General features: G+C 61.3%; 103 protein-coding genes, 2 tRNA genes, 1 other RNA gene and 5 pseudogenes (1 of these 111 running past the window's edge). 53 read left to right on the plus strand and 58 right to left on the minus strand.

What is annotated here, in order from left to right; genetic code table 11:
* Positions 1-50: 50 nt before the first annotated feature.
* Positions 51-127, plus strand: a tRNA-Met gene (locus GR212_RS27805).
* 202 nt (positions 128-329) lie between these two features.
* Positions 330-728 carry a hypothetical protein gene (locus tag GR212_RS37285; protein ID WP_246726011.1) on the plus strand — a complete coding sequence of 133 codons (399 nt, stop codon included), beginning with the start codon at positions 330-332 and terminating at the stop codon, positions 726-728.
* 153 nt (positions 729-881) lie between these two features.
* Here GR212_RS37285 and GR212_RS37290 read toward each other — a convergent pair.
* The 3 genes and pseudogenes from GR212_RS37290 to GR212_RS27820 all read right to left on the minus strand — a co-directional run.
* Positions 882-1,934: pseudogene (locus GR212_RS37290) on the minus strand (recombinase family protein); the annotation flags it as partial.
* A gap of 89 nt (positions 1,935-2,023) precedes the next feature.
* Positions 2,024-2,842, minus strand: a complete 819-nt coding sequence (locus tag GR212_RS27815; RefSeq protein WP_163991629.1) for a recombinase family protein — start codon at positions 2,840-2,842, stop codon at positions 2,024-2,026.
* A gap of 130 nt (positions 2,843-2,972) precedes the next feature.
* A complete protein-coding gene (locus tag GR212_RS27820) occupies positions 2,973-3,467 on the minus strand; it encodes a hypothetical protein (RefSeq protein ID WP_163991631.1) in 495 nt (164 codons plus the stop codon).
* A 739-nt stretch (positions 3,468-4,206) separates the two neighbouring features.
* Here GR212_RS27820 and GR212_RS27825 point away from each other — a divergent pair.
* The 16 genes from GR212_RS27825 to GR212_RS27900 all read left to right on the plus strand — a co-directional run bounded on the left by GR212_RS27825 (position 4,207) and on the right by GR212_RS27900 (position 25,265).
* Entirely contained in the window at positions 4,207-5,370 is a 1,164-nt protein-coding gene (locus tag GR212_RS27825) for a hypothetical protein (protein ID WP_163991633.1), read from the plus strand.
* Positions 5,371-5,615: 245 nt separating this feature from the next.
* Positions 5,616-6,776, plus strand: a complete 1,161-nt coding sequence (locus tag GR212_RS27830) for a hypothetical protein (RefSeq protein WP_348643564.1) — start codon at positions 5,616-5,618, stop codon at positions 6,774-6,776.
* 126 nt (positions 6,777-6,902) lie between these two features.
* Positions 6,903-7,259, plus strand: a complete 357-nt coding sequence (locus GR212_RS27835; protein ID WP_163991637.1) for a hypothetical protein — start codon at positions 6,903-6,905, stop codon at positions 7,257-7,259.
* Entirely contained in the window at positions 7,259-9,124 is a 1,866-nt protein-coding gene (locus tag GR212_RS27840; RefSeq protein WP_163991639.1) for an ATP-binding protein, read from the plus strand. Before GR212_RS27835 ends, GR212_RS27840 begins: the two co-directional genes overlap by 1 nt.
* Positions 9,121-9,936 carry an ATP-dependent Zn protease gene (locus GR212_RS27845; RefSeq protein ID WP_163991641.1) on the plus strand — a complete coding sequence of 272 codons (816 nt, stop codon included), beginning with the start codon at positions 9,121-9,123 and terminating at the stop codon, positions 9,934-9,936. Before GR212_RS27840 ends, GR212_RS27845 begins: the two co-directional genes overlap by 4 nt.
* Before the next feature lie 26 nt (positions 9,937-9,962).
* Positions 9,963-10,904 carry a DUF429 domain-containing protein gene (locus GR212_RS27850; RefSeq protein WP_204326795.1) on the plus strand — a complete coding sequence of 314 codons (942 nt, stop codon included), beginning with the start codon at positions 9,963-9,965 and terminating at the stop codon, positions 10,902-10,904.
* A 381-nt stretch (positions 10,905-11,285) separates the two neighbouring features.
* The gene (locus tag GR212_RS27855; protein WP_163991643.1) at positions 11,286-11,597 is read left to right on the plus strand and encodes a hypothetical protein; all 312 of its coding nucleotides are present in this window, start codon (positions 11,286-11,288) and stop codon (positions 11,595-11,597) included.
* Between the two features lie 220 nt (positions 11,598-11,817).
* Complete coding sequence (locus GR212_RS27860; RefSeq protein ID WP_163991645.1) at positions 11,818-14,148, plus strand: hypothetical protein; 2,331 nt, start codon at positions 11,818-11,820, stop codon at positions 14,146-14,148.
* Positions 14,149-14,433: 285 nt separating this feature from the next.
* Positions 14,434-16,875 (plus strand): EcoAI/FtnUII family type I restriction enzme subunit R, encoded by a 2,442-nt coding sequence (gene hsdR / locus GR212_RS27865; RefSeq protein ID WP_163991648.1) that lies wholly within the window; start codon positions 14,434-14,436, stop codon positions 16,873-16,875.
* The gene (locus GR212_RS27870; RefSeq protein ID WP_163991650.1) at positions 16,862-17,491 is read left to right on the plus strand and encodes a hypothetical protein; all 630 of its coding nucleotides are present in this window, start codon (positions 16,862-16,864) and stop codon (positions 17,489-17,491) included. Before hsdR ends, GR212_RS27870 begins: the two co-directional genes overlap by 14 nt.
* On the plus strand, positions 17,478-18,932 hold the full coding sequence (locus GR212_RS27875; protein ID WP_163991652.1) for a type I restriction-modification system subunit M: 1,455 nt from the start codon (positions 17,478-17,480) through the stop codon (positions 18,930-18,932). The genes GR212_RS27870 and GR212_RS27875 overlap by 14 nt, the downstream gene beginning before the upstream one ends.
* Positions 18,929-20,668, plus strand: coding sequence for a restriction endonuclease subunit S (locus tag GR212_RS27880; protein WP_163991653.1), 1,740 nt, complete (start codon positions 18,929-18,931; stop codon positions 20,666-20,668). The genes GR212_RS27875 and GR212_RS27880 overlap by 4 nt, the downstream gene beginning before the upstream one ends.
* A complete protein-coding gene (locus GR212_RS27885) occupies positions 20,665-22,146 on the plus strand; it encodes a hypothetical protein (protein WP_163991655.1) in 1,482 nt (493 codons plus the stop codon). Before GR212_RS27880 ends, GR212_RS27885 begins: the two co-directional genes overlap by 4 nt.
* A 1-nt stretch (position 22,147) precedes the next feature.
* The gene (locus tag GR212_RS27890) at positions 22,148-23,326 is read left to right on the plus strand and encodes a phospholipase D family protein (RefSeq protein ID WP_163991657.1); all 1,179 of its coding nucleotides are present in this window, start codon (positions 22,148-22,150) and stop codon (positions 23,324-23,326) included.
* Positions 23,327-24,262 (plus strand): restriction endonuclease, encoded by a 936-nt coding sequence (locus GR212_RS27895; protein ID WP_163991659.1) that lies wholly within the window; start codon positions 23,327-23,329, stop codon positions 24,260-24,262. It begins immediately after the preceding gene.
* 220 nt (positions 24,263-24,482) lie between these two features.
* On the plus strand, positions 24,483-25,265 hold the full coding sequence (locus GR212_RS27900; RefSeq protein WP_163991661.1) for a hypothetical protein: 783 nt from the start codon (positions 24,483-24,485) through the stop codon (positions 25,263-25,265).
* 10 nt (positions 25,266-25,275) lie between these two features.
* Here the strand turns inward: GR212_RS27900 and GR212_RS27905 are convergent, their stop codons facing one another.
* The gene (locus GR212_RS27905) at positions 25,276-28,566 is read right to left on the minus strand and encodes a DEAD/DEAH box helicase (protein ID WP_163991663.1); all 3,291 of its coding nucleotides are present in this window, start codon (positions 28,564-28,566) and stop codon (positions 25,276-25,278) included.
* Complete coding sequence (locus GR212_RS27910; RefSeq protein ID WP_246726013.1) at positions 28,559-29,347, minus strand: hypothetical protein; 789 nt, start codon at positions 29,345-29,347, stop codon at positions 28,559-28,561. Before GR212_RS27910 ends, GR212_RS27905 begins: the two co-directional genes overlap by 8 nt.
* 802 nt (positions 29,348-30,149) lie before the next feature.
* Here GR212_RS27910 and GR212_RS27915 point away from each other — a divergent pair.
* Together GR212_RS27915 and GR212_RS27920 are read left to right on the plus strand one after the other, a co-directional pair.
* Positions 30,150-32,525 carry an argonaute/piwi family protein gene (locus tag GR212_RS27915; protein ID WP_204326796.1) on the plus strand — a complete coding sequence of 792 codons (2,376 nt, stop codon included), beginning with the start codon at positions 30,150-30,152 and terminating at the stop codon, positions 32,523-32,525.
* A complete protein-coding gene (locus GR212_RS27920; RefSeq protein ID WP_163991668.1) occupies positions 32,522-33,718 on the plus strand; it encodes a hypothetical protein in 1,197 nt (398 codons plus the stop codon). The genes GR212_RS27915 and GR212_RS27920 overlap by 4 nt, the downstream gene beginning before the upstream one ends.
* Before the next feature lie 660 nt (positions 33,719-34,378).
* Here the strand turns inward: GR212_RS27920 and GR212_RS37825 are convergent.
* Positions 34,379-34,450, minus strand: a pseudogene (locus GR212_RS37825) (glycine cleavage T C-terminal barrel domain-containing protein); the annotation flags it as partial.
* Positions 34,451-34,610: 160 nt separating this feature from the next.
* On the opposite strand from GR212_RS37825, the gene GR212_RS27925 reads away from it, so the two are divergent.
* A complete protein-coding gene (locus tag GR212_RS27925; RefSeq protein WP_432444415.1) occupies positions 34,611-34,982 on the plus strand; it encodes a hypothetical protein in 372 nt (123 codons plus the stop codon).
* 20 nt (positions 34,983-35,002) lie between these two features.
* On the opposite strand, the gene GR212_RS27930 is transcribed toward GR212_RS27925, so the two are convergent.
* The 13 genes from GR212_RS27930 to GR212_RS27990 all read right to left on the minus strand — a co-directional run bounded on the left by GR212_RS27930 (position 35,003) and on the right by GR212_RS27990 (position 50,172).
* Complete coding sequence (locus GR212_RS27930; RefSeq protein ID WP_163991672.1) at positions 35,003-35,227, minus strand: hypothetical protein; 225 nt, start codon at positions 35,225-35,227, stop codon at positions 35,003-35,005.
* Between the two features lie 74 nt (positions 35,228-35,301).
* Positions 35,302-38,430 (minus strand): efflux RND transporter permease subunit, encoded by a 3,129-nt coding sequence (locus GR212_RS27935; RefSeq protein WP_163991675.1) that lies wholly within the window; start codon positions 38,428-38,430, stop codon positions 35,302-35,304.
* Positions 38,431-38,439: 9 nt separating this feature from the next.
* Entirely contained in the window at positions 38,440-39,552 is a 1,113-nt protein-coding gene (locus GR212_RS27940; protein WP_163991677.1) for an efflux RND transporter periplasmic adaptor subunit, read from the minus strand.
* A 154-nt stretch (positions 39,553-39,706) separates the two neighbouring features.
* Positions 39,707-40,339, minus strand: coding sequence for an outer membrane protein (locus GR212_RS27945; protein ID WP_163991679.1), 633 nt, complete (start codon positions 40,337-40,339; stop codon positions 39,707-39,709).
* A 275-nt stretch (positions 40,340-40,614) separates the two neighbouring features.
* A complete protein-coding gene (locus GR212_RS27950) occupies positions 40,615-41,952 on the minus strand; it encodes a sensor histidine kinase (RefSeq protein WP_163991681.1) in 1,338 nt (445 codons plus the stop codon).
* Positions 41,949-42,623 (minus strand): response regulator transcription factor, encoded by a 675-nt coding sequence (locus tag GR212_RS27955; protein WP_163991683.1) that lies wholly within the window; start codon positions 42,621-42,623, stop codon positions 41,949-41,951. The genes GR212_RS27950 and GR212_RS27955 overlap by 4 nt, the downstream gene beginning before the upstream one ends.
* Positions 42,624-42,720: 97 nt before the next feature.
* On the minus strand, positions 42,721-43,941 hold the full coding sequence (locus tag GR212_RS27960) for an MFS transporter (protein WP_163991685.1): 1,221 nt from the start codon (positions 43,939-43,941) through the stop codon (positions 42,721-42,723).
* 182 nt (positions 43,942-44,123) lie between these two features.
* A complete protein-coding gene (locus GR212_RS27965; RefSeq protein ID WP_163991687.1) occupies positions 44,124-45,188 on the minus strand; it encodes an ABC transporter ATP-binding protein in 1,065 nt (354 codons plus the stop codon).
* Positions 45,185-46,114 (minus strand): PfkB family carbohydrate kinase, encoded by a 930-nt coding sequence (locus GR212_RS27970; protein WP_163991688.1) that lies wholly within the window; start codon positions 46,112-46,114, stop codon positions 45,185-45,187. The genes GR212_RS27965 and GR212_RS27970 overlap by 4 nt, the downstream gene beginning before the upstream one ends.
* Complete coding sequence (locus GR212_RS27975) at positions 46,115-47,137, minus strand: SIS domain-containing protein (protein WP_163991690.1); 1,023 nt, start codon at positions 47,135-47,137, stop codon at positions 46,115-46,117.
* The gene (locus GR212_RS27980) at positions 47,134-47,979 is read right to left on the minus strand and encodes a carbohydrate ABC transporter permease (RefSeq protein ID WP_163991692.1); all 846 of its coding nucleotides are present in this window, start codon (positions 47,977-47,979) and stop codon (positions 47,134-47,136) included. Before GR212_RS27980 ends, GR212_RS27975 begins: the two co-directional genes overlap by 4 nt.
* Positions 47,979-48,863 carry a carbohydrate ABC transporter permease gene (locus tag GR212_RS27985; protein ID WP_163991694.1) on the minus strand — a complete coding sequence of 295 codons (885 nt, stop codon included), beginning with the start codon at positions 48,861-48,863 and terminating at the stop codon, positions 47,979-47,981. Before GR212_RS27985 ends, GR212_RS27980 begins: the two co-directional genes overlap by 1 nt.
* A gap of 70 nt (positions 48,864-48,933) precedes the next feature.
* Positions 48,934-50,172, minus strand: a complete 1,239-nt coding sequence (locus tag GR212_RS27990; protein ID WP_163991697.1) for an extracellular solute-binding protein — start codon at positions 50,170-50,172, stop codon at positions 48,934-48,936.
* Positions 50,173-50,404: 232 nt separating this feature from the next.
* Here GR212_RS27990 and GR212_RS27995 point away from each other — a divergent pair, with 232 nt between their 5' ends.
* A complete protein-coding gene (locus GR212_RS27995; RefSeq protein WP_163991698.1) occupies positions 50,405-51,607 on the plus strand; it encodes an ROK family transcriptional regulator in 1,203 nt (400 codons plus the stop codon).
* A gap of 3 nt (positions 51,608-51,610) precedes the next feature.
* Here GR212_RS27995 and GR212_RS28000 read toward each other — a convergent pair whose 3' ends face one another.
* Positions 51,611-51,946: a DUF6665 family protein gene (locus GR212_RS28000; protein ID WP_163991700.1), complete on the minus strand. Its 336-nt coding sequence runs from the start codon at positions 51,944-51,946 to the stop codon at positions 51,611-51,613.
* Between the two features lie 252 nt (positions 51,947-52,198).
* Here GR212_RS28000 and GR212_RS28005 point away from each other — a divergent pair, with 252 nt between their 5' ends.
* Positions 52,199-52,732 carry a methylated-DNA--[protein]-cysteine S-methyltransferase gene (locus tag GR212_RS28005; RefSeq protein ID WP_163991702.1) on the plus strand — a complete coding sequence of 178 codons (534 nt, stop codon included), beginning with the start codon at positions 52,199-52,201 and terminating at the stop codon, positions 52,730-52,732.
* Between the two features lie 182 nt (positions 52,733-52,914).
* Here GR212_RS28005 and GR212_RS28010 read toward each other — a convergent pair whose 3' ends face one another.
* The 5 genes from GR212_RS28010 to GR212_RS28030 form a co-directional block, all read right to left on the minus strand.
* Complete coding sequence (locus GR212_RS28010; protein ID WP_163991704.1) at positions 52,915-54,918, minus strand: aldo/keto reductase; 2,004 nt, start codon at positions 54,916-54,918, stop codon at positions 52,915-52,917.
* Between the two features lie 56 nt (positions 54,919-54,974).
* Entirely contained in the window at positions 54,975-56,063 is a 1,089-nt protein-coding gene (locus tag GR212_RS28015; RefSeq protein ID WP_163991706.1) for an ABC transporter ATP-binding protein, read from the minus strand.
* Between the two features lie 15 nt (positions 56,064-56,078).
* Positions 56,079-56,915: a carbohydrate ABC transporter permease gene (locus GR212_RS28020; RefSeq protein WP_163991708.1), complete on the minus strand. Its 837-nt coding sequence runs from the start codon at positions 56,913-56,915 to the stop codon at positions 56,079-56,081.
* Entirely contained in the window at positions 56,912-57,772 is an 861-nt protein-coding gene (locus tag GR212_RS28025; protein ID WP_163991710.1) for a carbohydrate ABC transporter permease, read from the minus strand. The genes GR212_RS28020 and GR212_RS28025 overlap by 4 nt, the downstream gene beginning before the upstream one ends.
* Positions 57,773-57,893: 121 nt before the next feature.
* Positions 57,894-59,168, minus strand: a complete 1,275-nt coding sequence (locus tag GR212_RS28030; protein WP_163991713.1) for an ABC transporter substrate-binding protein — start codon at positions 59,166-59,168, stop codon at positions 57,894-57,896.
* Positions 59,169-59,254: 86 nt separating this feature from the next.
* On the opposite strand from GR212_RS28030, the gene GR212_RS28035 reads away from it, so the two are divergent.
* Positions 59,255-60,202, plus strand: a complete 948-nt coding sequence (locus tag GR212_RS28035; protein ID WP_348643569.1) for a helix-turn-helix domain-containing protein — start codon at positions 59,255-59,257, stop codon at positions 60,200-60,202.
* A gap of 61 nt (positions 60,203-60,263) precedes the next feature.
* Complete coding sequence (locus tag GR212_RS28040) at positions 60,264-61,034, plus strand: TIM barrel protein (protein ID WP_163991717.1); 771 nt, start codon at positions 60,264-60,266, stop codon at positions 61,032-61,034.
* A 26-nt stretch (positions 61,035-61,060) separates the two neighbouring features.
* Here GR212_RS28040 and copD read toward each other — a convergent pair whose 3' ends face one another.
* Together copD and GR212_RS28050 are read right to left on the minus strand one after the other, a co-directional pair.
* Positions 61,061-61,945: a copper homeostasis membrane protein CopD gene (gene copD / locus GR212_RS28045; RefSeq protein WP_163991719.1), complete on the minus strand. Its 885-nt coding sequence runs from the start codon at positions 61,943-61,945 to the stop codon at positions 61,061-61,063.
* Positions 61,945-62,328 carry a hypothetical protein gene (locus tag GR212_RS28050; RefSeq protein ID WP_163991721.1) on the minus strand — a complete coding sequence of 128 codons (384 nt, stop codon included), beginning with the start codon at positions 62,326-62,328 and terminating at the stop codon, positions 61,945-61,947. Before GR212_RS28050 ends, copD begins: the two co-directional genes overlap by 1 nt.
* Between GR212_RS28050 and GR212_RS28055 the strand changes: the two genes are divergently transcribed.
* Positions 62,327-63,100, plus strand: a complete 774-nt coding sequence (locus GR212_RS28055) for a metallophosphoesterase (RefSeq protein ID WP_163991723.1) — start codon at positions 62,327-62,329, stop codon at positions 63,098-63,100. The two genes, GR212_RS28050 and GR212_RS28055, sit on opposite strands and share 2 nt — an antisense overlap.
* A gap of 8 nt (positions 63,101-63,108) precedes the next feature.
* On the opposite strand, the gene GR212_RS28060 is transcribed toward GR212_RS28055, so the two are convergent.
* A complete protein-coding gene (locus GR212_RS28060; protein WP_163991725.1) occupies positions 63,109-64,590 on the minus strand; it encodes an NAD-dependent succinate-semialdehyde dehydrogenase in 1,482 nt (493 codons plus the stop codon).
* A gap of 71 nt (positions 64,591-64,661) precedes the next feature.
* Positions 64,662-65,933: a 4-aminobutyrate--2-oxoglutarate transaminase gene (locus GR212_RS28065; RefSeq protein ID WP_163991727.1), complete on the minus strand. Its 1,272-nt coding sequence runs from the start codon at positions 65,931-65,933 to the stop codon at positions 64,662-64,664.
* A gap of 271 nt (positions 65,934-66,204) precedes the next feature.
* On the opposite strand from GR212_RS28065, the gene GR212_RS28070 reads away from it, so the two are divergent.
* From GR212_RS28070 to GR212_RS28080, 3 genes are all read left to right on the plus strand, one after another.
* Entirely contained in the window at positions 66,205-67,035 is an 831-nt protein-coding gene (locus GR212_RS28070) for a MerR family transcriptional regulator (protein ID WP_163991729.1), read from the plus strand.
* Between the two features lie 83 nt (positions 67,036-67,118).
* The gene (locus tag GR212_RS28075; protein WP_163991730.1) at positions 67,119-67,745 is read left to right on the plus strand and encodes a ribonuclease D; all 627 of its coding nucleotides are present in this window, start codon (positions 67,119-67,121) and stop codon (positions 67,743-67,745) included.
* Between the two features lie 230 nt (positions 67,746-67,975).
* The gene (locus GR212_RS28080; protein WP_163991732.1) at positions 67,976-69,673 is read left to right on the plus strand and encodes a hypothetical protein; all 1,698 of its coding nucleotides are present in this window, start codon (positions 67,976-67,978) and stop codon (positions 69,671-69,673) included.
* Between the two features lie 104 nt (positions 69,674-69,777).
* Here the strand turns inward: GR212_RS28080 and rpsA are convergent, their stop codons facing one another.
* The 4 genes and pseudogenes from rpsA to GR212_RS28100 all read right to left on the minus strand — a co-directional run.
* Positions 69,778-71,481 (minus strand): 30S ribosomal protein S1, encoded by a 1,704-nt coding sequence (gene rpsA, locus GR212_RS28085; RefSeq protein ID WP_112795593.1) that lies wholly within the window; start codon positions 71,479-71,481, stop codon positions 69,778-69,780.
* Between the two features lie 179 nt (positions 71,482-71,660).
* Positions 71,661-72,293 carry a (d)CMP kinase gene (gene cmk / locus GR212_RS28090; protein WP_163991734.1) on the minus strand — a complete coding sequence of 211 codons (633 nt, stop codon included), beginning with the start codon at positions 72,291-72,293 and terminating at the stop codon, positions 71,661-71,663.
* Positions 72,294-72,325: 32 nt separating this feature from the next.
* Entirely contained in the window at positions 72,326-72,961 is a 636-nt protein-coding gene (locus GR212_RS28095) for an FMN-binding negative transcriptional regulator (RefSeq protein WP_163991736.1), read from the minus strand.
* Between the two features lie 74 nt (positions 72,962-73,035).
* Positions 73,036-73,242: pseudogene (locus tag GR212_RS28100) on the minus strand (3-phosphoshikimate 1-carboxyvinyltransferase); the annotation flags it as partial.
* 383 nt (positions 73,243-73,625) lie between these two features.
* On the opposite strand from GR212_RS28100, the gene GR212_RS28105 reads away from it, so the two are divergent.
* The 5 genes and pseudogenes from GR212_RS28105 (at position 73,626) to GR212_RS28120 (ending at position 76,353) form a co-directional block, all read left to right on the plus strand.
* Positions 73,626-74,006 carry a TIGR02300 family protein gene (locus GR212_RS28105; protein ID WP_163991740.1) on the plus strand — a complete coding sequence of 127 codons (381 nt, stop codon included), beginning with the start codon at positions 73,626-73,628 and terminating at the stop codon, positions 74,004-74,006.
* Between the two features lie 151 nt (positions 74,007-74,157).
* A tRNA-Ala gene (locus GR212_RS28110) sits at positions 74,158-74,233 on the plus strand.
* Between the two features lie 186 nt (positions 74,234-74,419).
* A pseudogene (locus tag GR212_RS36970) lies at positions 74,420-74,623 on the plus strand (GIY-YIG nuclease family protein); the annotation flags it as partial.
* A gap of 144 nt (positions 74,624-74,767) precedes the next feature.
* Positions 74,768-75,490 carry a YoaK family protein gene (locus GR212_RS28115; RefSeq protein WP_204326799.1) on the plus strand — a complete coding sequence of 241 codons (723 nt, stop codon included), beginning with the start codon at positions 74,768-74,770 and terminating at the stop codon, positions 75,488-75,490.
* A 71-nt stretch (positions 75,491-75,561) separates the two neighbouring features.
* Positions 75,562-76,353: an ElyC/SanA/YdcF family protein gene (locus GR212_RS28120; RefSeq protein ID WP_163991743.1), complete on the plus strand. Its 792-nt coding sequence runs from the start codon at positions 75,562-75,564 to the stop codon at positions 76,351-76,353.
* A 3-nt stretch (positions 76,354-76,356) separates the two neighbouring features.
* Here GR212_RS28120 and GR212_RS28125 read toward each other — a convergent pair whose 3' ends face one another.
* Positions 76,357-76,836 (minus strand): hypothetical protein, encoded by a 480-nt coding sequence (locus GR212_RS28125; protein WP_163991745.1) that lies wholly within the window; start codon positions 76,834-76,836, stop codon positions 76,357-76,359.
* 143 nt (positions 76,837-76,979) lie between these two features.
* On the opposite strand from GR212_RS28125, the gene GR212_RS28130 reads away from it, so the two are divergent.
* The gene (locus tag GR212_RS28130; RefSeq protein WP_163991747.1) at positions 76,980-77,615 is read left to right on the plus strand and encodes a trimeric intracellular cation channel family protein; all 636 of its coding nucleotides are present in this window, start codon (positions 76,980-76,982) and stop codon (positions 77,613-77,615) included.
* A gap of 45 nt (positions 77,616-77,660) precedes the next feature.
* Here the strand turns inward: GR212_RS28130 and irrA are convergent, their stop codons facing one another.
* Complete coding sequence (irrA, locus tag GR212_RS28135) at positions 77,661-78,083, minus strand: iron response transcriptional regulator IrrA (protein ID WP_163991749.1); 423 nt, start codon at positions 78,081-78,083, stop codon at positions 77,661-77,663.
* A gap of 297 nt (positions 78,084-78,380) precedes the next feature.
* Here irrA and fabA point away from each other — a divergent pair, with 297 nt between their 5' ends.
* From fabA to GR212_RS28155, 4 genes are all read left to right on the plus strand, one after another.
* On the plus strand, positions 78,381-78,896 hold the full coding sequence (gene fabA, locus GR212_RS28140; protein ID WP_163991751.1) for a 3-hydroxyacyl-[acyl-carrier-protein] dehydratase FabA: 516 nt from the start codon (positions 78,381-78,383) through the stop codon (positions 78,894-78,896).
* Between the two features lie 53 nt (positions 78,897-78,949).
* Positions 78,950-80,173: a beta-ketoacyl-ACP synthase I gene (gene fabB, locus GR212_RS28145; protein ID WP_163991753.1), complete on the plus strand. Its 1,224-nt coding sequence runs from the start codon at positions 78,950-78,952 to the stop codon at positions 80,171-80,173.
* Between the two features lie 4 nt (positions 80,174-80,177).
* Positions 80,178-80,984, plus strand: a complete 807-nt coding sequence (gene fabI, locus GR212_RS28150; RefSeq protein WP_163991755.1) for an enoyl-ACP reductase FabI — start codon at positions 80,178-80,180, stop codon at positions 80,982-80,984.
* Between the two features lie 79 nt (positions 80,985-81,063).
* Positions 81,064-81,642, plus strand: coding sequence for a GNAT family N-acetyltransferase (locus GR212_RS28155; protein ID WP_163991757.1), 579 nt, complete (start codon positions 81,064-81,066; stop codon positions 81,640-81,642).
* Positions 81,643-81,686: 44 nt separating this feature from the next.
* Here the strand turns inward: GR212_RS28155 and GR212_RS28160 are convergent, their stop codons facing one another.
* The 12 genes from GR212_RS28160 to recR form a co-directional block, all read right to left on the minus strand.
* Entirely contained in the window at positions 81,687-82,703 is a 1,017-nt protein-coding gene (locus GR212_RS28160) for a class I SAM-dependent methyltransferase (protein WP_163991759.1), read from the minus strand.
* A 307-nt stretch (positions 82,704-83,010) separates the two neighbouring features.
* Positions 83,011-85,149: a polyribonucleotide nucleotidyltransferase gene (gene pnp / locus GR212_RS28165; RefSeq protein WP_163991762.1), complete on the minus strand. Its 2,139-nt coding sequence runs from the start codon at positions 85,147-85,149 to the stop codon at positions 83,011-83,013.
* Positions 85,150-85,471: 322 nt separating this feature from the next.
* Positions 85,472-85,741 (minus strand): 30S ribosomal protein S15, encoded by a 270-nt coding sequence (gene rpsO / locus GR212_RS28170; RefSeq protein ID WP_047635766.1) that lies wholly within the window; start codon positions 85,739-85,741, stop codon positions 85,472-85,474.
* Positions 85,742-85,894: 153 nt separating this feature from the next.
* Complete coding sequence (locus GR212_RS28175; RefSeq protein ID WP_163991764.1) at positions 85,895-86,746, minus strand: alpha/beta fold hydrolase; 852 nt, start codon at positions 86,744-86,746, stop codon at positions 85,895-85,897.
* 93 nt (positions 86,747-86,839) lie between these two features.
* Positions 86,840-87,772, minus strand: coding sequence for a tRNA pseudouridine(55) synthase TruB (gene truB / locus GR212_RS28180; RefSeq protein ID WP_163991766.1), 933 nt, complete (start codon positions 87,770-87,772; stop codon positions 86,840-86,842).
* A 12-nt stretch (positions 87,773-87,784) separates the two neighbouring features.
* Positions 87,785-88,192: a 30S ribosome-binding factor RbfA gene (gene rbfA, locus GR212_RS28185; RefSeq protein WP_163991768.1), complete on the minus strand. Its 408-nt coding sequence runs from the start codon at positions 88,190-88,192 to the stop codon at positions 87,785-87,787.
* A 417-nt stretch (positions 88,193-88,609) separates the two neighbouring features.
* Positions 88,610-91,345 carry a translation initiation factor IF-2 gene (infB, locus tag GR212_RS28190; RefSeq protein WP_163991770.1) on the minus strand — a complete coding sequence of 912 codons (2,736 nt, stop codon included), beginning with the start codon at positions 91,343-91,345 and terminating at the stop codon, positions 88,610-88,612.
* A gap of 101 nt (positions 91,346-91,446) precedes the next feature.
* Complete coding sequence (locus tag GR212_RS28195; protein WP_163991772.1) at positions 91,447-92,139, minus strand: RNA-binding protein; 693 nt, start codon at positions 92,137-92,139, stop codon at positions 91,447-91,449.
* Positions 92,136-93,743 (minus strand): transcription termination factor NusA, encoded by a 1,608-nt coding sequence (gene nusA / locus GR212_RS28200; protein ID WP_163991774.1) that lies wholly within the window; start codon positions 93,741-93,743, stop codon positions 92,136-92,138. Before nusA ends, GR212_RS28195 begins: the two co-directional genes overlap by 4 nt.
* 62 nt (positions 93,744-93,805) lie before the next feature.
* Positions 93,806-94,411 (minus strand): ribosome maturation factor RimP, encoded by a 606-nt coding sequence (gene rimP, locus GR212_RS28205; protein WP_163991776.1) that lies wholly within the window; start codon positions 94,409-94,411, stop codon positions 93,806-93,808.
* A gap of 160 nt (positions 94,412-94,571) precedes the next feature.
* Positions 94,572-96,014, minus strand: a complete 1,443-nt coding sequence (locus GR212_RS28210; RefSeq protein WP_432444414.1) for a lytic murein transglycosylase — start codon at positions 96,012-96,014, stop codon at positions 94,572-94,574.
* 17 nt (positions 96,015-96,031) lie between these two features.
* Entirely contained in the window at positions 96,032-96,637 is a 606-nt protein-coding gene (gene recR / locus GR212_RS28215) for a recombination mediator RecR (protein ID WP_163991778.1), read from the minus strand.
* 57 nt (positions 96,638-96,694) lie between these two features.
* On the opposite strand from recR, the pseudogene GR212_RS28220 reads away from it, so the two are divergent.
* The 3 genes and pseudogenes from GR212_RS28220 to GR212_RS28230 all read left to right on the plus strand — a co-directional run.
* Positions 96,695-97,120: pseudogene (locus tag GR212_RS28220) on the plus strand (MOSC domain-containing protein); the annotation flags it as partial.
* Between the two features lie 115 nt (positions 97,121-97,235).
* Positions 97,236-97,670 (plus strand): IS200/IS605 family transposase, encoded by a 435-nt coding sequence (gene tnpA, locus GR212_RS28225; RefSeq protein ID WP_113356627.1) that lies wholly within the window; start codon positions 97,236-97,238, stop codon positions 97,668-97,670.
* Between the two features lie 66 nt (positions 97,671-97,736).
* Positions 97,737-97,961, plus strand: a complete 225-nt coding sequence (locus tag GR212_RS28230) for a hypothetical protein (RefSeq protein ID WP_348643567.1) — start codon at positions 97,737-97,739, stop codon at positions 97,959-97,961.
* A gap of 80 nt (positions 97,962-98,041) precedes the next feature.
* Here the strand turns inward: GR212_RS28230 and GR212_RS28235 are convergent, their stop codons facing one another.
* Together GR212_RS28235 and GR212_RS28240 are read right to left on the minus strand one after the other, a co-directional pair.
* Entirely contained in the window at positions 98,042-98,653 is a 612-nt protein-coding gene (locus GR212_RS28235) for a LysE family translocator (protein WP_163991782.1), read from the minus strand.
* Positions 98,654-98,748: 95 nt separating this feature from the next.
* Positions 98,749-99,285, minus strand: coding sequence for an RBBP9/YdeN family alpha/beta hydrolase (locus tag GR212_RS28240; RefSeq protein WP_163991785.1), 537 nt, complete (start codon positions 99,283-99,285; stop codon positions 98,749-98,751).
* 112 nt (positions 99,286-99,397) lie between these two features.
* Between GR212_RS28240 and GR212_RS28245 the strand changes: the two genes are divergently transcribed.
* On the plus strand, positions 99,398-99,874 hold the full coding sequence (locus tag GR212_RS28245; protein WP_163991786.1) for an Lrp/AsnC family transcriptional regulator: 477 nt from the start codon (positions 99,398-99,400) through the stop codon (positions 99,872-99,874).
* A 15-nt stretch (positions 99,875-99,889) separates the two neighbouring features.
* Here the strand turns inward: GR212_RS28245 and GR212_RS28250 are convergent, their stop codons facing one another.
* From GR212_RS28250 to ffs, 3 genes are all read right to left on the minus strand, one after another.
* Positions 99,890-100,213: a YbaB/EbfC family nucleoid-associated protein gene (locus GR212_RS28250; protein WP_075856809.1), complete on the minus strand. Its 324-nt coding sequence runs from the start codon at positions 100,211-100,213 to the stop codon at positions 99,890-99,892.
* Between the two features lie 109 nt (positions 100,214-100,322).
* Positions 100,323-102,200 (minus strand): DNA polymerase III subunit gamma/tau, encoded by a 1,878-nt coding sequence (locus tag GR212_RS28255; RefSeq protein WP_163991788.1) that lies wholly within the window; start codon positions 102,198-102,200, stop codon positions 100,323-100,325.
* A 50-nt stretch (positions 102,201-102,250) separates the two neighbouring features.
* Positions 102,251-102,347, minus strand: an RNA gene (gene ffs, locus GR212_RS28260) — signal recognition particle sRNA small type.
* A 91-nt stretch (positions 102,348-102,438) separates the two neighbouring features.
* On the opposite strand from ffs, the gene GR212_RS28265 reads away from it, so the two are divergent.
* From GR212_RS28265 to GR212_RS28290, 6 genes are all read left to right on the plus strand, one after another.
* Positions 102,439-102,849 carry an HIT family protein gene (locus tag GR212_RS28265; RefSeq protein WP_163991791.1) on the plus strand — a complete coding sequence of 137 codons (411 nt, stop codon included), beginning with the start codon at positions 102,439-102,441 and terminating at the stop codon, positions 102,847-102,849.
* Complete coding sequence (gene nudC, locus GR212_RS28270; RefSeq protein ID WP_163991793.1) at positions 102,846-103,805, plus strand: NAD(+) diphosphatase; 960 nt, start codon at positions 102,846-102,848, stop codon at positions 103,803-103,805. The genes GR212_RS28265 and nudC overlap by 4 nt, the downstream gene beginning before the upstream one ends.
* A gap of 13 nt (positions 103,806-103,818) precedes the next feature.
* Entirely contained in the window at positions 103,819-104,505 is a 687-nt protein-coding gene (locus tag GR212_RS28275) for a helix-turn-helix transcriptional regulator (protein ID WP_163991794.1), read from the plus strand.
* Positions 104,506-104,589: 84 nt separating this feature from the next.
* Entirely contained in the window at positions 104,590-104,826 is a 237-nt protein-coding gene (locus tag GR212_RS28280; protein ID WP_163991628.1) for a hypothetical protein, read from the plus strand.
* 224 nt (positions 104,827-105,050) lie between these two features.
* The gene (locus tag GR212_RS28285) at positions 105,051-105,419 is read left to right on the plus strand and encodes a VOC family protein (protein WP_163991796.1); all 369 of its coding nucleotides are present in this window, start codon (positions 105,051-105,053) and stop codon (positions 105,417-105,419) included.
* Between the two features lie 331 nt (positions 105,420-105,750).
* The gene (locus GR212_RS28290; protein ID WP_163991798.1) at positions 105,751-106,149 is read left to right on the plus strand and encodes a VOC family protein; all 399 of its coding nucleotides are present in this window, start codon (positions 105,751-105,753) and stop codon (positions 106,147-106,149) included.
* A 7-nt stretch (positions 106,150-106,156) separates the two neighbouring features.
* Here the strand turns inward: GR212_RS28290 and GR212_RS28295 are convergent, their stop codons facing one another.
* Both GR212_RS28295 and GR212_RS28300 read right to left on the minus strand, forming a co-directional pair.
* On the minus strand, positions 106,157-107,011 hold the full coding sequence (locus tag GR212_RS28295; protein WP_163991800.1) for a prephenate dehydratase: 855 nt from the start codon (positions 107,009-107,011) through the stop codon (positions 106,157-106,159).
* A 24-nt stretch (positions 107,012-107,035) separates the two neighbouring features.
* The gene (locus tag GR212_RS28300; protein WP_163991802.1) at positions 107,036-107,791 is read right to left on the minus strand and encodes a 3-deoxy-manno-octulosonate cytidylyltransferase; all 756 of its coding nucleotides are present in this window, start codon (positions 107,789-107,791) and stop codon (positions 107,036-107,038) included.
* A 151-nt stretch (positions 107,792-107,942) separates the two neighbouring features.
* Between GR212_RS28300 and GR212_RS28305 the strand changes: the two genes are divergently transcribed.
* Positions 107,943-108,524, plus strand: coding sequence for a c-type cytochrome (locus GR212_RS28305; protein WP_163991804.1), 582 nt, complete (start codon positions 107,943-107,945; stop codon positions 108,522-108,524).
* 60 nt (positions 108,525-108,584) lie between these two features.
* On the opposite strand, the gene GR212_RS28310 is transcribed toward GR212_RS28305, so the two are convergent.
* On the minus strand, positions 108,585-109,742 hold the full coding sequence (locus GR212_RS28310; RefSeq protein ID WP_163991806.1) for a patatin-like phospholipase family protein: 1,158 nt from the start codon (positions 109,740-109,742) through the stop codon (positions 108,585-108,587).
* A 117-nt stretch (positions 109,743-109,859) separates the two neighbouring features.
* On the minus strand, positions 109,860-110,804 hold the full coding sequence (locus GR212_RS28315) for an AEC family transporter (protein WP_163991807.1): 945 nt from the start codon (positions 110,802-110,804) through the stop codon (positions 109,860-109,862).
* Between the two features lie 502 nt (positions 110,805-111,306).
* Here GR212_RS28315 and GR212_RS28320 point away from each other — a divergent pair.
* Complete coding sequence (locus tag GR212_RS28320; RefSeq protein WP_163991809.1) at positions 111,307-112,299, plus strand: adenosine kinase; 993 nt, start codon at positions 111,307-111,309, stop codon at positions 112,297-112,299.
* Positions 112,300-112,382: 83 nt separating this feature from the next.
* Here GR212_RS28320 and GR212_RS28325 read toward each other — a convergent pair whose 3' ends face one another.
* The gene (locus GR212_RS28325) at positions 112,383-112,994 is read right to left on the minus strand and encodes a cadmium resistance transporter (RefSeq protein WP_204326798.1); all 612 of its coding nucleotides are present in this window, start codon (positions 112,992-112,994) and stop codon (positions 112,383-112,385) included.
* Between the two features lie 87 nt (positions 112,995-113,081).
* On the minus strand, positions 113,082-113,621 hold the full coding sequence (locus GR212_RS28330) for an SH3 domain-containing protein (RefSeq protein WP_163991811.1): 540 nt from the start codon (positions 113,619-113,621) through the stop codon (positions 113,082-113,084).
* Positions 113,622-113,811: 190 nt separating this feature from the next.
* Here GR212_RS28330 and GR212_RS28335 point away from each other — a divergent pair, with 190 nt between their 5' ends.
* The gene (locus tag GR212_RS28335; RefSeq protein ID WP_163991813.1) at positions 113,812-114,813 is read left to right on the plus strand and encodes a 2-hydroxyacid dehydrogenase; all 1,002 of its coding nucleotides are present in this window, start codon (positions 113,812-113,814) and stop codon (positions 114,811-114,813) included.
* A gap of 140 nt (positions 114,814-114,953) precedes the next feature.
* Positions 114,954-114,989 carry the 5' end (the start) of a UDP-N-acetylglucosamine 1-carboxyvinyltransferase gene (gene murA / locus GR212_RS28340; RefSeq protein ID WP_163991815.1) on the plus strand. It continues 1,278 nt past the right edge of the window, so the window shows 36 of its 1,314 coding nt (coding positions 1-36); the start codon lies at positions 114,954-114,956; its stop codon lies off the right edge, out of view.

Consider the following 114,989-nt stretch of genomic DNA (forward strand, 5'->3'; position numbering starts at 1 on the left):
GCATGGCGATTTGCGCTGAGACGATAAACCCTTCGGGTTTACGTTGGTAACGCGGGGTGGAGCAGCCCGGTAGCTCGTCAGGCTCATAACCTGAAGGCCGCAGGTTCAAATCCTGCCCCCGCAACCACTGAAACTTGTAAATTCTCCCACTCGGGAGACTTTCTCAGAAGCTCCTCGGCGTAAGCCTCGAGGAGCTTTTCCTTTTTTGCCTCTGTGTCGATCTCGCCCGATGCAATGCGGGCCATCAGATCATTCTGGGCGGAAGCGACAAACTGCTGCTGCATGATGTCGATCACGTCCATCGAGGCCATGATGTTTGCGATATCGCCGTGGACCTGCAGGGCTGCCGGCTGGTGGCCGGGCGTCTTGCCGATCACGACCGTCTGGATGAGATCACGCACGATCGGCATCAGCCGGCGCTTGGCCTGCTCGTTGGCATTGTTGCGGGCGAGGAAGATCAGCTCGCGGATGGCGAGCTCCGTATTGGCTGGATTGAACTGCGCCTTCAGCTTCGCAATCTTCACCTGAAAATCCTCGACCGGCTCTTCGGCTGCACCGGCGAGTTCCCTGACCAGCTTCTCGCGCGTGACTTCAAGTTCGTCGAGCTGATCGTCGAGGATGACGAGGCGCGGCCGGCCCTCCGCTTGCCGGTCCTGGATCTGCTGCATGAGGCCTGCCTGCTTCGACTTGATCGCCGAAAGCTCGGTCGTCAACTGTTCCCTGCGTGAAGGGGTGCTCTTCAGCCTGCTCGTCTCGTGCGCCACCATCTTCTCGGAAATGCGGTCGAAGATATCGAGCGAATAGAAGGCGACGGGCAAGCAGTTGAGGACGCGTTCTTCGAGTTCGTGGCGGGTGATCGTCTTGCTGTTACCGCAGCAGGCGCCGTCGAGTTCATCGATCGGCAAGCGCTTCTTGCGATTGGTGCAGCTATAGCGGTCCTTGCCGGAGATCGCATAAGGCCCGCCGCATTCCTCGCATTCGAGCATGCCACTCAGAAGATACTCCGGCCGGTGTGTTGCGTTGAGCCTATTGGTGGTGGCGTTCTGATAGAGATCGCCAATCACGGCGTCCCGTGCGCGGACGCGCTCCCAGAGTTCGTCCGTGACGATTCGCATTGTCGGGACGTCTGTCCAGACCCATTGATCGGCGCCGTTCATCCGGGCCGTGCGCCGCTCCGTGTCGGGATTTTTACGATACTGGCGCTTGTTCCAGACGATGCGGCCGATGTAGCTCGGATTGTTGAGGATGCCAGTTCCAACCGTTTTGGAACCGCGGATGGCGGTGTCGCGCCAGGCTCTCCCGCGTGGTCCGATGATGCCTTCCTTGTTGAGGATATCGGCGATATCGCGTGGAGAGATACCGTCCGCATACATCGTGTAGATCCGCCTCACGATCTCCGCCTTGACCGGATCAATATCCCGCAGCCCCTTGATGCGGTCGCCATTGGCGTCACGCTGCTGTGACAGCTTGTATCCGTAGGCCAGGCAAGTCGATGCCTTGCCTCTCCGGACTGCGGTCTTCATGCCTTCACGCGTCCGGAAGCGGATCTGGTCGACAAGCTCGTCGCTCAATGTCGCCCGGAAATGCAGTTCCAGTTTTGTGATGGCCTGGCTGGCATGAACGGTCCAGATCTCGGTATTGTGGTAGTTCAGGTCTTTGAGGATCTTGGCACTATGCTCGACGTCGCGCGACAGGCGATCGACGGTGACGCAAAGCACGACGTCGATGTCTTCACGCTTCACATGCGCCAAGAGCCGCTGAATACCGGGGCGTGACAGGAAACTCATGCCGCTGACGGCGGAGTCCGAGTAGGTCGCGATGACGTTCCAACCCTTCTGTTTGGCGAAAGCTTCACAAAGTTCAATCTGCGTTTCGATCGAGACCTCGTGCTGGCGGTCCGTCGAATAGCGGGCGTAAAACAGAACATTCTTCATTCTCAAACTCCATACGGATAGATGCGTTTGGGAGAGGCCGCCGTTGGCGCCCTCTCTTAAACTCTTGGCGATTCAATCGCGCGCGGTGGTCACCAGGACCGGGAATACCGCCGCCTGACATTGGCCTGTTGCTGTCGAACGCGGTGCCACAGCTCATCGCTGACGATGCGTAGCGCGGGGACATAGCCGTCGAATTCTCCGTCAGCATTCTGCCGCATGCCGACATAGAGGGTGTTATTGAGGATACCGGTTCCGCGAGCCCGGTTCCCAGCGATCGCCTCCTCGCACCATGGCCTGCTGTCTGGCCCCTCGATGCCTTCGGCATTCAACGTCGAGGCGATGTCGCGCGGCGAACGGCCAGCGGCATACAGCCGGAAAATGCGACGGATCACTTCAGCCTGCTCAGGATGCACCACTCGATATCCGACGATCCGCCGCCCTGCGGCGTCGATGCCCGACGACAGCTTGTATCCATAGCCAGCCGGCCGGACTCGCTGATCGTTCTCCGGGCAGTGGGCACTGGTTGCCTTGGCCTGATCGATACCATGATCGATATGGGGCAGATTATGCGGTGTCACACGTTCGGTCATTGCCGTCGACCACAGTTCGATCTCCCTGCGACCAAGCTCGTTGAGGAACCGTGTGACGTGGGTACGGTTGTCCGACACGTTCAAGGGCGCGTCGCACAACACGATATCGACTGGCTCGCGATCCATATACGCGCAGAGCGACCTGATGCCCGGCCTGGCTTTGAAAAGCGCATCATTGTTCTCAGCGTCAGTGAAACATCCCACCAGCGCCCAGCCACGCGCGGCTGCGAATGCCTTGCCGCGCTCGATCTGCTCGACGACCGATCCCTCACCCGTCTTTCTCGCAGCGCGAGCGTAAGAAACCACCTTCTTCGTCATGCTTCCATTCCGTTCCGTAAAAGATTGAGACGTGGGGAGGCGGACTTGTAGCAGCCCGCAACTCCGTTGAGAGCCCCGGCGTCAGCGGCAATTGCTCGATGGAAATAATTGCCGCTACGCCGACGCGTCGTCAGGCGTTGCTCGCGCTGATCCGCTCGACTGCAGCCGAGAAGTCTGCCGCAGCGGCCTTGACGTGTTCGATCAACGTGCTGACTGAAGTAGTCTGCATGCCGCCCGAACCGCGAAGCGAGATCGCATCGACTTCCTGCAGCCAGAGATGCGCTGCCACCAGATGATGTAGCGCATCGCCCTGCAGAGCGTTACCGATGTCGCCCAGTGTCACGGTAGACGGGAGAGGCAGCCCATAGCAGACTTCCCCCATCTTAGATCGCATGAGCTCGCCAGTTAGCTCTGACTGGAGCGGAAAGCTCACGAAACGCGGTTCGATGAGAACCGCGCGCGGACCCCTGGGTGCGTCGGTATCCGCAAGCACCGCACTGATCTGTTCGATCAGCTTCGGCACTTCTGACCGCCACCAGGAAGAATGCTTCCTGAATCCGCGTGGGATCGCCTTCGCCTTATGTGGAGACGCCGGCGTACGAGTTGAGTTCTTGGTGTTCGGCATGGAGACCTCCTATGGTTGCCGGTTGCCATCGTCTTCGACGACGATGGGCAGCGGAGGCAGCCACGCAGGAGGAGGTACGGCCAAAAAATGCGCTCAGCGAAATGCGAGCACTAAAGGGTGCGCCGGAAGAGAAGATCGTCGTCATGATTGTGCTGAATGCGGTGGTCATGTGCGTCTCCTTTCCATTTTGGCGCTTGGGCCGTGTATCGAGCGAGAGACGTATAGCCTACCGCCTCAACCATTGCAAGTGTCTGTATTCAAATGATTTTTTGACGACAAATATTTACATCTCGAATGTGCCATTCTGAGACTCCATTTGTTTTTAAACACGTTTTGGGTGGGACGCCCGTTTTTGAGCCGCAGCATTCATAAGCCGTTAAGCATGACGATGTGCCAGTCGGCGCGCGTCGTGAGGAGGGGGCGCTACACGCCAGGGCATCGTCTGCGTGCTTGCAGGGCACGCTGGGACGGTGATGGCGACAGGCCTCGGCGTAACAAGGTTGAACCGCGAATACTACCAGGAGTTGTCTCTGTAGTATAAAATTTATTTTCCGTCATTTTCCTGCTGCGATGTGGCCGATCCTCAAAGTATTGAGTGTAAAAATCCAAGTAATAATGAAAGTGTTATGACATCGAAAACGACGCAACCTATTGTAATTATTGAACTATTCGTAAATATAAGCTATAATATGGTTATCAGTCGCATGGTGCGGCTGTGGCAAGTACTGTGAAAACAGGGATGTTTGACATGAAGAATAGGAAAAACGCGCTGGCGTCGTCAGCGCGCGTGGGCTTCGACTACGCCGCGTTCGCGATCTCCCCGGAGATCTCTGCGGAACTCGAGGCGAAGGCGAAGTCGCTGACCGATCTCGGGCGCAAGGAGACGGATCACATTTTCCAGCTCGGCGCCTTGCTCGAGGAGGCGAGCGCTCATATCCCGGACGGGACGTTCGGGAAGTGGGTCGAAGCGCGGTGCAACATCACTGCGCGTACGGCGCGCAACTGGCGCGGCGTCCACCGCAATCTCGGTGGCTACCGGGAGCGGGCGGTGGAGCTGGCAATCGGGCCGACGGTCCTGATCCAGTTGGTCTCGGCGCCGGCGGAAAAGATCACGGCGGCGTTCGCGTTCGCTGAAGATCAGGGTCGGATCCAGGTTGCTGACGTGAAGGCAATCCTGGCGGGCGACGACCTGCCAGGCGAGGGCGAGACCGAAGTTGACGCCGTTGATCTCGGCGGTGCCCATGGCCTGAAGGCGATGGTGGAGGAGCGGACTAAAGAGAGCCGAACAGCTTTCCTGCGCAATCTCTCAGGCCTTCTGAAGATTCTCTCCGTTGCTATGGCTGAAGCGGAGAGGACCGGCAAGAGAATCAAGAAGAGCAGCATCGCCCCGAAGGCCGAGGTTCATGCTTACCATGCCTACGAGCTGCTGAGCAGTCTGGGAACCGGTGTTGGTCCGCAGGGGGATGGCAAATCGACAATGAAGGTGGGCCTGCCCTCAACGTCTCGCTGGAAAAAAGTCGAGGCGCTGTTGTGGAGACTTCGCGACAGCTCGAACTGGGCGAAGGTCGACACTCTGGAAACATGGTTGGAGACGGTGGTGGTCCCAATGCTCGTCTGGGCAACGTCGAAGGAGAAATCGCCAGCGTGGCCGTTGCCAGAGGACCCGTCTTCGCCGCGAGTAGCTGTCGCAGCCTCATCGTCCAGCCGCGATGAGATCGAAGACGACGATGACGTCGACCTCGATGACGAAACCGAGGAAGCCGAGATGGTCGAAGCCGAAGCTTCGGATGTTCAGGCCGAAACGGAAGCAGACGTTAGCAACCCGATTGCTGCATTGCTTTCCGCAACCCGCGGACAACGCAAATTGCCGGGCCGGCACAAGCTGGAACTGATCACGAACTGATCGATACGAGATGAGAAGGGGCTTTCGAGCCCCTTTTCCAATTCTGGCTATTGGGTTCAGCTTATGAGCCCGCTGTTAACCTTGTTCGGGCTCTGTTCTCATTCTTCGCTGCCAGGGTCCTTGAGATCCGGTTGCGGTCCTGCGACATAAGAAGGGCTTCACTGATGAAGCCAAGCGGCCCAAGGCAGCGCGCCAACGCTACCAAGGGCCTGACCCTCAAGCCTTCTATGAAAAGGAATCGGGCTGTGACCATTCATACTGCCAAGACCCCAGCCGGGGAAGTTCTGCGCGCCGCGTCAGCGGCATCCTCCACCATGTCTTTTGTCGCCGGCTCCGCGTCGCGTCGCCAGATCGGCGAGCGCTCCGCTGTTCACGCCGAACCGCCGGCGCTGCGTCGTCATGCGCATCTCGTGCGCTATCCCGACGTCGAGGCCGACTTCGACGCGCTGATCGACAAAGCCATCGGCGCCATCTCGGAAGGCGAGCCGGTCGAGGACGAGATTCTCGGCCATTATGTCGCCGTCGCCTCGCTGGTCCGGGCCGTAAGCTTCCGTGAAGGCAAGCTGCTGGAGCAGGCCGTCGAGCGGCTGGCCAAGGCCAATCCAAATCTGGTCGTTCTCATGCAGTCGATCAAACTTCCCTTGGTGAAGGCCGCGATCGAGGCGGTGGCCGGCAATGATTGGAGGCAGCTCGAGGGCGTGCGGCTTGACTGCGAGGCGTCGGCAAAGGGCAGCTATACGCCGGACCTGATTGTCGTGAACCGCGCCAAGCGCGCCGCTTTCGTGTTGGACCTCAAGAGGTCGCTCGCGTCCTATGGCGACACCAGCCGGCTTGAAGAACTGAAGCTCAAGATGCTGGCGTCGGCAATGATTGTGCCCGACTGGCTCTACAAGACCCAGAAGCGGACGATGGTCGAGACGGTGGGCGTCGCCATCATCGATGGCGCCAGCCGTCCCAGCGATCATGCGGCGGGCGTTTGGGCGCTGTCGGAAATCGACGACCTTCTCGAGATCGACGGTGCTGCTGCCTGCATGGCGGAGCTACGGCTGCGCTTCGGACGTCGTGTCCAACAGCTTCTCGAGGTCGAGGCGCGTCGAGCGCTCGGTCTCCCGGAGACGCCAATGGTGATGTCGGCCCCGGTGCTCGCCGCTGATGCCTCCACGACGTCGCTCTATACGCGCCGCTTTGGGACGCTGCGGGCAATCCCCGGTGCCATGGTCTGCGAGGATGCGACGGACAAAACCGGCTATCACGGATCCGGATGCCGTTGCGGCTCCTGTGACGATCCGAGCTTCGATGATGATGACGATGGCCGCGATGATCCGGAGGCGCTGTCGGATGATACTGTCTCATGGCCGCCCGAGCATGTCCGCATCGGCTTTGCCCGGCGTCTGCTCGACGCCTGACGCTACAGAGCCTTCGCTCGGATGAGGCTATGGCTGCGGCGCGTGACGCCGCGGCAGCCTCTACCTGTACCCATCATCCTTAAGAAGACGCCGTCCGCTGAAGCCGGAGGGCCAAGGAGATCCTGCATGTCCGCAGACATCATGTCCGCCCAAGCACCATCGACATCTGCCCGCCTTAAGCGGAGCAGCTCGAGAGCTTCCAAACCCAATCAACCTCTTGTGGCTCCGGGTCCGCAGGACGACCCAGCTCTGATCATCGGCCTCGCTCTTGCGTTTGCCCGGCAGGGTTCATCGGAGACGCGCGCCATTCCGTCGGTGCTGCTCGACCGGCTCCGCCACCATGCACAGTCCGGCGAGCCAACCTGCCGGCTGGTTCTCGATTGCCTCAACAGAATGTCAGGCGCCGTCCATCGAACTGTCGCTCATCAGGGCGTACCGCCGGAAATTGTTTCCGCTCACCTCACAATCGAGGAGCACCATTGATGGATCGACTGTCTTCCTTCCTTCTTCGACGTCTCGCCCATGTCGAACACCGTGCCGTCCGTCGTCTCGCGGTCCGCAACGGCCTGTTGACGATGAGCACCGCCATCATCGACGGTTATGTCATCGGGCGCTTCAGTCCTGCCTTCGATCCCTCCCATCTTTGCGGCAACGCCGATCGGGACCAGCAATGGGTGGGGGATCACCTTGCAGGCTTTCTGATCGAGGCGCCGCAGGACGGTCACGGCCGACCTGTTCTCGTACCGGCCGTGCCGGTGTGGCCGGCGTATCTCGCGCGGCGTTCGGCAAACGAGGCAGATACCAATACGGCCACACTTGCTTACGCGGTGCGTGTCGTTGCCGAGGCAGGGTATTGTCCGAGCGTCAAGCATATGGTGACCCTGCTACTGCTTGCCGCGGCACTGGAACAGTCCGGCGTCACACTGCGCGATCTGAGCACGGTCCTGCGCCAGCCCGCACCCGTCTTCTCGGTGGCAGTCCTCGCCGACGGCTTTGAGCGGGCCCTGCCGCAGCTCATCGAAGACACCGACCTCGTGCCGTACGGTCCTTACAATAGCATGGCGGCAGATTTTGCCTTCACCGACGATCTCTGGAGGTGGGTGGACGCTGAGACCCGGCGCATCTTCTTGCAAATCCCGGCTGGCGAGACCAACCGTCCGAGCCGGGCGGCTCTACGCGGGCAATTGCTGCGGGCCCTGGCGAATGGCACGCCGGTGCTTGCCGTGTCGGAGGCACACAATGGCGTTCCTGATCAGGTTGATCTGACCTGCGATATCAGGCTGACAGGCGCCGGGATCGATCGCCTGCTGATCGCCGATCTGCTGGAAGCCGTCTATGGCAGCGAAGCCGTCATGCGTCATGACAGCAGTATCGCGAAACTCGATGCCGGGGCTCTCACGCTCGACGATCTCGCCATTGCCATTCGGCCCGGTCGTCCGATCCTGTCGAGCCTCGATGCGCTCGCCGGACTGGCAGCGCTGAACCGCGAGGACAAGGAAGACGGAAACGCTGACAAAAACGCGGGCGCCTCGCGACGGCTGATCACCCAGAGCCCGAGCGAGCGAAGAGAGCAGGCCTCGCGGGATGGCGGCAACACCGGCGATCGTACGGCATCGACGTCGACCTCCTCGTCTAAGGGCAAGGCGAAATGGAAAAGCAAGCCAACCGGCGCCGAGGTGATCCAGCCGAAGCCCGTCGATGATGCATCTGCGCCGACCGCGCCACCTGTCCTGCGCGTCGAGACGCTGACCGGCTACGGTGCAGCAAAGGACTGGGCGCTCGGCTTGAAGGTCGATCTTGCCGATTATCTCGGCGGCGAGCTGTCTTGGTCGCAGATGAGCACCAAGCTGCTTCTTTCGGGACCGCCGGGGACCGGCAAGACGACATTCGCGCGGGCGCTCTGCAATACGCTACAGATTCCGCTCGTTGTCACATCCGTCTCGACTTGGCTGCAGGGCGAGTATCTGCATGATGTGCTGGACCGTATGGCAGACACTTTTGCTGAGGCGAGAACGCGGGCGCCGTCCGTCCTGTTCATCGACGAGATCGACGGCATCGGCCAGCGCGCTCCTGCGTCGCGGTCTTACTCCGACTACTGGAATGCGTGCGTCAACAAGCTACTGGAGCTTCTCGACGGCGCCATCAAGACCGATGGCGTCATTGTTATCGGCGCCACGAACCGGCCGAGCGAAATCGACGAGGCGATCCGCCGCTCGGGACGGCTGGAAACACATATCGAAATCCCGCGGCCGGATATTCCGACGCTCGCTGGCATTCTCGCCCATCATCTGGGCAGCGACCTCGATGCCGTCACCGTGTCGGACACCCAGATCGGAGGTCAGCCATGACGGGAAACACCAAAGTTGGCGGCTCTATGGACGAGATCGAGGTCATCCTGGAAGATGACGGCGAGCGCGACATCGACACGCCAGAGACGTCCGAGCATGATAATCCAGTGCTTCAGGCGTTGCGACGTCTGGCAACACGAGCAATGGGCCTGACTGGCGCCGACATTGAACGGATCGTCCGCGAAGCGCGATTGAAAGCTCGCCGAGAAAAGCGCCGCCTCACCTATGCAGACATCGAAGCGGGCATTCGCGGTCACCGCCCGCCGGTCCCGTACGATGTCCGATGGCGCTTCGCCATCCACGAGTCCGGTCATGCGGTCGTTCATCACGCTCTGCGGCTCGGGACGATCAAGGGGCTGACGATCGACGCCAAGGACGGCGGCCACAACACGGTAACCTTTGCGACAAGTACGCCAGATACCGAAGATTGGTACGGGCGGCTGCTGGCAATGCTGATGGCAGGCCGCGCCGCCGAGCTGATTGTGCTCAAGACCGTATCGGCAGGCTCCGGCGGCGCCGAAGAGAGCGACCTTGCAAGCGCAACTCGCATTGCGCTCGATATGGAACAGGCACTCGGCTTCGGTGGCCGTCATCCGCTGCTCTACCTCGGACACAAGGATCCAACCGCGATCCTCAGCCGCGACGCCGAGCTGGCAGAGCGGGTGCATCGGCGGCTGGAGTTCGCGCAGGCACGGGCGACGGAGGTCATCCTCGAAGACCGGCGGGCCTTCGACCGATTGGTGCGCGCGCTCTTCGACGCCCAGGCGCTCGATGGTCAGGCGGTCATGGACATCCTGGCCGGTGCCTCGTAAATCCTGAGCGAAATTTGGAGGACGGGATGTCTGTAACTGTCGTCGCACATTGCGACTGGAGTATCGAAGCCAAGAAGCGATGGATGTGCGTGGCGGTTCGGCAGGGCGAGACGTGGGCCCTTTCGGCGCCGGAACCCGTCGGCGACACGCAGAACCTTACACATCGGCTGCGGCGGCGGATGGGAGCAGACGCCGCAGTGCTATTAGGTTTCGACTTCCCGATCGGTCTTCCTGCCGCCTACGGCAGAACTCTAGGGACACCTGACTTCCCTTCTTTTTTGCGGTCATTCGGGGACGCACGCTTTGCGCGTTGGTTCGACGTCGCGGAGCATCACAGCGAAATCTTCATCGACCGACCCCTCTATCCGATGCGGCCTGGGGGCACGCAGCGTCAGCACCTTTTCGACGCTTTAGGGCTGAGCGGTAAGGATCTACTGCGCCGCTGCGAGCGGGCGACGCCGGATCGCGGCGACGCCTGCATGCTGTTCTGGACGCTCGGCGGCAACCAAGTGGGGAAGGCCGCCTTGACCGGCTGGCGCGAAATCATCCTCCCGAACTTGGAGGAGCTATCGCTTTGGCCGTTCGACGGAACGCTCCATGACCTGATGATGCCGGGCGCCACCGTAGTGGCCGAGACCTATCCCGGTGAGGTCTATGGGCAGCTTGGAATTCCCCGACGCCCTGTTTGGAGTAAGCGACAGCAAGACGGACGTCGGTCCGTGGCAAGTGATCTGATGCGGTGGCTGAAGAACAGGCCACACGTCGACGGGAGCGGACTCCAAAGTCTGATCAGCGACGGTTTCGGAAACGGCAAGGACGGTGAAGACCGGTTCGACGCGACAGTCGGCCTGCTTGGCATGATCGACGTCGTCGATGGCCGACGGGGCGAAGGGGTACCGGAAGCTGATGATGTCAAACATGGGAAGGCTGGATCCTCGGTCAGCAGGCTTAAGTCTCCCACACGTTGATCCACGGCGAGACGATGTGATGCAGGTTGCTCGCAACTCGAAACAAATTGCGCTCATTCGATTCGAACCTCCGGGCGAACGATTCGAAAGTCGAGGGCAACGTTTCCAAACTCTAGGCGAACGTTTCGTTTTTCCAGATTTCCGATTCACGTCCTATCGAAAGGGCCGGATGCCGTGCGTCCGGCGCCGCGAATATAGCCGTGGGACTGCCGGCAACCTGTCTCGACGTGCCTGTAACCTGAAACAAATTGCGCTCATTCGATTCCAAACTCGAAAATCCCGATTCAAAGCACAATGATTCCGTTTCGGCGACAAACGCCTTGCGCCGTGCCGCCGGTCCCTTGAGCATAAAAGTGCCATCAACGAAAACAGGGGGAAGACATGGCGCGACAGACCTTGGAGGAGCGGAACGCCAAGCAGAGGGAACGGCAGCAGCGGCTCCGGGACCGGCATCGGGTCGAGCGGCGCCCGGATCGCGACGACGTCGCGCGAGCGATGCTGTTTTGGACGATCAGCAGCTATCTCGACCAGGGGCGTCCGGACTGGATAGAAGAGCTGGGCGACGCCGTGGTCGGAATTCTCGTTGACCAAGGCTTTGACGAGCGGGCAGCGGACGAGGTCTTCGATGATCTCGTCGATCGCTATGCCCGCGATGACCGTCCCTTCCGAAGCAAGCCTCACCTGCGGGGCTGACGATTCCTGGCCATCTGCTCTGCCTGATCACCAACTATTTGTGCAAACGGCGTTATCATTGGGGACTTCGTCCCCCCGTTACTTCGTGAAACGCCGTTTGCAACTGAATCGTTTTTATGAAGCCATTCGCCTACGGAAACCGTTGGTTACCGGAGGTTAACTCCATTCGCATAGCTCGCGTGCCCCGCGTCTGCGGGAACGATCAACAACAGCTACGTGAATGGAAATGAACCAATTTTCTGCCAAAGCCTTTCAACGCAAGATCGACGCCTTCTGCCAACTGCGGCTGGCGCCGCTTTTCAAGGACGACGAACTTCCCCGGCTGAAGTGGTATTTGCACACGCTCATTCAGACGAGGAGACCGGCGCCAAGAACCAACGGCAGGACAGACTGGCACGTTGTCGCGGCGGCGTGTGGCCTCGACACCAATCTGCTCGCCGGCAATGCACGTCAGATCGATCCGGCCTTCGACGCGATTGGTCGGTGGATCCGGGACACGCGCCTCTCAGCCGCGACAGCAGACCCCGAAGTCCATCGAACACAAAAGACGCCGAGGACGAAGTCGGTGCCCACGAGGCCCCGACCAGCTCGCGCGCCCCAGAACCACCCCAAACCAGCACCAGTGGCTACCGCAGCAAGTCCAGGCACAAATCTCGAATTCCCAGAAGCGCTGTTCAACGTGAAGGAAGATCCGACGGAATTCTCCGAGGCGCTACAGCTCCAGCTCCGGCGCCATGGCGAAACGTACTGGACGCTCCATCGTGCGATCACCGGTCCGGATGACGTTACCGAAAAGACAACGCTTTTAAGCTGGATCGAAGGCCGGAAGGTGCCGCGGACTGTCGAGAGTTTCGAGATCTTGTCACGGATCGAGCGACGGTACCGGCTCACGGCCGGTTATTTCAAATCCAAGCTCGCACATCCTTCGCGATCGGCGTCAGGGTTTGAGCTCTCCGGAATAGAGCCGGCGGAGCGTCGTCGTATTGCCTGGCATCTTCCCGAGGATTTCAACACGCTGTCCTTCCAGAAAAGGGAGGAGATCGTCGACTGGGTGCGGCGGGTCATTATCAGCGGCACGACCGACTACCGGAAGTACCAAGCAGCCGCCGCCAAGCAGCGCTACGCCATCCGTTTCCCTGGCGTCTCCTATGGTGGGCGGGCGCCACGCGACGGTAAGATTGTAGTCCCTGCGAACTATGAGCAGACCTGGGTCGAGGATCCTGACTTGCTGTCAGGCGTGATAGAAGCGCCACCGTCACTCGCCATGGAAATGGCCGACCTGGTTCGCTTCAAGACGTCGGCTCTGACGTCCGTCGGCTTTCAGCGAAACGGGGTTTGGGGCGAAGAAACCGCCTCACAGAAGATCGAGCATCTCGGGCTGATGTTCGGTGCCCTTGCAGCATCCAGAGATGGAGAGGTGAAGGGCTACGGGGTGCCGGTCCGGCAGTTGACGTTCGGGCTCCTCATTTTCCCCGGCGTCTGGGATTGGTATCTGCAGTGGCGGGAGACTCGCCGCGGCTTCTTTACTGCTTGGGAAGTCGACATGTTGCGGATCGCCTTGGCGATCACCAAGGAGGGGACCGGATGGCTTCGGCAGCATCCGGAGCTTCTGGCGCGCGTTCAACCGATTGCCGGCCTCGTTTCGCAAAACGAGATCGACTATGCCAACGCGGACTGGCACGGTGCCTGCGACGACTTCCATAAGCATGCTGCCCACCGCGTCAAGGAAATCCAGCGGATCGCGCGCGTCCATCGCGATCCGTTCGAGCCGATCATGCCCGTCCTTGAGGCGGCAAGCCCCGTTGGGGAGTACCGTAAAATCACGGAGGAGATCATCCGCCTGATGCCGGATGAGCATCGCTATCCTCGACCGGCCGCCGAAGCGGTCCGATCGTTCTTGATGCTGAGGCTGGGGTTGCATCTTGGGCTTCGCCAGAAGAACCTCCGGCAACTGATGCTCAACCCGAAAGGCTCGATGCCGCGTTCGGAACGCGCGCTGGAAAAGATGAAGCGGGGCGAAATCCGGTGGAGTGATCGGGAAGGCGGCTGGGAGGTCTTTATTCCTGCGGTGGCTTTCAAGAACGCACACTCGTCCTTCTTTGGCGACAAGCCGTTTCGGCTCGTGCTTCCAGACCTTTTGGATCTCTACAAGCACATCGACGCCTATGTCGACCGACACCGCTCGGTGCTCTTACGGTCAGCCGCGGATCCCGGCACGTTCTTCGTCAAGACCGTCAAGACGACCAGCACAAACGCCGCCTATGACACGACAAGTTTCTATGAGGCTTGGCGTCACACGATCCAGCGGTACGGCATCTACAACCCCTATACCGGACGAGGGGCGATCAAGGGCCTCCTTCCGCACGGTCCCCATAACGTCCGTGATGTGCTGGCAACCCACATCCTGAAGCAGACTGGCTCCTATGAGCAGGCGAGCTACGCCATCCAAGACACAGCCGAAATGGTCGCCAAGCACTATGGGCGCTTCCTGCCCCAAGACAAGGCCGCTCTTGCGGCCCGCATCCTCAACCAGGTCTGGGAAGCCGCCTGACGCACACGAGGCGCCGGAAATTATTTCCGGCGTCTTTCAAACCGCCATTTTTCTTGATCGCCTTTTATTGCAAAGCTGGCGCCGAAGGCTGCCCTTCGCATGACTGGTGTCGCAAACGCCATTCGGTTTTCATGCTGGTCTTTCCCTCCGTTACTCATGGTAAAATTTTTGCAGAGCAAACGAAAATTCTGAGCGGCCCGTATCCTCTGATCTCAGGGTTGCATTGACGCTGCGAACACTATTCATATTGTACAATCAATGGGGTTGCGGGGGAATGGCATCCGGATGGACAAGCGGTCTTTGACGGAACGCGACATATGCACGAAGTTCATTCTACCGGCCGTTAAACAGGCTGGCTGGGATATGATGCTGCAGGTTCGTGAAGAGGTCTTCTTCACCAAGGGCCGCATCACGGTGCGCGGTAAGCTCGTCGCCCGTGGCAATGCCAAGAAGGCGGACGTAATCCTCTATTACAAGCCCAATATTCCGATCGCGCTTATCGAAGCCAAAGACAACACTCATGCGGTCGGTGATGGTCTGCAGCAGGGACTGGACTATGCCGAGACACTGGCGATCCCCTTCGTCTTTGCCTCCAACGGCGACTGTTTCGTATTCCACGATCGTACCGGCCTGCGGGAGGTAAAAGAGGAAAACCTCCGCCTCGACCAGTTTCCGTCGCCGGATGAGCTTTGGCGGCTATACAGTCAATGGAAGGGCCTGGACACCTCTGCCGAACAGCTTGTGCTTCAGGACTATTATGATGACGGCAGCGGCAAGGCTCCGCGCTATTATCAGGTAAACGCTGTCAACGCCGCCATCGAGGCCATCGCCAAGGCGCGGGATCGCGTGCTGCTGGTCATGGCGACCGGTACGGGCAAGACCTACACCGCCTTCCAGATCATCTGGCGTCTGTGGAAGGCCAAGCGCAAAAAGCGCATCCTGTTCCTGGCCGACCGCAACGTGCTGATCGACCAGACCATGGTCAACGACTTCCGCCCCTTTGGCGGTGCCATGGCCAAGCTCTCTACCAAGTCAAAGACGATCGAGCGCCCCGATGGAACTGAAGAGTCCGTGCCGCTGGCGCTGGATCGCAAACGCCGCATCGACACCTCGTTCGAAATCTATCTTGGGCTCTATCAGGCCATCACCGGTCCCGAGGAACGACAGAAGCTGTTCCGTGAATTCTCGCCGGAATTCTTCGACCTGATTGTCATCGACGAGTGTCATCGCGGTAGCGCTGCGGAGGATTCTGCCTGGCGTGAAATCCTCGAATATTTCTCCGCTGCGAGCCAGATCGGCCTGACGGCAACACCGAAGGAGACCGAGTACGTCTCGAACACGGCATATTTCGGGGAGCCGGTCTTCACCTACTCCCTGAAGCAAGGCATCAGCGACGGTTTCCTTGCACCCTACAAGGTGATCAAGGTCCATATCGACCGTGACGTCGAAGGCTATCGACCGGAAAAGGGCCAATTGGACCGCGACGGCGAGGAGGTCGAGGACCGCATCTACAATGCCAAGGATTTCGACCGCACCCTGGTTCTCGATGACCGCACCAAGCTGGTGTCCGCCAAGGTGACCGAGTTCCTCAAGGAGAGCGGCGACCGCTACCAGAAGACCATTGTCTTCTGCGTTGACGAGGAGCATGCGGCCCGCATGCGTCAGGCGCTCATCAACGACAACAAGGACCTCTCCGACGAAAACCCCCGGTATGTCATGCGCATCACCGGAAGCGACACCCTCGGCCAGGCGCAGATCGGCAACTTCATTGATCCGGAATCGCGCTACCCGGTGATCGTCACCACATCGCGCCTGCTCTCCACCGGCGTCGACGCGCAGACCTGCCGCCTCATCGTCCTCGACCGCCCCGTGGGCTCGATGACCGAGTTCAAGCAGATCGTCGGCCGCGGCACGCGCGTTCATGAGGACACGCAGAAATTCTACTTCACATTGATGGATTTTCGCGGCGCGACCAACCACTTCGCCGATCCCGAATTCGATGGCGATCCCGTACAGATATATGAGGCGGGCGAAGGCGATCCAATCACGCCGCCGGATACCGCGACCACGGGCTTCGAAGACGGCGATCAGGACGGTTACACCCCGGAGCCGCCGACCACCGATGGCGAGGAGGTGACGTTTCCAGGTGGTGGCGGCGAGCGCCAGAAGAAGGTCTATGTCGATGGTGTCAGCGCGCGGGTCGTGGCCGAGCGTGTCGAATATCTCGATGCCAATGGCAGGCTCGTCACCGAAAGCCTGCGCGATTTCACCAAGGCAGCGCTTCTTCGCCATTTCGCCAGTCTCGATGATTTCCTCAAGCGCTGGAAATCGGAGGAGCGCAAGGATGCACTGGTCAAGGAACTGGCTGCGGAAGGCCTGCCGCTGGATGTGATCGCCAAAGAACTCGGCATCGACCTCGATCCTTTTGATCTCGTCTGCCACATCGCCTTTGATCGAAAGCCGCTGACGCGGCAGGAGCGTGCCGACAACGTGAAGAAGCGCGACGTCTTTGCCCGCTATGAAGGCAAGGCGCGCGCCGTTCTGGATGTACTCTTGTCCAAGTATGCCGATGAAGGTGTCTTGAACCTCGACGATACGAACGTGCTGAGGATACCGCCAGCGAACACCATCGGAACGCCCATTGAAATAGTCCGCGCCTTCGGAGGAAAGGCAAATTTTCAGCAAGCTGTCCACGACATGCAGGATGCCATTTATGACTCTATTTAAATCAAAGACGTTGCTTCATCACGATGACAAAATCGGTTTTGTGCGCCTTTGGATGGGCCTTCCTGATTTTCCGACGTTCCTCAAAAAAGGTTTAGATGCAGCCCCTTTAACGAAGGGCACGGAAGAATTGGCGCGCGAGCTCGTCGTTTCAGATTTTGCCCCCGGAAAATCCGTTGAGTTTGTTCGGCGCGTATGCCGTTGGGGTGGCGACAGCCGGCGGGGCGGCAAGGTCATAGCTCACAATCCGGAAGATCGGATCGCCAGCCAACTTCGGGCTGCGCATCAGGCGTGCATTGCTAACGATCCTGGAGCGGCAATTAGAGAAATTACCTCGCTAAAAGGTCTCGCGATATCGTTTGGCTCCAAGCACCTCAAATTTCTCGACCCAAATCAGCACGTAGTCTTGGACAGTATCATCTGTGAAGCTCTTGGCTTTAGCCCGACCTCAGAAGGGTATTTAGCCTTCCGAGAGCATTGCTTCGCTCTTCAGGGGCTGGTTCGTGACATGTCGATGGAGTACACGGGCCACTCTCAAGAAGGATGGCGCATCGCCGATATTGAGATGGCAATATACAATAAAATCAGAGAGCTTCAGAAGTCCCATGTCCGTCCGTAACACCGTCAAATCCATCCAGGACATCATGCGCCAGGATGCCGGCGTCGATGGCGATGCCCAGCGCATCAGCCAGCTCTGCTGGATGTTCTTCCTGAAGATCATGGATGATCAGGACCGGGAACTGGAGCTGACCCACGACAATTACGTCTCGCCCATCCCAGAGAAATTCCAGTGGCGCAACTGGGCGGCAGACCCGGAAGGCATCACCGGCGAGGCGCTGCTGAACTTCGTCAACAACGAGCTGTTTCCCACGTTGAAGGGCCTGCCAGTCTCGGCGCAGCCGGGCGATCGCCGCCGCGTCGTGCGCGATCTCTTCGAGGATGCCTATAACTACATGAAGTCCGGCCAACTGATCCGTCAGGTGGTCAACAAGATCAGCGATGTCGATTTCAACAGTCTGACGGAGCGTCAGCATTTCGGTGAAATCTACGAACAGATTTTGAACGACCTGCAGTCGGCCGGCAATGCCGGTGAATACTATACGCCCCGCGCGCTGACCTCCTTCATGGTGGAGCGCATTGATCCGAAACCCGGCGAAACCCTGTTCGACCCCGCTTGCGGCACCGGCGGCTTTTTGACCTGCGCCATACGCCACATGGAGAAGAACCATGTGCGCACGCCAGAGAGCCGCGTGAAGATGCAGGCCGGTTTGCGCGCCGTGGAAAAGAAGCCGCTGCCGCATATGCTCTGCGTCACCAATATGCTGCTGCACGGCATCGAGGACCCGAGCTTCGTGCGCCACGACAACACGCTGGCCCGTCCGCTGATTTCCTGGGGCAAGGATGAGCGCGTCGATATCGTGCTCACCAACCCGCCCTTTGGCGGGCGTGAGGAAGACGGCATCGAAAACAACTTTCCGACCTTTCGCACCAAGGAAACCGCAGACCTGTTCCTGGCGCTGATCGTGCGCCTGTTGAAGGACGGTGGCCGCGCCGCCGTCGTCCTGCCGGATGGCTCGCTGTTCGGCGAAGGCATCAAGACGCGGCTGAAGGAGCACCTTTTGGAAGAGTGCAACCTGCACACCATCGTGCGCCTGCCCAATTCTGTCTTCAAACCCTATGCCTCGATCGGCACCAACCTGCTGTTCTTCGAAAAGGGCACTCCGACAAAAGACATCTGGTATTGGGAACACCGCGTGCCGGAGGGGCAGAAGGCCTATTCCATGACCAAGCCGATCCGGCAGGAGCATCTGCAGGATTGCGTCGACTGGTGGGGCGGCAAGGGGCGGAGGGGCCGCGAGGAAGGTCCGCAGGCCTGGCGTGTGACCCTGGAAGAGGTGAAGGCGCGTGGCTACAATCTGGACTTCAAGAACCCGCATACGGTGGCCGATGATCACGGCGACCCGGAGACCCTGCTGCAAGAGCTGACGGCTGCCGAAACCAGTGCGGCCCGCCTTCGCGACCAGTTGAAGAGCATTCTGGCCGAGGCGCTGGACCGATGAACGCCGAACGCCTGTTGCAGCATTACGAACAGATTGCCGATGCCCCGGATGCGATTACGCGGCTGCGGCGGTTCATTCTCGATCTGGCAGTGCGCGGCAAGCTCGTGCCGCAGGATTTCGAAGACGAGCCGGCGTCGGAGCTATTGAAGCGGATCGCGGAGGAAAAGGCGCGGCTGCTCAAAGCAGGGGAAATTCGAACTCCCAAGCCTCTTGGCGCAGTCGTAGACGCTCCCTTTTCAATTCCATCGAATTGGTCTTGGTCGCAGATTGCTGAAATTGGGATCATAAGCCCGCGAAACGATGCGCCTGACGCACTGGAAACATCATTTGTTCCGATGCCCTTGATCGCTGCCGAATATGGTGTTGCGAACAGGCACGAAGTCCGCACTTGGGGAGAGATAAAAAAGGGGTATACGCATTTCGCCGAGGGCGATGTCGGGCTCGCGAAGATCACGCCTTGTTTCGAAAATGGCAAGTCGACGGTATTTAGGAATTTGACCGGCGGCATAGGCAGCGGAACGACTGAACTTCACGTCGTTCGCCCACTGCTGGTCGTGGCAGACTACATTTTGCTCTTTTGGAAGAGCCCCCATTTCATAGAAACCGGCATTCCTAAAATGACGGGAACCGCCGGCCAGAAGCGCGTGCCGACTGACTATTTCGCTAACTCTCCTTTCCCCCTTGCACCCCTCGCCGAACAACACCGCATCGTCGCCAAGGTCGATGAATTGATGGCGCTGTGCGACAACCTGGAAGCGGCGCGAACGGAGCGGGAGACGAAGCGGGACCGGCTGGCGGCGGCAAGCCTTGCACGCCTCAACTCCCCCGACCCGGAAACCTTCCGCGACGACGCCCGCTTCGTGCTCGATGCCTTGCAGGCACTCACCGCCCGCCCGGACCAGATCAAGCAACTGCGCCAGACCATCCTCAACCTCGCCGTCCGCGGCAAGCTCGTGTCCCAGGACCCGGCGGATGAGCCGGCGGAGGAGTTGTTGGAGCTGATTACGGCGGAGCGAGACGCGCTTGTTCGCCGAAAGGAAATTCGTAGAGAAGCTCCCCTGGAGCCGGTAACTGCTCGCGATTGTCCGCATGCTATCCCTAGCTCGTGGGCTTGGAGCCGCGTCGGAGACGCCGTTCTTTTCACTCAGTATGGCTCGTCGCAGAAATCGCATGCGTCGCAAAATGGTGTCCCAGTTCTAACGATGGGTAACATTCAAGACGGTAGTGTTATCTGGGGGAACGAGAAGCGAATACCAGAGAGCTCAGACGATCTACCAGCGTTGTATCTGAAGACTTCTGACTTGTTGTATAATCGCACTAATAGCGCGGAACTCGTTGGCAAAACTGGCATCTACAGGGGCCAGAATGATGTGCGAACTTTTGCTTCCTACCTAATCCGACTACGCCCGTCCTTGTTACATTCAAGTCCCGTCTACCTCAACGTTGCCATGAATGCGCCGAGCTTCCGAGAGACGCAAATTGTGCCCCTCATCAAGAAACAAACGGGGCAGGCAAACGTGAGCGGTTCAGCATTGAAAAACATGCTCATCCCCATTCCACCTCTCGCCGAACAACACCGCATCGTCGCCAAGTTCGATGAACTGATGGCGCACTGCGACCAGTTGGAAACTAGCCTGACCATCGCCGACGAGACGCGGAGAAGACTGCTCGACGCGCTGCTGGCCGAGGCGCTGGCACCGGTAAACGCCGAGGCGTTGCAGGAGGCCGCGGAATGAGCGTGCAAATCCCAACGGCAGAGAGAATTCTTCGCACTCGGCTCGGCGAGCCGGGAAAAGAAGTTACGTATGTTCTCGGCTTCACGACGGCCACGGGGAAGGTGCTGGCGCTCCACCGCACGGCGAGCGAGACGCGACTTTGGTTCCTGCCTCCTGCGCCACCAAAAATCGATGGCGTTGTTCTCATGCCGACCTCGGCCAAGAACGACGATCTGAACGGACAATTCGCCCCTTTAAACACCTCGTCAGCTCTTCGGGTGGAGATTGCGACGGAAGGCGGACTCAACCAATTTCTCGATTGGTTTACAGGTTCCACCACGGGTTCAGGGCAGTCATCGGGCGATGCCTTCTCAGCAAATTTCAGCGGCCTGTACCAGCGCTTCCAGCAGCTCGTCACCGCTCGAACCAACGGACATCCCTTCACCAATTTTGAGGAGGGGTTGGCGGCGAGCTGGGAAGATTACAAGCCGAAGCTCAGGGCCTACGCCTTGACGATCCTGGCTTCGGACACCTGGGCCGAAGCTGGGATAGGTTCTGGCACGATCCTTCGCCATGTGATCGACGCCATTGAAATCCAGAACAATCGCCGCAACCTGACGAACAATCTCGTTTTTTGGCAGAGCCGCTATGGCCACGCCAACCGCAATCACCATGTGTTCATCGAGGCGCAGACGATCCCGAAACTGCGCAAGGAAATAGAGCGACTGCTCTATGTCCTTTATGTCGGTGGCGGAGATGAGGGCGAGCTCTTCGAAGAACTCAGCACCATCACGGGCGGCAAATACCCCCTGCTGGCCTACCTGTATTTTCTGAAAGACATGGATCGCTTTACGCCGATCCAGCCGACCGGCTTTGACCGCCTGTTCCGGGAGATGGGCATCAATTTCTCGACGCTACGCCAGTGCAGTTGGGAAAATTACAGCACTTTTCTCGATTTGCTTCAGCAGATACGACCGCTGATCGCGCAGGAGGCGGGCTTGAAGTCTGTTCGCCTCATCGACGCGCATTCCTTCTGCTGGATTTTTTCGACATTGATCGCGATGGAGGCCGAAGGTGATTTAACGCCCGCGGCCGGTTCGAAGGATGACGGACGGGTCCTGGCTGCGCTCGAAAAATCCATCGTGGCAATGCGGATGTCCGTCGAGAACACGGTCAAGAACGCTAACGGGCAGCTTGTTCAGCGTGTTCTGAAAAACAAAGAGCTGCGTATGACGTCACAACAGCTTGAAGCTTTGATCCGTCAGCTTTTGGCGCAACAGGACAACAGATGCGCACTGACGGGCATTCCATTACAATTTCAAGGACAGCACCACGATAAAAACCTCCTGCCGTCCCTCGACCGGAAAGATAGCAACGGCCACTACGAGGGGGGCAATCTCCAGGTCGTCTGCCAGTTCATCAACTTCTGGAAGGGCGATACCGACAATGAAGAATTCCGGCGATTGCTGAATGTGGTTCGTGGGCTGGAGGAACAATAAGATGAGCTCGCGTCTTGTGGATGCAGGATGGACTAAGGAACTGGACGAAGGCCTCGTGCTCGCGTCTCACAATCTTTGCGTGATCTCTCCGTTTATCAAGCGTCGTGCCGTCGAGCGGATTTTGTCACATGTGCCCAAGGCAATGCGTATCATTACCAGGTTCAACCTCGCAGATTTTGCTGATGGCGTCAGCGATATTGGCGCATTGAGGAGCCTGCTCGCGGCGGGCGCACAGATTCGCGGGATCAGGAACCTTCATGCCAAGGTTTATGTCTTTGGCGCACGGCGAGCCATTGTCACCTCCGCTAATCTCACGGAAGCGGCGTTGACGAGAAATCACGAATTCGGGCTTGTGTCAGATGAACCGAAAATCATCTCTGCATCCAAGGAATACTTTGAAAAGCTTTGGGCAGACGGCCTGGCAAATTTGACCATTCAACAGCTCGATGAATGGCAGCGAGCGGTCGCGAGCCATTTGGTGAGGGGAGCGCCCCATGCCTCCTCGGGGAGCCTGGGCGATTTCGGGGCAACCGGCGTTGACCTAGTTAGCCCTCCACTGCCCTCTGGGGTCATCGAGGGTGAGGAAGCCTATGTCAAATTTCTTGGTGAAGGCAGCAACCGAGTTTCGTTATCATTCCCAGTGCGTGATGAGTTGGAGAGCGCTCTCTGCCACTGGGCATTGACATACCCGGCCAACAAGCGACCGACTGCTGTCAAGGACGGTGCCTTGATGTTTATAAGCCGCCTCACGTATGAGCCAAGAGACATCATTATATTCGGTCGAGCCATTGGCATGAAATACGTGCCGGGGCGAGACGATGCATCTGCCGATGAAATCGAAGCGCGCGGATGGAAGGAAACTTGGCCGCGATACATCCGGGTGCATCACGCGGAGTTTGTTGCGGGCACCATGGCAAACGGTGTTTCCTTAAATGCCTTGATGGATGCGCTTGGTCATGATGCGTTCATCTCGACGCAGAGAAATCATGCATCAGGCCAGGGCAACACTAATCCGTACAAGGCCTACAATCAACAAGCAGCTGTGCGGCTCTCCTTGCAGGGGCAGGAATGGTTGGCCGACCGTCTACAAGTTGCCATGGAGCGGCACGGCAGACTGCCGCATGACGAGCTGGACAAGCTCGGATGGCCCACTCTACCCACAGAATGGGCGCACAACTGAATGGCCATTCCTGATTACCAGTCCTTGATGCTTCCCGTCCTGCGGCTCGCGGCAGAGGGCGAAACACGTGTGCCGGATGCGGCGGAAACGCTGGCCGACCAGCTTGGTCTGTCTGTCAAGGAGCGGGAGGAGTTGCTGCCGAGCGGCCGTCAGCGCATTTTCCACAATCGCATCCATTGGGCGAAGTTTTACATGACCAAGGCGGGCCTGATCGACAGCCCGGCGCGGGGTCGCTTCTTGGCAAGCCAAGCGGGCAAGGAGCTGCTGGCCACCAATCCCGTCGGCATCAATGTCGACACGCTGAAAACCTATCCGGCCTTCGCGGAATTCTATGCCTCCAGCACGTCGGGTGCCGGAAGCACGGACGCGGCGTCGGTCGGTGCCGGCGAATCCATTGACGCCACCACGTCCGCAACGCCAGAGGAACAGATCGATGCCGCGCAGGCCGTACTGCACCAGGCCCTGAAGACGGACCTCCTGCAACGCATTCTGGCGCAGAGCCCGGCCTTCTTCGAGCGCGCCATCGTCGATCTTCTCGTCGGCATGGGCTATGGCGGCAGCCATGAAAACGCCGCGCGCCGGCTCGGCAAATCCGGCGATGGCGGCATCGATGGCGTGATCGACGAGGATCGCCTCGGCCTCGATCGCATTTATGTGCAGGCCAAGCGCTACGCTTCCCATGTCAGCGTCGGCCGGCCAGAAGTGCAGGGCTTCCTCGGCAGCCTCGTCGGCGTCGGTGCCGCCAAAGGAGTCTTCGTCACCACGTCGAGTTTCTCCGCCCCTGCCATCGAGTTCGTTCGTCATCTGCCACAGCGCATCGTGCTCATTGACGGCGATCGCTTCGCCGACCTGATGATCGAGCACAGTGTCGGTGTCCGCATTGCCCGCACCGTGGAGGTGAAGCGACTGGATGAGGATTTCTTTGTCGAAGAGTGATGGTCGAACGTCTCGTGGATGCGGAAATTATTTCCGCATCCCTGTTTGGCGTCGCACCGCCCTCAAACCCCAGGCCAGCCGGTTTGCGAGAGTTTTTGTTCAAGTAGGCTGACGGCGACCGTTTGTTTCCGTAGAATGGCAGTAGATTGTTGACCTGAGCCTCATCTCTATCCGCGGCAACCCTTGACGATGATCCTCCTCTGGATCGCAGAAATGAAAGATGAAGCCGGGCTATGTGTTGAGACGGACCGACTGGACGGAATTTGGCATGAAATGCGGCATCTTGATCATCGGCTCGCTTCTCTGGGACGACCAAACAGAGGGGCGGAAGGACTGGCGAAATCATAGCCTAAATGTTTCCAAGGCAGTTCCGGTTTCGGTTCCCATCGACTATGGGCGTATATCCTCAAGCCGATCCAACACGTTCACCATGGTGCTGCGATCAGATGGTCCTCTGGGTACTGGGATACTTGTGCCTTGCCGACGCGATGTTGTGACAATTGACGACCTTGTCGCCGAAGCTTCCGCACTCTGGAAAGCCGAAGCGCCGAAAGCGAAGACGGGAGCGCTTAGCTCAAGTTGGGGCAGCGTCGGAGTCCTTTTCCGAGAGCGCGCGATGAACGCGGGCCTTGTCGAGTCATGGCAGGCACACTTCAAAAAGATGGGGGCGAAGTCTCTCGCGGTTGTCGGAAGCGATGGATCATTGAATATCCCGTGGCCCACAACAGAGGACGGCGCTTCGGCAGATTTTGACCTGGTGCTCGCGACAGCCACGGTTCCGGAAAACGTCAAGCCCAGCCCAGAGGCTGTCGCTAGAGCCATGTTGTGCCAGGCGGACGGACACGAAAACTACTTTCTGAACAATGTCCTCAACGGCATAAGGACGGCCGCGGACGACGAGATTTTCACCATCATCGAAAGGGGCAGCCCGAACTGGATCTCCGCTGACGAGAATCGCGATGCTATTGCCATTCTAAAAGCGGCTCGATCCTTCGCGAAGTAATCGGCATTCGCTACGGCACTACGAACGCCCGAATAAGCTTGGCATTGCGAGCGCGCTCTTGCGTCTTCTCAAAGGTCTCGTTCCAGGATCCTGCCGGGAAGTACGCCTTGAGTAGGTCGAACTCAGTGCGCGCGGCGACCCGTGAAGTCGTTCGACGGGCCGATATTATTCGTACCGCTAATGCCTCCGGACTATCGCATCCTTCTCGAACCGCTGCTCCTAGCGTACTGAGCACGATCGACAAGGCTTCCTCTTCGCCTTTGTCGCTATGGCGTGCGGCGGAAAGACGGGCTGGCAGTCCTGCGAAGAACGCCAAATCCGGAACCATTCGAAGAACGAAGTGCCGCGCATGCTTGCAACGAACAGAGTCCCCGTTGGGGTATTTCGCTTCGATGTCCTTCAGCGGAGCACCGCTCATCCAGGCGTCAAGGCAGTCCCATATTATCGGTAAAGCGTACCCAGCCTTCTCTTCAATGTTGAGTTTTCCGAAGGCGACACCGAAGAAGTCATCCACGTTCTCCGGGCGCATGACCTCGAACAATCTTCTGGGGTCAGCCAACAACCATTTCAACAGCGTTGCGATAGCCGCGTCAGTCGATTCGAATGTCTCGACCGGCTCGAAGGCGGCGGCGATCTGGCGTAAGGATTCGATTCCGACACCTGTCAAACCAGAAACCCTGTCCAACCACCCATCCTCTGCAGCGACCGGGATCTGGTTTCGCGCTGAGAAAACCGCGCTGATCCGATCCTCCATCCATTGCTCGTCTCCACGTTGGCGCGCCTTGAAGGCCGCGAGCGATTTATTGAGTACATTCCGAAGCGTGCCGTCGCTGCCATCTTCATCCGCGGGTGGAAGCCTGCTCACGAAGTAGGTCGACATGGCGTCGCCCCACGTTCCCGCCTGAATGCGGTCGAGAAGTACGGTGGTGGGATCATCGATTTCGAGGCATTGATCGCTTTGTGAAAAAATAGACTGCAGCGTCATCCAATGGGCGTTGATAAGGCCTTTTTCCTCGTCAAATTCCACGACCTTGCTAGGTACGACCAGGACCATACCCTGAGAATTCTCCCCCGCCCTGCCAGCGCGTCCGGCGGCATTCAGCAGTTCATGTGCCTCTAGTTGAGCCAATTTCTCCTTCTCGGGATCGAAACGACTATCTCCAGCTATGATCACCAGCTCGCTAGGAAGGTTCATGCCTTGGGCTAGAGTCGAGGTTGCGAATAGAACCTTGAGACCGTCAGCCCGCCTGAAGAGGGACTCGTGCAGCAAGCGCTCCTCGCGAAGCAGAAGCGAATGGTGCCCCGCAGCACCGCCTGAATAGTTCCCATGTTCATCAACGCTGATGTAGCAGAATCCTGCACCGCCCATCTCTTCGGAGGCGATACGGTAATGATCCAGTTCCGCTTCGGTTAGCGTTACCGGAGCGCGACTGTCCCATTCGCGGAACTCCCTCACAGCAGATTCCGCAAGGACCACGGATTGGACGAACACAAGTGTCTTTAAATCGGCTTCCGCGGCAGCCGCAGCAATAAGAGTGCTGGTGTGATTTCCGTTCGGGGTAAGATACCAGGTCTTCCGTCTCTTCGTTGTTCCCGTTGATAAAGCATGCTCATCGGCCAGGAGGGGGAGCAATGCATAGTCCCTCCGGTCTCGGGTAGCCCATGTTTGCAGCAAGCCGAAGAAACCGAATGGCCGCGCGGTGAGAGTGTCGGTAACCGCTTTGGGCGCGTTCACGTTCGAAAGGCTTGCGCGGGCGTCGGTCAGCGTCTCGTTGAGTTCGTTGATACGCTTAGCTGCGTAAACTACGGTGCCACGGACTTGACGGGTAGGCTTCCACGCAAGGTTAAGAGCAAGACAATTTCGCCCTGTCAGGTCGCCCACCCAACTTGCGATCTCCTCCGTGTTTTTCATCATAGCCGAGAGGAGGAGCAAATCAGCATTCGGCGCAACGAGAGACAGGTTCAACAGCGCGAGCATGGCATCAATGCTGCGCCGGCTCTTCTCGGCATCGCGGGGATGGAGGAGATGACATTCATCAAACACCACAAGCCCAAGATCCTTGAAGGCTTCGGGCTGTGTGGTGAGCAGCATAAGGCACCGCTCCGGTGTCGTGACGATGGCTTCTGGCAGCTCGATCAACCCATCCGAACTATCATCGGCAACGTCGCCAAGAATTTCGAAGTCGAAAGTCTTGAAGGTTTTTTGCAGCGATCTGGCAGTCTGGTCCACGAGCGCGTGGGTTGGCGCCAGAAATACAACCTTCTCTTCCCGCAACAGCGCCGTGGCGATCTTCAACTCAGACAGTGTCGATTTGCCGCCTCCCGTCGGAAAGCTGATTGCAGCGGAGACACCCTTGTTGAGATAGCCGCTATCGATCGCGGCCATGTGGTTACGCCACAAGAAAGGTCTCCCGCCGGACATGCGCTTTACGATTCGCCACCAGTCCTGGTCGGGGACTTGATCGGGGGTCGGAATGCGGCTCAGAGCGGAACCGACGAGATCGCGATCAACGGCGAGGAGAAGGTTCGCAAGATGCAGTGGCCCTGGGAAAAGGCTGAAGACCGGGTCGCCGGTCCCGAAGATGTCATCAAGCTGCCCGATGCTGAGCTGCTTTACACGGTTGAAGAAGTTTGCCGAAAGTTCGACACCGCCCACCTCCAAGGGTAGATCCGTTCTGCGTTGGATACGCAGAGCAAGATTCTTGACGCCCCTGAGAAGTTCGAGATAGAGCGCACTGACGGCTGTATCGCCAGACTCGGCGTAGATCGGAAGCTCCGGAACCGTGATCGCAGCGATCAGATGGACACGACCTAGGCAAAGCCACCGGATTGCATTTAGCAGCGCCGCCTCCACAGCACGATCAGGATCCGTAGGTGCTGATATCCGCTTAGCGCACTCTGCAGCGTCCGCATGCGCCTCAGCAATCAGGAACAGCAAGCTCGCGCATACCTCTGCGGAGAGGCTGGCACCATCTAGGTACGACACGTAACCATCAGGCTTGTAGGTTCCTGAAAGGCAGACCTGATGTGCAGACGCGGCGACGAAAGCTGCCGCAGATCTGTTATCACGATCCGGCAAGAGGGCGACGTAGCTCTCGTGAGCCGACGCGAGCCGCTGCATCTCGCGGATGGTTCGTACAAGCGCCTCCGGCGGCTCGTCCCGTTTCTGGCCCCGAAGCTCGATACGAGCGGCGACGATTTCGGAGAAGGCCTGTGTCAATCGCTTGGGAAGGTCGTCGAGGTCGAGGCCTGACAATGCCGGCGCGGAGGCAATGATTGCGGATGTGATCGGATCAAACATTCCCCAACTCTTCCAGCTTGGTGATCACTTTGGCAGCGAAGCCAGTCATCCAGGCCCTTAAGTCGTCGAAATGCATTGTCTCTGCTTGTCGACGAAGCATGTCTCCAGCCGCAGCCGTGTCATAGTCTGCAAAAAGGCCTGCGCGAGCGTTCTCTGTCTTGTGCGTATTGCCCGTAGTGATACTGACGCGATATCGACGCGCTTCTTGCCAGAGAATCCGATCGACTGCGCCGTCGATATCCATGTCGGGATAGACGTGTTGCTGCGCTTCCAAAAGACCGGCCGCCTCGTGCGTGAGTTCAGCGACCCTTTCGCCAGCCTCCATGCTGACGATTCCTGGCCATACATCCTCCCGAATGGTGCTTCTTGGATTATCGGTCGCCTTATCTTCGAATATGATAAGTGCGATCACAGATTGGCCATCCTCGGTAATTTCAAGCTGAATACCGTCGAAGCCTTTGTGCGCATGGAAAATGTGCGGTGGCTTCAGAATGGCCTTGCCCGCTTTCTGCTGGCTCGCGGCGATCCACGATATGATTTGAAACATCCATCCATCACGTTGCCAAGGATCCCCATTCTTCGCGACTTGCATCTTCTGGATGGCATTCTCAGCGTGAACTTTCGATCCTCTCGGGGCAGCTACGTTCAAGCCATCGAGAATCTTGGAAACATGGCGGTACTGCCCCATCGCCACACGGGCGACGCGTTCGACAAGAAGATCGAGGTCATCAACTTCCCATCTATTTCCATGGCAGAGATCTCTGTGCGAGATCGGTGTCAAAATTAAACTCATGCAGTTTGGCCCGCAGGCTCCCGTCCATTTTAACCGAAAGCTTCACTAAAGTAGCAACCTCGACGCGGAGGTCTGATCAAGAATCACTTCTGCTGGTTGAGTTGCAAAACTATCGCCGACTAATCCTTCAACGCAATGGTAACCGGAGGGATTCGAGCCAGCTTTTTAAATTGTTAGTCAATGCTAGGCCGTACGGCATTGCCAGGCGTCAGTTCCGATTGATCACGAATGGATCGCATAAGGTTGGCCGACGAACGGCAGCTCTCCGATAAACTTGGGCAATAGTAGACTTTTCCCTTGCGGCCAATGGTCGCCGAAGGGAACTCAGATGGGTATTGCACAATATGATCCTGCCCGCTGGGCCGACCGGCATGGAACGCTGCCGGAAAGTCGGCGTCAACAAGCCCCTGAAGCAGCGCCAGACTTGGGCAATTCGTTTCTATCCTCGATAGGGAGGGAGCGCCTGCGAGACCGCGCTCTTCGATCTCGCGATCGATAGTAAGCGACGAGGCTGCGATCTGGTTAAGATCAAGATCGCAGCCTCGTCAACAGTCAGGAAATTCGGAGGCGCGCGATGGTTATCCAGCAGAAGGCCAGTCGTCCGGTACAGTCGTGGCGCGAGCGACCCTCGTACGAGAATTCAGGGAGTAGCTATGCCGCCCATTCCGGCCATTGAGTAGTTCAATCTAGGACTGCGATTTGTTCGGAACCCACGACGTTTGGCGCGCATCTGTTGGTTGAGGACAGAGCCACGTTCAAGCGACATGCTCCATCCTTTTTGATACGCTGCTTGGACAAAGCGAATCGATTCGCCAGCTACCAGTTGTGGAATGCTATGCACGGACATCCCGCATCGCCAGACGGCTCCCCTGTTACCCCGACATCAACTCGACGTCTCTTCACCAACGGCTTTGAATTGAAGACCCCGGAGGTCGTCGAGGTCATCGTCCGGGAATGGTCCGATCCGTCCGAGGTCAAGATCGAACGCCAGCGAATGGACGGATACTGGTTCCTTCACTGGTTCGGCGGGCAACTCCACTACCTGCGGCTCAAACCGGGCGGGCCAAACGTACAGGGCAAGTCAGTCGAGATCGAGACGGCGCGGCATCCCTGGCTGCTTCGCTCGCGCGTGGAAGACGCCATGGAGAGCGCTCTCCCGAAATACTCCGCGCTCAGGAAACGTCCCTTCACTTTCCTGGCGCAGAAGTCCGAACTGCTCGAGCTGGCCAGGTCGCAGGTCGGCGACTCGCATCCCCTGCTGGAGACGTTTCGCATCAGTCCGAGGTTTGTGATCAGCACCAAGATTTACGAGGACGCGGACGGACGCGCCAAAATCGGCGCTTTCGTTTCCATCGGAATGCGATACGACATCGACACCGATCTGGCTGACCTCGCGCAGTCGGGAGTGGATATCACAGGGATGTATGTAGTCCGTCGAGACCCGCAACACGGAGAACGCCGCCTCGTCGGGCGCGTGCGGCGCGTGGACGGGGACTGGACGCACGTCTTCGAAAACGCGGAAGACGACGTCTTCAAGACGGGAGAACTCAAGCTCGAAGGATCGAAGGAGAACTTCTCCAGGTGCCTCACGTCCCTGTTGGGGCCCTTCCATTACCGGAAGCTCCATTCGGCCATCGATGACGAGGAAGCCAAGTTCCGCATCGGCCCCTCATTCGATAGGGTCGTGGAACAAATGGGAGAGTTCCTGAGGAAGAAACCAATCAGAATCGCGCAGAACCTCGAGGTCGACGTAGGTGACCGTATTGTCCTGTCGAATTCGGGCGCGGCCCGGTCGGTCTATCAGGCCCCTGTCGTAGAGTATGTTTTCGACAGGACCGGAGCTAAGAGTCACGAATTCGCGTGGGCCGGGCTGACCAGGAACGGCCCCTACGACCGATCGAGTTTCGCCAAAAAATCCCCGCGTATCCTGGTGGCATTTCCGAGCCCTGTGCAGAGCAAGGTAGAATCCTTTCTGCGTGCCTTCCGGGACGGGTTAGGTACCGAATTCCACAGCTACTCAACTGGCTTTCGCGATCTCTTCGGACTTGTCGGCGTCGAGTTCGTTCTGTGTCCCGTCAATGTCAACGTCGGCGATCCGGGTTCACCCCAGAAGGCTTACCGGACGGCGATGGAAGAAAGGATCGCGAGCGGAGGCGATATCGATGGCGGGATCGTGGTGCTGTTCGACGAGCACGCCTTCCTTCCGGGCAACGATAACCCCTACGTCCAAACAAAGGCGCTCCTACTCACGCTTGCGATACCGACTCAAGAACTTAGGCTTTCAACGATGGCGGCCGAACCGCGGAGCTTGCAGTACACGCTGCAGAACTTCGCGGTCGCCATGTATGCCAAGCTCAACGGCGTGCCTTGGACGGTCAACCATGACAAGGCCATCAACGACGAGCTGGTCGTCGGGATGGGGGTGGCGGAGCTCTCTGGTAGCAGGGCACATAAACGGCAGCGGCTCGTCGGTATCACCACCGTTTTCAGCGGCGATGGGACCTATCTCCTCGGAGATGTCTCCAGAAAATGCTCATACGAAGATCACGCGGATGCCGTCAGGGCGTCGCTACTTGGAGTCCTACAGACGCTCAAGCGGCGTAACAACTGGCTTCCGGGCGACACCGTTCGAGTGATCTTCCATGCCAACAAACCGCTCAAGCGCGTTGATATCGCCAGGGTCGCGTTCGATTGCGCCAAGGCGGTCGGCGGAGAACAGAACATTCAGATGGCGTTCGTGACGGTTTCACACGACCATCCGTTCTCCCTGGTCGACAAGCAGGAGCGCGGTCTTCCGGTCGGCAAATCCGGAAAATCGAAGGGAGTGTACGCGCCGCCTCGAGGCACCATTGCGCGGATCGGACCGTTCACGCGGCTCCTCTGCGTCAACGCGGGAAAGCTTATCAAAAGGGCGAACACGCCGCTACCTACTCCCCTGCTGATTTCCCTACATCCGGACTCAACCTTCAGGGATGTCGATTACCTCACGGAACAGGCGCTCAAGTTCACGAGCCTTTCCTGGAGATCGGTTCTGCCTGCCGGGTCCCCAGTCACCATCTACTATTCCGAACGCATCGCCGAATTGCTGGGCCGTCTGCGAGAGGTCCCGGATTGGTCTCCTTCCGCGCTGAACGTGAAACTGAGATGGAGCCGCTGGTTCCTATGATGGAGATCGTGACGAGCGCGACGGCGCAGATGCTGCTCGCGTCATCGCGCTTCCTGAGCGCCTCCCAGACCTGGCCCGACCCGGCCACGGGTTTCGCGTTCCTGACCTGCACCCTTTCCGGAACGGACTTACCCGCGTTCATGAGCGAGCCATTACGCCAGACGAGCGCGCTTTCCCTGAGGCGGACGCCCGAGCTCGCGGCCTATGGTTTCGCTGCGTCCAGATGCGATGAGAGGACAAGGTCTGAATGGGGGGACGGCCTGGCCCACCTGAGGGGCCGGGAGATCTTAACTGCGGACAGGCAGTCATTCGTATCCAGTCCACTGGAGGTGCTCGGGATCGCGAGCGGCATCGTCGCCTTCGGATGTCCGCAGGACGACCGCGCCTGGTACGCTGAGACGCTTGGCCGAGCGATCCTCGAAGGGCATCTTTCCGGCGTCGTGTCCAGACTGGCCGCGTCCGTTGCGCTTGAACAGATGAAGTCCGGGTCGGGCGCCGCCGCGGGAGTGCAGATCGAGCTTGCTGCGCTGCGTACCCCTGATATCATCACAGTCATCGCGATCCAATTATGCTATCAGACCGACGCCCTACCTCCCGTAGGGATTTTGGCGGAGACTCTCCTCCGGCGTTGCCTGGATAGCCCGGTGCCGATCAACGACGCGTTGGAAGCCGTAGTCCTTTCGGTCGTCGCGCGCCGGATTGCGGAAAGAGCTGCCGTCACGGAGACCGCGGACCCAGTAGAGTTCATCGTCAACCTTTGTCGGAGGTTCCCACTGTTCGCGCGTCAGATGCAGTCCCGTCAACGGAGCCGGGTTCCGATGACCGTGGAGGACGAGTACGACGTCCAGGACATGCTGCATGCGATCCTCAGGCTGAGTTTTGATGACGTGCGGTCGGAGGAGCATACGCCGAGTTATGCCAGTAACAGCTCTCGCCTCGACTTCTATCTGCCACCCCAGCGTATAGTTGTGGAAGCCAAGATGACCCGTAAAGGTCTGGGCCAGAGAAAGGTAGTCGACGAGCTGCTGATCGACGTCGGCAGATATGGGAGTATGCCGAAGGTGGATACCCTTATCTGCGTGATTTACGATCCGTTAGGCGAATGCCGTAACCCAGCGGCCATCGAAAACGACATCGAAAACAGCGGCTCCCGGTTGAAAGTCCGCGTCGTCGTTTGCCCGCGCGGAATGTGAGCGGGCGTACGTGCGAGCGGTGAGTCCCTGCCTGTGCTTCCAGACCGTTGATTCCGACGATTGATCTGCGAAGTCTTTTTGACAGTCGTCTTCCTTGCCCAAAGGCCGCAGGTTCGCGAAACCGCGGCTTCGCTAGAAGTCGGAATTTGCGGCCGGGCTGGTAGCCGAGATGTCTACCTTATAGCCTTCCGTATCGAAGGCGACCGCACTGACGATTCGGACCTCGAGATTGAGGTCGGAGGCATCGATTGGGCAATTACGGCCACATCAACGGCAGCCTTTTCTTACATGCCACCAAGACGCACAATCCGCCTTCGGCCCCAAACGAGATTCTCCGAAAATGAGAGGCAAGAGAGGCATCTGACGCGAAGCAGAATTTGTTGCCGTGAAGCCGGATTGAGGCGGAGAATTTGCAAGTCTCCGTGCAGTCAGGCCCCCGCAACCAAAATCTTCCAAAATCCACCAATACATAGCGCTGGCACTCGCGCCAAAGACACCAAAGCGCAAAGGCAGCAATGCATCAACGCCGTAGCCAAGCACTACGGATGCCCGTATCGGGGAAACGAAACCGCCCGCGTGGAAACCAAGCGGGCGGCCGATGGGTCTTGGTCTCGGATAGCAGAGCGAGAGCCGTAAACCGCTAATGTGATTTAGCCGCAATCAGCTTCTCGGCTTCAGATTCTCCGCGTCGTAAAGCGGCTTGTAGCCAACGCCCGCCACTTCTGCCGGACAGTCCATCCCCACCGCAGCCAGGAACAAAACCCTCCGCAACGGAATGATCGACAAAAGCGGCTGACTCCGCGATGCGCAATGCTGATGTAATCCAGCGGACGTACCTCTGCCTGCGATCTTACTTCAGTTGCAAAGGACGTTCTCGATGCCTGTCACGCGCATGAAGCGGCTACCAGTTGGTATTGCTGTGCTCGCAGTCTTGCTGATGCTCACGGCCTGCGCCTCGCAAATCATGAAGAGCTATATCGGTGAACCGATCAGCAGCGTGATGCTCGATTATGGCCCGCCGGACAACGTCTATGATCTGCGCCCGGGTGAGCGCGCCTATCAATGGCGGCAGAAGAAGACCCAGGTGGTCGCCGGCCAATCCAGCGGCGAAGTCAGGCAAACGCGCCGCGGCAGACGCTATGAGGTCACCGAAACGCCCGGCTATGTCGAGCAGACGGAGTGCTTCTACACTTTCTATGCCCGAAGCTCCGGATCCGATTGGTATGTGACCAGCTTCCGCCAGCCCTCGCTCGAATGCGAATAATTCCCCTCGGATCCGACTTATCAGGATATTCCGGCCTCGGGCCGGATTATCAGTCCTCTTCCCTGTCTTCGAATTCGTCTCATCGCCAGCGCCATGGGGCATCGTTTTTCCACCAGACCAAGAAAAACCAGACGTATTGTCGGAGTGACGATCGCCGTGGCATGGGCAAATGGATAGCTGTCTGCGTGAAGACCACCGACGGAGATGATCGCCATCAGCAGCAGGACATGGATCGCAAGCGCCATCCAGCCCTGCTGGTGACAGGGTAGGCCGGCTCCGCAGCCATAGGCTTGGACGCGGAACCGGGGGACTTGCGTCGTCATGCTGTCGCATCCCTTGTCTGATCAAGCGCCGAACCATTCGCTTTCTTTTTCAGCAGCGCCCGGCAACTTTCGATCAACGACAAGGCCACCGGCACGAAGACGAGCGTCAGGGCAGTCGAGGAGACGAGGCCGCCGATGACGGCGTGTGCCATGGATGCGCGTTCCTGCCCGCCTTCGCCGAGGCCGAGCGCCAGCGGCATCATGCCGATAATCATGGCGGACGTGGTCATGGCGATGGGCCGGAAGCGGACAATGCCGGCATCGATCAGGCTCTGCCGCATGCTCGCGCCGTCCCGAAGGCGCTTGTTGGCATGATCCACGAGCAGGATGGCATTTTTCGTGACGAGACCCATGAGCATGATGAAGCCGATGACCGAGAAGATGTTGATCGTCGATCCCGTTATGAGAAGGCCCATCAGCACGCCGCTGATCGAAAGCGGCAGGCTGGTCATGATGGCGATCGGCTGCACGAAGGAACCGAATTGCGATGCCAGGATGAGATAGATGAACACGACGGCCAGCAGCAGCGCCCGGGCTGCATAGCCGAAGCTTTCGGCCATGTCGTCCGCTTCGCCGCCGATGGCGATGCGGTAGCCGGCCGGTAGCTTCTCCGAGTCGATCAATGCCCGGATGTCGCGCACGACTTTGCCGAGGGGGCGGCCGCTCAGATTGGCGCCGAGACGAACTTCCCGGTCGCCGTCGCGCCGGATGATCGTCTTCGGCGCCAGCGTCTCCTTGATATCGGCAACCTGGGACAAGGGCACGGCGATTGCGGGGCCTGTCCCGCCCATGCGCTCGACGGGAACAGGAATCTGCCCGAGATCCTCGACCGTCCGGCGTCCGGCCTCCGTCAGCCTTATGGCCACGTAGCGCGATTCGCCGCCCTCATGCGCCCAGCTGGCCAATGTCTCGCCGGCCACCAGCGGCCGCAGGTTACGCTCGATCGTCGCCGTCGAGATTCCGAGGTCGGCCGCTTCATCCGCGCGCAATCGAACCATCAGCATCGGCCGCTTCTTGTCCGCGGAGGATTCCAGATCGATGATCCCCCGGATCTGGCCGATCTTGGCCATAAGATCCCGCGATATCTCTTCCAGAATGCTCAGGTCTCCGCCAAGGATCGATATCTGGATCGTCTTGGCTTCTACGCCGGAGACGTCGCCGGGCTGCCCGACCTCGATCATGGCGCCGGCAACGGGGCCCAGCGCCTCGCGCAGCTTCGGTGCGATCGTCACCGAAGTCATGCGTCTCTTGTCGGGGGCTACCATCGAAGCTGCTATTCTGGCCTCGTTGGTGTTGGCGCCGTCGCCGCTGTTCACCGTCGAATAGAGATCCCCGATATCGGAAAACTGCCGCAGGATGTCCTCGGTCTGCCGGATCTTGGCGGCGGTATAGTCGACCGACGATCCCTCCGGCAGCGTGAGCCCGACGGCGATCGCGCCCTGGTCGGATTTCGGCACGAATTCCATACCGATCCTTGGTATCAGGCAAAGGCTTCCGGCAAACAGGGTGAGGACGCAGAAGGACGTTACGGCGCGATGGTCGAGACACCAGCCGACCATGCCGCCATAACGATATGCGATCCGCTCAAATGCCTTGTCGAAGCGGTCGAGCAGGGCTTGCAGCCATCCCTTGCCTTTCCGCGCCGACGGCTCTGCCCAAACGCTCGAAAGCATGGGATCGAGCGTGAAGGATACGAAGAGCGAAATCAGCACAGCCACGGAGACGGTCACGCCGAACTGCAGGAAGAAACGGCCGATCACTCCGCCCATGAACGCGACGGGAAGAAAGACCGCGACGATGGAGAATGTCGTTGCCAGGACCGCGAGGCCGATCTCGGTCGTACCATCCAGCGCGGCCTGTCGGCGATCCTTGCCCATGGCGGCATGACGGCTGATATTTTCGCGCACGACAATGGCGTCATCGATCAGGATGCCGATGCAGATCGACAGCGCCAGCATCGTCATCAGGTTGAGGCTGAACCCCAGGACGGCGATGGCCGCGAATGTGCCGATAACCGAGACCGGCAGGGTCAGCGCGGTGATGATGGTCGAGCGCCAGGAGTTGAGAAAAAGCAGCACGATCACGACCGTCAGCACGCCGCCTTCGATGATGGTGCGTTGCACGTCGCCGATCTGGCCGACGATCGTGCGGGAGCTGTCCTGCGAGACAACGATGCCGATGTCCCGCAGTGCATCGTCCTTTCGCAGCTTGGCCAGCTCCCGTTCGATGCCCCGGGCGACCTCGACGGTATTGGCGCCTTCGAGCTTGTTGATGTCCAGCCCGAGCGCCGGCTTGCCGTTGAACCATGCCCGGCTCTTCGGATCGGCGCCCGCTTCCATCACATCGGCGACTTCCGAGAGGCGCACGGCGCGGCCGGCGCTGTCCCGGGCAATCACGATATCGGCGAATTCCCCGATGCTGCCCGGCTGGACGCCGACGATGATGCTGCGCTCCCGCATCGAGGAGGCGACCGAGCCTACGGCGCTGTCACGGGTCGCCCGTTGAATGGCCTCGATCAGGCTCGGGATCGGAATGCCGAAGGATTGCAGCTTGGTCGGATCGGGTTGAATGCGTATCTGATCTTCGCTGCCGCCGACCAGCGTCACCTGACCGACACCCGGCACGCGCCGCAATCGCGGCATGATCGTCGTGTCGGCGATCTGGGTCATCCGGCTGATGGAAATATCGGCGGAGAAGGCGGCGAGCGACATGATCGGCGCATCCTGCGGGTTGAAGCGCGTGACGAGCGGCCGGTCCGCTCCGTCGGGAAGCGTATCCTGCAATCGCGATATGCGATCGCGCACCTCGTCCGCCGCTGCTCTCGAGGGTGTTTCGAGGGTGAATTCGGCGATGACGAGCGAATTGCCCGTTGAGGAATGCGAGGAAATCTTCTTGATGCCGGAGATTGCGCCGATGCTTTCCTCGATGGGGCGGCTGATCTGCTGTTCGACCGAAAATGCGGATGCGCCATCATAATTGGTGGAAACGACGACGGTCGGCAAATCAACCGAAGGCAGCAGATCGACCGGCAGCCGTGACCAGGCGACGACACCCAGAACGACGATGGCCGCCATCATCATCGTGGCAAAGACCGGCTGCTGAATGGAAATACGTGCCAGAAACATCGTTGGTCCTCAGCGCCCCGCGATTCTTACCGGGGTGCCGGTAGCGATATCCGCGAGGGGTACGGTTATGATGCGATCGCCTTCTTTCAAGCCGCTGCGAACCTCGACAAGATCCTCTCCGACCCTGGCATTGCCGAGGACGATGGATTGCCGGCGCACGACGCCATCGGAAATCGTCCGGACGAAGGCTTTCTCGCCTTCCTTGGCGACGGCTGCCATGGGGACCGCAAGAATGTTTTCGTGGCTACCGATCCGGAGCGTGCCGTGGCCGAACATGCCGCCACGCAGACCCGGCACGGTCTGTTCAAGCCTCAGATAGACCTGCAGCGAGCGCGAGGTGCCGACCGTGGCGGGGCTTATTCTATCGAGCCGGGCTGAAAAGGACGTCTTCGGCAAGCCTTCAACCTCGATCTCCGCCATCTGGCCGATCGAAAGTTCGGCGCTCTCTTGCGGAGGGAGCAAGGCCACCATGTCCAGCCTGGCAATATCGACGATCTCGAAGAGTTCGGTGTTGATCGACACGGCCTGCCCGGGATTGATCCCGCGGGTGTTGACGATACCGTCGAACGGCGCGGTGACGACCGCATCGTCCAGTGCGCGCCGCGCTTCCGCTTCCTCGGCCCGCAGAGCGCGCAGTTCCGCCTTCAGCACTGCCGCATCGGTCTCGACTTCGGTCAACTTGGCCTGGGCGACCCCGCCCGTCGCGGCAAGGCTACGTGTGCGTTCCAGATCCTTCTTCGCCCGCAGAAGCGTCGCCGCCTTCGCTTCGGTGGTCGCGACCAGCTTGTCGAGGGTCAGCGTCAGGGTTTCCGTTTCGAAGCGCGCGATGACGTCTCCCGCCCGCACGGTCGTCCCGACATCGGCCTCGACGGCGGCCAGCGTTCCCGACAGTCTTGCGGTGAGCGTCACGCGGCGGGCCGGCTGGAGGAAGCCGCTGATGCGGATCTCCTGCGTGTAATTCTGGCGCTGGACCTGCATCACGTCCATGGGAGCAACTTCGACCGCCTTGACAGTGGCGGTTTGCCCGGCGCTTCGCACATCCGGCGCCTCGGTTTCGGCTGTTACGATCATGACGCCCGCGATTCCCAGCGCCATCAGCGCCAGGGCGATCGTTATGTTCATGAGACGGCTCATCATGGCATTCAACATCATGCTTTCATTTCATGATTGAGAGCGGCGCAAGGACTGGCTCGGGGTTTGATCAGCCATCCTTCGCCGCTCCCAGTCGGGCACGCCTCGGCTTGAAAGGCGTACCGACCTCTTCAGATTTCGGGAATCAGAAACGATAGTTCAGGCCGGCCTTGATGACGTGATCGCGCAGATCGGTCTTCGATTTGCCGCTTGATGTCGTCGTGGATACGTCGTTGGTCATGACGTAGTTGTATTCGATCTTGGCTGACAGCCCGCCACCGAAGCCTTGTTCGATGCCGCCGCCCAGCAGATAGCCCTGCTTCCAGCCGCTTGGGCTCGAAACACCCTTGCCGCCGTCGAACTTCGTCATCGTCAGACCCGCCGTCCCGTAGACCAGCGTGCGGTCGAAGGTCAGACCCGCCTTCGCCTTAGCGGCGCCACGGAAGCGTTCTTCCACCTTGCCGTTCGGCACGCGCACCTCGTTGTTTCCGAGGTAGGAGCCTTCCAGCTCCGCACCGACGATACCTGGCCCGACCTGGAAATTGTAGCCAGCTTGCACGCCGCCCGTCAGGCCCTTGCCGTTGGCAAAAGGATTCAGTTTCGGCGAGGCGATACCGCCATGCGCGCCGAAATAGGCGCCGCTCCATTGGAAGGCCGGCGGCCTGTCGTAAGCCGAGGCATCGGGCGCCTGATAGGTCGTGAGATCGGCGGCGAAGGCGTTGGTCGCGGCCGCCATGGCCAGGGCCGCGAACAAAATCGATTTTGCGCTGAGCGACATTGCTAACTCCATACGAAACCCACGCGCCATCCCTAGGCGCTCGCAAGGTCTCTGTTTGCGTTGGAGAACCGGACATCGGTTCCTGCTGCTCTCCGGCGCCGCCGTCTTGGGAGCGGATCGGCCTCAGGAGATGCAGGTCATTTTGCCGGTGAGAATTGCAGGTACATTGCAGGGTTTGAAAATATTGAAAAATTATCGAGTATTTTTGTACAGATACGTAGGATATTTTAACTAGAATTTAATTCTCTGGGCGATCGGCTCGCCGGCCCTCGCTCTCAGTGCGGAAAGCAAAGGCGAAAGCGGGCGCCGCCCGCCGGGTTGTCGGCAACGACGACATGGCCGCCATGCCGCTGCATGATTTCCTTCACGAGGTTGAGCCCCAGGCCGGCTCCGCGCTCGTTGGGATGAAGGCGATGGAACGGCTCGAAGATCCGTTCGCGTTCCGCCGCGGGTATGCCCGGCCCCTCGTCCGTCACCTCGATGACGGCCCGTTCGTCGATTGCGATTGTGATGTTTCCCTTGCCGCCTGCGTGCTCGATCGCGTTCTGCACGATGTTGAGGATGACGCGCTGCAGCGCACCGGCATCTCCCTGCATGATCAGCTCGTCGAGCTTCGTTTCCAGCGAGAGGTCGTAACCCTGCGCGATCGCAAGCGGAGCCATGTCGGCCGCGACGTCGCGGCAGATTTCCACCAGGTCGACGGAGGAAAAGTTTGCGCCGTTGACGTCCAGACGCTGCAGGTCGAGCAGTTGTTCCGCGAGGGCCGCGATGCGCCCGGCGTCGGACAGGAGCCTGCTGCGGATCGGCCCTTCCACGATCGTTTCGACACGCGTCTGCAAAATGGCGACGGGCGTGCGCAATTCGTGGGCCGCATCGAGAATGAATCGCTGGTGGCGTTCATGCCCCTCGTCGAGGCGTTGAAGCGCGCCGTTGATCGCGCTAACGAGGGGCATGACTTCGCGGGGAATGCCGGTTTCCGGCAACCTGTATCCGCGCCGGTCGATATCGATGGCTTCCGCTTCCCTTGCGATGGTGGAAAGGCGGGAAAATGCTCTGCTGACGATCCAGGGGATGACGATGATGGTGATGACGACCAGCAGGATAAGGATAGGCACCATCAGCAGGTTCGAGAGAAGGAGGATGGCGTATATCATGCTGAATACGTCGCCCTTGCCGAGCACGGTGAAGCTGCCCGCGGGGCCGGATGCGCTGCGTATGACGGCCAGGTATGAGAAGGGCGCCTTGGTGTCCCTGATGTCCCCGAAGGTTATACGGTCCAGATTCTGCGCCATTGCCGCATAGACTGCCGGAACATTGCCGGTCTGGACGATCTCGCCCTTTTCGCTGCGGGCGACGAACCAGAAGTCGGCGGAGCGTTGCCGCAGCCCGGCAAGCTCCTCCGTCTCGTTGAGAACGAGACGGCCATCCGCTTTGCGTTCGATCGCGCGGGCGGCGACATCCGCGAACTCGGGATCGGAGAGAACGATACCCTCGCCCGCCTGTATCAGATAGGCGACGAAGGCGACGCTGAACAGGAAGAGAATGCCGACCTGGAAGAGCAGAAGCTGCGCGATCAGCCGGCGCTTCAGCGACTTCGGTGTGGGACGCTTCATGCCGTCGGCCTCAACAGGTAGCCAACCCCGCGAATGCCATGGATCTCGACATCGGCCTGTGCGTCGGCCAGCTTCTTGCGAAGCCGCGATACGTGCGAATCGAGCGCATTCGACTGGATCTCGTCATCAAAGGCATAGACGGCCTCTTCAAGAGCCGTTCTCAGGACGGTTCTGCCCTGGCGGCGGATGAGCGTTTCGAGCACGAGAAGCTCGCGCCGCGGCAAGTCAAGCACCTTGCCGCCGATCCGCGCTTCTCTGTCGTCGAGATTGAATTCCAGTTTGCCAAGCCTGGCGACCATCGGGGCAACGGTTGCCGGCCGGCGCATCAGGGCGCGGATGCGGGCCAGAAGCTCCTCCAGCGCGAACGGCTTGGCAAGATAATCATCGGCACCGAAGTCCAGGCCCCTGACGCGGTCGGCGACGGAACCGCGGGCGGTCAGCACGATAACGGGCGTCGCCGCGCCGATCGAACGCAAATGCCGGATGAGCTCAAGCCCGTCGCCGTCGGGCAGCTGCCGGTCGAGCACGATCATGTCATGCACATGCTCGGCGACGGCACTTCGTGCAAAATCCAGGTTCGGGGCGTGATCCACGATGATGTCGTACTGATGCAGGGCGGTCGCAAGCGCATCGGCCATTTGCGGCTCGTCCTCTACAAGCAAGAGGCGCATTTCCACCCTCCATGAAACGAAACAGTGTTGTTCAGACATAGCGATGAACATTACGGCATCATTGCGCGCAACCCGTCGCCTGCCGCATCATCGGCATTTATCCGTCTGTTTTCGGCTCTTCGTCCTCGATGCATTCAAGCCATGCCGCACTGACGGCCGCGGCCAGCGACAGCAGGAAGACCAGAAAAATGCAGGTGGTGCGGAACGAGGTAAGCCCGATCGCTGCGCCCGTCAGCAGGTATTCCAGCGGAAGAAACAGCAGAACGATCGAGTAGGAGAGACCCATCACATAGGGCCGGCAGCTGCGTGGCGCCTTCATTTGCAGGATCGCGGCGAAGGCGGGCGAAAGCCAGCCATTGGCCAGCCCGGCGACGAGACCGGCAAGCATCATCGTCAGCGGCGAAATCTCCATCCATAGGATGCCCATCGAGACCGCCAGGCCGAGCAGGGCTCCGGAGACGATGGAGGCGGGATCCGGCATGGCATGACGCGATGCCAGATGCAGGTTCATCATGATCGTGCCCGTCGCCGATGCCGCGATGAACAGCCCGAGCCATGCCACCGATTCGCCCTGCAGCCGCAAGGCGGCCGGCACGACGAAAATCTGCAGCGTCATGAAGAAGCCGAGCGTCGCGCTCGCGCAAAGCGTGAATGGCAACGACACGGCCGAAGCCTTGAGCAGCCTGCCGCCATTGGCGATATCGCCAAGTTTCGGTGCCGGACCCAGGCGAAATTTCGGCAGGCTGAGGGACAGAAGCATCATTGCAATGAAATTGCTGACCACGATCCACCAGGCCGCGTCCTTCGGGCCGATAACGGCAATGACGAAGGCGCTGGCTGCCGCCGCCGTCAGCAGCACCAGGCCGTCCATCGTGTCGTCGATGGACGTGGCGGCGGTCGATGACAGCTTCGAAAGGCGGGCAACTTCCGGGGTTTTGGTTTCCGTGGCGATGGTTGCCGGCCCATCGAGGACGGTGCCGATGAAGCCGAGAAGCAGGAACGTGCCGGGACGCAGGAAACCCGCCATGTAGAGTACCGCAATCAGCAGCGACGTCAGCATTCCGACCTTCGCCGAAATCAGCGCCGTGTGGCGAGCCCCGAGCATCTCCGACACATAGCCGCCAAAGACCATGCCGATCAGGAGCACCGCGCCGTTCACGAATGCCATGAGCGCCATGCACACGACGCTGCCGGTGAGGTCGTACATGATCCAGGGATAGAGGACGGTCGCGAAGGCATGGCCGGAATTCAGGGCGGCATTGCTCAATTGAAGCCCGACGAAAGGCCAGCGTGTGCTGCGTTGGAGGTGTTGAAACACGGTTCTTTCCCGACGATCGTTTGGACCGTCAGGTTCAGGCCTCTGCCTTGCGGTAACATTACGAGGATTGAAAATTCATCCGGGTGGCACCGGGCGCTCGGTCGTTCGCGTGCCACCCTTTCCAGCTTGCGGATATGATCGGGGTGAGAAAGAAAATTCCTTCGTCGGCTATGGCGGAAGGCCTAGTCGCAGCGCTGGCCGGTGGCGCGATCGAAGAGGTGCAGCGCATTGGCGTCGAAGCCGAGCTTCAGTGCCTGCCCCTCGGCAATGGCGGTGCGCGGCGGCAGGCAGGCCATCAGCCGCTGCGAGCCCGCCTGTGCCGTTACGATCAGCTCCGGACCCGTCAATTCCGCAACTTCGCACACGGCGTCAAGCTGGCCATGGTCATCCAGGCGCAACGTTTCCGGCCTGATGCCGACCACCAGCTCCTGACCCTGCTTGATGTCGCCCTTCGTGGCAGGAAGGGGCAACGTGATCGATGTCCCGTCGATGCGCAGGATGCCCGCTTCCGCCGTCGCATTCAGCAGATTCATCGGTGGTGCGCCGACGAAGGTCGCGACATAGAGCGTTGCCGGATGGTTGTAGATCTCGTCCGGCGTGCCGAGCTGCTCGATCCGGCCGTCGCGCATCACCGCGATGCGGGTCGCCAGTGTCATCGCCTCGATCTGGTCGTGCGTCACGTAGACCACGGTGGTCTTCAGCATCTGGTGCAGGCGCTTCAGCTCCGTGCGCATCTCCATGCGCAGCTTGGCGTCGAGGTTGGACAGCGGCTCGTCGAACAGGAAGACTTCTGGCTTGCGCACCAGCGCTCGGCCGATCGCCACGCGCTGGCGCTGGCCGCCGGAAAGCTGGCTCGGCTTGCGCTCGAGCAGCGATTCGATCTGCAGCAGCTTCGCCGCCTCGCGCACCGCCTTGTCGCGCTCGGCCGCCGGCACCTTGCGCATCTCCAGGCCGAAGCCGATGTTGCGGTGGACCGAGAGGTTCGGATAGAGCGCATAGGACTGGAACACCATGGCGATGTCGCGGTCCTTCGGATGGACGCCGAGCACGGAGCGATCCCCGATGCGGATATCGCCGCTGGTTGCCTCGGCAAGTCCGGCGATGATGTTCAGCAGCGTGGACTTGCCGCAGCCCGACGAGCCGAGCAGCACCAGGAATTCGCCGCTTTCGAGCGAAATGTCGATGCCTTTCAGCGTCTCCACTTCGCCGTAGCTCTTGCGGATGTTCTGGATTTCGAGCGCGCTCATCGAACGGCCTCCTCGGATGCTTGGGCCGGGCCATAGCTGCGCGGCAGAGTGGAAATGGCGCGGGAAGCGACAGCGGTCCCCGCCGAAAGGCAGGCCTCGGGCGGTTCGTCGCGGGCAAGGGCGGCCAGGAAGCCGGCATTGAAAACATCGCCGGCGCCGATCGTATCGACGACCGTGACACGCGGCGCAGCGGCTGAAACGAGCTTGCCGCCGGCATCGATGGCGATGGCGCCGTCCGGGCCGCGCTTGACGACGAAGATGGCACCCTTGGGCATCAGCGCATGGAGCGCGCGAGCGGCTTCGGCCGGATCGTCCATGCCGGCTAACGTCGTGGTTTCGACCTCGTTCATCAGCGCCACGCCGCAGCGCGCAAGCCAGCGGCGCGTGGCATCGCAATTCGCCTCGGTCCAGCCATCGAGCGGCCAGCCGGTGTCGAGAGCAACGGTAATGCGGTGCTTATCGGCCCAGTCGAACAGGGCGTCGTAATCCCGCGTGAGATCTTCTGTGAGGAAGGCGCCGCACAAAAGCGCATAGCCGCCGGCGAGCTTTGCTCCATCGAGCACCGCAAGCACGTTATCGAGGCTGAACCTCGGCAGGTGGCCGCGCGTCGTGAAGAAGGTGCGCTCGCCATCCGGATGGGTGATGCCGACCGAGAGCGTCGTGCCCTCGGGGCTGACAGGCCACTTGATGCCGCGGGCACCGAATGCGTCGCTGAGCCAGCGCCCGAACTGGTCGTTGCCGACATTGGCCGATATCTCATAGTCGATGCCGAGACCGTCCCAGGCGAGCGCGCTATTGCCTGCCTGGCCGCCGACGCGCAGCTCGTCATGATCGACGATGATCTCCGTGCCGGCCTTGGGCCAAGGCGCGGCCGGCCCGAGGATCAGGTCGACATTGACGTTGCCGATGACTGCAAGCGGCTTCATTCATTCGCTCCGGGTGATCTTGGTGGAGCGTACCGGCGTGCCGGCATTTTCCACCCGCTCGTCGGCGAAGGCGATCATTAGCGACTGCGCCACAGGCAGCATCTGGAAGATGGCCGCAAGCCCGGTTTCCGGCTTGAAGCGCAGCGTGACGCAGCCAGGGACCGGCTCTTCCTGCGAACCGTCGAAGATGACCACAGGCGCACCCGTTTCGACGGCCGAAACGGCCATGGCTGTCACGAGGCCAGCCGTCGCATCATTGCCGCGGAAAAGCACGACGCCGATCGACGGCCCGAGCATCTCCATCGGGCCGTGCCGCAGCTGGCCGCCTTCGAGCGAGAAGCAGGGGCGGCGGGAAAGTTCGGTGAGGCCGAGCGCCAGCGCCTCGGCAACGCCCTGCAGGCGACGGCCCGAGGTGACGACCGTGGCGACGTTGGCAAGAGCCGAGAGCGCCAGCTTGATATCGAGCGCCTCAGGCGCGCGAAGCACGGCCAAGGCGGGCGATGGATCCTGCCCGAGAGCGGCGAAGATCGCCAGATGCAGCGCGAAGCTCACGGTGAGGCTGCGGGTTGCGGCAAAGGCAAGCTCGGTGCCGCCCGCGCCGACGAGAGAAGGCGCGGTTCTGGCAAGGAAAGAGCTGGCCTCCAGCGTCAGGCCGAAGGTATCGGCGGTGCCGCCCGTCTCATCGAACCAGCGGAGCACCTCGGCGCTTTCGCCGGATTGCGAGGTCATGAAAATGGTCCGCCTGTCGAGCGACAGCGGCTGGCCGAGCTGTTCGGAGAGCGGCAATGCGATCGCATCGATGCCGGCGGCGCGATAGAGCGGCTCGACCGCGCGGTTGACGGCGTGGGAGCCGCCCATGCCGAGCAGCAGCAGCGTGCCGGTACGCGTCAGCGAGGCGGCGGCTTTGGCGGCCATGGCGGCGGCGGCCTCGAAGGAGGCAAGCGCATCGGCATGTTGCCGGCCCATTTCGCGGTCGATGGCGGCAAGGCCTTCGGGACGTGTTTTCTCCTGGGTCATGGTCATCCCTTGACGCCGCCATTGGTCAGGCCCGAGATCAGGGCGCGTTGCATGACAAGGCCGATCAGCACCGGGGGCAGGGCGGCGAGCACGCCGGCAGTCGCGATCAATCCGTAATCCGAGACACGGCCGCCGGCGAGATCCGCTATGGCGACGGTGAGGGTTTTGGCGCGCTGGTCTGAGGTGAAGAGCAGCGCATAGAAGAATTCATCCCAGGCAAGCAGGAAGGCGAAGAGCGCCGAGGTCGCCATCACGGGCATGGCCAGCGGCAGCGTGATGATCTTCAGCGTCTGGAACAGCCCGGCGCCGTCGATCATCGCCGCGGCCTCGATTTCCTTCGGAATGGAATCGAAGCCGGATTTCATCAGCCAGGTCGTGAATGGCGCGAGGATCGTCAGATAGACGAGCGCCAGGCCGAAGACGTTGTTGAGCAGGCCGAGATGGGCAAGGCCCATGTAGAGCGGCACGGCAAGCGCCACCGGCGGCAGCATATAGGTGGCGATGACCATGGACAGAGACCAGCCAACGGAGGGCGTGCGCGACACGGCCCAGCCGGCGGGGATGGCAAGCGCGATGGCGGCAATCGTCGCCATGCCGGCCACTTCGATGCTGTTGCGCAGCGACGAGGTGAACGCCGCCCCCTCGCTGTTTTCCAGCGTCGACAGCAGGAGCTTGTAGCGCGAGAAATCGACCGTCTGCGGCCACCAGCGCAGCGGCTTGGCGGCAAGATCGGCAGCCGGCGAAATGCTCATGATGAACAGCCAGGCGATCGGCGCCAGGATGATGGCGGCAAGCAGAATGGCGCAGACATAGATGAAGCAGGTGAAGAGAGGGCTCTTGCGTTCCATCAGGTGGCACTCCCCGCGGTTTTGCGGACAAGGGCGGCATAGGCGGCGGCCAGCACCGTGACCAGCAGCGTGACGATGAGGGCGAGCGATGCGCCGGATCCCGCCCGCTGGAAGGAGAAAGCCTCCTGATAGACGAGGATGGAAAGCGTGCGCGTGCTGTTCGCCGGGCCGCCGCGCGTCATCACCCAGATGATGTCGAAGACCTTGAAGGCCTCGATGGTGCGCAGCACCAGCGCCACCATCAGCGGCCCCACGAGATAAGGAAGGATGACGAAACGGAAGCGCTTGAAGGGGCCTGCGCCGTCAACCAGCGATGCGGCGGTGATGTCGCGCGGCACGGCCTGCAGGGCTGCAAGCGCGATGAGCGCCACGAGGGGAAAATTCTTCCAGCAGTCGGCGACGATAAGCGCCGTCAGCGCCGTGCCCGGTTCGCCGAGCCAGGAGCGATAGGCGTCGAGCAGGCCGAGCTGGGTGAGTGCCGCATTGAGAGCACCGTATTCCGGATTGTAGATCAGCCGCCAGAGTGTTGCGTTGACGACGGTTGGCAGCGCCCAGGGCAGGATCATCAGCGCGCGCAGCACGCCACGGCCCTTGAACTCCTGGTTCAGCAGCAGCGCGGCAAGCACGCCGAGCACCATTTCGGCGGCAACGGAGACGATCGCGAACCAGGCCGTGGTGATGAGGGTGCGCTGGAAATTGGAGTTCGCCAGCATCTTGGCGTAATTGTCGATGCCGACGAAATTGCCGCCGGTGCCGACAAGCTTTGCATCCGTGAAAGAAAGGCCGACGGTATCGACGAGCGGCCAGCCGATGACGGCGACCATCACCACAAGCAGCGGCAACATCAAGAACCAGGCGCGAGTTGTCATAGAGGTGCCGGACATGACGGGCCCCTTCTTTCATTCTTCATGGAGGATAGGGCGGGCGGTGACTGGCACCGCCCGATTTAGAATATCAGAGACCGCTGTTGTCGGCAGCCGACTTCAGCGCGTCTTCCGGCGAAGACTGGCCGAGCAGCGATTCCTGGATCGCCTGCTGAAGTGCGGTCGACAGTTCCTGATACTTCGGCGTCGTCGGACGCGGATACATGGCGGCGAGGCCGACCTTGGCGGCCGCGATCAGTTCTTCCTGGCCCTTGGTGACGGCCGGGTCGCTGTAGGACGATGCCCAGATCGGCAGGCTGAGCTTGGCATACTGGTTCTGCGTCGCTTGCGAGGTCATGAAGGTGATGTATTTCCAGGCCTCGTCCGGATGCTTGCTGGCCGTGGTGATGCCGAGGCCCATGGAGCCGTTGACGGCCGAGGCCTCGCTCTTGCCGGCGACGCCCGGTGCCGGCACGACGCCGACCTTGCCGGCAACCTTGCTGTCTTTCGGGTCGTTCGCCATGTTGTACATGTAGGTCCAGTTCAGCGCGAAGGCGGCGTCACCGTTTTCGAAGACCTTGCGGACGTCCTCTTCGAGGAATTCCTTGGAGTTCGGATTGGTGAGGCCGGACTTGTAGCTGTCGACCATATATTTCAGGGCATCGAGGCCGCCGCCGTTCTGGAAGTCCGGCTTGCCGTCCTTCAGGAAGTCGCCCTTATAGGCGCTGACGAGCGTGGTGTAATCGCAGATCGCGGCTTCGGCCTGCGACCAGCTCCAGGCGATCGGCGTTGCCAGCAGACCCTTGTCCTTGATGATCTTGGCCTGTTCGTTCAGCTCGTCCCAGGTCTTCGGCGGCGTCTTGATGCCGGCCTTTTCCAGGATTTCCTTGTTGTAGAACAGGTACTTGGTATCGAGGATCCAGGGCATGCCGTAATATTTGCCGTCGTATTGGACCGTCGTCCATGCGCCCGGCAGCACGCCCTTCTTCATATCGTCGGAGACGCGCGAGGATACGTCGACCAGAACCTTGTTGGTCGCGTATTCGGCCGGCCAGATGACGTCGAACAGCACGACGTCGTAGCCGCCGCCCGAACCCTGTGCCAGCACGGTCTTGTCGTGCAGGCCTTCGTAAGGCACGAACTCAAGATTGACCTTGATATCCGGATTGGCCTTGGAGAAGGCATCCGTCATGGCGCGCACGTCGGCTTCGCTATAGGCAGCCTGCGCCATGAAGAGGGCATTGATCGTGGTTTCGGCAAAGGCATGCGAGGCGAAGGATGCGCCGATCAGCGCTGCGCCGAGCAATGTCTTGTTCAATGATTTCAACATTCCATCCTCCAGTTTTTTGACAGTCACGCGATTTTTCCAATGGCGGCCGAAGTGTCGCCATCGGGTGTCGAGCAGGCAATTGGCCGGGCCGGCTGCCGAACATCTGTCGCAGCGTCCTTTGGAGCCCGTGGGCTCCCTGCGTTCCCTGATGAAACTCTGTGGTTTCTTTTAAGTCAATTGTCTTGACTAATTTGTTCTTCAATATTCTATTGGTGTCAAGAGGCAAAAACAGATGAACGATATTCGCCCGATCAGGGCTACGAGCGGAACGAACCATGAGGGCACCAGTGCCCATAACCGGCGGGTGATTATTGACGCGCTGCGCCTGAACGGTGCGCTCTCCCGCGCCGATCTTGCGCGGGCCACCCGCCTGACGAAGCAGACGGTCTCCAACATCATGGAAGAGCTGGAAAACGGCGGCCTCGTCACGTCGCGGGAAACGGTGCGGCGCGGCCGTGGCCAGCCCTCCACGCCCTATGGCCTGGTGCCGGAGGGCGCCTTCGCCATCGGCCTGCAGATCGACCGTCACATCACCCGCGCCATCGCCGTCGATCTTGTCGGCAATGTCCTCATCCGCAAGGAGGCGAATCTCCCGGCCGGCGGACCGGCGACGGGCACGCCCGTCGTGCTGCGGCTGGTGCAGGATGTGCGCAGCGAGCTCAAGCAGCGCGTGGCGCAGGCGGAAAAGCGTCTCGTCGGCCTCGGCGCGGCGATGCCGGGGCCTTTCGGCATAGATCAGAATGATGTCGACAATCCCTGGATGATGGGCCCGTGGCAGCGCTTTCCGCTGCTGGAAACGCTGTCTGCCGGCACCGGCCTCAACGTCACCCTGCAGAACGATGCGGCCGCCTGCGCCACGGCCGAGCGCATGGTCGGCGCGGCGCATGGTCTCGACCATGCCGTCTGCCTCTATGTCGGCTACGGTATCGGCGCGGGGCTCATTCTCGGCGGCGAGCTTTACAGCGGTGCCCATGGCAATGCCGGCGAAATCGGTATGGCCCTGTTGACGGCGGGCGGGCGGCTGACCCAGCTGGAGCATCGCGCCTCGCTCGCCTCGCTCTACGATCACCTTGGCGTCGATCCGATGGCGCCGGATATCTATTCGCTGATAAACGACCGCGCTGCCGCCGACGATCCGGATATTCTCGCCTGGATCGAAAGGGCGGCGATCGACCTGCGCTGGAGCGTGCAGCTCATCGAAACCATCTTCGATCCGCAGACGGTAATCTTGTGCGGCGGTGCGCCCGCGGCGCTGGCGCTGCGGCTGATCGCGGCCATGCAGCCGCTGTTGCCGTCGAACGCGGATCGGCCCGACCGCCTGTTGCCGCGCCTGCAGCTCGGCATGACCGACCCCTGGGCGGTGGCGCGCGGCGCGGCGGCCGAACCCATCGGCCATGCCTTCGATCCGCGCTTCTCGGCGATTCTGAAATCCTGACGTTTAGGGATGGCGCGGGCTGGCGCCCAGGCGCGCAAGCACCTTGTTCGGAATACCGTAACGCTGGATGACGTCGCGGCTGTTGCGCAGGCCGCAGATCTCGCGGTGAATGAACATCGCCCAGACGGCTTGGGCGGCGGTATCCACCAGCCGCTCGTGCTCCGCGCCTTCCTTGCCCTTGGCTTCGCCTTCCTGCAATGCGGCGAGCGCCGCCTCGACCTTCAGGCCGTGGTGGCCGAGCGTGCTGGCCCGTTCCGACATCATCTCGTATTCGAGAATTCCAAGTCCGGTCTCATGCGTTTGCGATGGATTGAAATTGCGCGGCGGGCGAACTGTCATAGGGGGCTCCGCATGCTGGGCGATCTGTCTGTCCTTGGTTTTACACAATTCCGGGCCGTTTCCCAAGCGTAAGCAGGCTGCCTGCGTCATCGTGATCTTGGGCGGGTAGAGCCGGAAATACTGGATTTCCCTGTCTGCCGTCTCTTTTCGGGTGGCTGGAGCCGGCCATTTGAGGTCCTATACGGCCATAAGCGCTCCATCGAGGGCAATCTCGCCGGCAACGCGAGCGCAATTCGAAGAAAGGATATCGGCATGACCAAAGCGACCAGATATGACGGCAAGCACTACGTCTATCGGATCATGAACTCGCCTGTCGGCGCATTGAAGCTCGTCGGCAGCGATGATGGGCTTGCCGCCATCCTGTGGGACAATGATCGGCCGGGCCGCGTGCCGCTGCTCATCGTCGACGAGGATGCGGGCCACCCCGTCCTGCTCGAAACCGAGCGGCAGCTCCGCGAATATTTCGCCGGCGAACGACAGGCATTCGATCTGCCGCTCGACTTTGCCGGAACGGAGTTCCAGCAGAAGGTCTGGCAGGCGCTGCTCGCCATCCCCTTCGGCGAGACGAGGAGCTACCGCCAGATCGCGACGGAGATCGGCTCGGCAAAGGCGATCCGCGCGGTCGGTGCCGCCAACGGCCGCAACCCGATCTCGATCATCGCACCATGCCATCGCGTCGTGGGGTCGGCTGGTGATCTCAGGGGCTTTGCCGGCGGCCTCGAGCGCAAGGCCTATCTGCTGAGGCTCGAGGGAGCGGACACGAAGACATTCGATTTCGCCGCCTGACGTCTCCTTGGTCGTATGGGCAAGTTGGCGCCGTAAACTTCTTCTCTCTTCGGGGAGAAGGAGGTGTGCGGCAATGATCTTTTCCCATATTAAACAGCCCATCCGGAAAACCGGATGGGCTGTTTTCATTTCTCGTATCCAAGCTCATCAACGGACCGTGACGTCACGATTGGGGGTCTATCTCAGCCTTCGAGCCACTTCACCTGTTCCGGCGTCAGCTTGATGTCGAGCGCCGAAAGGCTGTCTTCCAGCTCGGCGATCGTGCGCGGGCCGATCAGCGGTATCACAGGGAAGGGCTGGGCGACGACATAGGCAAGCGCGATGTGGATCGGGTTGCGGCCGAACTTCTGCGCCAGTTCGATCGCCCTGTCGCGGCGGCCGAAGTTACGCTCGGAATACCAGACGCGAACGACTTCCTCGTCGTCGCGCTTGTCGCGGCCGGCGCGGTCGGTGAAGAAGCCGCGGCCCTGGCTCGACCAGGCGAAGTTCGGGATCTGCTTGGCGTTCAGCCATGCTTTCCATTCGTCGTCCGAGGCGGCGATGCAGCCGGCCCAGATCGGGTCGAGCATTTCCGCCAGCGAGAAGTTGTTGGAAAGGGCGGCCGGCGCCGTCTTGCCGTTCTTCTCAGCGTAGGCGATGGCCTCGTCGAAGCGGGCGCGCGTCCAGTTCGAGCCGCCGAAGATGCCGCGAATGCGGCCGGCCTTCACCTCGGCATCCATGGCATCGACGAACTCGCCGACCGGAACGTCGGTATTGTCGCGATGCATGAAGTATATGTCGACATAGTCGGTCTTCAGGCGGTTAAGCGATTGGTCGAGCTGCTTGGCGATCATGTCCGGGTAGCAAAGCGGCGAATGCGCCCCCTTGCCGATCAGCACGATCTCCTCGCGCGGAACGTTGCGGCTGGTGTGCCAATCGCCGAAGATGCTCTCCGTCTTGCCGCCGCCATAGACATAGGCCGTGTCGAAGGCATTGCCGCCGGCCTCATAGAAGGCGTCGAGCGTCAGCGAGGCGGCGGCGAAATTCGGGAAGAACTCGAAGCCGAGCGTGACGAGCGATGCCGGCTTGGCGATGCCCGGAATGCTGCGCTTCGGAATGCTGCTGCCCTTGGTGACGGCCCCGCCGGCGATGTTCTTCGTCCTGTGCGCCGCCTTCTCCACCTCATATTCGAGGCCGATCGATGCGCGCCACTGGTCGAGGACCCTGAGATTGCCGATCGAATCCGCCCAGCCGATGCCGGGATAGGCGAATTCCTTGGCTCCGGCGCGGATGGCATCGCCCGCCGCATCGACTTCGAAGGAATAGAGCCAGCGCTCTTCCTTGACTTCAATTGTCCGGGTCTCGCCGCCCTTGATGAGCTCGATCTTGCCGACGCCGCCCTTGTGGCCCGATGCGAACCAGAAGTCTGCGACTTCGATACGGCCTTCCGAGCCGATGATGCGCAGCGTGTTGTCCTGGTTCGCCATGATCGAGCACGAAACTTCGGCGATGATGCCGTTCGGGAACTTCAGCACGGCGGAAGCCCATTCGTCGACGCCCGTCTGGCCGAGATGGCCGACGCCCGAGACCTTCTCGGGATCGAGGAAGGGCTTGCCGTCGGCAGCCCCGGCGATCAGGCGCGCCATCGATACCGGATAGCCGCCGACATCGAGGATGCCGCCGCCGGCCGTTTCGTTGGCAAACAGCCGGTGCTCCGGCTTAACCGTGCCCATGTTGAAGCCGAAGGAGGAGCGGATGATGCGCAGTTCGCCGATCGCGCCGCTTTTCACCAGCTCGATCAGCTTCGCCGTCTGCGGATGGACGCGGTACATGAAGGCTTCGCCGGCGAAGACGCCGGCTTTCTTCGCTTCGTAATAAATGGCTTCGGCATCGAAGGCCGAAAGCGCGATCGGCTTTTCGACAAGCACATGCTTGCCGGCGCGGATCGCCTTGATCGCCCATTCGGCGTGGCCGGTATGCGGCGTGGCGATATAGACGGCGTCGATCTCCTTGTCGGCCAGCAAGGCGTCATAGCCGTTGACGATGCGGGCGCCGGGGAAACCATCGCCGAGACCCGGCTTGTCCGGATTGCGGCTGGCGATGGCCACCAGCTTGCCGCTGCGGGAATGGGCGACGCCGTCGGCAAAAGTCTGCGCGATCCGGCCGGGGCCGATGATGCCCCAGCGGATTGGTGTGTCGGTAGTCATGAAACGGTCCTTTCCTAAATCTGCATGCTGTCTTGGGAGGGAATGAAGGGCAGCGCCTACCGCAATCGGTTGCCGGCGCTGTCGAACAGGAATGTCTTGGCCGCCGATAGCGCCACGGTGAGCTTGTCGCGGTTGCCCGTGTTGCGGGACTCCTCGCGCTCGATGACGATCTGCTCGCCGCTGTCGATATTGGCGTAGATGTAGCTTGTGTTGCCGAGATGCTCCGCGACATCGACATCGACGCTCATGTCCGCGTCGCCGCGCCCGACCTCGAGGAAATGTTCCGGGCGAACGCCGATCGTCACCGATTGCCCGACCTCGACCTTTGCCGAGGTGACAGGCAGTGTCAGGCGCACGTTGCGCTGGCCCTTGAGCACGATGTCGATGCGGCCGGGCTGATTGTCCGTGACCTCGGCCTGCAGGAAGTTCATTTTCGGCGAGCCGACGAATCCGGCTACGAACTGGTTGGCCGGATCGTCGTAGAGATCGAGCGGCGCTCCCACCTGTTCGATGTTGCCGCTGCGCAGCACGACGATCTTGTCGGCCAGCGTCATCGCCTCGGTCTGGTCGTGCGTGACGTAGATCATCGTCGTGCCGAGCTTCTTGTGCAGTCGCGAGATTTCGACGCGCATCTGCACGCGAAGCTCGGCGTCGAGGTTGGACAGCGGCTCGTCGAACAGGAAGATCTGCGGCTCGCGGACGATGGCGCGGCCGATGGCGACGCGCTGGCGCTGGCCGCCGGAAAGCTGCTTCGGCCGGCGCTGCATCAATTCGGTGATCTGCAGGATCTCGGCCGCCTGCTTGACGCGGCGATCGGTATCGGCCTTCGGATTGCCGTTCATGCGCAGGCCGAAGTTGAGGTTCTGCTCGACCGTCAGATGCGGATAGAGCGCATAGGACTGGAAGACCATGGCGATGCCGCGATCGGCCGGTTCGACATCGTTGACCATGCGGCCGCCGATCTTGAGTTCGCCGCCGGAAATATCCTCCAGCCCGGCGATCATGCGCAGCAGCGTGGACTTGCCGCATCCCGACGGCCCGACGAAGACGACGAATTCGCCGTCCTTCACATCGAGATTGGCACCGTGGATGATTTCCAGCGCACCGTAGCGTTTGACGACATTGGTAAGAGACAGTTCAGCCATACAGGGTCCCCGGAATTATTTGATTGCGCCTGCGGCGATGCCGGCAATGAAGTGGCGTTGCAGGAGAACGAAGACGACGAGGATCGGTGCCGTCAGCATCACGGCGCCGGCCATGATGCCGCCCCACGAGACTTTGGTGAGGCCGATCAGCGTTCCGAGCGCCACGGGTGCGGTCATCATTCCCGGCCGGGAGTTGATGAGCAGCGGCCAGAGGTAGTTGTTCCAGGAGGCCAGGAACAGGATGATGGCGAGCGCCGCCATCGTCGGCCGTGCCAGCGGCAGGGCGATGCGCAGGAAGATCTGCCATTCCTTGACGCCTTCGACGCGGGCCGCGTCGAACAGCTCGCCCGGCATCATCGAGAAGGCCTGACGCATGAACAGCACGCCGAGCGAGTTGAAGAGCGGCGGCACGATCAGCGCGACCCATGAATTGGCCAGCCCGAAATCGCGCGCCACCATGATGAACTGCGGGATGACGACGACGGAGTAGGGCAGGGTAATGGTGCCGAGGATGATGCCGATGACGCCTGAACGGCCGACGAACTGGTAGCGCGCCAGCGCCCATCCGGCCATCGAGGTCAGCAGCACCGACAGAAACGTGTAGATGACGGCAACGACGATCGAGATCGCCAGCGCGCCGAGGAAGTTGGTATCAGCCTGCAGGTTCCGGACGTTGTCCATGAAACTCGTCGACGGAGCCACGATGATATCCGGGCTGAAGATGCCGTAGTCAGGCATGGTCGAGAAGACGAGCATCATCCAGAGCGGAAACAGCCAGATGATGGCGAGCGGCGCCAGCAGGCCGTGCAGTGCGAGCGAGCGGATCAGCGTTGATTTGGATCTTGATTTCATTTCGGTTCGCGCCCCACCCAGAGATTGAGGAGAGAGATCGCCACCGCGAGGGCCGCCATGGTGTAGGCAATCGCGGAGGCATAGCCGAAGTTGGTCGACTGGAAGGCCTGGCGATACAGCAGCAGGCCGAGCGTCTCCGTCGCCCCGCCGGGGCCACCCTCGTTGGTGATCAGATACGGTTCGGTGAAGAGCTGCATGGTGCCGATGACGGACAACACGACGCAGAAGAGGATGATCGGCTTCAGAAGCGGCAGCGTGATGTGGATGAACTGCTTGAAGCGGCTGACGCGGTCGAGCGTCGCGGCCTCGTAGACATCCTCGGGGATCGATTGCAGCCCCGACAGGATGATGATGGCGTTGTAGCCGGCCCAGCGCCAGGTGACGGCGATGATGATGAGCAGCATGGCGGCATGCGATTCGGCGAACCACGACACCGGCGCGATGCCGACCGTGCCGAGCAGCTTGTTGATGATGCCGAAGTCGAGGTTGAACATCAGCCGGAACACCGCGGCGTAGGCCACCTCGCCGACGACGACGGGCGCGAAGAAAGCGAAGCGGAAAAGGCCGCGCGCCCTCAGCAGCGGCGAGTTCAGCAGCACCGCCATGACCGTCGCAAGTCCGATCATGATCGGCACCTGGACGACAAGGATGATCAGTGTGTTCTCGAGCGCGTTGTAGAAGGCCGGGTCGCCGAACAGGCGCCCCCAATTGATCGATAGATTGAAGGCCCACGGGTTGATGCGGGTGTTCTGGAACGAGATCAGGAACGAATCGATGATCGGCCACACCCAGAAGGCCGTGAACACCAGAAGATAGGGCGCAAGGAACGTGTAGGCGCTCCGGTTCTGCAGCCGCATGAAAATCCTCCTCCTTTATGCGCGGTGAAATGACGCGTGACGTCGTATCCCCGCCGCCGTGAGGGTGGCGGGGATGCCGGGCGCGGCTCGGGATGCGCGCCCGGCAGTGTCACTCACTCACTCACTTCGCAAGCGGCAGACCCGTCGCCGAGGCGATCTGCTGGGCTGCATCGTCGAGCGCCGCCTTGCCGTTCGGATAGCCGCCGGCGAGGTACTTCGTCTGCACTGCCTTGATGACGGCGTCGGCATCGCTGAAATACTGGGTGCCCGGGCTTGGACGGATCTTCGGCAGGGTCGAGAGGATGTCGGCCCAGATCTTCTGTCCGCCCCAATAGGGCTGCGGCTCGTTGACGAAGGGATCCTGAACCGCCGTCAGCAGCGACGGCACGAGCCCGAAGGATTTCAGCATCGTCACCTGGCCCTCATTGGTGCCGAGCGTGTATTCCAGATACTTCCAGGCGGCTTCCTTGTTCTTGGAGCTGCTGGCGATCGCCAGCGACGAGCCGCCGAGATTGGCCGCATGCGGGCCATCGGCCGTCATGCTCGGCATGGGATAGACGCCCCATTTGCCGGCAAGGGCCGGCGAGGTGGAGCGGATGGTGCCTTCGTACCAGCCGCCAAACAGCTGCGACGCGACCTTGCTGCCATTGTTCGACTGGATTTTCTCATCCCAGTTTGCAGCGCTCAGCAGGCCCGCGTCCTTGATTTCCTTCACTTTGTCCAGGGCCTGGACGCAGCCGGGCTGGTTGACGGCGATGCTCTGGCTGTCGTCGGAGAAATAGCCGCAACCCTGCTCGTTGGCGAGCATGCGGAACCATTCGGTATCGCCGTTGAGATCGGCCTGGGCCATGATCACGCCCGGATTTGCGGCTGAGATCTTCTTGCCGGCGGCGATGAAATCGTCCCAGGTCTTGATCGTTGCCGGATCGACGCCGGCCTTTTCATAGATATCGCGGCGGTAGAACATGGTGACCGGGCCGGAATCCCAGGGCATTGCATAGGCCGCGTCGCCGACTTCGAGCTCGGCGCGCTTGAAATCGGGGAACTGCTTCTTGAGTTCGTCGGTATAGCCGAGCTTCGTCAGGTCGGTCAGGCAGTCCGGAAAGCGGTTCCAGAAGATCGACGCCTTGTGGTTTTCGATCGACATGACATCGGGCAGGCCGTCGCCGCCGGCAGCGCAGGCCGCCAGCATCTTGTCGAAGACCTGCGGGTTGCCGATGTCCTGCACATCGACCTTGATATCCGGATATTTCTTATTGAAGCCCTCGACCGTGGATTTCAGCGCCGACGCGGCGATGTTCCAGCTCCAGACTGTGATGGTGGTTTGTTCCGCAAAGGCAGAACCGGAAGCGAGCAAGGCGGCAAGCGCCGTCGCCCCAGCAAGTTTTAAACGCATTGAAAATCCTCCCTTTTCAATTGCTGTCCGCAAGCGAACGCGTTTAAACTAGCTGGCGGTGCGCTTCTGTCTCCTACAAAGGGAACATCGACTTGGCGAAAAGTAAGGTGGGTCAACGGGCGGTCTATCAGCCGGGCGCAAGCAGCGTCGAAGGGCTCCCGAATGTCCTGCAGATGTTCCATAACCACCCGTTGCCAATGGCAAAGCCGCATTGGCACGCGCAAGTGGAAGTGAACTACATCGTCCGGGGGACCGTGCATTATCGGATCGGCGATCACGAGCTTACTTTAAGAGCGGGCGAGATCTGCCTTTTCTGGGGCGGCCAGCCGCATCTGTTGGATGAGCTGTCGGAAGATGCGATCTATGCGGGGGCGCATCTGCCGCTCGTGCATTTCTTCCGCCTGCGGCTGCCGCTCGACATTTCCGGCCGGCTCATTCGCGGGCAGACCCTCATCAGCTCCGCGACCGATGCCGCCGACGACGAGAACTTTGCCCGGTGGCACCGTTACGTGATGTCGGACGACGGGGCCAAGGCCGAGCATGCCGTCGCCGAACTTCTTCTGCGCCTGGAGCGTATCGCCTTCGAGCCTTATCGCATGGTGCCGGAAAGGCATGAAAACCTGGCGAACGAGCAGGTTCATCCGCAATCCTCGCGCAGCCTGGCGAGAATGTGCGATTTCATCGCCGACAATTTCCTGGACGACATCGATACGGTCGATATCGCCAAGGCGGCGCATCTCCATCCGAAATACGCCATGAACCTCTTCAAGAAGTCGACCGGCATGACGCTGGCGAAATATGTGAACCTGCTGCGCCTTTCGCGCGCCCAGGCGATGCTGATGCGCGACGGCGCCAATGTCCTGCAGGTCGCCATGGACAGCGGCTTCGGTTCGATCAGCGCCTTCAACAAATCCTTCCGCCACATTGCCGGCATGACGCCGTCCGATTTCCGCCGCGACATGCGCGTCCTCTGCGCGATGAACGTGAAAGCCATCGATTCATCCGCACGGCGTCCTCTGCATATTCAGCGCTGACGCCTCTTGCGGTTGCCGCCGATCCCGCGCATTGCTGGGGAATGTCGGGGAGGAGAATTTCATGCGGCAGTTTTCGGCTTGTATCGAGTGGTTGTTTGCGCGCGAAGGCGATGCCTTTGCGGATCGTGTCCGGCTGGCGCATGCGGCGGGGCTCGATGCGGTCGAGTTCTGGCATTGGACGAACAAGGATGTCGATGCCATCGCCGCCGCCGTTGCCGAGACCGGCATCGCGGTTTCCGGCATGGTGGCGGAGCCGATGATCGCGCTGACGAATCCGGCAAACAAAGAGGCTTGGCTTGAGGGCTTGCGCAAGTCCGTCGCGGTGGCGCAGCGTCTCGGCGCATCCGTCCTGATCGCGCAGGCCGGCGATGACCTGCCGGAACTTTCGCGCGCCGAGCAGCGGGCGGCCCTCGTCGCCGCCTTGAGTGCCGGCGCCGATATTCTGCAAGGGTCCGGCGTCCGGCTTGGCCTCGAGCCGCTGAACACGAAGATCGATCATGTCGGCTACTATCTGTCGTCGACGGCCGAGGGCCTCGATATCGTCGACGAGGTCGGCCGCCCGGAAATCGGCATCGTCTACGATCTCTATCATTCGGCCGTGATGGGCGAGGATACGCGCGAGGTCGTTGGCGACCGGATCGACCGCATCGTGCATCTCCATGTCGCCGATCATCCTGGCCGCGGCGATCCCGGCACCGGCCATATCGATCTGGCGGAGCGGCTGGACTGGCTGTTTGCCCACGGCTATCGCGGCAGGGTGGGCCTGGAATACAGGCCGGCGACCGGCGATGCCGAGGCCGTCCGCGCCGTCGTGAAATCGCTCGGCGGCTAGAACATCCCGCGGAGAAGATAGGCGGCTCAGACCGGTTCCAGCATGCCGAACACGGCGACCAGCCCGATCACCAAGATCCCGATGACGATTTCGGCGATGCTTCCCAGCCGGAGCGCCTGCAGCGCGCGGCCGGGATTGCGGCCGATCCACGGAACGAAGACGTAGCGGTTGACGATTGCCAGCAGCGCCATGCCGGCGACCAGCGCGATCTTGAGAGCAAGCAGCAGCTGGTAGGGAGAAGACCAGTCCGTGGGCAGGCGTTTCAGGATCAGCATGGTATTGACGATGCCGGAGAGAATGACGAGCGCCACCGCAACATGCCCGGCATTGGAGAAGCGGCGCAGCGCCAGGCCTGCTTCCGCTCTGCATTCGGGCCGGCCGAGAAGCCGCAGAATGGGAATCAATGGCACCAGGGCTCCCAGCCAGCCGCCGCCGGTCAGCACATGCAGGATGTCGTTGGCCCGATGCGCCTGCCGCAGCCAGCCTTCCAGCATCGAGGCATGCCCTGTCAAGGAAAGGCAGGCGAGCCCGAGGCCCGCGCCGAAGGCCAGCCCGTGGCGACGCCGGCGTTCCGGCAGCAGGAAGGCGCCGGCCATGACGAGGGCTGCAAGCGCCTGCGCCTGCCAGGCCAGTCCTACCGTGGTGTCGAAGAGCACGTCATGGGTCATGCCGGCATCGAGCGCGTCGCTCCATCCGCTGCCGATATTCGCAGTCGTTGCCGGCAGCGCCGCCAGGAGCGTCGTGACCGCAATCACGGCAATCAGGAAAAACCACCTTGCGGACATGCGCCAGACGATGTCGGCAAGCGTTTTCGGCACGAACAGCGAGAGATAGGCACAGGCGCCCCACAGAAGCATCAGGGATGCGTCGTGAAGGAAGCGGCAGAGTTGGAGCGCTGTCGTCGGATCCATCAGGGCTTCACGATAAATTCATAGGCGCCATGGGTGTAGCGTTCCAGTTCGGTACGATGTCGATCTTGCCGGACAAATGGCTGCCCTTGTGCCGAGATTGCCGGATCTCCCGTTTTCCCTTGGCTCGGATGGCGCGGAATTTCTGTCGCCAGGTTGGTGAGCGCGATAGGATTGCAGACACACACTGTCAACTTTCTCCATGCATAAAGGCGCCATTCGGGACGCTTTGCCGCAAGGCGAGCCGATGCCGCAGGCTTGAACCTGCCGCCGAAACGCTCATCGGCGATGATTTCCGCCCCTCTGGCAAAGAATCGTCGCTTTTGAGTCCTTTTTGCAGACACAGTTGAGGCGTTCCGGGGCGTGCGCTCGAAAGGCAGTTTCATGGCGGCATCCAGGATACGCGAAAAAATCGGGAATGGCTCCGGCCATCGCCGGCGTCGCGAACGGCTCGAACATCTCGACATGCCCACCTACGTCATCGGTGACGTCCATGGCCGCTATGATCTCCTGAGCTCGCTGGAGCGCAAGATCGTGGCCGACGCGGCGGGACTGCCGGGCCGAAAGCTCATCGTCATGCTGGGTGACTACATCGATCGCGGCCCGGCCTCGGCGCAGGTCGTCAGCCGCCTCATGGCGCCGCCGCCCAACGGGTTCGACCGCATCTGCCTGACGGGCAACCACGAAATGGCCATGCTTGCCTATGCCGATGGCGAGATATCGCTGGATGATTGGGTGGCACTTGGCGGCGACGCCACGCTGGCTTCCTATGGCGTGGATATCCTCAAGCTAAAAGAGGAATATCCCAAGCAGAAGAAGCTGGATACCTTCATCCGCACCTGGCTGCCCGACGATCACGTCAATTTTCTGCGCCGGTTGCCGATCCTGTTGGACACGCCGGAGGCTTTGTTCGTTCATGCCGGCATCGATCCCGACAGGCCGATCTCGGAGCAGCAGGACGACGACCTCGTCTTCATCCGCTCGCGCTTCTACGACAGCGCGCAGCCACTGCCGAAGCTGATCGTGCACGGTCATACACCCATCCGGCGAGCCGAAGTCAATGGCCTGCGCCTCAATCTCGATACCGGCGCGTTTCATACCGGTCGATTGAGCGCGGCCCGGCTGTGGCAGGGCCGCGTTCACATTACCTCGACTTGATTTGCCGGCTATAGATTGCCGATGCAGAGATATTTCATTTCCAGGTAGTCGTCGGCGCCATGGCGCGAGCCTTCGCGGCCGAGGCCGGATTGCTTGATGCCGCCGAACGGTGCCGTCTCGGACGACATCAGGCCGGTATTGATGCCGACCATGCCGTATTCCAGCGCCTCGGCAACCCGCCATACCTTCTTGAGGTCGCCGGCGAAGAAGTAGGCGGCAAGGCCGAACTCGGTGTCGTTCGCCTGCGCGATCACGTCCTCGACGGTATCGAAGCGGAAGAGCGGCGCGACCGGGCCGAATGTCTCCTCGCGCGCAACCTTCATGCTCCGGTCGACGCCGGTCAGGATGGTCGGCGCGAAGAAGGTGCCGGCGCCTTCGATGCGCTTGCCGCCCAGCGCGACGCGGGCACCCTTCGACACGGCGTCCTGAACGTGATCTTCGGCTTTGGCGACGCCCTGTTCGTCGATCAGCGGCCCGACGGTTACGCCAGGCTTGAAGCCGTCGCCGACGGAGAGTTCGCCGACCCTGGCGGCAAGCTTGGCAGCAAAGGCGTCGTAGACGTTGGACTGGACATAGATGCGGTTGGCGCAAACGCAGGTCTGGCCGGCATTGCGATATTTCGAAGCCATCGTCCCTTCGACGGCGGCGTCGAGATCGGCGTCGTCGAAGACGATGAAGGGCGCATTGCCGCCGAGTTCGAGGCTGACCTTCTTGATCTGGTCGGCGCACTGGCGCATCAGGATGCGGCCGACCTCGGTCGAGCCGGTGAAGCTGATCTTGCGCACTTTCGGATTGCCGCAAAGCTCGCGGCCGATCGCCGGTCCGTCGATGCCGACGATGATGTTGAGAACGCCAGCCGGAATACCGGCCTCTTCGGCAAGCACCGCAAGCGCGATCGCCGTCAGCGGCGTCTGCTCGGCGGGCTTGGAGACGACGGTGCAGCCGACGGCAAGCGCCGGCGCGATCTTGCGGGCGATCATGGCGGCCGGGAAGTTCCAGGGCGTGATCGTGCCGACGACGCCGACCGGCTGCTTGATGACGACCATGCGCTTGTCGTTGGACGGCGCGGGGATGGTTTCGCCATAGATGCGCTTGGCCTCTTCCGCATACCATTCGACATAGGACGCGGCGTAGAGGATTTCGCCTCTCGCTTCCGGCAGCGGCTTGCCCATCTCGGCCGTCAGGATCGCCGCCAGCTCATCGGCGTTGGCGACCATGAGATCGAACCATTTGCGCAGGATGACGGCGCGCTCCTTGGCCGGGCGGGCGGCCCAGGCGACCTGGGCGATGTAGGCGGCATCAATCGCGGCGGTCGTCTCGGCGGCGCCCATATCGGGCAGCGACGCGAGCACTTCGCCGGTTGCGGGGTTGACGACATCAAACGTCTTTGTCGCTCCACCAGCCGTCCAGGCGCCATTGATGTAGCCGGCGGCGCGCAGGAAGCGCGAGGAGAAGGGAACATGCTTGGTCATTGCTGTTGTAAAGGACATACTATGCACTCCGACAGGTTTCGCCCGGCAGGCCGCGCGGGCGGATAGGAAGTAAACGCCAAGGGCAGCGGTCAGCGGGACGCGCTTGCCTCCAGCAGCGATGCCTCGAGAATGTCGAGCGCCTCGCTGAATACGCCGTCCTGAATGGTGATCGGCGACAGGAAGCGGATGACGTTGCCGTGGACGCCGCAGGTCAGAAGGATCAGCCCCTTGTCGAGCGCGATGAGCCGCACCTTGTTGGCGAAATCAGCGCTCGGCAGCTTGGTCGTCGCATCGTTGAATTCCACGGCGTTCATGAAGCCCGGGCCACGGATATCGGCGATTTCAGGCACCTTGTCGCGCAGCGATTCCAGCCGCTGCTTCAGGCGGGAGCCGAGCTGGTTGGCGCGGTCGCACAGGCCTTCGTCGGCGATGACGTCGAGCACGGCATGGGCGGCGGCGATCCCGAGCGGATTGCCGCCATAGGTGCCGCCGAGGCCGCCCGGTCCGGGCGCATCCATGATTTCGGCGCGGCCGGTGACGGCGGCGAGCGGGAAACCGCCGGCAAGGCTCTTCGCCATGGTGACGAGATCGGCCGCCACCTCATGATGATCCATGGCAAACATCTTGCCGGTGCGCGCAAAGCCGGTCTGCACCTCGTCGGCGATCAGGAGGATGCCATGCTGGTCGCAGATCTCGCGCAATGCCTTCATGAAGGCTGCCGGCGCCGGATAGAAGCCGCCTTCGCCCTGTACGGGCTCGAGGATGATGGCGGCAACGCGCTGCGGATCGACATCGGCGGCAAAGAGCTTCTTCAGCGTCGCCAGCGATTGTTCGACGGTGACCCCATGCAGCGGCACCGGGAAGGGCGCATGGAAGACATCGCCCGGCATCGGGCCGAAGCCGATCTTGTAGGGCGCGACCTTGCCGGTCAGCGCCATGCCCATGAAGGTACGGCCGTGGAAGCCGCCGCCAAACGCGATGATGGCGGAACGGCCGGTGGCGGCGCGGGCAATCTTGACGGCATTCTCGACCGCTTCGGCTCCGGTCGTCACGAAGATCGTCTTCTTGGCGAAATCGCCCGGAACGATGGCGTTGAGACGCTCGGCAAGATGCACATAGCTCTCATAGGGCACGACCTGATGGCAGGTGTGGGTAAAGCGGTCGAGCTGTTCCTTGACGGCGGCAATGACGCGGGGATGGCGATGGCCGGTATTCACCACGGCGATGCCGGAGGCGAAATCGATATAGCGATGACCTTCCTTGTCCCAGATCTCGGCATTTTCGGCGCGGTCGGCATAGATTTGCGTCGTCATGCCGACGCCGCGGGAAATTGCGGCATTCTTCCGTTCGGTCAAGGTCATTGCAGTGGCTCCCAGAAAGTCGTTTCGAATTATCTTGCAGAACTTCTGTAAGTTCTTTAGAAAACTCCTACATTTTTTCTGCAAGATTTCAAGCGAGATTTTGTGCGGATGACAAGAATGCGCCGAGGGAATCACATACGGCGCCGCGCGGTCTTTAAGGCATGCCGAGGGCGCCGCGGTACCTTGACAGGTTGCGTTATTCCTTAAATCGATTCCGCGCTTCATCCATGCTAAACGGATCGAAAGACTAGAGATCAGGGATCATTGGCAAATGAGCAGCATCGAGCCAGAGCGCTACGCAGTGCGCTACAAGGTGGCGGAAGCGGCACGTCTTGCCGGCGTATCGGCCTCCACCTTGCGGCTGTGGGAAAGCCAGGGCCTTGTCGTGCCCTCCCGCTCCGAGACGGGGCATCGCCAGTACAGCGCCGAGGACGTGGCGCGTCTGAAGCGCATTTCATGGTTCCGTGCCGAGCGCGGCCTCAATCCGGCGGCGATTCGCGAGGCGCTTGAGACCGAGGAGGGAAGCGCCGCCGGTCCCGACAATGGCGAGCAATCCGCATCCTCGGATATCGGCCGCAGGCTGCGGTCGCTGCGCCATGCCGCCGGCAGGACGCTGGATCAGGTCGCCGCCGACATGGGCATGACGTCCTCGACGCTGTCGACGCTGGAGCGCACGTCGCAAGGCGTCAGTTTCAAGACCCTCCACGACCTGGCGGATTACTATGGCACCACGGTATCGCGCCTGTCGGGCGAGGAGCGCGAGGATGTTCCGGCGCTGATCCGATCCGGCGAATGGCGGGCCTGGCCGGCGACGACGCCGGGCGTCACCGTCCAGTTGCTGGCGGAAGGGCGCACGATGATGGATTGCCATCGCTTCGTGCTTGCGCCGGGCGCCGCGAGCGAGGGCGCCTATCGCCACGAAGGCGAGGAGTTCATCCATGTCCTTGCCGGGCGCCTGGAGCTCGTGCTCGACAGCGACCAGTTCTTCGATCTCCTGCCCGGCGATTCGCTTTATTTCGAAAGCCGCCGCTATCATTCCTGGCGCAACCGGCACGATGGTGAGACGATATTGCTCTGGATCAACACGCCGCCGACATTTTAAGCCGCGGCGGTATCGTTGGCGCCCCGTCTGTTCTATAGAACGGACGAAAAACGAACTCATAAAGACAGAGCCAGGAGAATGTCATGGCTGCCACCATCCGCTATCACGAAGGCGATATCTCCGCCGAAGCCGCCGCCCGTTATACCGGCGCCATAGCCATCGACACCGAAACCCTCGGCCTCGTTCCGCGCCGCGACCGGCTCTGCCTCGTGCAGCTTTCGTCGGGCGACGGCACGGCTGACATCATCCGCATCGCTGCCGGCCAGAAGCAGGCGCCCAATCTGGTCGCCATGCTCGCCGACCCTGCGCGCCAGAAGATCTTTCATTACGGGCGCTTCGACATTGCCGTGTTGTTCCATACCTTCGGCGTCACCACCACGCCGGTCTTCTGCACCAAGATCGCCTCGCGCCTCTGCCGCACCTATACCGACCGCCACGGCTTGAAGGACAATCTCAAGGAGATGCTCGAGGTCGATATTTCCAAGGCGCAGCAATCGTCCGACTGGGCCGCCGAGACATTGTCGCCTGCGCAGCTCGAATATGCGGCCTCCGACGTACTCTATCTCCATGCGCTGCGCGAAAAGCTGACGCAACGCCTGCTGCGCGACGGCCGCATGGATTATGCGGATGATTGCTTCGCTTTCCTTCCCACGCGCGCCAAGCTCGATCTGCTCGGCTGGGAAGAGGCGGATATCTTCGCGCATAGCTGACGGCTTCCCGAAATCCACAGGCCGATGCCGTGAAAGTGGCATTGGCCTGTTTCGTTTAACAATCTGTTAAGAAACCGGCTGCTATCCTCATCATTGACTTCCTGCCCGACGCGTCCGCGTTTTGCTCTTCCGGTTATCCGGCGCTCGAAGATCTATTGGCCGCATGAGCGGACCTTGATTGAACCTGCCTCCCGCTTCAATCGTCGCCTTGCCAGACAAAGGAGCATGTCATGTTGCTTCCCGTTGGTGCCGTGTCCGCCGTGGGTGTGGCTATTGAAAAGCCGATCGTTGCGACGGCGGAGACCTCCAGTCTCCAAACTGCCGCAACGCCGCTCGCCGTTCTCTCGAGTACGATCAATGCCAGCGTCGAGGGCAAGCTGAACATGTTGCTGGTCGCGGCGCGCGAACGGATGTTCGATAGTCTGCTTGCCTCAATCGACACCGCCGCGCAGGCGTTGAATGTTTCCCGTGAGCCCGGCGAAAACAACACGGCCTATGCGCAGCGGGTTGCTGCCGCAATCCGCAATTCGACGCCGCAACAGCTCGCCGTGGCGCAGCAGCGAATGGATGCGCAGATGAAGACGCCGCTGCCGCTGCCGCTTCTGGCGGAGGCGCTGGAGGATCCGGAAAGCCCAAACGCGGTTCAGCTGGCGCTCAACCTGGAACAGGCGTCCGTTGTCGAGCCCGACGCCATGTTGAAGGCGGTGGTGAGTTCATACGGCCAGAATGCGGGCGAGGTGGAGACGCCGGCCGCGCAGCTGCCGAAATCGGCCCTGCTGCAGAAAGCAGCCGATCTGACCGCTCTGGTAACGGCCCTTGCGGCGGCAGCGGAAGAACCGACGCTTCCCACGGCCACGGCCACGGCCACGGCCACGGCCACGCAAACGCCCGCCCAAACTGTGGCCCAGCCAGCCGCACAGCCGGCGCCGGCGTCTCAGCAGTTGCCGCAACCGGATACTCCATCTCAATCAGCGCCGGTTGGCGCTGAAACGACCCCGGCGCAGGCGGCCGCGCAAAACGGAACCACGGCGGCTCCGCAAGCCGCGCCTGCCATCGGCAACGGCATCGTGGTCGCGACTACGGTCCAGGCTTCGGAGCTTGCTTCTCTTGTCGATGATCTGGCTACGGGGGCGTTGCTGACGGCTGTCGCCGCCGAAGCCGAACTCCCGACCGAAGTGGCACTGATCAGATCGCCGCTGACGCCGCCGCCGGTACCGCGCGATATCCAGCAGATCGAAGCCGACATCAAGCAGGGGCTGCAGGTGGTCATAAGCCCACCCGCGATGGCAACCGATCCCGATCTTCTGCAGATCATCAGCAATCCCTCGTCATCGATCGAGAAGATCATCGCGCAGGCGCTGACCGGAAACGCAGCGGCGCAGGCGTCTCCCCCGCAGCCGCCCGTCAATGAAAATGGCCGCAGCCCGGCGTCGGTAGCAGCCATGCCCGTGTCATTGGCCGATCAGCCAGAGGCACCCGTCGCCGCTGCCGTGCTTGCCGGCAAGCCTGCAACTCAAGCGTCGTCCGCAGCGCCGATGGCAATGTATGAGGCTGCGGAGCAGGCGGGAATGCCCGCGCCCCTGCCGCTCGGTGTCCCCTTCGTCGTGGCGAACTATCTGCCGGCCGACCCACCCGTCAAGAACGGCGAATCGAAGCTGCTCAGTCGCGTCGATCCTGTTGGCGACGAGGAAGGCGGCCAAGCCGGCGACGAGGAGAACCCGCAGGATCAGGATGAAGAGCAGGCCCAGGCGGACGAATCGCCGGCGCAGGCGACCGAGGAGGCATCCGACGAATCGGAAGCCGGATCCGCCTCTGCGCGGAAGGGCGGCGGTGTTCGGCCGCAGCTGGTTGCCTTGCCGCAGCCGTTGCGCGATCCCCTGCACGACCACGCCTTCGATTTCTATCGCCGCATGGTCGCCTGGGAATAGACGGCCTGGGAATGGGATAGCCGGCATGGACGCCGGATGACGGACAAAGAAAAACCCGCCGGATCGCTCCGGCGGGTCTTTTGTTTCGAGGCGTCTACCGAAGATTATTCGGCGTTGCGGTTCTTCAGAGCCGCACCCAGGATGTCGCCGAGCGAAGCGCCCGAGTCGGACGAACCGAACTGAGCAACGGCTTCCTTCTCTTCAGCGATTTCCAGAGCCTTGATCGACAGCATGATCTTGCGGTCCTTCTTGGAGAAGTTGGTGACGCGAGCGTCGACAACCTGACCAACCGAGAAACGCTCCGGACGCTGTTCGTCACGGTCACGCGACAGATCGGCGCGGCGGATGAACGAGGTGATGTCTTCGTGGTTGACGAGCTTCACTTCGATGCCGCCGTCGTTGACTGCGATCACTTCGCAGGAAACGACTGCATTCTTGCGCAGGTCGCCGGAAGCGGCGGCTTCGCCGACTGCATCCTTGCCGAGCTGCTTGATGCCGAGCGAGATGCGTTCCTTCTCGACATCGACGTCGAGAACGACGGCCTTGACGACGTCACCCTTGTTGAACTCTTCGATGACCTGTTCGCCCGGACGGTTCCAGTCGAGGTCGGAGAGGTGAACCATGCCGTCCACATCGCCGTCGAGGCCGATGAACAGGCCGAATTCGGTCTTGTTCTTGACTTCGCCTTCGACTTCGGTGCCAGCCGGATGGTTGCGGGCGAATGCTGCCCACGGGTTTTCGAGCGTCTGCTTCAGGCCGAGCGAGATACGGCGCTTGGTCGGATCGACTTCGAGAACGACGACTTCGACTTCCTGGCTCGTGGACAGGATCTTGCCGGGGTGTACGTTCTTCTTGGTCCAGGACATTTCCGAGATGTGGATCAGGCCTTCGATGCCCGGCTCCAGCTCGACGAACGCACCGTAGTCGGTGATGTTCGTAACCGTACCGGAAATCTTCTTGCCTTCCGGATACTTGGCCTGGATGCCATCCCACGGATCGCTCTCGAGCTGCTTCATGCCGAGCGAGATGCGGTGGGTTTCCTGGTTGATGCGGATGATCTGTACCTTGACCTGCTGGCCGATGGACAGGATTTCCGACGGATGGTTCACACGGCGCCATGCCATGTCGGTGACGTGCAGCAGGCCGTCGATGCCGCCGAGGTCAACGAACGCACCGTAATCGGTGATGTTCTTGACGACGCCGTCAACAACCTGGCCTTCTTCGAGGTTCTGAACGATTTCAGAACGCTGCTCGGCACGGGACTCTTCCAGAACCGTACGACGCGATACGACGATGTTGCCGCGACGCTTGTCCATCTTGAGGATTTCGAAGGGCTGCGGGTTGTGCATCAGCGGGGTGACGTCGCGGATCGGGCGGATATCGACCTGCGAACGCGGCAGGAAGGCGATAGCGCCGTCGAGATCGACGGTGAAGCCGCCCTTGACCTGGTTGAAGATCACGCCTTCGACGCGTTCGCCAGCTTCGAACTTGGCTTCGAGCTTGATCCAGCTTTCCTCGCGGCGAGCCTTTTCGCGCGACAGAACGGCTTCGCCAAGCGCGTTTTCGATACGCTCGACGTAGACTTCGACTTCATCGCCGACCTTGAGCGTGCCGTCCTTGGCGCGTGCACCGAATTCCTTCAGCGCGATGCGGCCTTCGACCTTGAGGCCGACGTCTACAACGGCGACATCCTTTTCGATGGCGGTGATGATGCCCTTGGTGACATAGCCTTCAGCCAGATCGTTCTTGGCAAAGGATTCTTCGAGAAGGGCCGCGAAATCTTCGCGAGAGGGGGAAGTTACAGACATAAAATCTCCTGGCGTGTCCCGATCATGCAATCTGGACACTGACGCGCCGGTGGTTCGCGTTGAACAGGCCTGACCCCAGTCCGCCTCCCCTTCGGGAAGCTATCCGGCGCTTGGACGGAATGTCAGGCTATTGAAATTGGCAGCTTCGGGCGCGGGGCGCGCAAAAGCCGCTCGTATTTTCAGGCATTTCGGCTCAGAGCGGCGTCGATGATCGACTTTGCCGTCTGAAACGCCGCTTCTATACTCATTTCTGAGGTATCTAGCAAGTACGCGTCTTCGGCCGGCTTGAGCGGGCTGTCGGTGCGGCCCATATCGCGTTCGTCGCGCCGTTTCACGTCCTCGAAGATGGCGTCGTAATTAGCGCTGCCGCCGGCTTCGACGATCTCTTCATGGCGCCGTTTCGCGCGGACCGCGGCCGAGGCCGTCACATAGAGCTTTACCGGCGCGCCGGGGCAGACGACGGTGCCGATGTCGCGGCCGTCGAGCACCGTTCCCGGCGCCTTTTCGGCGAAGCGGCGCTGCGCCTCGACCAAGGCCCGGCGTACGCTCGGCATGACGGCGATCTTCGACGCGGCCTCGCCGATCTCATGCCTGGACAGAACGGTCCGGTCGAGCCCGGCCAGATCGACCTTGCGCGCCATGCCCTCGGCAATGGCTTCGTCGTCGAGCGGCAATCCGGCATCGAGCAGGGCCTTGGCGGTCGCCCGGTAGGTAAGGCCGGTGTCGAGATGATGAAAACCATAGGTTTCGGCGATCCGGCGCGCCAAGGTTCCCTTGCCGGCAGCCGCAGGTCCGTCGATGGCGATGATCATGTCTTCCTTTGTCCCTACCCTGTATCCCGATATTACTTGCTGTAGCGGCGCACCAGATCGGCCATCTCGGCGGCTTCGCTGCGATCGATCGCAGCAAGGCCCTCGGCCACGCCTTGCCGGTCGGCGAGCGGCCGGTTCTGGCTCACCTTCCATTTGCCGTCAATCGTCTCGATGTCGATTTCGATGCCGACGATACCTTTCATCTGGGCTGCGATGAAGTCCGGCGGCGCATCTTCCACCGCCCAGGGCTGCGCGCGGTCGCCTTCGTTGTCGCCCGTCAGCGCGCCGATCTGCGTGCGCAGCCAGACGGGATCCTCGATCGTCCGCGCGCTCCCGCGAACCTGTACGATCGCATAGTTCCACGTCGGCACCACCTTGCCGGTTTCCCGCTTCGTCGCATACCAGGATGGCGTGATGTAGGTATCGGCGCCCTGGAAGACGACGAGCACGGGCGCACCAGCTTCGATCTCCCGCCACTGGCCGTTTGCCCTGGCGAGATGCGCCTGCAGCGTGCCCTTGGGCGAAAGCTCCGTATTGAGATGAAACGGCACGGCATTGGCGATCAGCCCGCCGTCGCCCGCGGTGATCAGCAGTCCCAGCGGATGGGCGCGGATCAGCTGATGCTGCGTGCCGAGATCGTCTTCGCGATGATGTGGAGGCTGATACATGGCTTCGATCCGTTGTTGCCGCCATCCTCGAAACCCGGCAGGATAGGGCTTCGGATGGCCGATGGCGCGATCTATCAATCCTTGGCTTCGATCGTCGCGCCCAATCTTGTCATCATAGCAAAAAACTCAGGAAAGCTCGTGGCGATCATGGCGGAATCGTCGAGCGTAACCGGATGCCGGCTCGCAAGCCCCATGGCGAGGAAGCCCATGGCAATGCGATGATCGAGAAGGGTCCGGGTTTCGCCTTTGCCGGCATTGCCGAGGCCTCTACCGTCCGGCTTGTCCCGAAGCGTCGGCATATCCTTGCCTCTGCCACGGGGAAGGCGGATCGAGCCGGAAAGGCCGGTCGAGCGGCGTGCCACGGCCGGCTGCGGGATGGTGCCGTGCGGCATGGGCAATTGCTTTGCGAGACCGGTATTCCCGCCGCATTTCGCGGCTGGCTTCGGTGCTCTTGCTCAAGGTATCCTGCGGTTCACGCCGGCTGGTCGGCACAGGCTCACGGCCCGATCATCCCGGAAGGCGTGAGAACGCTGGCGAAGCGCTTGAACTTTAGCTTTGACAGAAACGGCCGTAACGATTAAGGGGACCGGCTGATATTTCCCTTAAAACGCCGGCTTCCCCGGCATTGCCGAATTTTCATTCGGCCATTGATGAGGCTTTGACAGTGGCGAAAGCGGAACTTGGAACAAAACGTACCGATCCGGACAATGGCAAGAAGTTCTATGACCTGAACCGGGATCCGGTGATCTCGCCCTACACCGGCAAGTCCTGGCCGTTGTCCTATTTCGAAGAAACCTCCGCTTCGAAGGAAGTTCCGGAAGAAGAAGAAGTGGCCGAGGTCGATACCGAAAGCACCGAAGTCGAACTGGTGTCCCTCGAGGATGCCGATGAGGCTGCTGCCGGCGACGATATTCCGGATATCGGCGATGACGATGTCGAAATCGGCGACGATGACGACGACACCTTCCTCGAAGCCGACGAAGATGAAGACGATGACGACATGAGCGACATCATCGGCGTCACCGGCGACGACGACGACGTCTGATCTCAAGACAGTCGGCCCGGTGAACAAGAAAAATTTCCCGGGCCGAATTTTTCGGCTTGCTATCTGTGAAAACCACAAGTAATAAGCCGCCACCCCGACGGGCGAAACGCTCGGAAGGGACCCAGGGCCGGTCAAACGGCACCACCTTGATGGGGCTATAGCTCAGCTGGGAGAGCGCTTGCATGGCATGCAAGAGGTCAGCGGTTCGATCCCGCTTAGCTCCACCACGCTTCGCCCTTACGGGCTTCGCGTGGCGCAGCCGCGGGAAACCGTTAGGCCGAAGCAGTGCCCGGCAAAGCCCGCAGGGCGACGACGGGCTAAGATCTCAATCAGATATTTACAGATACAAAATCACACGAAACTCGATATAGAGTTGCATCCGATTCACTGGCTGGCAATTGAGTGAGATGCGGATGTGGTATGTTTACATCCTTCAAAGCGTGAATTTTCCCGAACAGCAATATACCGGCTCGACTTCAGATCTTAAGCAGCGGCTTGCCAGTCATAATGCCGGTAAGTCGACCCATACCGCGAAGTTCGCACCTTGGGTCCTTCTTTGGTATTCAGCCTTTCCGGATAAATATCGAGCACTGGAATTTGAGACCTATCTCAAGTCTCACTCAGGCAGAGCATTTGCAAAAAAGAGGCTACACTCATGGATTCTGCCCGCTCTCTATTTATCGGGCAATTTGATCCAATCTCCGCATTCGCCCCAACTTCATGCTAGCCTCGCATCCTCCGCAAACCATCCCGATTCGGTCATGACCAGACAACGACGCCGTCGTCTCATTAGGACCCGCCGCAGGCTGACGGGGCTTGCGCTCGTCGCCTCCATTTCCTTTTTGGCCGGCATGACCGATGCCGTCGGCCTGATGCTGACGGGGAACTTCGTGTCCTTCATGACGGGCAACACGACGCGGGCGGCGATTGCGGTGGGAACCGGGGATTTCGGCCATGCGGCGGTGCTGTTTTCCGCGATCCTGACATTCATAGCCGGCAATGCGCTCGGGATCGTCATCGCACATGCGGCCGACCGGCGGGCTTTCGTGGTGCTGGCCTGCGTCAGCGTCCTTCTCGCCGCAGCCGCGGGTTTTGCGGAGCCGTCGTTGATTCTGGTGCAGTTCTATCTGGTGGTGCTCGCCATGGGCCTGGTCAACGCCACCGTCGAACATATCGAAGGTCTGCCGATCGGCCTGACTTACGTTACCGGGGCGCTCTCGCGTTTCGGTCGCGGCATTGGCCGCTTCTTGCTGGGCGACCGCGACTTTGCCTGGACGGTGCAGATCGTGCCCTGGAGCGGCATGATCGTCGGCGCCATCATCGGTGCGTTTCTTGCCGGCGCATTGGGCGCGCATGCGCTGTGGCTGGTGTCGATGGCAGCGCTCCTCCTGGCATTGGTCACGCTTTTCATTCCCCGCCCGCTGCAGCGCCGCTTCAGCCACCGCCTGATGGCGGCGGCCCCGATGGTGCGGCGGTCGAAATAGCCACATTGCAGCGCACAAAATCTGCTAGGAGAAAAGCCGAATCGTTTTGCCGACAAGCGTAAGGATGTGCCGTGTTCGTTTTTTCGAAACTTGTCTGGATCTTGGGTCAGCCGCTGTCGCTGGCGTTTTTCTTCGTCCTGCTGGCATTCGTTGCCGCGCTCCTGCGCTGGCGCGCCACCGTCATTGCCTCGTCGCTGCTATCCGTGCTCATCCTCTTCGTCACGCTCTATACGACGGCAGGCTCCTACATCGTGCAGGGGCTGGAGGAGCGCTTTCCGCACCCCGCTGCCGATCCGGCCGATCTCAAATGCATGATCGTTCTCGGCGGCGCCACGCAGAACGAGGTGACGACCGTGCGCGGCGGCTACGAACTCGATTCGGCCGGCGACCGCCTCATCGAAGCTTTGCGGCTGGCGCAGAAATTTCCGCAGGCGCGTATCTTGATCTCGGGCGGCGACGGCTCGATCGGCGGCGCCTATGAGGGCGATGCCGTCATCTCGGAGCGCTTCTTCACCGCGCTCGGCATTTCGACGAGCCGGATGATCGAGGACAAGACCTCGCGCACCACCTTCGAGAATGCGGTCAATACGAAGCAGCTGCTGGCGCAGAACGGGCTTTCGGATTGCCTGCTCATCACCTCCGGCTTCCATATGCCGCGCTCGATGGGGATTTTCCGCAAGCAGGGGATCGATGTCGTGCCGTGGCCGGTCGATTATCGCAGCACCGGCAAGGAAAGCCTGGGTCTCGATCTGACCCAGCCCTCGCGCAATGCGCAGCTCCTGGCGACGGGCGTGCGCGAATGGGTCGGCCTGGTCGGATATTACGCCGTCGGCCGCACCTCGGCGCTTTACCCCGCGCCGTGAAAGCTACTTCTTGGAGATGGTGACGAATTTGGTGCCGCGCACCCGGACCGTGATCTCGCAAGGATCTTCCCCGTCCTTGCGGTCGCAGAAGCGCGGATGCATCTTCATGACAAGCACCATGTTGCCGAAACGCTGGATGAAATCGTAGCCGTAGATCTGCGCCGTGGCGATCAGCAGATAGCCGCCTTCGGCCACCTGGGCGTAGAAATTGTAGGGGCAACCCTCATCGTTGCAGTAGGGTCCTTTTTCGCCCTTGCAGGTGATCTCGCCTTCGTTGACCACTATGTCGGTCAGCTTGTCGTTGTTGATATCCTGCTCCGTCGAAAAATGATCGCCGAAGCTCACCTGTCCGTCGCAGCTCTTGGTGAAGTGATCCTTCTCGAAGGCCACGGGATCCGGCAGGATCGATTGCTGCGCCATGGCCACGGCGGGCATCATCACGAGTGCGACGAGGTTGAGGATTACGATCAGCAGGGATTTCACGGGGGGATTCCTCTTCGAAGCGCCGTTACGGCCATGCGATAGTCGCCGTAGCCGCTACGACATCTTTACACGCGCCTGCTTGCGCGGCCCTTGCCGTCGTGATTCATTTCGGAAAGATCGCCGGCGCCCCGTTGGAGTTTTCGATGTCGCTTCTTTCGTTTCTTGATTATGCCGGCGTCGCCCTTTTTGCCGCAACCGGTGCGCTCGCGGCCTCGCGCAAGCAGCTCGACCTGATCGGCTTCCTGTTCCTGGCCGCCGTCACGGGCATCGGAGGCGGCACGCTTCGCGATATCGTTCTTGGCCGGGTGCCCGTCTTCTGGGTGCTGAACCCGACCTATATCATCATCTGCGCCGTGGTCGGCGTGCTGTTCTTCTTCACCGCGCATCTGTTCGAATCGCGCTACCGGCTGCTTCTCTGGCTCGATGCGGTGGGACTGTCGGCCTATTGCGTCATGGGGGCCGCCAAGGGCATGGCGGCGACGGGCTCACCCACCGTCGCCATCGTCACCGGCGCGCTGACGGCGACGTTCGGCGGCATCCTGCGCGATCTGCTGGCGAACGAGCCCTCGGTGCTGCTGCGGCCGGAAATCTATGTCACGGCCTCGCTCGTCGGCGCGGGCGTCTTCACGGCCGCCAACGCGACGATGATGCCGCTCTATGTATCCGCCGGATTGGGCGTGATCGCGGCCTTTGCGGTCCGTGGCGGCGCGCTCTGGTTCGGCTGGACCTTTCCGACCTATCGCCACAGGCCGGGCCGGCATCCGGATGATGTGATGTGACGGAAGACTTTTTGCCGCAGGACGGTTGCTGCGGGAAGAGCTGCCTTAACGCTGCTGCTTGCGGCGCAGGCGGATCACCACGTCGACATGGGCGATTTCCATGCCCTTCGGCGGCTCCGGCAGATTGCCGATCGTCAGATTGCTGATCGGGATATCCAGCACCTCGTTGTGGCCTTCCACGAAAAAGTGATGGTGGTCGGAGACGTTGGTGTCGAAATAGGTCTTGGTGCTCTCGACGGCGAGCACGCGGATCAGGCCGGCCTCGGTGAATTGATGCAGCGTGTTGTAGACAGTTGCCAGCGAAACCGGAACGCCGGCGGCAACGGCTTCCTCGTGAAGTTCTTCCACGGTCAGATGCCGGTCGCCCTTCGCAAAGAGAAGATCACCCAGCGCAATCCGCTGTCGGGTCGGCCTCAGGCCCACGTTGCGCAGCCTGCTTTCGATCGCGATTTCGGCCTCTTCCGCCATTCAGGGACTCCGGATTCCTGATCTCTGTAATTCTTAACTAAGCCATATAACTTTTGCCTTGATTGCTTTCAATAGTTTCGATGGGGTGGGAAGCTGCTCAAAAGCCGCAAAAAACGGGCTTTTGGCGCATTTCGCTCTGGTCGCGGCTCTGGCGTTCCTGTATGCGACCACCACATAACGGCTAGTGCGTTCGATAGAGCGGATGAATGAGTGTGTGATGCTTTCGCTTCATTTTCTGTCCATCTTGCACTAAAGCTTCACATCCATCGGCATTCATGCGGGGGAAACGGATTTTTTATGACGACGAGACAGTCCAGCTTCAATTACGAGGAAATCCTGGCCTGCGGCCGCGGCGAACTGTTCGGTCCGGGCAATGCGCAGCTCCCCCTGCCGCCGATGCTGATGGTCCATCGCATTACCGAAATCTCCGAGACCGGCGGCGCCTTCGACAAGGGCTTCATCCGCGCCGAATACGACGTGCGTCCCGATGACTGGTACTTCCCGTGTCATTTCGCCGGCAATCCGATCATGCCCGGCTGCCTCGGCCTGGACGGCATGTGGCAGCTCACCGGCTTCTTCCTCGGCTGGCTCGGCGAGCCCGGCCGCGGCATGGCGCTTTCCACCGGCGAGGTGAAGTTCAAGGGCATGGTTCGCCCGGACACGAAACTTCTCGAATACGGCATCGATTTCAAGCGCGTCATGCGTGGCCGCCTGGTCCTCGGCACGGCGGACGGCTGGCTGAAGGCCGACGGCGAGACCATCTATCAGGCGTCGGACCTGCGCGTGGGCCTGTCGAAGGACAAGGTCGCCTGAATCGCGGCTCCGCCGCCTCCACCAAGACAGACGTTTTAGAAAAGGTCATCGATATGAGACGGGTAGTTGTTACGGGTCTGGGTATTGTCTCTTCGATTGGAAACAATGCTCAAGAAGTGACCGCCTCGCTGCGCGAAGCCAAATCCGGCATTTCTTTCTCTCCCGATTTTGCCGAGCATGGCTTCAAGTGCCAGGTCTGGGGTTCGCCGAACATCGATACGACCGAGCTGGTGGATCGTCGTGCGATGCGCTTCCTGTCGCAGGGTGGCGCGTGGAACCATGTCGCCATGAAGCAGGCGATCGCCGATAGCGGCCTCGAGGAAGGTGACATCACCAACGAGCGCACCGGCATCATCATGGGCTCCGGCGGCCCGTCGACCCGCACGCTGATCGAAGCCGCCGACATCACCCGCAAGAACAACAGCCCGAAGCGCATCGGCCCGTTCGCCGTGCCGAAGTCGATGTCCTCGACCGCGTCGGCAACGCTTGCGACCTGGTTCAAGATCCACGGCGTCAACTATTCGATCTCGTCCGCCTGCTCGACCTCGGCGCACTGCATCGGCAATGCCGCTGAAATGATCCAGTGGGGCAAGCAGGACGTGATGTTCGCCGGCGGCCACGAAGATCTCGACTGGACCATGTCGAACCTCTTCGACGCCATGGGTGCCATGTCGTCCGACTTCAACGAGAATCATCCGGAAACCGCTTCGCGGGCCTATGACGCCAAGCGTGACGGCTTCGTCATCGCCGGCGGCGCCGGCGTGCTGGTTCTGGAAGAGCTGGAACACGCCAAGGCGCGCGGCGCCAAGATCTATGCCGAGATCGTCGGCTACGGCGCCACCTCGGATGGATACGACATGGTCGCGCCGTCGGGTGAGGGTGCCGCGCGCTGCATGCGCCAGGCGCTCGCCACGGTGAAGGGCGATATCGACTACATCAACACCCACGGCACCTCGACACCGGTGGGCGACAGCAAGGAAATCGGCGCGATTCGCGAAGTCTTTGGCGACAGGATCCCGCCGATCCAGTCGACCAAGTCGCTGACGGGCCATTCGCTCGGAGCAGCCGGCGTGCAGGAATCGATCTATTCGATCCTGATGATGCAGGAACGCTTCATCGGCGAAAGTGCCCATATCACCGAACTCGATCCGGAATTCGAAGGCGTGCCGATCGTGCGCAAGCGTATCGACGACGCCAAGTTCGATATCGCTCTTTCGAACTCCTTCGGCTTCGGCGGCACCAACGCCACGCTCGTGTTCCAGCGCTACAACGGATAAGGCAATGACGGGAATCATGCAGGGTAAGCGCGGCCTCATCATGGGCGTCGCAAACAATCACTCGATTGCCTGGGGTATTTCGAAGGCGCTCGCAGCCGAGGGCGCGGAGCTGGCTTTCACATTTCAGGGCGAGGCGCTCGGCAAGCGCGTCAAGCCGCTGGCAGCCGAAGTCGGCTCGGATTTCCTTCTGCCGTGCGACGTCGAGGATCTTGTATCCGTCGATGCCGTCTTCGACGAGATCAAGGCGCGCTGGGGCAAGCTGGATTTCATCGTCCACGCCATCGGCTTTTCCGACAAGAACGAGCTGAAGGGGCTTTATGCCAACACCACGCGGGACAATTTCACCCGCACCATGGTGATTTCCTGCTTCTCCTTCACCGAGATCGCCAAACGCGCCGCCGACCTCATGACCGAAGGCGGCAGCATGCTGACGCTGACCTATAACGGCTCGACGCGCGTGATCCCGAACTACAACGTCATGGGTGTCGCCAAGGCGGCGCTTGAGGCTTCGGTTCGCTATCTCGCCGCCGACTACGGCCCGCGCGGCATCCGCGTCAACGCCGTTTCCGCCGGCCCGATCCGCACGCTGGCCGGCGCCGGCATTTCGGATGCCCGCGCCATCCTGTCGTGGAACCAGCGCAACGCGCCGTTGCGCAAGTCGGTCACCATCGATCAGGTAGGCTCGTCGTCGCTCTATCTCCTGTCGGACCTGTCGGCGGGCGTTACCGGCGAAATCCACTTCGTCGATGCCGGCTACAACATCACCTCGATGCCGACTTTGGAAACGCTGTCGACGGCCGATGCCGAGTAGGCATCCTTGATTTGAGCCATCCTCTCGGTCCTTGGCCGGGAGGACCGAACTTCCGGATATCCTTTCAGGGGATTCCCGAATGACGTCCCACGACGCCGAACCCTTCGCATCGACCGAACGTCTCCTCCTCCGCCGTTTTGTGCCGGGGGATTTCGAGGCCTACAGCGCCTATCGCTCCCTGCCGGATATCTATCGTTTCCTGTACCGCGATCCCCCTTCGCCGGAGGCGATGAAGGCGCGCTTCGATGCCCGCTTGAATTCTTCTTTCTCGGAAGACGGCGATACGCTGCCGTGCGCCGCCATTCGGCGGGAGGACGGCGCCTTGGTGGGGGACGTCAGCCTGACATTCGCAAACAAGGCCGCGCTGCAGGCCGAGGTCGGCTATATCTTCAGTCCGGCCCATGCCGGAAGGGGATATGCGACCGAGGCGACGGACGCCATCATCACGCTCGGTTTCGAAACGTTCGGCTTTCACCGGATCTTCGCGCGGCTGGATGCGAAGAATGCCCGGTCCGTCGGCGTCGTCGAACGGCTCGGTCTGCGTCGTGAGGCGCTCTTGATCGAAAGCGATCGCTTCAACGGCGTCTGGGGCGACGAATGCGTCTATGCCGTGCTGAGCCGCGAGTGGGCTGCGAGAGCGCCGAAACCGAAGCCATGACCAAGCGAACATAAAAAAGGCGACCGATCGGCCGCCTTCATCGCTTATTTCTTTGCCCAGAGCACCTTGTAGCGGGCATTGCGGCAGGTCTCGCCATGCTCCTTGAAGTGTTCGGCCAGGACCGGCTCGTAGGGCAGGCCGCGATTGGCGACCAGCATCAGCCGTCCGCCGCTGCGGAGCGCCGAGGCGGCGGTCTTGATCATCGCCTGACCGAGCGAGGGTTCGGCGGCGTGCCCCTCATGGAAGGGCGGGTTCATGACGATGAGGTCGTACTTGTCCTTGACCGGCTCGCTCGCCAGATCGTGCCAGAAGAAGCGCTGGGCGACCTTCGGGCAATTTGCCAGCAGATTGGCGCGGGCGGCCTCCAGCGCGTCGTAGTGGGCCTCGTAGAGGTCGATACGCGCGATCCTTGGCGACTTTGTCGCCAGCTCGACAGAGAGATAGCCCCATCCGGCGCCAAAGTCGGCGGCATCGCCGCTGAAGTCGGTCGGCAGGCGCGAAGCCAGCAGCTCGGAGCCGGCATCGATCCGGTCATGGGAGAACATGCCGGCCGCGGTGGTAAACCGGTCGTCGACGCGCGTTGCGGGCTTCACGAGCTGCGCCGTCAGCGCCTCGATGTCGGCGGGGCGCGCGAACCAGAAGGCGACGCCATGATATTTCGGCATATGCTCGACCGTAAGGCCAAAACCTTCGATGCGCTTGCGCAGCGGCTGAATGCCGTCTTCCTTGCCGCCGGCGACGACGATCAGGCCACCTTCCTTCACGCGCGAAAGCGCTTCGGCGATATGGCTTTCGTTTTCACCCTTGTGCTTGCCGCAAAGCACGAGCGCGCCGTCATAGTCACTGCCCTCGATTTCCGGCGTCACGTTGATGCGCTGCGCCTGCAGCTGGCGATAGAAGGGGCGGAAGCCCTGGACGGCGGAAAGCTCGGCGGCAAAACCGTCAGGCAGCGCAAAGCCGGCCTCGGCGCCGAGAAACAGGATCCGCTCGCCCTCGCCGGGCGCGTCTACGGTGCCGGAGGCAAAGGGATGAAACAGGGTCTTCAGGGCGTCGCGGCTCATGGGCGTGATCTCGTCATGGGAGTGGGTTTCGTTCGTCGGATCCGTGCCACCGTCTTATCCGGTACTTGCCCCTCACCCTAACCCTCTCCCCGTTGGAACGGGGAGAGGGGACGACGGAGCAAGACAACATGCCTCTTAGTAGGAAGGACTGTTATCGAGCACAATCGTTATCCCCTCTCCCCGCGTGCGGGGAGAGGGCTAGGGTGAGGGGCCGGGCACGCAGCTTCAGCAGGGGCGGCCGACGGCATCAATATAAAAGGGGCGCGGAAACGAATCCCGCGCCCCGGAACCTGAATGAAGGCGCAGCTTACTCGGCCGCGTCATCCTTCTTCTTGTCGGCGGCGATTTCCTGGCCGGTGGCCTGGTCGACGACCTTCATGGACAGGCGAACCTTGCCGCGCTCGTCGAAGCCGAGCAGCTTGACCCAGACCTTGTCGCCTTCCTTGACGACGTCCTGCGTCTTCGCGACGCGCTCGGAAGCGAGCTGCGAGATGTGGACGAGGCCGTCGCGGGCGCCGAAGAAGTTGACGAAAGCGCCGAAGTCGGCGGTCTTGACGACCGTGCCTTCGTAGATCTGGCCGACTTCCGGCTCGGCGACGATCGAGTGGATCCACTTGCGGGCCGCTTCGATTTCCTTGCCGGAGGACGAGGCGATCTTGACGGTGCCGTCGTCTTCGATGTTGATCTTCGCGCCGGTCTTTTCGACGATTTCGCGGATGACCTTGCCGCCGGAGCCGATGACTTCACGGATCTTGTCGACCGGGATGTTCATGACTTCGATGCGCGGTGCGAATTCGCCGAGCTGGCCGCGGCTCTCGGTGATTGCCTTGGACATTTCGCCGAGGATGTGCGTGCGACCGCCCTGTGCCTGGCCGAGAGCGACCTTCATGATCTCTTCGGTGATGCCGGCGATCTTGATGTCCATCTGCAGCGAGGTGATGCCGTCGGCGGTGCCGGCGACCTTGAAGTCCATGTCGCCGAGGTGGTCTTCGTCACCGAGAATGTCGGAGAGAACGGCGAAACGATCGCCTTCCAGGATCAGACCCATGGCAATGCCGGCAACCGGCTTGGCCAGCGGAACGCCGGCGTCCATCAGAGCGAGCGAGGTGCCGCAAACCGTTGCCATCGAGGACGAGCCGTTGGACTCGGTGATCTCGGAGACGACGCGCAGCGTGTAGGGGAACTGTTCAGCCGTCGGCAGCATCGGGCGGATAGCGCGCCATGCGAGCTTGCCGTGACCGATTTCGCGACGACCCGGGGAACCCATGCGGCCGGTTTCGCCAACCGAGTAGGGAGGGAAGTTGTAATGGAGCAGGAAGCGCTCCTTGTACATGCCCGTCAGGCTGTCGACATACTGTTCGTCTTCGCCGGTGCCGAGCGTGGCGACGACGATTGCCTGCGTTTCACCGCGGGTAAACAGCGCCGAACCGTGCGTGCGCGGCAGAAGGCCGACTTCCGAAACGATCGGGCGAACGGTCGACAGGTCGCGGCCGTCGATGCGGCTCGACGTGTCGAGGATGTTCCAGCGAACGATCTTGGCCTGCAGGTGCTTGAAGACGGCGCCGATGACTTCGGCGGAATACTTCGGCTCTACGCCTTCCGGGAGGAAGTGTGCCTTGACCTTGGCCTTGACGGCGTCGACGGCAGCGTAACGTTCAGCCTTCTGCGTGTTCTTGTAGGCGGTGCGCAGCTCGGCTTCGGCAATGCCGAGCATTTCGGCTTCGAGTTCGGAATAATCTTCCGGCGTGAAATCGCGCGGTTCCTTGGCAGCGACTTCAGCGAGCTTGATGATCGCGTCGATGACCGGCTGGAAGCCGCGATGGCCGAACATGACGGCGCCGAGCATGACGTCCTCAGGCAGTTCCTTGGCTTCCGACTCAACCATCAGAACGGCGTCCTGCGTGCCGGCGACGACGAGGTCGAGGCTCGATTCGTCCATCTCGTCGAGATGCGGGTTGAGCACGTATTCGCCGTTGATGTAGCCGACGCGAGCGCCGCCGACCGGGCCCATGAAGGGAACGCCGGAGAGCGTGAGCGCTGCGGATGTGGCAACCATCGACAGGATGTCGGGATTGTTTTCCAGGTCATGCTGGATGACGGTGACGACGACCTGCGTGTCGTTCTTGTAGCCTTCCGGGAAGAGCGGGCGGATCGGACGGTCGATCAGCCGGGAAACGAGGGTTTCGTTTTCGCTCGGACGTCCTTCGCGCTTGAAGTAGCCGCCGGGGATCTTGCCGGCTGCGTAGGTCTTTTCCTGGTAGTTGACGGTGAGCGGGAAGAAATCCTGGCCCGGCTTCGGCGACTTGGCGGAAACGACGGTGGCAAGAACCACGGTCTCGCCGTAGGTGGCGACGACGGCGCCGTCGGCCTGACGGGCGATCTTGCCGGTTTCGAGCTTCAGCGGGCGGCCTGCCCACTCGATTTCGACAGTATGGATATCGAACATATCTTGTCCTAACATTGTGCGGGAAAAGGCGCCGTCGCCGAGACATTCGGCAAGGCACATCTTCAACCGCACGAAATGTGACGCATCACGGGCAAGACAACGAGAGGCTTTCGAAGTCAGGCCGAAGCACGAGGCTTCGGCTGAAAGCATCCGGCAATCCTGCCCCATGACAGGTCAACGGTTGTTGTTGGCAGCGCCGGCCCATCCGGGCTGCCGGTAGTTTCGCGTCGCGCAAATGCGAGGCGCAGGCGAAACAGTCTGAGGGGCATACCCCTCATAAGCATCCGGCGGACGTTCAGGTGAACGCCCGCCGGAAATTCCGTTAGCGGCGGATACCGAGGCTGGTGATCAGCTTGGTATAACGGCCTTCGTCCTTCTTCTTGAGATAGTCAAGAAGCGAGCGCCGGCTGGAAACCATCGTCAGAAGGCCACGACGGGAGTGGTTGTCCTTCTTGTGGTCCTTGAAGTGGTCCGTGAGGTTGTTGATGCGCTCGGTCAGGATCGCTACCTGGACTTCCGGAGAACCGGTGTCGCCTTCGACGGTGGCGTATTCCTTGATCAGCGCAGCCTTGCGCTCAGCAGTGATCGACATCGGATAGTCCTTTCTATGAGAGGAAATTAAAGTCGCCAAACGCCGGGATGTCGTCCAGCATTGGCCGCGAATGCACTCAGGCATGCCTGATGCTGGCGCTGCCTATAAACCAAATGAGCGGCAATGGAAAGAGGGTTCTCCCCGAGCCGCCTTTCAGCGTCCCGCCATGGCATCCCGGATCATGGCATCGTAGCCCTCCGGATCCTGCAGCATGGCGAAATGGCTGGCGTCCTTCAGGATAACGAGCTTGGCCCCCGGAATTTCCTTGGCCATCATCTGCGTATGGTCGAGCTTGACCGCCTCGTCGTGGTCGCCGATGGCAAGCGTCACCGGCACGGAGATCTTTCCGAGGTCGGCTCCCGTCCATGCCGGTTGTGTCGCCCACATCTGTGAGATCTGGTTGACGAAGGCGTCGTATTCGTTCGGGGTCGGCGACAGCTTCTTGTAATACTCGCCGGCGACATTGATGTAGTCGTTGAAGGTCTTGTTGTTCATGACATCGGGCTTCACGCCATCGGTCGTGACATTGGCGGCCTGGGCGATCACCCGCGTCAGCTTTTCGGGATGTTTCATCGCCATGTCGATGCCGATGATGCCGCCGTCAGACCATCCAACCAGCGTCACCCTGTCGATTTTCAGATAGTCGAGCAGCGCGACGTAGTCCGAGGTCATCAGATCATAGCCGAAGGGCTGCTGGCTGCGGGTCGATCGGCCGTGACCGCGGCTGTCGGCGACGATGACGAGATGATCCTTAGCGAAATCGGCAACCTGAGCGCCCCAGACCTCGGCATTCCCAAGTCCGCCATGGATGAAGAGGATCGGGTCACCCTCGCCATATTCGGCATAGTACATCTTGATGTCGTTGACATCGGCCATGCCGCTCGTCTTTGGCTGCGGCATCGGCGGAAAAGCCGGCAAGCCGGCCCAGCGCTCGGCGGATTGAGCGCCGGCAATTGTCAGGAACAACGAAAGGAATGCCAGTATTCCGATTGCAATTCTGCGCATGTTTGCCCCCTTTGAACGGGCCGTCATGGCCCGTCGGAGAACATATCGTACGCTGCTGCCTCGCAATAGCCGCCTTTTGCCACCGGCAAAAGGTCAGCCGAACACGCGCTTGGGGCGGAATTCGCCCTGGCCGATCTCGCCGATGGCGATCAGCTTGCCGCGTGCCGTGGCGTAGGCCTCGGTTTCGGCAACCGGCGCATCGCGCCCGCGAACCAGGATCGGGTTGCCCATCTTCAGGCGATGCGCCTGGTCGTCGCTGATGACGAGATGGGGCAGCGAAGACAGGGCCTCGGCGGTGTCGATCAGCAGTGCATCGAGGGCTGCAAGCCGTTCGTCCGCATCCTCGATGGCTTCCAGCGCCACGAGGTCGGCAAGCGGCACCATCGTCTCCTCGGCGAAGGGAGCGACGAAGCTGCGGCGCAGGCCGGAAATATGGCCGTAGCAACCGAGGTCGCGGCCGAAATCGCGGGCAAGCGCGCGCACATAGGTTCCCTTGCCGCACTCGACCTCGAAATGCGCAGTATCGGCATCCGGGCAGGCGAGCAGCGTCAGGCGGAAAATCTCCACCTCGCGCGACGGGATCTCGACCGTTTCGCCTTCGCGGGCGAGGTCATAGGCGCGTTCGCCTGATATCTTGATGGCGGAGAACTGCGGCGGAATCTGCTGGATGGCGCCGGTATATTTCGGCAGCAGCGCGCGGATGTCCTCTTCGCCCGGGCGCTTGTCCGAGGTGGCGGTAATCGCGCCTTCGAGGTCGTCGGAAGCGCGCTCCTCGCCCCAGGTGACGGTGAATTCGTAGATCTTGCGGCCGTCCATGACGTAGGGAACCGTCTTGGTGGCGTCGCCGAGCGCGATCGGCAGCATGCCGGATGCCAGCGGATCGAGCGTACCGGCATGGCCGGCCTTCTGGGCCTTGAACAGCCACTTGATCTTGGAAACGGCTTCGGTCGAGCCGAAATCCACCGGCTTGTCGAGGATGAGCCAGCCCGAAATCGGGCGGCCCTTGGGCTTGCGTGGTTTGGACATTCTCTGTCTCTGTTATTGATCTTGGTCGTTATCGTCTTCGAGATCGCGGCTGACCTCGGGTGAACGCAGCAAGGCGTCGATCTTCTTGTAATTGTCGAAGCTCGTATCGTCGCGGAAGCGCACTTCCGGCATGTATTTCATCTGGCGAAGCTGCGGGCCGAGGCGGCCGCGGATGTACTTCGCATGGCGATTGAGCGCCTCGATGACGGTGTTGTGGTCGGTGACGCCGAGCGGGGTCACGAAAGCGGTGGCGATCTTCAGATCCGGCGACATGCGCACTTCGGAAATGGAGATCACTGTGCGCTCGATCAGGTCGTCGCGCACTTCGCCGCGCTGCAGAACCTGCGTGATCGCTGCGCGCACCTGCTCGCCGACGCGAAGCATGCGCTGCGAAGGCGCGGAAGAAGTTGGTCTGGTCATGGTTTTTCCATTAGCAGCGTCCCGTGGACGCAATAAAGCGGGTCACATGACTCGATCCGGCGCAAAGGTCAAGGCTGGATGGCCTGTCTGGGCCACCGGAAGCCGAGAATCCTCGCGAATGCGGCCTCCCGCCTGCTCGGTTTGGCAAAAGCGGATGCCGGAACACAGGCCAGGAAGATCCTATGTCGAATCCGATCCGCGCGTCACGGCGGCCTATATCGGGGATCTCGCTCCAGCCACGCCAAATCGTCGTATGTGTCGACGTCCAGAAGGTGCCTGTCGTGTTGACCCTTACGGCGATAGCGCAAAACGCCGCCCCGCCTGCCGCGTGATGACCACATGGCCGTCCGGTCGGGTCCAACAAAAAACCGCCGGACTTGGCCGGCGGTTTTGGTATCTCTCAAATCGAACGATTGCTTACAGCGTGCGCGTGATGTGCTCGACGCGGAAGCATTCGATCGTATCGCCGACGCGAATGTCCTCGTAGTTTTCGAAGGCCATGCCGCATTCCTGGCCGACATTGACTTCCGATACTTCGTCCTTGAAGCGCTTGAGCGTCTTGAGCTTACCTTCGTGGATGACGACGTTGTCGCGCACCAGGCGCACGCCGACGCCACGCTCGACCTTGCCTTCGGTAACGCGGCAACCCGCGACCTTGCCGACCTTCGTGATGTTGAACACCTCGAGGATCTCGGCATTGCCGAGGAAGGTTTCGCGGCGCTCCGGCGAGAGCAGGCCCGACATCGCTGCCTTCACGTCATCCACGAGGTCGTAGATGATGTTGTAGTAGCGGATTTCGATGCCTTCGCGCTCTGCGAACTGGCGTGCCTGGGCATTGGCGCGAACGTTGAAGCCGATGATGGCGGCGTTCGAGGCTTCGGCCAGCGAAATGTCCGACTCCGTGATGCCGCCTGCGCCCGAATGAACGATGCGGGCCCTGACTTCGTCGGTGCCGAGCTTCTCCAGCGCGCCGGCAATGGCTTCGATCGAGCCCTGCACGTCGCCCTTGATCACCAGCGGGAATTCCTTCACGCCGACGCTCTGCAGCTGGGTCATCATCTGTTCGAGCGATCCGCGCTGGCCCGACTGGCGGGCAGCGGCCTTGTCGCGGGCCAGACGCTGACGATATTCGGAAATCTCGCGGGCGCGGCTTTCGTTTTCGACGACGGCGAACTTGTCGCCGGCCGCCGGCGTGCCCGACAGACCGAGGACCTCGACCGGCGTCGCCGGGGTCGCTTCCTTCACATGCTCGCCCTTGTCGTTGACCAGCGCGCGCACACGGCCCCACTGATCGCCGGCAACGACGATCTGGCCCGGACGCAGCGTGCCCTTCTGGACGAGGACGGTGGCGACGGAGCCGCGACCGCGATCCAGCTGGGCTTCGATGACCGTGCCTTCTGCCGTGCGGTTCGGATTGGCCTTGAGGTCAAGGATTTCCGCCTGCAGCAGGATGGCTTCGAGCAGCTTGTCGAGGTTGGTGCCGTTCTTTGCCGACACTTCCACGTCGAGCACTTCACCGCCCATGGATTCGACGAAGACTTCGTGCTGCAGCAGTTCGGTGCGGACCTTCTGCGGATTGGCTTCGTGCTTGTCGATCTTGTTGATCGCCACGATGATCGGAACACCCGCTGCCTTCGCATGGCTGATCGATTCGATCGTCTGCGGCATCACGCTGTCGTCGGCCGCAACCACGAGGATCGCGATGTCGGTCGCCTGGGCGCCGCGGGCACGCATTGCCGTGAAGGCGGCGTGGCCCGGGGTGTCGATGAAGGTGATCTTCTGACCGTTCTGCTCGACCTGGTAGGCGCCGATATGCTGGGTGATGCCACCGGCTTCGCCCGAGACGACGCTCGTCTTGCGGATGGCGTCGAGCAGCGAGGTCTTGCCGTGGTCGACGTGACCCATGATGGTGACGACGGGCGGACGCGAAACCAGTTCGCCTTCCTCGTCGGCAACGTTGAAGATGCCCTGTTCGATGTCGGATTCCGAAACGCGCTTGACCGTATGGCCGAATTCGCTGGCGATCAGCTCGGCCAGGTCGGCGTCGATGACGTCGCCCGGCTTCATCATCTGGCCTTCCTTCATCAGGAACTTGATGACGTCGACGGCGCGTTCGGACATGCGCTGCGACAGTTCCTGAATGGTGATGGTCTCCGGAAGCACGACTTCACGCGAGATCTTTTCGCGCGTTTCCTGCATCTGGCTGCGGCGGAACTTTTCCTGGCGGCGGCGCATGGCCGAAAGCGAGCGGCCGCGAGCGCTGCCGTCTTCATCGACATTCGCCGTCGTCACGGTGAGCTTGCCGCGGCGACGCTCTTCGTCCGTCTTCGGGCGGGTTGTGACCGGCTTTGCCGGCTCAGGACGCGTGACCTTGCCGCGTGCCGGAGCGCCGCGCGGCGGGCCGCGATCGGTCTCTTCCTCATTGGTGCGGCGGCGGTTGGCCGGTGCGTCGGCAGCAGGAGCGCCGGGGCGTGCAGGCTGCGGAGCCGCATCCGGACGACGTGCAACGGCAGGAGCCGCGGCCGCGGCCGGCTGGGCGGCTGCAGGCTTTGGCGCTTCCACCGGCGCGGCGGCTGCTTCGACCTTGGCTTCGGCGGCGCGAGCAGCCTCTTCGGCGGCCCGGCGGGCAGCTTCAGCCTGTTCGGCGATGCGGCGTGCCTCTTCTTCCTGAAGGCGGCGTGCTTCTTCCTCGGCACGGCGCACCGCATCGGCGGCGTCGCGAACCTGGGCCTCGGCGAGCGCGCGGCGGCGGGCGTCCATTTCGCCAGCCGACAGATGGTTCAAGACCACCGGCCGCGACGAACGTTCCTGCTGCGGGCGCTGCTGGTTGTTCTGGTTGGATTGCTGTGGCCGCTGCTGCTGGCCGCCCGGCTGATGGATGCGCGGAGCCGGCTGCGGCGGGCGTGGCGGCTGCGGTGTCGGCTCCGCAACCCGCGTCACCGATTGCGGTGCGGCAGCGGTCGTCGAACCAACGATCGGCTTTTCGTCTTCGGGGCGCAGGGGGCGGCGCTTGCGGGTCTCAACCACGACCGCCTTGGTGCGTCCGCGGCCCATGTCCTGGCGCACGGTTCCCTGATTTACGCCTGAAGGCTTCAGGGTGAGGGTCTTCTTACCCGATGCACTCAGCGTCTTGTCGTCTTGGTTATCGGTCATTCCGTTCCTGTTCCTTCGGACAGGGCTCGGAAACGTCCGTCAGACCCTGTCGTTCAATACATGTACCTTAATGAGGCGTCCGGCGTAGGCCGGTGACCGCGTCATTGTTTTCGCCGGCCAGCGCCGCCCGTTGCCCGGGACTGACCGCCGTTGCGGTACCGTTCGAGCAGGTTTGCGCGCTTCACTACACCTTCACCCGCCCGCCCCGCAAGCGCTGCGGCATGGATAAAAGCATTCTGGCCCATCAGTTCTTCCATTTCCGCCTCCGTGAAGACACGGAACGACGGTATTTCCTGTTCGGTTTCCATACCGAGATGCCAGGCCTTGCGTGCCTGGTCGATCTTCCGCACACCGTCGGCGGCGGCGTCGATCGCGTGGAATACGGCGAGTGCCGAACCATTGCGAACAGCGCCATCGACCTTCGACGAGCCGTTGACGAACTGGCTTGCCTTGCGCGCCATGTGCATCATCCCGGCCAGCTGCGCCACAAGAAGGCGGTCGACGATGGCGCCGAGATCGCTCGGTGCCGTCACCTCCGCCTTCAAGGCGCGGGCAAATAATTTCTTCGCCACTGCCTTGTCCACCAGCGCCCGGTCAAGCTTGACCCAGCAGCCGCGTCCCGGCAGCTGCCGCTTCAGATCGGGAACAACGGTCCCGTCCGGAGCGGCTACGAAGCGGATCAGCTCGTCGGCCGATCCGCTTTCGCGTGTCACGATACACATGCGGCCGTTTGCGCCGTCACCCCCGAGATCGCTGTCTTCAGGCGGTGCGCTTGGCCCCTCGGTGATCGTCATGCTTCTTGCTCGGCTTCATCCTCCGCGACCTCTTCGGTCGTCTCAGTGGCGAGATCGGCCTCGGTGATCCAGCCGGCCAGCAGGCGAGCCTGCACGACCATCTGTTCTGCTTCGACGCGCGACACTTCGAGCTTGGAGAACAGGCCTTCGAACTTTTTCGTTTCGCCGTTCTTGCGTTCGCTCCAGCCGACGAGGTCATCGGCAGCGCAGCCGGCGAAGTCCTCGATCGTCTTGATGCCGTCCTCGCCGAGGGCGACCATCATCTGTGCGGTCATGCCGTTGATCTGGCGCAGCTCGTCGGAGACGCCGAGCGCCTTGCGCTTCTCGTCCATCTCGGCTTCCAGGCGCTCCAGATATTCCCGGGCGCGCTCCTGGATTTCCTGCGCGGTCTCTTCGTCGAAACCGTCGATGGAAGCGATTTCGTCGAGATCGACGTAAGCCAGTTCCTCGACGGCGGCAAAGCCTTCGGAGGCCAGAACCTGACCGACCATTTCGTCCACGTCGAGCGCGTCCATGAACAGGTTGGTGCGCTCGTTGAATTCCTTTTGGCGGCGTTCCGATTCCTCGGCTTCCGTCATGATGTCGATATCCCAGCCGGTCAGCTGCGATGCGAGGCGGACGTTCTGGCCGCGGCGGCCGATGGCCAGCGACAGCTGCTCGTCCGGAACCACGACTTCGATGCGCTCCGCGTCTTCGTCGAGAACGACCTTGGCGACTTCGGCCGGCTGCAGCGCGTTGACGACGAAGTTCGCCGGCTCGCTGGACCACGGAATGATGTCGATCTTCTCGCCCTGCAATTCGCCGACGACGGCCTGAACGCGCGAGCCGCGCATACCGACGCAGGCGCCGACCGGATCGATCGACGAGTCGTTGGAGATGACGGCGATCTTGGCGCGAGAGCCCGGATCGCGGGCAACCGACTTCACCTGGATGATGCCGTCGTAGATTTCGGGCACTTCCATGGTGAAGAGCTTGACCATGAACTGCGGATGCGTGCGCGACAGGAAAATCTGCGGGCCGCGCTGCTCGCGACGGACGTCGTAGACATAGGCGCGGACGCGGTCGCCGTAGCGGAAATTCTCGCGCGGGATCATCTCGTCGCGGCGGATGATGCCTTCGCCACGGCCGAGATCGACGATGACGTTGCCGTATTCGACGCGCTTGACCGTGCCGTTGACGATTTCGCCGACGCGATCCTTGAATTCGTCGAACTGGCGGTCACGCTCGGCTTCGCGCACCTTCTGCACGATGACCTGCTTGGCCGACTGGGCGGCGATGCGGCCGAAATCCATCGGCGGCAGCGGATCGGCGATGAAATCGCCAAGGGCGGCGTCGGGGTTGCGGTCGCGGGCCAGTTCCAGCGGGATCTGCGTGGAATAGTCCTCGGCCTTCTCGACGACTTCGAGCAGGCGCTGCAGGCGAATTTCGCCGGTCTTCGGATTGATGTCGGCGCGGATGTTCGACTCCGTGCCGTAACGCGAGCGCGCGGCCTTCTGGATCGCGTCCGCCATTGCGGCAAGCACGATCTCGCGGTCGATGACCTTTTCGCGCGCCACTGCATCTGCGATCTGCAGAAGTTCTAGCCGGTTCGCACTGACTGCCATTGTCTTTAGTCTCCGTCTTCCTGCCCTTCGGTTCCCGTTCCGTCAGGCGGTTCGTTGATCGGTTATTCTTCTTCGTCCGCTTCGTTCTGGTTCGCTGCCTCGGCTTTTGCCAGCTTGTCGGCGCGCAACGCATCGCGGATGAGATCGTCCGTCAGGATCAGCTTGGCTTCGGCCAGCGTGCTGAACGGAATGGTTACCTTCTGCTCCTCGCCGCGGGTAGCCTCGTCGCGTTCGATCGTGAAACCATCGGCATCCACGGCGACGATCTTGCCGCGGAAACGCTTGCGGTTATCGACAAGTATCGACGTTTCGCACTTGACGATATGGCCGTTCCAGCGGACGAAATCCGACTTGCGCACCATCGGGCGGTCGATGCCGGGCGAAGACACCTCCAGATGATACGCCTTATCGATCGGATCTTCCACATCCAGGACCGGAGAAATGGCCGTGGAGACCTCTTCGCAGTCCTCGACGGTCATGGTGCCGTCGTTGCGCTCGGTCATCACCTGCAGCGTCAGGCCGTTCAGATTCAAGAGGCGTACGCGCACCAGGCGGAAGCCCATACCCACAAGAACGGGCTCGATGATGGCGGCGACGCGCTGATCAAGGCCGGTTTCGACGATCAGCCTGGGTTCGTTGGTATTGTCTGCGTTTGTCACGTCCGACAAGCATTCACTCCTGCATTGTTCATGCAAACGGGAGATCGAGCTAATAAAAAAGAGCGGGTCCTTGCGGCCCACTCTTCATCACACGATCAAGAATTTGAAGCCGATATAAGCCTCTTTCCGGCAAATTGCAAGGCATTCGCGCCGAAAGGCTTTTCCGCGCTTATTTCAATATGCCGAGTATGGAGGCCTCGGGATAGCAGGTGGGTTTCATGCCGTTCTTTTCCTGCCACTGGCCGATCGAGCGTCTCGTCTTGTAGCCCGGAAGCCCGTCGGTGCCGCCGACATCGTAGCCCTTGCGTTCCAGCGTCTTCTGCATGCCGGCGACGTCGGAGCGCAGCATCTTGCCGACATCGCCCCATTTTTCCTCGAAAGCGCCGCCGCCGGAGGCGATACGGTCGGCAAGATTGCCGATATAGAGGCCGTAAAGGTCGGAATTGTTGTATTCCTTGATGGCATAGAAGTTTGGCGTGACGATGAATTCCGGCCCGTCGCGGCCGGCCGGAACCAGCATCATGCCGCTGGCCCGCAATTCGTCCGGTGGAAAGCTCTTGCCGGAAACCCGCTTGATGCCGAGCGAGGCCCACTGCGAGATCGGCTTGGCAAGATCCGGTCCCTCCTGAGCGCAGGATACGTTTTGCGGGATGGTGACCTCATAGCCCCAGCCACGGCCGCGCTGCCAGCCCTTCTGGACCATATAGTTGGCTATGGATGCCAGCGTGTCCGGCACGGATGTCCAGATATTGCGATGGCCGTCGCCATCGAAATCGACGGCATATTTCAGGTAGTTGGTCGGCATGAACTGCGGCTGGCCGAGGGCGCCGGCCCAAGAGCCCCTGAACTGATCCGGCGTGACATCGCCATGCTCGAGGATGCGCAGGGCGGCGACGAGCTCGGCGCGGAACATGTCCTTGCGGGTCGACATGAAGGCCTTGGTCGCCAGCACCTGGATCGCCGAATTCGGCAGCTTGGCAATGCCGAAACCGGTCTCGCGGCCCCAGATGGCCAGCAGGATCGGCCCCGGCACGCCATAGGTTTTCTCGATCCGTCGCAGCGCTGGTCCATATTGCGAGGCGAGGCTCTTCCCGGTCGCGGCCAGCTTCTGCAGCCGCGCCTCGTTGAAATAGGGGGCGGGCGAGGAGAATTCGGCCTGGGTCTGCTTCTGCTCCGTGGGCTTCGGGAAGCCCGGGGGCACGAGATCCGGCAGGTCCCAGTTCAGCGTCACGCCGGCGAACGCGGCCTGGAAGGTCTTTTCGGAAATTCCGGCTTTACGCGCTTCCGGCCAGAGATCCTTCTGAATCCACGCCTGAAACTGCGCCTCGACATCGGCCTTCGAGGCGGCAAGCGCGGGCAGGGGGAGGAGGGCGAGGAGGAGGATAACGAAGCGCAGAATATGCCGAGCGATACCCCCCTCTGTCCCTTTCGGGACATCTCCCCCACAAGGGGGGAGATCGTTGGCGGCGCGCTTTACGCCATATCGAGGGCCCGAAGTTTCTGCGGCTACGGCAACTGATTGCTTGGCGAAGACCATGCCACAAGCAACCAATCTCCCCCCTTGTGGGCGAGATGTCACGAAGTGACAGAGGGGGGTGTACACTCTCCTCATACCTGGTCCTCTCCGTCTCAAATCGCCGTCCGCGCCCTGAGCGCCGCCGCCAGCGTGCCCTCGTCGAGGTAATCGAGCTCGCCTCCGACCGGAACGCCATGCGCAAGGCGGGTGATCTTGACGTCGAGCCCGGCAAGCTGATCGGTTATATAGTGTGCTGTGGTTTGGCCTTCGACCGTTGCGTTGACGGCGATGATGATCTCGCGGATGCCGCCTTCGCCGACGCGGGCGATCAGCCCGCGAATGTTGAGATCGTCGGGTCCGACGCCGTCGAGCGGCGACAGGACGCCGCCGAGAACATGGTAGGCGGCGTTCATCGCGCCGGCGCGCTCCAGCGCCCAGAGGTCGGACACGTCTTCGACGACGATGATGACGGATTGGTCGCGCTGTTCGTCGGTGCAGACTGTGCACGGGTCGACGGTATCGACATTGCCGCAGCGCGAGCAGATCTTCACCCTGTCATAGGCATCGCCCATGGCATGGGACAGCGGCCCGAGAAGCTGATCCTTCTTCTTGATCAGGTGCAGCGCCGCCCGCCGTGCCGAGCGCGGCCCGAGGCCCGGCACTTTCGCCAGAAGCTGGATGAGTTTTTCGATTTCGGGGCCGGTGACTCGCTTTGCCATGGGAGGCTTTTAGCTCATAAGCTCGCGAAACGGAATCACGGAAGGGACGGTTGACCGATGAAAATTCTGGCCGTTTGCCTCGGTGCCCCGGAGGCGCTGCCCGGCAGGAAAATGAAGACCGGCATCAACAAGCATGCCGTGAACGGCACCGTCATGATCGATGCGGAAGGGCTGGTCGGCGACGCCATCTGCAATCGCAAGCATCACGGCGGCCGCGATCAGGCCGTCTATGTCGAGGGCTCGCTGACGCTGGACTGGTGGGCGAGGGAGCTCGGGCGGCCGTTGGAACCTGGCGCTTTCGGCGAAAACCTCATTGTCGAGGGCCTGGACAATCGTGAGGTGGCCGTCGGCGATCGGTTCATAGCCGGCGATCTTGTTCTGGAGGTAAGCTCGGCGCGCATCCCCTGCGCGACATTCGCCGCAAAGATGGGCGATCCCTTGTTCGTCAAGCGCTATATTCATGCCGGGCGACCCGGCATTTATTATATCAAGAATAAACCTCCACCTACGGTGGAGGACTGGACGAGTTTTACACGGTAGTTGAGAGACCTCCTGCTTGAACCGCTGGCGTGGCCCAGACTTCAAACAAGGAGGTTATATGGATGAGCAATCGCTCTCGCATGCGACGTGGGACTGCAAATATCACGTTGTTTTTGGCAGCAAATACCGAACGAAAAGACTCTACGGGGATGTGCGTCGAGAGTTGGGTGAACTCTTACGTCGTCTGGCTCAGCAAAAGGGCTGCCAGATCGAAGAGGGTCATTTGATGCCCGATCATGTCCACATGTTGATATCGATCCCGCCGAAATACTCGGTCGCGCATATAGTTGGATTTTTGAAGGGCAAGACGGCTCTTTACATTGCCAACAAGTACGCGCGTAAGCGCCGCTACAAAGGGTATCACTTTTGGGCACGTGGGTATTTCGTGTCGACGACGGGCTATAATGAGCAGGTCGTCAGACAATATATCCGGAACCAAGAAAAGGCCGACAAAGCTTCCGACTTTGCCGACCTCTTTAATCGTAGCTACTAAGCACTAACAAAACCACTTCTAGTGGTTCAAGCGCAGCGTTTCAAACCTCCACCTTTGGTGGAGGTCATGACTTGCCGCGTGCTTACGGGCGGCATGGCGAGTGCCGGTATGCCGGTCGCCTATCTGCCTTACACGGGCGGGCGGGTGACGATGCCGGAAATGATGGCGACGCTCGGCAGACACCTGTCGCCGGAAGATCAGGCGCGTTACCTGGCGGCGCCCATCCACCACAAGCTGCGCGCCCTGATCGAAGGCGCCGCGCTTCAGAGTAATTCCAGGAAAAGCGCATAGCGGTTTTCCATCCGGAATTGCGTAAAAACAAAAGGATAGAGAGTTTTCGCGATTCGAAGAAAAGCGGAAAAGCTCTCGTCTCAACGCATGGCGATTGCCACGGCGGCACCCGCCATGGTGGCGGCGCTGGTACGATTGGCGATGCGTACGGCGCGGCGGCTCTTGAGGAAGGTTCTGGCCTTGGCCGCCAGCATCGCCCAGGAGAAATCGATGACAACAAGCACTGCGAACATCGTCGTCACCAGCTCTGCCCAGCCGGTGACCGTGACGGCATGCAGATCGATGATCGAGGGCAGCAGCGCCACGTAGAACACCATGATCTTCGGGTTGCCCATGGTCACCGTGAAACCGGCGAGGAAGAGCCGGGTGGCCGATTGCTCGTCCGGCAACTCATCCCCCGTCGTATCGGAGGAGGCAAACCACATTTTCCAGGCGAGATAGAGCAGATAGGCGACGCCGAGCCACTTGATGACGACGAAGGCGAGGTGGAAGGTTTCGGCAATGGTCGCAAGGCCGGCAACGGCGCAGGTCAGCCAGATCGCCTCGCCAAGCCACATGCCGGAAAGGAAGGGGAATACGTTGCGCGCGCCCTTCGTCAGCACGCGTGCCACCAGCGCGGCGATGTTCGGTCCCGGCGATCCCGCCGCAATGAACAGGGCACCCGCAAAAACAAGCAATGTCGACAGGCTCATCGCATTCCCTCCGATCAGGCAGACCAGATGATATCTGGAAGAAGAAGTCCAGACATAGCATTCCGGCCGACCTTTTCCAAACGCCAGCTTTGCGCTCAGCCGAGCTGGGTGCGAAAGCGCTCGAAGATCGCCTTGCCTTCCGGCCATTCGCCCAGCCCGGATGCCGCATTGATATGGCCGCGCGGCCCGACATCGACCAGCGTGCTGTCCCAGACTTCGGCGCTGGTCCACGCGTATTTGTGAGGGCCGTAAGGATCGTCGGTGCTCGCGACAAGCAGGGACGGAAACGGCAGCCGTTGCCGCGGCGGATTGGCGAAGCTGCCGGCCTCGGCGAGATAGATTTCGCCTGTCGGGTCGGGAGGGGCCACCAGGAATGCGCCCAGGATCGCCGTTTTCCTCATGGGCGCCCAATGGGCGACGAGCTGGCAGGCAAGGCTATGCGCAATCAGGATGGGCGGCGTTGCCGAACGGGCGATTTCCCGCTCGAGCGCGGCGATCCAATCCGTGAGTATCGGCTTGTCCCAGCTTGACGGCTGAAACCGTCGCAGGCTTGGGTCCTGACGTTCCCATAGGGTTTGCCAGTGGCCTTCGCCCGAACCGCCAAGCCCCGGCAGGGTAATGATGTCGCTCATCTCTGTCCTTTCTCCATATTCCGCTATGAAGAAAGCTGCCACGTCGTTTGATCGATTGACATTGCAATCCATCGGGTAAAGCTTTTAGCGGCCGATGAATTGAAGGTGGACGATGGACAGTATCGAAAGAGGGCTGGATCCGACGGATCTGTCGATCATCGAGATCCTGCAGCAGGACGGGCGTATCTCAGTGTCGGAGCTCGGCCGTCGCGTCGGTCTCTCGCAGCCGGCGGCGTCGGAGCGGTTGAAGCGGCTGGAGGAGCGGGGCGTGATCGCCGGATATCGCGCTGTCATCGATCCCGCCGCGGTTGGTCTCGGCATGATGGCGGTCATCCGGCTGCGCACCACGCATGAGCACATCCGGCCCTATCTGAAGCAGTTTGCGGAAATGCCCGAGATTGTCGAGGTTTTGCGGCTGACGGGTGAGGATTGCTTCCTGCTCAAGGTTCTCGTGCCGACGCCGGCCGACCTTGAAACCATCGTCGATTCCATTGCTCGCCATGGAGCCGTCACGACATCGCTGGTGCTACGGAACGAACCGGCAAAGGCGATCGGCCGCAATCTGATCCGCAAGGCGGCCGCGCGCTGATGGAGGATACCGTTCTCAGAACGGCAGCTTGAAGCCGGGCGGGATCGGCAGACCGGCCGTCAGTTCGCGGGTCTTTTCGGCGGCGATCGCCTCGGCCTTCTCCTGGGCATCCTTGTTGGCGGCGACGATCAGGTCTTCGAGGATTTCGACATCGTCTTCCTTGAAAAGCGACGGATCGATCTTGATGCCCAGCATCAGGCCCTTGCCGTTGACGGTGACGGTGACGAGGCCTCCGCCGGCCTTGCCTTCGACGCGAATGTCGGCGATCTCCGACTGCATCTTCTCCATCTTCGCCTGCATTTCCTTCACTTTGCCCATCATGCCCATGATGTCGCGCATCGTCGTTGGTCCTTCTTCTGCAAGTGTCAGTTTCTTCTCGGGCGGGATGTGCCGCCATGGCCGCCGCCGGCTTCGAGCCGATGTGGTTCCGCCGAAGCCCATCCTAGCCCTAGAATTCTATGTCGTCGCCCGGCAGGATATCGCCGTCGACGGATTCGGCGACGGCCGGCGGAGCGGCGGCCTCTTCCTCGTCTTCGGTCTCGGGTGCCCGCACCCGCACGTCGATGATCTTCGCGCCCGGAAACTGCGCCAGAATCGCGGCGACATCGGGATCCTGCCGCGCGTCGGCGACCCGCTGCTTCTGCGCGTTCGCCTCGGCTTCCACCAGCGTCGGCTGGCCTTCCTCGCGGCTGAGGCTGACGATCCAGTGAATGCCGGTCCATTCCCTGAGCTTGCCGGCAAGCTCGTTCAGCAGCGTTCCGGGAGCGCCTGGTGTCAGGCTGACATCGAGCCTGCCCGGCTCCAGCTTTACGGGACGCACGAAGGCGCGCACCAGCGCCTTCAGCTTCGGATCGCGCTTCTGGCTGGCAAGTTCGGCGATATCGGCCATCGAGTTGATCGGCACGAGCGGCTTCGGCGCTTCGACCGGCTTCTGTTCGATGCGGCCGACCGGCTGCGAGTCCGTCTGCGTATTCGGCACGGCGCGCAACATGGCGACCGGTGCCGAAGGCGTCGGCCGCGGCGCCGGTGTTTCGACGGCACGCGCCATGGCGTTGCCCTGATAGGAGATCGCTGCTCCGCCGCCATTGCCGCCGATTGGAGACGGCGACGGGCGGGAGCCGCCATTGCCGTCGGAAAATTCGGCAAGCCGGCGTGCCGCATCTTCCGGGGCCGGAAGATGGGCGGCATGGGCGAGCCGGATCAGCACCATTTCGGCAGCCCCGGCGGTGCGCGAGGCATTCTCCGTCTCGGTGATGCCCTTCAAGAGCATCTGCCAGATGCGGGAAAGCGCCGTCACCGCGACGCCCTGCGCGAATTCTGCCGCTTTCGTGCGCTCGACTTCGCTCAGCGACGGATCGTCGGCGGCATCGGGCACATATTTGAGACGGGTCACGAGATGGGTGAAATCGGCAAGATCGGTCAGCACGACGACGGGATTGGCGCCGGCCTCGTACTGGCTGTTGAATTCCGCAAGCGCTGCCGAAACATCGCCTTTGACGACATGGCCGAAGAGATCGACGATGCGGGCGCGGTCCGCAAGTCCGAGCATCGCGCGCACGGCATCGGCGGCAACGAAGCCACTGCCATGGGCGATCGCCTGGTCGAGGAGCGACAGGCCGTCGCGCGCCGAGCCTTCGGCGGCGCGGGCGATCATGGCAAGCGCTTCCGGCTCGGCCTTGATGCCTTCCTTGCCGGCGATGGTGGTGAACAGCCCGACCAGATCGGAAGCGCTGATGCGGCGCAGGTCGAAGCGCTGGCAGCGCGACAGCACCGTGATCGGAACCTTGCGGATTTCCGTGGTGGCGAAGATGAACTTCACATGCTCGGGCGGCTCTTCGAGCGTCTTCAGCAGGCCGTTGAAGGCGGCCGTCGACAGCATGTGCACTTCGTCGATGATGTAGACCTTGTAGCGCGCCGAGACCGGCCGGTAGCGCACCTGCTCGATGATCTCACGGATATCGTCGATACCCGTGTGCGAGGCGGCGTCCATCTCGATGACGTCGACATGGCGGCCTTCCATGATCGCCTGGCAATGTTCGCCTGGCTCGCGCAGATCGATGGTGGGCCGGTCGATATCGGCGGTCTTGTAGTTGAGGGCGCGGGCAAGGATGCGAGCCGTCGTCGTCTTGCCGACGCCGCGCACGCCGGTCAGCATATAGGCCTGGGCGATACGGCCGGTCTCGAACGCGTTGGTCAGCGTGCGAACCATCGGCTCCTGGCCGACCATCAGGTCCGTGAAGTCCTTGGGCCTGTACTTGCGGGCCAGCACCCGGTAACCGGTGCCGGTCGAGGCGGCATCTTTTGCTTGTCGCTCGCTGTCGCTCATCGCCCTGCTTATTATTGCCCGCAGAAAGCCGGGTCTTGCTTTCAGAAAGGGTGGGAGGCTGGCACGATGACCCGTGCCGGGCTCGTTAGGGCTGCTTCCTTCCGGACCTGACCCGGTTGGCGAGTGGCTCGTCCACCACCAACCTCCCGGATGCACATATCGGCAATATCGTCATCAAAAGCAAGCCAAGGTCAAAAAAAACTGCTAAACATTTGATAAAACAATGGAGGATGCCCCCTTGAAGGAGTTTACGCTCGACGACCGTCTGGCGAATGACAGCGTTTCCGTCGCCATCACAGGCCTTTGCGACGTACGGCTGATGAAGGATCGCCGCTGGCCATGGCTCGTGCTGATCCCCCGGCGGCCCGGCAAATCGGAAGTTTTCGAGCTGACGCCGCTCGACCGTATCTTGCTGACCTTCGAAACGGATAAGGTCGCAAGCGCGCTTAAGACGGTCACGGGAGCAGCAAAAATCAATGTCGGGGCACTTGGAAATATTGTCCGCCAGCTTCATGTTCATGTCATTGCGCGGTTCGAAGGAGACGCTAACTGGCCCGGTCCGGTTTGGGGCTACGGCAAGGCGGAACCCTATTCGGACGAAGACATGAACAGCCTCATAGCCAAGTTGCGGGAAACGCTTTCACAATGAGCCATTCCATTTTTTCCTCGGATGCCCCGCATCCGGAAGCCAGCAGTCTCACCGCCTTTGCGGAAAACCAACTCGACCGGGATGCCGAGCATCGCGACGAGGAATCGATCAAGCATGCGCTCGCCAAGGAAGGCACGCATATCCTGGCCTTTGCCCAGGATCGGCTCGTTCTGAAGCATGACGGGCAGGTGCTCGACCCGCTGTTTGCCCGCTACGAGCTGCAGGGGCTCGATCCGAACTGGGACGAAGCCGTCTTGCTCGGCTATCGCAAGACCGGCGAGCCCCGGCTTGCCGTGCCCGTGCGCGTCAATGCCGACGAGCTTGCCAGCCAGTACAAGCCCGCGGACATGCGCGCGCTCTGGCGCGATCTTCTGCTGGAAGGCGAAATCCTCGGCGAGGCCGCGCAAGGCATGAGCCTCATTCGCTGGAATGGCGACAACCGCTTCTGCGGCCGTTGCGGCTCGATCATGGAAAGCCGCATCGGCGGCTACAAGCGCGTCTGCACGGCCTGCGAACACATGATCTTCCCGCGCACGGACCCCGTCGTCATCATGCTGACGATCGATGAGGAAAGGAACCTCTGCCTGCTCGGCCGCAGCCATCATTTCGCACCGGGCATGTATTCCTGTCTCGCCGGCTTCGTCGAGCCGGGCGAAACCATCGAGAATGCCGTGCGCCGCGAGACGCAGGAAGAATCGGGCATCCACACCGGACGCGTGCGCTATCATGCCTCCCAGCCCTGGCCCATGCCGCATTCCCTGATGATCGGCTGCTATGCCGAGGCGAAGTCGACGGAAATCCACATGGACGAGACCGAGCTCGACGATTGCCGCTGGTTCACCCCGGAAGAGACGCTCGCCTTGCTCGATCGCGGCTCGGCAGCCGGCAACACGTCTCCGCCCAAGGGTTCCATCGCCCATCGCCTTATGCGCGACTGGGTGGAATGGAAACGTTAGGACCAATGCTGCCATGGCGCGCTCGGAACGTTTGCTGACGCTGCTGCAGACGCTGCGGCGCTACCGCCGTCCGGTCAGCGGTGCCGTTCTGGCGGAGGAAACCGGCGTCAGCCTGCGCACGCTCTATCGCGATATTGCAAGCCTGCAGTCGCAGGGCGCCATGATCGAGGGCGAGCCCGGCATCGGCTACGTGCTGAAGCCCGGCTTCATGCTGCCGCCGATGATGTTTTCGCAGGACGAGATCGAGGCGCTGGTGCTGGGATCGAGATGGGTGGCGCGCGCCACCGATTCGCGACTGGCGGCGGCCGGCGCCGATGCGCTTGCCAAGATCGCCGCCGTGCTGCCCGCCGACCTGCGCGAGGCGGTCGATCAGGCGGCGGTGGTCGTCGGCACGCGGCGCATCACGGAAGACAGGGCCGATCTTTCCCTCATGCGCAAGGCGATCCGCACCGAGCGCATGGTGCAGCTGACCTATGGCGACGTGAACGGTACGATTTCCACCCGGCGTATCTGGCCCTTTGCGCTCGGCTACTTCGACAACGCCCGCATCATCATGGCCTGGTGCGAGCTGCGCCAGGATTATCGGCATTTCCGCGCCGACCGCGTCGTCGATTTCGCCGTGCTGGAGGCACGCTATCCACGCCGCCGCGTCGCTCTCGCAAGGGAATGGCATGCCCGGGAGGGCGTTGCCCACGATTGATCCGGCGCGCGCGATGCTACTGCCATAAACTGTCAGTAGGCCCGGCTATGATGATCTTCATCCAAGCAGGAAGGAGGATCGATCATGGCAAGCCACGTTCTTATCGTCACGAAAGAGGCGCATCGCCCGGTCATCGCGGCGCAGGAAGGCAAGGGCCTTTCTCCGTTTGCATGGCTGAAGGATTTTCCGCGGATTGCGCATCGGCATTTCGTCGGCCGTCGTGATCGCCTCGATCTTGAAGAGGCGCCGGATTTCATGATGCGTGATCTGGGCTTTCTCGACGGGCATGCTCCGTATCGCGAGGAAGACAGAATGCGCTAAGGCATCATCCTGCGGCTTGCGTAGCGGTTTCACGATCAAAACAGATGCAAAATCAAGAGCCTGAAGCGCGGAAAGCGCCATCGGTCCGCCGTGGCGCGCCTTAACATCGCTTACCCATAAGCATCCGGCCATCCACCAGCAAATTCACGACCGGCAGGCATCGTCTGTCTGCCGGACCGCGTCTGCATGCCTTTATATCCACCCAAAATGAGAGGAATATCCACATGACCAGCCCAAACCTCATCATCTTCTACGTCAAGGATCCTGGCGAGAGCACGCCGTTCTATCGTGACCTGCTCGGCCGCGAGCCCACCTTTGCCTCGCCGAATTTCGTGGCCTTCTCGCTCGATAACGGTTTCAACCTCGGCCTCTGGCGCCGCAGCAGCGTCGAGCCGCAACCCTCGGCCATCGGCAATCGCGGCGAACTCGGCTTCATGGTCGAAGGAGCCGGTGCCGTCGAAAAGCACTACAAGGATTGGAAGGCGCGCGGCCTGCCGATCGCACAGGAACTGACGACGATGGATTTCGGTCCGACCTTCGTCGTGCTCGACCCGGACGGCCATCGCCTTCGTGTTTGTGAGCCGGATAAGTAAAGCCGAGACGTCGCTTGCCCCCTCTCCCTGCAGAGAGAGGGGACGACCCAGATCTTTCGCCAAACGCAGTGGCGGAAGGAGGGCTAGGGGGTGCGACTAACCCCTTCTCCCCACGGGGAGAAGGTATAGTAGCGCCAACCAGCCCCATACGTGATAGCGCCCCGCAGGCGGCGAGAAGGTGGTGGCCGACAGGCCGGAGTAGGGGTCTGGAACGGCATCCATGAATCGCTTCAGCAACCGGCCGGCCGAATGCTCGATCTGATCGTTCGAGTTGACTCACGCCAGTTCCAGAGGAAACTAGTCGATACAACCAGAGCTATGCGAGGCCCAATTGCTCCATCATATTTCGTTCGGCGTATCGGATATCGACAAGGCTGCTGCCTTCTACGACGCGGCCTTCGCGCCGCTCGGCTATATCAGGGTTTGGGAGGATCTGAGCCCCGGCGACCCCGATCAGGCGATCGGATATGGTCCGCCAGGCGGCGGCGACAAGTTCGCCATCAAGTCGCGCGGCGCCGAAGCTCATGCGCCGGGTCCGGGCTTTCACCTTGCCTTTGCCGCGCCAAGCCGTGAGGCAGTCGTTTCGTTTCATGAGGCCGCACTTGCGCATGGCGGCAAGGACAATGGCCCTCCGGGCCTTCGGCCACACTATGGCCCGACCTATTTCGCAGCCTTCGTCGTCGATCCGGACGGCCACCGTATCGAGGTCGTGACCAAGGTGTCGGGTTGACCGTTGCTTAGAGATCGCCCCGCGTCGGGTGTCCCTTGTAGACACCGAGGATGCGGACCTTTTCGGAGAAGAAGCGCAGTTCTTCCAGCGCGCGGCGCACATGCGGGTCGGAAGGGTGGCCCTCGATATCGGCATAGAACTGCGTCGCTACAAAACGGCCGCCGAGCTGGTAGCTCTCGAGCTTCGTCATGTTGATGCCGTTCGTGGCGAAGCCGCCGAGCGCCTTGTAGAGGGCGGCGGGAATGTTGCGGACGTTGAAGACGAAAGTGGTGACGATCTTTTCGTCCGGCGCGCCGCGCTCGGCCCAGTTCTCGTCACGCGACAGCACGACGAAGCGCGTCATGTTGTTTTCGGTGTCCTCGACATTCTCGGCGATGATTTCGAGGCCGTAGAGATCGGCTGCCAGCCGCGGCGCCAGCGCCGCCATGCTGCGATCGCCGGTTTCCTGCACCAGCTTGGCGGCGCCGGCGGTATCGCCGGCGATGACGGGCTTCCAGCCGTTGGCGCGCACGATGTTGCGGCACTGCCCCAGCGCATGGATATGGCTGTGAACCGTGCGGATCTCTTCCTTCTTCACGCCGGGCAGCACCATCAGCTGGAAGCGGATCGGCATGAAGTATTCGCCGACGATATGCAGGCGCGAATCCGGCAGCAGGTGATGGATATCGGCGACGCGTCCGGCAATCGTGTTTTCAATCGGGATCATGCCGAGATCGGCTTCGCCGTTGTCGATCGCGGAGAAGGCATCCTCGAAGGTCTGGCAGGGCAGCGGCTCCATGGTCGGGAACATGTCGCGGCTGGCCATATCGGAATTGGCGCCGTAGTCGCCCTGGAAGGAGATCTTGTTGGTCTTGGTGATCATGGGACTGCCCTTGGGGGAATGCCGTCAGAGAGAGGCGGCGGAGAGGATGCGTCTGGCCTTTTCGAGGTCGGCGGGAGTATCGACACCGAGCGGTATCGTGTCAACGATCTCGACATCGATGCGCATGCCGGCCTCAAGCGCCCGCAACTGCTCCAGCGATTCGCGCAGCTCGAGCGGCGATGGGCCGAGGCTCACGAATTTTTCGAGCGCGGCGCGGCGGTAGGTGTAGAGGCCGATGTGATGATAGAGCGGCCCCTTGCCGTAGGGCGCGGTGGCGCGGGTGAAGTAGAGGGCGCGCAGGCGATTGCCCGAAATCGGCGAGCCGATGACCTTGACGACGCTCGGCGCCGTCTTTTCTTCCTCGTCCTTGATCTCGACGGTCAGCGTCGCGATGTCGACGGCCGGATCTTCGAGCGGGCGCAGCGAGGCGCGGATGGTCTCGGGATCGATCGTCGGCAGATCTCCCTGCACGTTGACGACGATTTCGGCGCGGCCATCCGGATCCACGGCCTGCAGCGCCTCATAGATGCGGTCCGAGCCGGACTGATGATCCTTGCCGGTCATCACGACTTCAAAGCCTGCATTGGCGACTGCGGCGTAGGTATCCTCGTGATCGACGGCGACGACGATGCGACCGATCGCCGCCTCGCGCGCGCGCCGGGCAACCTGTACGATCATGGGCAGGCCGCAAATATCGGCAAGCGGCTTGCCCGGCAGGCGAGTGGAAGCCATGCGGGCGGGAATGAGGACCAGCGTCTTGTCTAAATTTGGATCTGTCATTGTTGGGCCTTCTATTCCTGCGGGAAAAGTGTCAAAACGTCTCATGGTGGAGGCCGTTTACAGCGTTGCAAGAAACAGCCAAAAGACATAGGTTTCGCGCGAATTCAAGATGGGCCGGCGGAGGATGCCGGCGGCGAGGGGAGCATAGCAGATGAATTCATCCTACGTGAACATGGGAGTCGGGGCACTTTTGGCCACGCTGTTCGTGTTGAAGTCCGTGTCGCTCGCGTCAGGATTTATTTTCCATACCGAGGTGCCGGAAAAGCCCGGCTTCACCATCGTCGCCACCGAAGAGCCGGCTGGAGGTGGTGACAAGGCTGCCGCCGCCAAGCCGGAAACGCCGATCGCTCAGCTGCTGCAGAAGGCTGACGCCAAGGTCGGCGAAACGATCTTCAAGAAGTGTCAGGCCTGTCATTCCGGAGAGAAGGGAGGGCCCAACAAGGTTGGCCCCGATCTCTGGGGTATCGTGGACCGCCCGGTCGGCGAGCACGAGGGCTTTGCCTATTCGTCCGGCATGAAGGATTTCTCCAAGGGCGGCTCGGAGAAGTGGACCTACGATCACCTCTATCACTTCCTGGCTGCCCCGAAGAAGTTCGTTGCCGGAACGGCGATGGGCTTTGCCGGCCTGCCGAAGGAAGAGGATCGCGCCAACGTGATCGCCTATCTGCGCACGCTCGCCGATACGCAGGTGCCGCTGCCGGATCCGAACGCGGCCCCGGCGGCCACGAACTAAGGCAATCCGCATGATGGATTGAAAACCCGGCCGTTAACGCCGGGTTTTCTGTGTTGCGGCTCAGACCGAATGCCGGCGCGAGCGCGTTCTCTGGTCCAGATCGAAGACCTTCAGCCCATCCTCGGCGCTGGGGGGCAGCCGCCAGTCTTCCGCAACCAGTGCCTTGCGGGCATCGCGCAAGCCTGCCTCCCAATGCTCGTGCATGGACAACGTCGAAAACTCGTAATCCTTCGAGTGCGAGCGGAACTGCTTGTTGCGGTAGATGAGATGGATGATCGTGACGCCGTAGCTGGAGCAATGCTCCTCCAGCTTCCTGATGTCCGGATCGGCCTTGGCCTCTTCGGGAAGGCGGGCATAAAGCTCCGATATCGCGCGCCGCAGGCGGTGGCGTTCGAGGAATAGGTCGGTGTTCAGACGGGTGCGGCTGGAATAGGTGATGTCTTTGCGCCGCTCCTCGACCTCTTCCAGATCCTGCGGCATCGGGCCGACGGCGCTGAAGAGATCGACCTGAAACACCACGGTATCGACCCCTGCGCCATTGCGCAGCACATAGGTCAGCGGCGTGTTCGAAACCAGGCCGCCGTCCCAATAGTATTCGTTGCCGATCTTGATCGCCGGAAACCCCGGCGGCAGCGCGCCGCTCGCCATGATGTGCTCGGGCGTGATCTTGGTGTTCCTGTTGTCGAAAAAGGCGAAGTTGCCGGTGCGCACGTTGACCGCACCGAGGCTGAGGCGCACCGGGCCGTGGTTGATTCGGTCGAAATCGACGTGATCGAGCAACGTCTGGCGCAAATGCCCGGTGTCGTAGATGCTGGTCGCGCCGGCCGAGCCCCGTGCCTGGAACCAAGCCGGGATATGCCGGGGGGAAAAGAAGCCCGGCGCGCCGAAGGTCGAGACCCACCAGCTGCTGACGGTGCGGTAGAGAGGGCTGGTCTCCCGCTGCTGCTCCATCAGGGCATCGACGGGAAGCTGGATGGTGACCTTGTTCCAGAAGGAGCGCAGCTTCTCAAGCCGCTCGCCCGGTACGTTGCCGGCCATGATGGAAGCGTTGATGGCGCCGATCGAGATGCCGGCGATCCAGTCCGGCTCGATATTCTGTTCTCTGAGCGCCTCGAAGGCGCCAGCCTGGTAGGAGCCGAGCGCGCCGCCACCCTGCAGCACGAAGACCTTATGCGAATAGGCGGAAGCGGGATTGGTAAGGGGAGCTGCAATATTCATGTGCCATCCTTTGCTGCGCTCCGGGTGGGAAGGCCGGCATGCGCAAATATATGACCATTTTCCTGTCCCTCCGTATGCGGAGAAACGTCATTGCGAATCGGTGGGTTCGAGCCTGCGCTACGCGAGCAGATAAGCCCAAAGCGACACCGAGAATGCCCCGAGCGCAGTCGTCAAGGTAATCGTCGAGGCGGCGAGACTGTGACCGACGCCGAAGCGATTGGCAATCAGCCAGGCGTTCACACCTGTCGGAACCGCCGCCGTTAGCACCAAGGCCGCCCGCCATTCCGGGCTGAGGCCGAGAAGATGGCCGGCCGCCAATACGCAGGCCGGAAGCAGGAACAGCTTGAAGGCTGACATCACGCTGGTAATGCCGAGATTGCCCGACAGTCCGTATTGCCGCAGCGCCATGCCGAGCGAGATCAGCGCCGCCGGGCCGGCGATATTGGCGATGCTGTCGACCGCGGTCCCGAGCGTGGCCGGGATGGGTATGCCGGTGACATGCACGATGAGACCGCAGAAAAGCCCGATGACCAGCGGATTGCGGACAAGGTTCCTGCCGACCTGTTGCAAAAGCTCGCCGGTATTGCGGCCGGCGCCGGCATTCTCCTTGCGCTCGGCCTGCTCCATCAGCAGCGTGCCGGCAATCATCATGGTCGGCAGGTGCACGGCAATCAGGATCGACATCGCCATGACGCCATCGGGACCGACCGTGCGTCCCACTAGCGGCAGGCCGATGAAGATCGTGTTGGCGAAAGCGGAGGACACGCCGGCCAGCACGCCGATGCGCGCATCCCGCCCGAACAGCCGTGTCGCCACGATATGGCCTGCGGTCCAGGTGATGGCGACACCGGAGAAATAGGCGATCCACAATCGAAATGGCGAGGCGCCGCGAAAATCGGCCTCCGCGATGGTCTGGAACAGAAGCAGCGGCACCGCGATCTTGAAGACGAACTCGCTCATGGCCTCGCCGACCTCGGCTTTCAGCAGGCCGGTTCGCACGATCACCCAGCCGACGAGAATCAGCAGGAAGACGGGCAGGACGTCAGTGAGGATTTCGGACATACCGGACGAGGGCCGTAGAATGTGGCTCGGGGAATTTTACCCGGAAGTTGTAGCAGCTTGCTCAAAGCGTGTCGCGCAAAAGTGCGCAGCGGTCTTGCGAAGAAGGCACGCGCAAAATCAAGGGCTTAAAGCGCTCAGGGCAGATCTGAGGTATCGCGAAGCGCTATGCCTGTGAGAACCCGCAAAAACAAAAAAGCGGGCTCGGCCCGCTCTTGGTCGTCCGGCCCCGCCGGACGGGTCCCCCCGGTGCACATGCCGCCAGTTCATCCGTGGTCGGCCCGCGTACCGGTGAGGCGGAAGGCATCATTCCTTCCCAGACTGGCTTGGAAGCCTTTTGAGCTTCCCATCCCAGCCGCTGATTAGGCTTTTAACGATGGAAAGTGACAGGCAAATGACTGATTGGAATTACGTTGGCCGCCCGCGCGCTGATTTTTCTTCCAAACTTCGGAAAAACCGATATTACCGGATACCGGCTATCACCAATACCGGGATCCTCCAATAGATGACTCGCTTCGATGTACTGACCGTTGGCAATGCCATCGTCGACATTATCGCCCGTTGCAATGATCAGTTCCTGATCGACAACAAAATCACCAAAGCAGCGATGAACCTCATCGACGCGGAACGCGCCGAACTTCTCTATTCGCGCATGGGCCCAGCCCTGGAAGCCTCGGGCGGCAGCGCCGGCAATACGGCGGCCGGTGTGGCGAATTTCGGCGGCAAGGCGGCCTATTTCGGCAAGGTCGCCGAAGATCAGCTCGGCGAGATCTTCGCTCACGATATCCGCGCCCAGGGCGTGCACTATCAGACCAGGGCGAAGGGCACGTTCCCGCCCACGGCCCGCTCGATGATCTTCGTGACCGAGGATGGCGAGCGCTCGATGAACACCTATCTCGGCGCCTGCGTCGAACTCGGGCCTGAGGACGTCGAGGAAAATGTCGTCGCCGATGCCAAGGTGACCTATTTCGAGGGCTATCTCTGGGATCCGCCGCGCGCCAAGGAAGCGATTCGCGATTGCGCCCGCATCGCCCACGCCAACGGCCGGGAAATGTCGATGACGCTCTCCGACAGCTTCTGCGTCGGCCGCTACCGCGACGAATTCCTCGACCTCATGCGTTCGGGCACCGTCGATATCGTCTTTGCCAACCGCGACGAGGCATTGTCGCTGTACGAGACCGACGATTTCGAAAAGGCGCTGAAGCTGATTGCGGCCGATTGCAAGATCGCTGCCGTGACGACCGGCAAGGACGGCGCCGTGATCGTGCGCGGCGACGAACGCTATGTCGTCGATGCCCATCCGATCGAGGAGCGTGTCGACACCACCGGCGCCGGCGATCTTTTCGCCGCCGGTTTCCTGTTCGGCTACACGCAGGGCCGGGGCCTGGAAGATTGCGCCAAGCTCGGCAATCTCGCCGCGGCTATCGTCATCGAACAGATCGGACCTCGGCCGATGCGGTCATTGTCGGAGGCCGCGAAGCAGTTCGGACTTCTCTGACGGAAATCCATCGCTTGTGATTGCGAAAGCCGCCCGTTGCGAAATGCCGGGCGGCTTTTGTTTTATGAAAATATTGAAACCGGTTAGTGCCACAGCAGCGTGGCGGTTCCGGCCTCGTAGAGGATCAGGATACCGAGCGCGATCAGAACGAACGGCACGATCCTGTGGCCGTGGCGCCTGATCGGCGCCCCCAGGGTCGGGTGGTTGACGAGCGAATGCGCGGCACCGAGCCAGATCGCCGTCAGCAGCGCGAAAATGCAGCCGATGGTCAGGACGTCATAGACCGAGCGCGTGGCGAAGATCGGCGTGTAGACGCTGATATTGTCGCCGCCATTGGCGATCGTCACCAGCGTCACGGCGACGATGTTTCCATGTCCCGCCGAAGCCTTTTCGTGGTCTTCCGGATCGTCGCCGGTCTCGATGCCGTTCCAAAGCTCCCACAATCTCCTCGCGCCGAAATAGATCGGCGCGAAGCCGAGCAGGCCGATATAGGTGGCGGGAATGACGAGGACGAGAAACGAAGCGATGACGCTGATGCCGTAAAGCGCGCCTATGCCGAGATACTGTCCGATGACGATCTGCTTTGTCCGAAACTTCGGATCGGCAAAGAAGCCGAGGAGGACGAAAATGTCGTCAATGTTCGTCGATGCGAACATGACGATGGCAACGCCGAAAACGCCCAGCAGATAGCCCAAGTTCGCCGGTCTCCTAGCCCGATGCCGGATATGTCATTGCGCCGGGAAAACCACCGGCTGCGTTGGTCGCGGAACGATGGGCAGTTGCTATTTGAAGGCTTCTCCGGGGTATGCGCCCCAGATCTCGGATTGCGCCACCCAGCCCTCCGTGCCGTCAGCCGTTACCATGCACCAGTCGCCGGTGCATTCGCGCACGCTCATCATCACGCCGGGCTGAAGCTTGGCGATGACGGCGGCCGATGGCAGTGCCTCGCGGCGCATGTTGACGAAGACGGCCTTGCCCTTGCCCTTCATCCAGGGAGCGGCGATGGCCGAGCGCTGGCCCGACAGCAGCGACTGGTTGACCCAGCCTTCGGTGCCGTCGGCATCGCGCACGCGCCGCCAGTTATCATATTCCTGGATGATTTCGACCGGCAGCCCCTGTTTGAGGTAGAGCCAGGATACGGCATAATCCGCGCTCGGGCCGATGCGCAGGTTGACGCGCTTCGATTTCAGCGTGACGAACCGTGGCAGCGGCAGGCCGCTCGGCCCCTTGGCTGCCTGGGCGGCGGCAAGATCGGCGGTGCCGGCGGCCATCATCAGGCCGATTGCGACAATGGCGCAGGACTTCAATGCTTTGCCACGCATGGGATTTCCGTTCGTTCGTCATGACAAAGGCGCCGTTCCGGCGACCTTTCGCTCCGGTGAGCGGCAAATCCTCGGATCGCGTCAGCGAGTTTTGTTTGTCTTCGCCTGCGGGTCTGGTAGAAATGCCCGGAACGGGAAAATTATCCCGCTTCTTGGTTAAGAACATCTGAACAAGGCATCGCCGCCCGCCATGACGACGAAGAAAAAACCGAAGGTCTACGTCACGCGCAAACTGCCGGATGCGGTGGAGACGCGGATGCGCGAACTCTTCGATGCCGAACTCAATATCGACGATCGCCCGCGCACCAAGGACGAGCTGATTGAGGCCGTCCGCTTCATCGACGTGCTGGTGCCGACAGTCACCGACCGCATCGATGCCGAGGTGATCGAGCAGGCCGGCCCGCAGATGAAGCTGATTGCCAGCTTCTCCAACGGCACGGATCATATCGATGTCGAGGCCGCAGCCCGCCGCGGCATCACCGTGACGAACACGCCCAACGTGCTGACCGAAGATACCGCCGACATGACCATGGCGCTTATCCTCGCCGTGCCTCGGCGTCTGGCGGAAGGTGCGCGCGTGCTGACCGACAATCCCGGCGAATGGGCCGGATGGTCGCCGACCTGGATGCTTGGCCGCCGCATCCACGGCAAGCGCATCGGCATCGTCGGCATGGGCCGAATCGGCACCGCCGTCGCGCGCCGTGCCAAGGCATTCGGCCTTTCGATCCACTATCACAACCGCAAGCGCGTCAATCCGGCAACGGAAGACGAGCTGGAGGCGACCTACTGGGACAGCCTCGACCAGATGCTGGCCCGCGTCGATATCGTCTCGGTCAATTGCCCTTCGACGCCGGCCACCTATCATCTGATCTCGGCCCGCCGCCTGGCGCTGCTGCAGCCGACGAGCTACATCGTCAACACGGCGCGCGGCGACGTCATCGACGAGACGGCGCTGATCAAGATCCTGCGCGAGGGAAAGATCGCCGGTGCCGGTCTCGACGTGTTCGAGAACGAACCGTCAGTCAATCCGAAACTGGTGAAGCTTGCCAACGAGGGCAAGGTGGTGATCCTGCCGCATATGAGTTCGGCCACGCTCGAGGGCCGTATCGACATGGGCGACAAGGTCATCATCAATATCCGCACCTTCATCGACGGCCATCGCCCGCCCAACCGTGTGCTGCCGTTTCGGTAAGCGAAGCGCTCTCACGCGTCGGACGAAGCGCGACGTACACCCGGCTTCAAAATTGAGCTTCCGTCTCTCTTGCCGGTCATGTGCATGTCACAAAGCCGGCCCAGAGGAGACGGCAAATACAAAACAGGAAGGCGGAAACGATGGCGCGGGCGCTGCCGCATGAGCGGGTTCAATAC

Origin of the sequence: Martinezella lusitana, assembly GCF_010668395.1 — a bacterium.
GTDB lineage: Bacteria > Pseudomonadota > Alphaproteobacteria > Rhizobiales > Rhizobiaceae > Rhizobium > Rhizobium lusitanum_A.

Excerpts from the sequence above, each read along its gene's own strand:
- nusA (WP_163991774.1), bottom strand. The coding sequence starts at position 93,743 with ATGGCAGTCAGTGCGAACCGGCTAGAACTTCTGCAGATCGCAGATGCA.
- GR212_RS28310 (WP_163991806.1), bottom strand. The coding sequence starts at position 109,742 with ATGAATATTGCAGCTCCCCTTACCAATCCCGCTTCCGCCTATTCGCAT.
- GR212_RS28250 (WP_075856809.1), bottom strand. The coding sequence starts at position 100,213 with ATGCGCGACATCATGGGCATGATGGGCAAAGTGAAGGAAATGCAGGCG.
- GR212_RS28080 (WP_163991732.1), top strand. The coding sequence starts at position 67,976 with ATGTTGCTTCCCGTTGGTGCCGTGTCCGCCGTGGGTGTGGCTATTGAA.
- GR212_RS27895 (WP_163991659.1), top strand. The coding sequence starts at position 23,327 with ATGGCCATTCCTGATTACCAGTCCTTGATGCTTCCCGTCCTGCGGCTC.
- GR212_RS27970 (WP_163991688.1), bottom strand. The coding sequence starts at position 46,114 with ATGAAGCCGCTTGCAGTCATCGGCAACGTCAATGTCGACCTGATCCTC.
- GR212_RS28280 (WP_163991628.1), top strand. The coding sequence starts at position 104,590 with ATGGCAAGCCACGTTCTTATCGTCACGAAAGAGGCGCATCGCCCGGTC.
- truB (WP_163991766.1), bottom strand. The coding sequence starts at position 87,772 with ATGTCCAAACCACGCAAGCCCAAGGGCCGCCCGATTTCGGGCTGGCTC.
- GR212_RS28335 (WP_163991813.1), top strand. The coding sequence starts at position 113,812 with ATGACGACGAAGAAAAAACCGAAGGTCTACGTCACGCGCAAACTGCCG.
- tnpA (WP_113356627.1), top strand. The coding sequence starts at position 97,236 with ATGGATGAGCAATCGCTCTCGCATGCGACGTGGGACTGCAAATATCAC.
- GR212_RS27985 (WP_163991694.1), bottom strand. The coding sequence starts at position 48,863 with ATGTCCGGCACCTCTATGACAACTCGCGCCTGGTTCTTGATGTTGCCG.
- rbfA (WP_163991768.1), bottom strand. The coding sequence starts at position 88,192 with ATGACCAGACCAACTTCTTCCGCGCCTTCGCAGCGCATGCTTCGCGTC.
- GR212_RS28010 (WP_163991704.1), bottom strand. The coding sequence starts at position 54,918 with ATGACTACCGACACACCAATCCGCTGGGGCATCATCGGCCCCGGCCGG.
- GR212_RS28330 (WP_163991811.1), bottom strand. The coding sequence starts at position 113,621 with ATGCGTGGCAAAGCATTGAAGTCCTGCGCCATTGTCGCAATCGGCCTG.
- hsdR (WP_163991648.1), top strand. The coding sequence starts at position 14,434 with ATGGACAAGCGGTCTTTGACGGAACGCGACATATGCACGAAGTTCATT.
- GR212_RS27845 (WP_163991641.1), top strand. The coding sequence starts at position 9,121 with ATGACGGGAAACACCAAAGTTGGCGGCTCTATGGACGAGATCGAGGTC.
- GR212_RS28030 (WP_163991713.1), bottom strand. The coding sequence starts at position 59,168 with ATGCGTTTAAAACTTGCTGGGGCGACGGCGCTTGCCGCCTTGCTCGCT.
- GR212_RS28000 (WP_163991700.1), bottom strand. The coding sequence starts at position 51,946 with ATGACAGTTCGCCCGCCGCGCAATTTCAATCCATCGCAAACGCATGAG.
- GR212_RS27820 (WP_163991631.1), bottom strand. The coding sequence starts at position 3,467 with ATGCCGAACACCAAGAACTCAACTCGTACGCCGGCGTCTCCACATAAG.
- GR212_RS28275 (WP_163991794.1), top strand. The coding sequence starts at position 103,819 with ATGGCGCGCTCGGAACGTTTGCTGACGCTGCTGCAGACGCTGCGGCGC.
- GR212_RS28025 (WP_163991710.1), bottom strand. The coding sequence starts at position 57,772 with ATGCGGCTGCAGAACCGGAGCGCCTACACGTTCCTTGCGCCCTATCTT.
- GR212_RS28040 (WP_163991717.1), top strand. The coding sequence starts at position 60,264 with ATGCGGCAGTTTTCGGCTTGTATCGAGTGGTTGTTTGCGCGCGAAGGC.
- GR212_RS27835 (WP_163991637.1), top strand. The coding sequence starts at position 6,903 with ATGTCCGCAGACATCATGTCCGCCCAAGCACCATCGACATCTGCCCGC.
- GR212_RS27940 (WP_163991677.1), bottom strand. The coding sequence starts at position 39,552 with ATGAACATAACGATCGCCCTGGCGCTGATGGCGCTGGGAATCGCGGGC.
- GR212_RS28160 (WP_163991759.1), bottom strand. The coding sequence starts at position 82,703 with ATGAGCCGCGACGCCCTGAAGACCCTGTTTCATCCCTTTGCCTCCGGC.
- GR212_RS27945 (WP_163991679.1), bottom strand. The coding sequence starts at position 40,339 with ATGTCGCTCAGCGCAAAATCGATTTTGTTCGCGGCCCTGGCCATGGCG.
- GR212_RS28285 (WP_163991796.1), top strand. The coding sequence starts at position 105,051 with ATGACCAGCCCAAACCTCATCATCTTCTACGTCAAGGATCCTGGCGAG.
- GR212_RS28115 (WP_204326799.1), top strand. The coding sequence starts at position 74,768 with ATGACCAGACAACGACGCCGTCGTCTCATTAGGACCCGCCGCAGGCTG.
- GR212_RS28130 (WP_163991747.1), top strand. The coding sequence starts at position 76,980 with ATGTCGCTTCTTTCGTTTCTTGATTATGCCGGCGTCGCCCTTTTTGCC.
- GR212_RS27850 (WP_204326795.1), top strand. The coding sequence starts at position 9,963 with ATGTCTGTAACTGTCGTCGCACATTGCGACTGGAGTATCGAAGCCAAG.
- GR212_RS28230 (WP_348643567.1), top strand. The coding sequence starts at position 97,737 with ATGACTTGCCGCGTGCTTACGGGCGGCATGGCGAGTGCCGGTATGCCG.
- GR212_RS28320 (WP_163991809.1), top strand. The coding sequence starts at position 111,307 with ATGACTCGCTTCGATGTACTGACCGTTGGCAATGCCATCGTCGACATT.
- infB (WP_163991770.1), bottom strand. The coding sequence starts at position 91,345 with ATGACCGATAACCAAGACGACAAGACGCTGAGTGCATCGGGTAAGAAG.
- GR212_RS27905 (WP_163991663.1), bottom strand. The coding sequence starts at position 28,566 with ATGTTTGATCCGATCACATCCGCAATCATTGCCTCCGCGCCGGCATTG.
- GR212_RS28095 (WP_163991736.1), bottom strand. The coding sequence starts at position 72,961 with ATGTATCAGCCTCCACATCATCGCGAAGACGATCTCGGCACGCAGCAT.
- fabI (WP_163991755.1), top strand. The coding sequence starts at position 80,178 with ATGACGGGAATCATGCAGGGTAAGCGCGGCCTCATCATGGGCGTCGCA.
- GR212_RS28060 (WP_163991725.1), bottom strand. The coding sequence starts at position 64,590 with ATGTCCTTTACAACAGCAATGACCAAGCATGTTCCCTTCTCCTCGCGC.
- GR212_RS27815 (WP_163991629.1), bottom strand. The coding sequence starts at position 2,842 with ATGACGAAGAAGGTGGTTTCTTACGCTCGCGCTGCGAGAAAGACGGGT.
- GR212_RS28065 (WP_163991727.1), bottom strand. The coding sequence starts at position 65,933 with ATGACCTTGACCGAACGGAAGAATGCCGCAATTTCCCGCGGCGTCGGC.
- GR212_RS27885 (WP_163991655.1), top strand. The coding sequence starts at position 20,665 with ATGAGCGTGCAAATCCCAACGGCAGAGAGAATTCTTCGCACTCGGCTC.
- GR212_RS28155 (WP_163991757.1), top strand. The coding sequence starts at position 81,064 with ATGACGTCCCACGACGCCGAACCCTTCGCATCGACCGAACGTCTCCTC.
- GR212_RS27825 (WP_163991633.1), top strand. The coding sequence starts at position 4,207 with ATGTTTGACATGAAGAATAGGAAAAACGCGCTGGCGTCGTCAGCGCGC.
- rpsA (WP_112795593.1), bottom strand. The coding sequence starts at position 71,481 with ATGTCTGTAACTTCCCCCTCTCGCGAAGATTTCGCGGCCCTTCTCGAA.
- GR212_RS27900 (WP_163991661.1), top strand. The coding sequence starts at position 24,483 with ATGAAGCCGGGCTATGTGTTGAGACGGACCGACTGGACGGAATTTGGC.
- GR212_RS28235 (WP_163991782.1), bottom strand. The coding sequence starts at position 98,653 with ATGAGCCTGTCGACATTGCTTGTTTTTGCGGGTGCCCTGTTCATTGCG.
- GR212_RS27840 (WP_163991639.1), top strand. The coding sequence starts at position 7,259 with ATGGATCGACTGTCTTCCTTCCTTCTTCGACGTCTCGCCCATGTCGAA.
- fabB (WP_163991753.1), top strand. The coding sequence starts at position 78,950 with ATGAGACGGGTAGTTGTTACGGGTCTGGGTATTGTCTCTTCGATTGGA.
- GR212_RS27950 (WP_163991681.1), bottom strand. The coding sequence starts at position 41,952 with ATGAAGCGTCCCACACCGAAGTCGCTGAAGCGCCGGCTGATCGCGCAG.
- pnp (WP_163991762.1), bottom strand. The coding sequence starts at position 85,149 with ATGTTCGATATCCATACTGTCGAAATCGAGTGGGCAGGCCGCCCGCTG.
- GR212_RS28305 (WP_163991804.1), top strand. The coding sequence starts at position 107,943 with ATGAATTCATCCTACGTGAACATGGGAGTCGGGGCACTTTTGGCCACG.
- GR212_RS28245 (WP_163991786.1), top strand. The coding sequence starts at position 99,398 with ATGGACAGTATCGAAAGAGGGCTGGATCCGACGGATCTGTCGATCATC.
- GR212_RS27980 (WP_163991692.1), bottom strand. The coding sequence starts at position 47,979 with ATGGAACGCAAGAGCCCTCTCTTCACCTGCTTCATCTATGTCTGCGCC.
- GR212_RS27875 (WP_163991652.1), top strand. The coding sequence starts at position 17,478 with ATGTCCGTCCGTAACACCGTCAAATCCATCCAGGACATCATGCGCCAG.
- fabA (WP_163991751.1), top strand. The coding sequence starts at position 78,381 with ATGACGACGAGACAGTCCAGCTTCAATTACGAGGAAATCCTGGCCTGC.
- GR212_RS28015 (WP_163991706.1), bottom strand. The coding sequence starts at position 56,063 with ATGGCTGAACTGTCTCTTACCAATGTCGTCAAACGCTACGGTGCGCTG.
- GR212_RS28195 (WP_163991772.1), bottom strand. The coding sequence starts at position 92,139 with ATGACGATCACCGAGGGGCCAAGCGCACCGCCTGAAGACAGCGATCTC.
- GR212_RS28300 (WP_163991802.1), bottom strand. The coding sequence starts at position 107,791 with ATGACAGATCCAAATTTAGACAAGACGCTGGTCCTCATTCCCGCCCGC.
- copD (WP_163991719.1), bottom strand. The coding sequence starts at position 61,945 with ATGGATCCGACGACAGCGCTCCAACTCTGCCGCTTCCTTCACGACGCA.
- GR212_RS28210 (WP_432444414.1), bottom strand. The coding sequence starts at position 96,014 with ATGAGGAGAGTGTACACCCCCCTCTGTCACTTCGTGACATCTCGCCCA.
- GR212_RS28055 (WP_163991723.1), top strand. The coding sequence starts at position 62,327 with ATGGCGGCATCCAGGATACGCGAAAAAATCGGGAATGGCTCCGGCCAT.
- GR212_RS28050 (WP_163991721.1), bottom strand. The coding sequence starts at position 62,328 with ATGAAACTGCCTTTCGAGCGCACGCCCCGGAACGCCTCAACTGTGTCT.
- GR212_RS27860 (WP_163991645.1), top strand. The coding sequence starts at position 11,818 with ATGGAAATGAACCAATTTTCTGCCAAAGCCTTTCAACGCAAGATCGAC.
- irrA (WP_163991749.1), bottom strand. The coding sequence starts at position 78,083 with ATGGCGGAAGAGGCCGAAATCGCGATCGAAAGCAGGCTGCGCAACGTG.
- GR212_RS27870 (WP_163991650.1), top strand. The coding sequence starts at position 16,862 with ATGACTCTATTTAAATCAAAGACGTTGCTTCATCACGATGACAAAATC.
- GR212_RS28240 (WP_163991785.1), bottom strand. The coding sequence starts at position 99,285 with ATGAGCGACATCATTACCCTGCCGGGGCTTGGCGGTTCGGGCGAAGGC.
- GR212_RS27920 (WP_163991668.1), top strand. The coding sequence starts at position 32,522 with ATGATGGAGATCGTGACGAGCGCGACGGCGCAGATGCTGCTCGCGTCA.
- GR212_RS27935 (WP_163991675.1), bottom strand. The coding sequence starts at position 38,430 with ATGTTTCTGGCACGTATTTCCATTCAGCAGCCGGTCTTTGCCACGATG.
- GR212_RS28020 (WP_163991708.1), bottom strand. The coding sequence starts at position 56,915 with ATGAAATCAAGATCCAAATCAACGCTGATCCGCTCGCTCGCACTGCAC.
- nudC (WP_163991793.1), top strand. The coding sequence starts at position 102,846 with ATGAGCCATTCCATTTTTTCCTCGGATGCCCCGCATCCGGAAGCCAGC.
- GR212_RS28315 (WP_163991807.1), bottom strand. The coding sequence starts at position 110,804 with ATGTCCGAAATCCTCACTGACGTCCTGCCCGTCTTCCTGCTGATTCTC.
- GR212_RS28005 (WP_163991702.1), top strand. The coding sequence starts at position 52,199 with ATGACCAAAGCGACCAGATATGACGGCAAGCACTACGTCTATCGGATC.
- GR212_RS27975 (WP_163991690.1), bottom strand. The coding sequence starts at position 47,137 with ATGACCATGACCCAGGAGAAAACACGTCCCGAAGGCCTTGCCGCCATC.
- GR212_RS28295 (WP_163991800.1), bottom strand. The coding sequence starts at position 107,011 with ATGATCACCAAGACCAACAAGATCTCCTTCCAGGGCGACTACGGCGCC.
- GR212_RS28255 (WP_163991788.1), bottom strand. The coding sequence starts at position 102,200 with ATGAGCGACAGCGAGCGACAAGCAAAAGATGCCGCCTCGACCGGCACC.
- GR212_RS27955 (WP_163991683.1), bottom strand. The coding sequence starts at position 42,623 with ATGCGCCTCTTGCTTGTAGAGGACGAGCCGCAAATGGCCGATGCGCTT.
- GR212_RS27855 (WP_163991643.1), top strand. The coding sequence starts at position 11,286 with ATGGCGCGACAGACCTTGGAGGAGCGGAACGCCAAGCAGAGGGAACGG.
- recR (WP_163991778.1), bottom strand. The coding sequence starts at position 96,637 with ATGGCAAAGCGAGTCACCGGCCCCGAAATCGAAAAACTCATCCAGCTT.
- GR212_RS27925 (WP_432444415.1), top strand. The coding sequence starts at position 34,611 with ATGAAGCGGCTACCAGTTGGTATTGCTGTGCTCGCAGTCTTGCTGATG.
- GR212_RS28175 (WP_163991764.1), bottom strand. The coding sequence starts at position 86,746 with ATGCGCAGAATTGCAATCGGAATACTGGCATTCCTTTCGTTGTTCCTG.
- GR212_RS27890 (WP_163991657.1), top strand. The coding sequence starts at position 22,148 with ATGAGCTCGCGTCTTGTGGATGCAGGATGGACTAAGGAACTGGACGAA.
- GR212_RS27880 (WP_163991653.1), top strand. The coding sequence starts at position 18,929 with ATGAACGCCGAACGCCTGTTGCAGCATTACGAACAGATTGCCGATGCC.
- GR212_RS27995 (WP_163991698.1), top strand. The coding sequence starts at position 50,405 with ATGAACGATATTCGCCCGATCAGGGCTACGAGCGGAACGAACCATGAG.
- GR212_RS28075 (WP_163991730.1), top strand. The coding sequence starts at position 67,119 with ATGGCTGCCACCATCCGCTATCACGAAGGCGATATCTCCGCCGAAGCC.
- cmk (WP_163991734.1), bottom strand. The coding sequence starts at position 72,293 with ATGATCATCGCCATCGACGGACCTGCGGCTGCCGGCAAGGGAACCTTG.
- rpsO (WP_047635766.1), bottom strand. The coding sequence starts at position 85,741 with ATGTCGATCACTGCTGAGCGCAAGGCTGCGCTGATCAAGGAATACGCC.
- GR212_RS28070 (WP_163991729.1), top strand. The coding sequence starts at position 66,205 with ATGAGCAGCATCGAGCCAGAGCGCTACGCAGTGCGCTACAAGGTGGCG.
- GR212_RS27990 (WP_163991697.1), bottom strand. The coding sequence starts at position 50,172 with ATGTTGAAATCATTGAACAAGACATTGCTCGGCGCAGCGCTGATCGGC.
- GR212_RS27930 (WP_163991672.1), bottom strand. The coding sequence starts at position 35,227 with ATGGCGCTTGCGATCCATGTCCTGCTGCTGATGGCGATCATCTCCGTC.
- GR212_RS27965 (WP_163991687.1), bottom strand. The coding sequence starts at position 45,188 with ATGAGCGCGCTCGAAATCCAGAACATCCGCAAGAGCTACGGCGAAGTG.